The organism is Micromonospora sp. C31, from assembly GCF_018070575.1.
Classification (GTDB): domain Bacteria; phylum Actinomycetota; class Actinomycetes; order Mycobacteriales; family Micromonosporaceae; genus Micromonospora.
In genome coordinates, this window is record NZ_JAGPXN010000006.1 from 1 (window position 1) to 112,352 (window position 112,352).

Here is a 112,352-nt window from a genome sequence, read left to right on the forward strand (position 1 = left end):
CGGGGCACGTCGATGACCTCAAAGTCGGTGTCTGACCTGCTCGAAGACCTGACTGTGACCCGGTCGCACTCCCGACCGAAGGTGTCGAATGACAACCCGTACAGCGAGGCGTGGTTCAAGACGTTGAAGTACGCGCCGGTCTTCCCGGACAGGTTCGTGTCCCTGGCCGCCGCACGAGCGTTCATGACCAACTTCGTGACCTGGTACAACAACTGCCACCGGCATTCGGGGATCGGCCTGCACACCCCCGCCGAGGTCCACCACGGCCGTCACCACGCGGTGCGTGCCGGCCGCGTCGACACCCTCGCCGCAGCCCGCAGGACGCACCCGGAACGCTTCGGCACCAGCCGGCTCCTGCCGAAGATCCTCGATCTACCCGACCACGTGTGGATCAACAAGCCAGAGCCGGAACCTCAGGCCGCATAACTCCCGCTGGCCTCAAATCCTTGACACGTTCCGAAGCGGCCGCCCGCCTCGACGCCGCCGCCCGGGAGGCGACCTGGATCCGCAACCAGATCCGCTACTGGCTGCACACGAAACCCGACTCGGCGGAGCTGGACCGGGTGCTCGTCCAGGCGCACGACCTGGTCCTGGCCCTGCAGCAGGACGTCCAGAAGTACCACGCCGAGCTCGGCGTGCACTACGACCACGACGGCTACCAGACGCTCATCAAGGACATCAACTTCGTCCTGTCCGAGGTCAACGACATCCGGCCCGCAGGCAACTACGAAAAGCTGTTGCGGCACCTGCCCGTTGACTGGCGGACGCCGGCGAACAACGGTGGCTGCACCTGGTTCCGCGGAGTCAAGATCGACAAGGCGTTCGTCGTTCTGGACCCCGGCCACTTCGACTGCAAGACGACGAACAGCGGCAACTACTACGGCGTCGGCACGTACTTCTCGCCGCGCCTGGCCACGGCGGTCAAGTACGGCGCCTGCGTCTTCGGCAAGGACCTCAGCCACCTCAACGTGCTGCGGGTCAAGGACCTCTCGAAGCCTCCGAAGCCCGAGGACGACGTCCCCGTGGCGCCGGCGAACAACGGCTTCGTGGGCCTGTGCCAGGTCGGCACCCCCGGCTGGCTGCTGATCGAGGCGGCCTGGGACACAAACACCTGCCTGCGGATCGAGACGGCCCAGCAGCCGTTCCACGAGCTGGCGATCGTCGCGTGGGAGCGGGGCTTCCAGGCACTCGAGTATCTGGAGAGCGGCGAGGGGCACCTCATGGTGGTGCTGATCGACCTGGACGTCAGCTGGCAGGACATCATCCTGCTGTGAGGACCGCGCGGGGGAGGGTGACCGTGACGCTCAGGCCACCCTCCGCCCGCGTGACCGCCGCCACCGCGCCGCCTGCCGCCGTACCGCCTCACGCCTCGCCCGCCCCCGCGCGGACAACTCACCTCCATCGGGATACCTCATTCCATCGATCTACCCCAGCCCGATGGCCAGCAAGCGCGTTGCGATCTGCACCATCGAGTACGAATCACTCGTCACCGACGTCCCTGGCACCTGCGCCGCCGTACTCCGCTTCCTCGGCAAGCCAGCCGGCAACCCACCCCAGCCACGACTGGTCAAACAGGCGGGCGATATCAACCAGCGATTCTCCGAACGATTCCGGCAGGAGTTCGGCCGGTCCCCGGCAGCTCGCGTCTTCCCCGCATCGATGCTCGAACGATTCGGCTTCGCCGGGCACGCCTGATCCTTGATCTCGGAAGCGGGGATCGAGTTCCGGCGCCGGTGGCACGAGCCCGTCCGCGCACGGTGCTCGATCACCAGAGCAGCTACGTGTCGTCCTGCTACTGGCTCGGGAGTGTGTCGCGTGGCCCGTCGACGCGGGATGTCCGCAGCAGCCGGGTTCGCGTCCGCCGCGAGGGTGCAAGAGACGGCCCTCGCGGGCCGGATGCAGTTGCGGAGGCCAGGGCAGTCGGACGCCAGAGTCCGGAGGCTGTGCTCCCAGTCTGCTCCCACTCTCAGAGGCGACAGCGCGAAAGCCCGTCACCGGTTATTCCGGTGACGGGCTGACCACCTGCAAATATCTATGGTGGGCGATACTAGGACCGAACCAGTGACCTCTTCGGTGTGAAGGTGATCTCGTACCCGGTACGTCCCGACCGATATCTACTGATGCCGTCAGGATCGAGGCCGCCACCGTCCGAGGTCGTTCAAGCGGGGTGGATCCCAATCACCTTGCTGACTTCCTGCTGACTTCGCCGCCCAACCGCACTGTCGACGGCTTGAGGCGATTCAGGTCGGAGAGAAGGCGGGGGCGGTGAGTCCGGCCAGCATGCTCTGGTAGGCGGCGGGATGAACGACCGGGATGCCGTACTGGCGAGCTTTCTTAGCCTTCCCTGACATTGTGTCTGGGTCTGCGGCAATAAGCAGGCGGGTCTTCTTTGTGACATTGTTGCCCACGTCGAGGCCTGCAGCTCTTGCCTCTTCCTCCCACGCCCACCGAGGCGGCTCCATCGCGCCGGTAAAGACAACCACGTCACCTGGTTGGAGCTGCCATGCGCCGGGGCGACGCTGCTGTGGGATGACCGAGGCAGCGGTGGTCAGGGCGTGGTCGACGTCGGATCGTTGAAGGCCGAGCAACCGGGCCACCTGGTCCAGGTCGCTGCGCTCGTTCGGGGTCAAGACGTCGTCTTCGAGCGCGATCCCAGCGAGGCTCGCCAGGTAGGTCCGGTGCAGGTGCTCGATATCGACGCGGGCCAGCCCGAACTCCTCCGCTGTGGCGACAAGCGCGTCGGCCTCCGTGGCAGAGATGTGCCGGTCAAGGAGCGCTTGGTCGAGCAGGTCCATGTAGGCGTCTCCCCGGGGCTCGTGCAGTCGGGGCAGCCGATCGACCAGCCGTGCGAGGAAGTGCTGTTCCCGCTGGCCTGCGGTGCGCCGCTGAACGGCCACCACTGGCTGCGTGGTAATCGGTGGCCACGAGAGCCTTGCGGCGGCCGTTGCTGCATCTGCCCACGGGGGTGGGCTGCCGGCTGCTGTGAGGTAGTAGCTGAGGAGTTGAGCGGCGGCTCGGGCGTCATGCAGGGCCGAGTGCGCCTGGTATGGCGGGAGTCCAGCGGCTCGACAGCAGTCGTGCAGGCTGCGACCGGCCGAGGGCAGGAAGTCTGGGGCCAGCCGCATCGTGCAGAGGCCAGCGGCCTGGTCGATGGGTGCATAGATCCCGGCGCGTTGGTACTCGGCGTGCAGGAACAGGCCGTCGAACGTCAGGTTGTGGGCGACCAAGACCCTGCCGCGCAGCATGCCGGCGAGGTGGCCAGCAACCTGATCGAAGCGGGGTGCCTGCCGCGCCTCGGCAGCCGAGATGCCGTGGATGGCCTGCGGCCCGAGGTCGCGGTCTGGGTTGACCAGGCTGCACCACTCGTCGGTAACGCGGCCGTTCTCGTCGACGTGGACAACCGCCACCTCGACGATTCGGTCGTGCCAGCTGGTGCGAAGACCCGTGGTTTCGAGGTCGATGACTGCGTACACGTGGCTCCCCTACGCCGAGACCAAAGAGTCGCTGGGCACTGCCTGGCGCAGTCGCGCCAGCCATCGCGGCGGCAGCGGCTGCGGGTCGCCCAGCGAGCGCAGGCAGACCCGGCGGTACCGCGCCTGTTCTGTGTCCTGCCACAGTTGTGCGGTACTGGCGACGGCGGCGGTCAGCGCCAGAGCCGTCGCCGCAACCGGTGACGCAGCCGTGGAGTGGGCCCGAGCAGCCCATCCGGCGAGGTCCTGCTGGTCTGGCAGCTCGGTAGGCCAAACCAACGGAGCGATCTTCGACTTGGTGTCCGCCTTGTATCGTTCGACCGCAGCCGCATAGGTGGACCGATGTTCGCTGATCTCTGTCAGCAGCTCAGGGATCGTGACGATGTTGCCCTGGAGGGCGGTGAGCAGTTCGGCCGGCAAGACCTCGGCGACCCTGGCCAGGGCTGCTGTGGGTGCCTCTCGGTTCCAGTCGACCAGGCATCGATCCTGCAACATCGACATGATCCGACGCAGTTGCTCAGGATCCCGTTCGACATCGTCGAAATGAACAACCCACGCGCCACCTGCGCGGCCGGTCGGGCTGAGCCGCCACACGGCCAACGCGTCGTCGCCGTCGCTGTCAGGGCCGACGGCCAGAACGCCGTGGCCCCGCGCGCCGGGCACGTAGTCGACCGGTGTGAACAGCTCGTTTTCAGATGCCTCCACGCAGAAGCTCCTTGCAGTTCCTCAATTATTGACAGCGAGATGATCACCGTAACCAGCGTCGGTGACCTACAGGGTCGGTCATCTGGGCTGTCTAGCTGTCTGGAACGCGACTCACGCTCGCAGTGCTGTGCAATCTAGACATCCCTTGCCGTCTGAAGATTCCGCGCAGGCTACGCCATTGATCGACATGCCTGCACGGATAGCTGTACAGCCAGCGGCCTCCTCGTTCCGACGTACGGCACCGCTGATCCGTCCGCAGTGACGTAGGCGACGCTGACGTGTGGGCGAGACCGTCCGTGTTCTCGGCGACCTGGTCCTCACCAAGCACCCGGCCGATGGCCGGGCGGGTCAGGCGGCGTAGCTCGCGAATCGGTTCCGCTGGCTCGGCCGGCATGACAATCGCTTCGTCCGCCACGACGACCGGTCCGAACTCCACGCCGAAGGCCGGAACGCCCGCGAGCAGGGACCTGGCCTCCGCAGCGATCCTGCCGCGGTCGCGCACGTGGCGAAGATGGCGCCGGGCGGGCTGCGCTTTCACGACCCGCGGCACTCGTACGCCACCGAGCTGGTGATAAGCGGCGTGCCGGTCAACGACGTCCAGGCCGTGATGGGCCACGAGAAATCGTCGACCACCTGAACCTATACACCCACCGCTCCGACGGGCTGGATCAACGCATCCGCGACGCGTTCGCTGACGACCCCGCTGACGCCCAACGACAACTGACGATGGAATCAGCAAGAGCCACCCTCTTCCGAGGGTGGCTCTTCTGCGTTACTTCGATGGTGGGCGATACTGGGATCGAACCAGTGACCTCTTCGGTGTGAAACAGGACGCCGCACCGACTCTGACCTGCGGCAACGTGGAGCCGCAGGCTAGGGTGGGTGCAGCTGAGCGCCGTTAAATGCTGTTGGACGCAGTTCAAGGCTGTTGAGGGCACCCTGCTGCTCCCAACCTGCTCCCCCCAAACCGGGCTCGCACCGGGCCGCCGGCCACCGGCCGCCGGTCCATCGTGAACTGCCGGCCAGTGCTTTGGTTGGCACCAGTGCTGGCTCCCGTAGCCGCTTCGGTCGATCGGGGAGCTCGCCCACGATCGCCGCGCCTCGTCAGCGGCATGTGAGTGCCCTTTCGCCTCGATCGTGTCTCGCAACCCAAGGTGTCGTACAGCTGGTCGATCACCCCGTGCCGCCGGATGAGCTGCAAGGTGCTGGTCGCCTTGGCGTACGCGGTCTGTTTCGCCTCCAGCAGCCGCTTGCGACGCTCGTTCCGAACGGTGACCGAGGCGGCGAGCAGCGCGGCGGCCAGTGTGGCGGTCGCGGTGACCAGTGGTACCTGGAGTGCGATCAAAGGTCGAGTGCCCCGCCACGGGGCAGGAGAGCCGGCGGCCGAGTAACCGAGAGCGCCACTGTGGCCCTCGACCGGTTTCAGGGAGCGGCGAGGCTGCGTCCCGATGGCCGATCGGCGGTCGTGGAAGGGCGCCCGCAGCCACCCGGAACGCGAGGAAGTGCTGTCACTCGTCTTTCCCGCGGTCGACCCGCGTGTACCTGGATGGTGTGCGAACCCTCCTCTTCCCCAGCCAGGTGACGGTCACATGACGCAGGAGCGCGGCCGACGAGCCGCGCCCCTGCCCTGTCACCGGCGCTCGGCTCTGGCCGCGTACCGGCGAACCCAGTCGACGAACGACGACTGGGGGTCGTCCAAGCGGCTCAGCACGTCGTCCAGCTCGGCACTGGGACCCTCATCGGCAAGCACGACGGCAAGCGCTGCGTCGCGGGGGCAGCTACCCGGCAGCGGGGCACCTGACCGGAGCCGTTCTCTGAGGACGTCGCGATCCAATAGCGGTGTGAATTCCGCGATCTTCTCCGCCAACAGGTTACGCAGCGTCGACCCCTTCTCGGCCACCGCCTGAGGAGAATCGATCCACCACCGATCGTGATCACCGGAGTCGATCCCCGCGGGAACCCTGCCACTCATCAGGATGTGGAGCATCTCCTCACGCGGCAACGTCCAGAGCGAATTCGGCTTGGCCAACCGGGTGCTGATCAAGCCCTCCGCGACATCCGGTGGCTCGGCGTCGGCTGACGTGGAATCGCTACGCATCCACAGCAACCACGGCTGCGGCACGACGGCCACGTTGACGAAGAAGGCGTACGCGTTCCTGGTTGACGACGTGGATCGCTGGAACTCAACAATGAGAGCATCGCCGTCGTCTTCGATGCGCCGATAGACGCGTCCCGTCCCCGCCAGGCGGCGCTCCGCCAGGACCGGATCGAGGTACTCCTTGAAAAGCGTCCGGCCTAGATCCCTCGCCAGGTACTCGGTCATCACCCTCCCTCACTCTCGATGCACGGCGGGAACCGCCGCGCCGGCTCTTCTCGAGCGGCGCGGCGGACCTTCCCGAGGACCCTACGATGCGGCGAAGGCCACACCGCCACTCAGAGGATGACGTGATCGGCTGGTGCGAGGCCGTGGCGAACCTGCACGCCAACACCGCCCACGATCCGGGCGACGAGCGGCTGGCATACGACGCGACGGCCAACGTGCGATCGGAATACGGCTACCAGGACGGGGAGTGTGTCGATTTCCGTGGCGGTGGACGCGACGGACAGCTCGTTGAGCGAGTCGGGCGGCCCGGCGAGGACGTCGAGGACGCGTTTCCGGTGACGGGCGGTGTCGTTCTGGCGGGCGCAGGCCAGTGCCGCGGCCGTGGTCATGCAGACGTCCGGACGGTGGGCATGCCGAGCACGACGGCGGGACGGGTGCGGCTGCAGCATGGTGGCGGCCTCCAGAATCTGGGGGATCGTCGTCGATGGGATCGCTAGGTCGATCATCCCAGCCCGGTGTCCCACTCCCGAAGCCGGTAACCGTTTCAGGAGTTGGCCCGCTCATCGCTGCGATGCCCATACCCTGCGCCGCAGATCGCGTCCGCCTCGGCGGACATAAAAGCCTGCGCGAACGTCTTCGCCAGCGCCTGCCACACGTTTTCGATCTGCTCGCGCAGCAGGTCAACGGGGTTCACATTCTCACATGCGACCCATCGCGTCCTCTTCTCCTTCGCTGGCTTGGTCGTCTTCAGGGATCGACGCGATGGCCGTCTCTCATCTACGCAACACGCCCATCACGGGCAAGTCGTATGCCACTCCTATGGACGCAACTCCCGGCTGGACGGCCCGGCTCGCCGATTGAGTTCCCCGCTTTGGTGGAGTGGTGGTTACCTGCTACCGCGTGGCGCAAGGGCGGCAACGGGTAGTTGTCCACATCGGTGTTCCAACGAAGCTGCCGCCCCAGTACGACCGCGCGCCGGAGTGATCCCGGGAGTCCCGGCATGTCCGTCGTGAGCCCTAAGTTGTAAAGGTGACATGAGCCGGACGGTTGCCATGCCAACTTGGCGTCCGTGCGCCATGGAGCTACCTGCTCCCGGTTTGCTCCCAATTTAAGGGGCAAGACGACCGAAGCCCGTTACCGGTGGTTCCAGTAACGGGCTTTCGACCTGCATACATCCATGGTGGGCGATACTGGGATCGAACCAGTGACCTCTTCGGTGTGAACGAAGCGCTCTCCCGCTGAGCTAATCGCCCTCAGCGCCGATGACTCTACCCGATCGAGGGACCGGACCGGAAATCCGGGGTCCACGTGCCGCGCGGCGGCCGGTCGGCCCGGCGAGCGCCGGGTCGGCCGGAGTCAGTGCGTCGCCAGGTAGTGCAGCGCCTCGGCGACCACGTCGATGCCGAAGCTGTACTTCAGCGAGAGCCAGACCACCGAGCCGACGAAGACCAGGCCGACGGAGCCGAGCAGGAAGCGGACGGCCAGCGACCGGTCCTTCACCCACTGCGTCCAGTTGTGCACGTGCCGGCGGGTGAAGCCGAGCAGCCGGCGGGCCCAGTGGAACTCGACGGCCCAGACGCCCAGGCCGGCGATGACCAGCAGCCAGCCCGGTCCGGGCAGCGGGATGAGGGCGATGCCGATGGTGACGACGAGGGCGCCGGCGATGGCGATGAAGATCTTGAGGGTGACCCGTCCGGTGGGGTTGGCCCGGATCAGTTCGAGGGTGGTGCTGAGCCGCTGCCGCCAGCGCGGCCGCTGCCGCCGTTCGGCCAGCATCGTCCGGCCGGCGTCACCCCGCTCGACCTCCGGCCGGCCGGGTCGCTCGTGCTGTTCCATCGGCACCCCGTACCCCCGCTTTTCGGCTGGTCGGGCCGCGACTTTCGGCGGGCCCGGCACTGCCATCGGATCCACTGAGGATCGTTTCATGACCATTTCCTCCCCCAGTGTGGCTCGCGCCCGTCACTGCAACGGCCGACTGGACGTTACCGGAGTAAGTCGACGACTGAACCACCCGATGCCGGGCGGGATCACGCACTGGGCAGAACCGGAAATCCTACATGAATCTTCACATTCACGCGGCCTTTCCGACCCCCTTCCCACCACTGGGTGAAGTCAGCGTATGGCGGAGCGTAGCCAGGAGTAGCACCTGAGTATGGGAAAAGCGGGACACGCGCGTTCCGCAGCGGTGCCGGGGGGAGATCGTCCATGAGTGTCATCCGACCGACGACCGTAGAGGTCGAGACGTCGCTAAGGCTCGTCGCACCTGATGCCACCGCCTTGCCGGTGCGTGCCAGTCTGCGTTACGACCCTGCTGATCCGTATGCGGTCCATGTCCTGTTCCACGCCGAATCCGCCGGCGGCGAGGCGGTCAGCTGGTCGTTCGCCCGGGAACTGCTGGTCACGGGCCTCGACGAGCCGGCCGGCATCGGCGACGTGCGGGTCTGGCCGTGGGCCACCCCGCGCGGGGACTTCGTCGCACTGGCGCTGTCGTCGCCCGACGGCAACGCCCTGTTCGAGGTGCCGCGCAGCGTCCTGGTGCGTTTCCTGCGCCGGACCTACGTCGTCGTTCCGCGCGGCCGCGAGGCCGAGCACCTGGACGTCGACACCGCGGTTACCCGGCTGCTCGCCGGTCGCTGAACCACCGGCCACTCCGGCCGTCCGGAGCCGCGCGGATCTGCCGAGTCCGCGCGGTTCCGGCCTACCAGGGGGTACGCGCACCACCTGCCGCCTCCCGCCGGCTCAGCCGTGGGTGGTGATGCCGCCGTCGACCGGGATCACCGCACCGGTGAGGTACGCCCCGGCGCGCGACGACAGGTAGATCGCCGTGCCGGCCATGTCCTCCGGCCGGCCGATCCGACCCAGCGGCACCTGCCCCTCGATGGCGGCCCGGGACGCGGGGTCCTCCAGCGCGAACGCCATCATCTTGCTCTCGAACGGCCCCGGTGCGATCGCGTTGACGGTGATCCGCTCGCCGGCGAGCTGATGGGCCAGGCTGCGGGTGAGCATGTGCACGGCGGCCTTGGTCGCCGAGTACGCGTACACCTCCATCGTCGGCACGCGGATGCCGTCGATCGAGCCGATGTTGATCACGCGGGCCGGGTCGTCGGCGCTGGCCGACGCGCGCAGCGCGGGCAGCAGCGCCGTGGTGAGCCGGAAGACGGCCTTGACGTTGACGGCCCAGAGCTTGTCGAACGCGCTCTCCGGGTACGACTCCAGCGGCGCACCCCAGGTGGCCCCCGCGTTGTTGACCAGCACGTCGAGCCGGTCGAACCGCTCCCGGACGGCGGCGGCCAGGCCCTCGGCGCCGGTGTCGTGGCCGAGGTCGGCGGGGATGGCCTCGCATCGGCCCTCGGCGGAGAGTTCCCTGGCGACGGCCTCGCAGACGTCCGCCTTGCGGGACGAGATGATCACGTGTGCGCCGGCCCGGACGAAGCCCTGGGCGATCATCAGGCCGATCCCCCGCGAGCCGCCGGTGACCAGGACCGTCTTGCCTTCGACCGAGAACAGATCCGTCATGCCCATCCCATCGCGAGTCGGCCGGGGCCGCCGGGGCGGGGCGGGCCCGACCGGCGCGGACCGGCTCCGGCCGTGCCTCGACCGGACGGCGCTACCGCTCGGTAACGTAGCCCGCCCCCGACGACCTCGACAACCCCCGCCGCCGGTCGTCCCGGCCCGCCCGGGCAACCGTCCGCCGTCCGCCACCCGTCCGCCGCCCGCCGCCCGGCCCGGGCCGGCCGGAACACCCGCCCACCCCGGCGCACCGCTCGCCGGCGGACCGGAGCCGCGGGGCGACCGGCTGCCCGGCCTGGGCAGCGCTTCCGGGATGCGTTGACCGTCGCCGCGGGCTACGGTCGCAGGCGATGGTCTCTTCCGGTCAGCTCTCCCCCGCTCCGCCCGGCAACCCGGCGACCGCCCCCGCCGAGATCGACACGGTGGCCCTCGGTGACCTCGCCCCCGAGCCACGTTGGCGGCGCCCGGTGCTGTTGGACAAGGACCTGCTCGTGCTGACCACGGGCGGACACGGCACGGCCGAGCTGGATTTCCGAGCCCTGCCCTGCCGTCCCGGCACGGTGCTGCGGGTGCGCGCCGGGCAGGTGCTGCGCTGCGCCGGTCCGCAGCTCGACGCGACGGTGGTGCGCTGGGACCCGGCGGCGCTGCGCGGGCTCGACGTCGACCCGGACGCCGTCGGGTCCTGGTTCCAGCTCGCCGGCGAGGACGAGGACGCGGTGATCAACGAGGTGAGCCAGCTGGCGGTGGACTGCCAGCGGCACCGGGGGGTGGCCGCGGCGCGCGGACTGCTCCGCCACCAGCTCGCCGTACTGCTGCTGCGGCTGTCGCTGTTGCCCGAACGCGCCCGCCGGGCGACCCGGGCGGAGGCCGCCACGTTCCACCGGCTCTGCCGTGAGGTCGAACGCGGCTACCAGCACACCCGCCGCGTCGAGGACTACGCCGCCCGGCTGGGCTGCTCGGTGCGTACGCTCACCCGGGCCTGTCTGGCGGTGACCGGGCGCAGCGCCAAGCAGGTGGTCGACGAGCGGGTGGCGCTGCAGGCGAGCCGGCTGCTGGCGGCCACCGACGAGCCGATAGCCCGGATCGGCCGGCGACTGGGCTTCTCCGAGCCGACGAACTTCGGCCGCTTCTTCACCCGCGAGGTCGGGGTGAGCCCGGGCGCCTTCCGCGCGGCCCGCGATCAGCCGGTGCCCGGGCCGCTCGTCCGGCCCCTTTCACCCGCCGAGGCGACCGGCCGCCAGCGCGGGGCATGGTGAGCCCCGCGGAGATGGTCGGTGGCCGGCTGCCCGCCCACGTCCGTAGGTTGACGGCGTCACCCGACGCCTGGGAGCCGCGCTGATGCCCACCCCCGTCCTGCACACCGACCGCCTGCTGCTGGAGCCCTACCGGCCCGACGACGCCGAGGACTTCATCGCCCTGCTCACCGACCCGGAGGTGGGCCGGTTCATGGGCGACGGCCCGCTGAGCGCCGCGGAGGCCGGCGCCCTGTTCGGGCGCGTGTTCACGACGGTCTACGCCGAGGGCCTCTTCGACGTCTGGGCGGTGCGCCGCGACGGCCGCCACGTCGGGCACGCCGAGATCAAGCGGACCGACCAGGTCGACGGACACGAGATCATCTACGCGCTGGCGAAGCCGGCCTGGGGCGCTGGCCTCGGCACCGAGCTGGCCCGGGCGCTGGTCCGCTACGGCTTCGACACCCTCGGTCTGCCCCGCGTGTACGCCACGGTCGCCGACGCCAACCACGCCTCGCTGGCGCTGCTGGGCAAGCTCGGCTTCGTCCACGGGCGCGACATCGCCGAGGACGACGGCAGCGTCACCCGCGTGCTCGTCGTCGACCGCGCCCCCGCCTGACACCGTCGCGCCCGGGGGGGGCCTGCGTGCCGCGTCACTCCGGCGGCTTGCCCGTCGTGGTGTAGCCGCCCCGATGGTGGACCAGGGGGTCGCCGTCCTCGCCGTCGCCGAGCGCGAGCGGCTCGGCCACGAAGAGCGTGTGGTCGCCGGCCGGCACCCGGTGCGCGACGCGGCAGAACAGCCGGGCCAGCACCCCGGACAGCAGCGGCACGTCGTACGGCCCCGGCGTCCAGTGCGGATAGGCGGCGAACCGGTCGATCCCGCCGGTGGCGAAGACCCGGGCGGCCTCCCGCTGGTGGGCGCCGAGCAGGTGCACGGCGACGTACTCGGCCCGGGCGAACACCGGCCAGCTCGACGAGGCGGTCCCGAGGCAGAACGAGACGAGCGGCGGCTCCAGCGACACCGAGGTGAACGACGTGGCGGTGAAGCCGGCCCGGACGGGCTCGCCGGAGCCGCGGCGGGTCGGCCCGTCGGTGCCCGCGGCGGCGGTGGTGACCACGGTGACGGTGGCGGCCTGCCGGCGTAGCAGCGTTCGGAACAGGTCCCGGTCCACCGGCAGCAGATCGGTGGCCTCCGACCGGGACCACTCCACCGTGGTCACGCCGGCACCCGCGCCGGACGGGCGCCGGTGGCGCGGGGCAGCCCTGCGTCGACGGGCGGGCCAGCCGCGTGGAGAGGAGCATCCCGCTGCGTCATCGCCCCATGCTGCCGCCGGCCGCAGCCCCGGTCAATGCCCCTATCGGGGCGGGATCTACGTCGACCGGCACCGTCGCGGACCCCTATGCCGGTGGCCGGGCTCGCCTGGCCTCCGTCGGAACGGACAGGGGCCGCCAGTTCCCTCGGATGATCCACGTGCGACGGGCGCGGGTTTCCCGATTCGGCCATCCGGGAATGTTCGGGTCCGACAGGGCAGGGAAGGGAATCGAAGGGAGCTTGACGATGGGTCTGATGTTCCGCAAGCGCAAGAAGTACGGCCCGATCATCCTGAACTTCACCGAGAACGGGTTCTCGTCCTGGAGCATCAAGATCGGTCGTTGGTCCTGGAACTCGCGGGCCAAGGCGCACCGCGTGGATCTGCCGGGCCCGCTGTCCTGGAAGCAGGACAAGTCCCGGGCGTGAGGTCCCGAGGTCGAGCGGGGTGCCGGTGATTCACCGGCACCCCGCTCGGCGTCCGGTCAGGAGGCCGTCGCTCCGCCACGGGCGGAGATGACCACGTCGCCGCCGAGCCGGCCGTGCTCCGGGTCGCGGGTGGCCTCCCCCGCGTCGAGCAGCCCGGTCAGCGCGCGGACGGCGTCACCGGAGCGGTAGGCGGTCGCGGTGAGGGCGTGCCGGCGCAGCTCGGTGACCGTACGCGGGCCACGGCGCTCCAGCTCGGCCAACAGCTCGTCGCGCAGCGGGCCGCCTTCGGGGGCCGGAACGACGTCGAGCAGCCCGCCGGCCGGGTCGCGGTAGCGCACACCTTCGGCACCGTCGAGCGCCCAGAGCGCCTCCTTGAACGCCTCCAGGCTCTTGTCCGACCCGGTCGCGAAGGCGAACAGGCGTGCCGGGGCACCGGTGCCGGGCACCAGCTCCACCTCTGTCGTCAGCGGGAACCCGGCGTCGGCGAGGGCGGCGCGTGCGGGGGTGCCGGCGGCGGTGGCGAGCAGCACGTCCGCCGGTTTGCCGGCTGCCGCGGCGGTCAGCACGGCGGGGTCGGCGGCGTCGTCGTCCACGACGGACAGCAGGGGCGCGCCGGCCGCGCCGGCCGCCTTCACCGCGACCGGCAGCCGGGCCGGGCCGCCGGGCATGAGGTGCACGGCGACGCCCGCCGGCAGTTCCGCCTCCACGGCGCCGAGCCGGGCCGGCAGTTCCTCGGTGCCGTCGGCGAGCACCAGCACGGTGAGCTGTCGACCACGCAGCCGGTCGGCGTGCCGGGCGACCACCCGCAGCGCGGCCTCGGCGGAGTCGGCGTCGCCGTCGGCGTACGCCAGGGCGAGGGTGGCCCGGCGGGCGCGGTGCAGCGCTCCCGGCAGCCAGGTCTCCAGGTGTCGGACGAGCAGCTCGCGCAGGACGGCGTCGGTCGGCATGCTGCCGTTCTACCGCACGTCTCCCGGGGCCGGGCACAGCTCCCCCCGACCGGGCGGGGCGTGACCGCCCGGTCGGGCGGGGCCGGGCGTCGTCGGTTCGCCGAACGGGCCGTGACCGGAGCGTCGTCGGTACCCGGCCGGATCGCGACCGGAGCGTCGTCGCCGTCCCCGCCGGGTCAGGCCGGGACGGAGACGCCCACCCCGCCACGGGTCTGGCCGCCGTAGCGTCGGCGCTCGGCGTCCAGGTCGAGCCGGCCGATCCGCTTGCGCGCGGCCAGCACGGCGTCGTCGAGCCGGTCCGCCGGCACCAGCCAGACGATCTCGAACTCCAGCCCGTCCGGGTCCTGGCCGTAGAGGCTCTTGGTGGTGCCGTGGTCGGACGTGCCGACGAGGGCCCCGGCGGCGGCGAGCCGTTGCGCGGTGGCGTCCAGCTCGTCGAGTGTGTCGACCTCCCAGGCCAGGTGGTACAGGCCCACGGTGCCGCGCCCGGCGGTGGAGCGGCCGGCGGCGACGCCGACCTCGAAGAGGCCCAGGTCGTGGTCGTTGGTGGAGCCGGGTGCCTGGAGGAAGGCGGCGCCCCGGAATCCGTCCGGCGTCATCGGGATCGGCCGGAAGCCCAGCAGGTCACGGTAGAAGTCGACGCTGCGGGCGAGGTCGCTGACGTAGAGCACGGCGTGGTTGAGGCGGTGGATTCCCATGCCACCGACGGTAGCGCGGCTTTGTTGAACGTTCAATTATGTGACCCTACGATGGTGGTCATGACCCGCTGGCTGAACCCCGACGAGCAACGCACCTGGCGCGCGTACCTGACCGCCTCCCGGGCGCTGATGGAGACGCTGGACCGGGAACTGCAACGCGACGCCGGGATGCCGCACGCGTACTACGAGATCCTGGTCCGGCTCTCCGAGGCGCCACAGCGGCAGTTGCGGATGAGCGACCTGGCCCAGGCCAGCGGCTCCTCGCGCAGCCGGCTCTCGCACGCCGTGGCCCGGCTCGAGGCGGCCGGCTGGGTCCGCCGCGAGGAGTGCCCCACCGACCGGCGCGGGCAGATCGCGACCCTCACCGATGAGGGATTCGTCACCCTCGCCGCCGCCGCGCCCGGCCACGTCGAGGGGGTACGCCGACACCTGTTCGACGCGTTGACCCCGGCCCAGGTGGACCAGCTGCGCCGGATCAGCGAGACGCTCACCGCACACCTGACCGGTTCTTGACCAATACACTCCCACCCGGGTCTTGTACTTACCGTCGTCGGATGAGCACGATGGGGCGTGCCTTCCGGCTTCGGTGATCTGACTGACCAGGCGCACCACCTGGTGTCCGCCGGCGACCTCGCCGGTGCCCAACGGCTGCTCGCCGACGCGCTGACCGACGCCGATCCGCGTCCGGCCAACGCCACGCCCGAGCTGGCCGAGGCCGCCAGCCTCCAGGCCCGCGTGCTGGTCGCCCTCGGCGAGCCGCACTCGGCCCGGGGCTGGGCCGCGTTCGCGTACGCGGCCACGACCCGGTTGCACGGGCGCTCCGACCAGCGCACGGTCGCCGCCGCGGCCACCCTCGCGGCGGTGCTGCACCGGGTCGGCAGCTGGTCCCGCGCCGCCCGGCTCTACCAGGAAGTGATCATCGAGCTGACCGCGCTCGACGGCCCCGAGTCGCTGCGGGTGCTCGCCGCCCACGCCGACCTGGCCACCGTGGAGTACGCGCGCGGCCAGTGCCAGGTGGCCCGCGACCGGTTGCAGGACGCCTGGGAGCTGCACCGCGAGGTCTACGGCGACGGGCACCCCAGCGGCATCAAGATGCTGGCCCGGCTCGGAGCGATGCGACGCGACTGCGGGCAGTTCGCCGAGGCGCACGACAACCTGGCGCTGGCCCGGGAGCTGTGCCGGCAGCACCTGCCGGCGGACGATCCGCTGGCGGCGCAGGTCGCGGGGCTGGCCCGGGCGGCGGCCAACCCGGACCACGTCTGCGCCGACACCGCACCCGTCGGGCGGGACGGCCCGATCGTGCCGTCCGCGCGCACCCCGCCCCCGGGCGACGCGCCGTCGACGGCGCAGCACCCCTCGCAGCCGGGCTACCGTCCGGCGGAGCCGGAGCCGTACGCCGCGCCGTCGCACCCGGTGCCGGCGCCCCGGCAGCCGACGGAGGACCCGCCGCCCGGCTGGTGGCCGCCCGAGGCCGACGCCGGAGACGGGCCGGCCGACAGCGCCGTGCCGCCGGCCGTCGTACCCCTGGCGGGCGGCACCACCGCCGAGGCGGCCGACGGGGTGCACCGGGTCCGTCAGCCCGACGCGCCCGAGCAGCCCTACCAGCCGTCGCGGCTGCTGCCGGTGCCGGTGCACCGCGCGCCGTCCCGGCGCGCCAACCGGCTGCTGCCGCTCGTCGTCGGTGGCGTCGCGGTCGTGCTGCTGGGCACGGCCGCGGTGATCGCCGGGGTGGCCGCGATGGACGGGGACCCCGACCCGGCGCCCCCGGCCGCCACCGGCGCGTCGGCCTCCGCGCCGGCCGGCACGGGCACGCCGCCCGCCGCCGGTCCGACGGCCGGGGCCCCGGCCTCCCCCGGCAGCCCGCCCGGTGCGGTGACGCTGCGGGACAACCGCGACAACGTGGCCCTGCGTTGGACGTACCCGGCCGGTGGGGAGGGCCCGGTGGTCATCTCGGGCGGCCGGGCCGGCCAGGCACAGACGGCCTTCGCCAACCTGCCCGCCGGCACCACCGCCTTCGTCGTCTACGGCCTGAACCGCAGCACCGACTACTGCTTCACCGTCGCGGTCGTGTGGTCGACCGACACGATCGCCCGCGCGCAGCAGGTCTGCACCCGCCGCGGCTGACGCTCCGACGTCAGGGGCGCTCCGGGTCGGGCAGGGCCGGCAGCAGCAGCCGCACCCGCAGCCCTGGCCCGGCGGCCCGGCCGGGGTCAGCGTCGGTCAGCTCGATGCCACCGCCGGCCCGACGGACCAGTTCGCGCACGATGGCCAGGCCGAGGCCGGCGCCGCCGTCGTCGCGGGCGCGGGCGTCGTCGAGCCGGGTGAACCGGCCGAAGACCCGCTCCCGGTCCGCCGCCGGGATCCCCGGCCCGTCGTCGGTCACCGTCACCAGGTGGTACGCCGCCGCGTCAGCACCGCCGCCCCCCGCTCCCCGGCCGGCGGTCCTCCCGTCGCCCGCCGCCCGGCCGACCGTCCCGCCGTCGCCCTGGCCCCCGCTGGCGGTCCCCGCGTCGCCGCCCTCCCGGTCGACGGACGGCCCGGCGGCCAGCACCACCTCCCGGTGGGCGTGCCGGACGGCGTTGTCGACCAGGTTGGTCAGGATCCGGCGCAGCTCGTCGGGGTCGCCCTCGGTCCACAGCGGCGTCGCCGGCGCGTCGAGGCGCACCGGCGGCGACGGGTGGCGGGCGGCCACCGCCGCCAGCAGGGCCCCCAGCTCGACCGGCCCGGTGGCCCGCGCCGGCGGCCGCTCGTCGAGCCGGGCCAGCAGCAGCAGGTCGTCGACGAGCCGGCCGAGCCGCTCGGTGTCGGCGAGCAGGTTCGCCGACACCACCGTCCAGTCCGTCCGGTCGGCCAGCCGCCGGGCGACCTCCAACTCGGTACGGATGTTCGTCAGCGGGCTGCGCAGCTCGTGCGCGGCGTCGGCGACGAACGCCCGTTGCCGGTCCCGGGCGGACTCCAGCCGGCCCAGCATGCCGTTGAGCGTGACCGCCAGCCGGTGGATCTCGTCCCGCGACGCCGGTACGGGCAGCCGCCCGCCCCCGTCCCGCCCGGTGATCTCCTCGGCGCCCCGGCGCAACGCCTCCACGGGGCGCAGGGTCGCGCCGACCACCCGCCAGGCCACGGCGGCGAGCACCGCCACCAGCAGCGGGAAGCTCACCAGCAGGATGGTCCGGACGACGCTCGCGCTGTGTCGCACGTCCGCCAGGGACCGGGCCACCAGGACGGTGCGCGGGTCGGCGGCGGTGCCCGCCGGTACGGCCACCACCCGCACCGGCCCGGCCAGGCCGACGCGCTCCCCCGACACCGTCAGCCGCTGCCGCACACCCGCGTCGACACGCTCCGGCGCCACCATGGGCACCAGCCGGTCGGCGTCGATCGAGGCGGCGCGCACCCGGCCGGCGGCGTCGATCACCTGCACCCGCACCTGCCCGCCGGCCACCGGCAGCGGGTCGGGCAGGACCTCCTCGGCGGCGAGCAGCGCGACCGCGTCGGCGGTGCGGAACGCCTCGGTGTCCACGGCGCGTTGCAGGGCCCAGCCCAGCACGGCGAGCAGGACGAGCCCCCCGACGGCCAGCCCGCCCGACACGCCGAGCACGCCGACCGCCATCAGCCGCCCGCGCAGCCCGAGCGCGAGGCGCAGGCGCCCGCTCACCCCCCGCGTCACTGGGCCAGCCGGTAGCCGGCGCCCCGGACCGTCTCCAGGCGCTCCCGGCCGATCTTGCGTCGCAGGTACCCGACGTAGACCTCGACCGCGTTGGGCGCCGTCTCGACGCCGGCGTCCCAGACGTGGTCCAGCAGCTCGGTCTTGGAGACCACCTCGCCCGCGCGGCGCATGAGGTAGTCGAGCAACGCGAACTCCCGGCTGGTCAGTGCGACCTCGGCGTCGGCGCGGGTCACCCGCCGCCGGGCCGGGTCGAGCCGGAGGTCGCCGACCGCGAGCACCGCCGGGCGTTCGGGGGCGCCCCGGCGCAGCAGGGCCCGCAGCCGGGCCAGCAGCACCACGTACGAGAAGGGCTTGGTGAGGTAGTCGTCGGCCCCGCAGTCGAGCCCGTCGGCCTGGTCGTACTCGCCGTCCTTGGCCGAGAGCATGAGCACCGGGAGCCAGTGCTCCTCGGCGCGCAGCCGGCGCACCAGCTCGTAGCCGGAGAGGCCGGGCAGCATCACGTCGAGGATCATCGCGTCGTACCCGCCGTGCCGTGCCGCGTCGAGCCCCTCCGGGCCGGTCGCCGCCACGTCCACCGCGAACCCCTCGGCCTGCAACCCCCGTTGCAGGGCGGACGCCAGCCGCGTCTCGTCCTCCACCACCAGCAACCGCACGCCTCAAGGGTGCCACCCGGGCGCATGGGGTCGTACGGCCCTCCTCAGCGCCCTCACAGCGTCGAGGGGGCAGGATGTCGGCAGGAGGTGTCACATGTCCGTCCTGAAGAGCCGTCCCGTCCTGCGTTGGCTGGTCCCGGTGACCGCCGTCGCGACCGTCATCGGCGGCGGCGCCGCGCTCGGCACGTTCGCCGCCCAGGCCGAGCCGAGCCTGCCGCCGCGTACCGCCGCCCAACTCCTGGTCGACCTGCAGACCGCCCGGCTGGAAGGGCTCTCCGGCACGGTCGTGCAGCGCGCCGACCTGGGCCTGCCGCCGCTGGCCGGCCTGGTCGCCGGCGACGGCCTGACCGGCCTGTTGACCGGCACGCACACGCTGCGGGTCTGGCACTCCGGGCCCGACCGGCAGCGCGTCGCCCTGGTGGACACGCTCGGCGAGCACGACGTCATCCGCAACGGCCGTGACGTGTGGACCTGGAGCAGCCGGTCCAACACCGCCACCCACCGCACGCTGCCCGAGGGCACCGGGGCCGAGGCCCCGCAGCTGCCGGTCACCCCCGGTGAGGCGGCCGACCGGGCCCTGGCGGCGATCGGCCCGAGCACCGAGGTGAGCGTCGGCCGGTCCGCCACGGTCGCCGGCCGGTCCGCGTACGAGCTGGTGCTCGCCCCGCGCGACGCCGCCTCGCTGGTGCACCAGGTGCGCATCGCCATCGACGCCCGGCAGCACGTGCCGCTGCGCTTCGAGGTCTTCGCCGACGGCAGCGACAAGCCTGCCTTCGAGATGGCCTTCACCCAGGTGTCGTACGCCCGACCCGACGCCGGTCAGTTCGCCTTCAACCCGCCGCCCGGGGTGAAGGTGACCGAGGAGACCGCCGGCGGTCGGCCCGCCGACGCGCCCGGGAAGCGGCACGCGGACGGTGCGCGACCGGAGGTGCGTACCGTCGGCGAGAGCTGGGCCACGGTGGTGGTCGCGCGGCTCGACGGCGCCGGCACGCCCGCCGACCGACCCGCCTCCCCCGGCCGCGCCGCAAACGGACCGACCGGTGACCCGGCGGCGCTGCTCGGCGCGCTGCCCAAGGTCAGCGGCGACTGGGGCAGCGGCCGGCTGCTGACCGGGAAGCTGTTCAGCGCGTTGCTCACCGACGACGGCCGGCTCATCGCCGGCGCGGTGACGCCGGAGCGGCTCTACGAGGTCGCCCGGGGCTGAGCGTCGGCAGTCCGGGGGCCCGCCACCTGGCGGGCCCCCGCTGTCGTGTGCGGGCTGGCCCGTGGCGTGGCCCGGCGCGCTTGGTCGCGACGGCCGGCGCACGGTATCTTTCTCAGTTCAGGCAACAAAAAAGAACGGCTCCCGAAAGGCCGTTCCGAGAGAGATGCTAACCAAATGGGAGACGGCTTGTCAAGGCATTCCGCCGATTCCGCCGAATTGCGGCCCGAGGACGAGATCGGCCGCGAACAGGAATACGTCTCGATGCTCTACCGCCGGTTGGACGAGCTGCGTGAGCAGGCCTCCGATCGGTTGACCGACGAGCTGCGGGCGACCGGCGGCACCCTCCAGGCCCGTTCCCAGCGCGACAGCGCGGTACGGATGTACGCCGACCAGGTCGAGCAGTTCTCCGCGGTGGAGAGCGGCCTCTGCTTCGGCCGGCTCGACACCGACGACGGCGGCCCCCACTACATCGGCCGGATCGGCATCTTCGACACCGGTGGCGACTACGATCCGCTGCTGATGGACTGGCGCGCTCCGGCGGCCCGCGCCTTCTATCTCGCCACCGCGGCCAACCCGCAGGGGGTACGCCGTCGCCGGCACCTGCGCACCCGGGAACGCAAGGTGATCGCGCTCAACGACGAGGTGCTGGACCTGGCCACCGCCTCCCCCACCGCCCACGAGGAGCTGACCGGCGAGGCGTCGCTGCTCGCCGCGCTCAACGCCGGGCGCACCGGGCGGATGCGCGACATCGTCGAGACCATCCAGGCCGAGCAGGACCGGATCATCCGCGCCGACCTGCCGGGCGTACTGGTCGTGCAGGGTGGCCCCGGCACCGGCAAGACGGCGGTCGCGCTGCACCGCGCGGCGTACCTGCTCTACACCCACCGGGAGCAGCTCTCCACCCGGGGCGTGCTCCTGGTCGGCCCGAACGCCACGTTCCTGCGCTACATCTCCCAGGTGCTCCCGGCGCTGGCCGAGACCGGCGTGCTGCTGCGGACGCAGGGCGACCTCTTCCCCGGGGTCAGCGCCCGCCGGGCCGAGCCGGCGGCGACCGCCGCGCTCAAGGGCCGCGCGGTGATGGTCGAGGTGCTGGCCGCCGCCGTCCGCGACCGGCAGTGGGTGCCCGACGAGCCGCTGGAGATCGAACTGCCGCAGCAGGAGGTGCTGCGGCTCGACCCGGAGACCGTCCACGCCGCCCGGGACCGGGCCCGCCGCTCCGGCCGGCCGCACAACCTGGCCCGGGCGCTCTTCGACGTCGAGATCGTCCACGCCCTCGCCGCCCAGGTCGCCGAGCGCATCGGGGCGGACCCGCTGGGCGGGGAGAACCTGCTCGACGAGGCCGACGTGGCGGAGATCCGCCGCGAACTACGCGAGGAGCCCGAGGTGCGGGCCGTGCTGGACCAGCTCTGGCCGGTGCTCACCCCGCAGCGCCTGCTCGCCGACCTGTACGCCGCCGCCGACCGGATCGCCGTCGCCGCGCCCATGCTCAGCGACGCTGAGCGGGCCGTGCTGCGCCGCGAGCCGGGCGGCTGGACGCCGGCCGACGTGCCGCTGCTGGACGAGGCGGCCGAGCTGCTCGGCGAGGACGAGCGGGCCGCCGCCGCCCGCCAGGAGCGGATCCGGGCCCTGCAACGGGAGTACGCCGAGGGCGTGCTGGAGATCGCCCGGGGCTCCCGCTCCATCGACGTGGAGGACGAGGCCGAGGGCGGTGAGATCCTCGGCGTCACCGACCTGCTCGACGCCGACCGGCTGCTGGAGCGGCAGGAGGAGGCGGACCGGCTGACCACCGCCCAGCGGGCCGCGGCCGACCGGCGCTGGGCGTTCGGGCACGTCATCGTGGACGAGGCGCAGGAGCTGTCGCCGATGGCCTGGCGGCTGCTGATGCGCCGTTGCCCGAGCCGCTCGATGACCATCGTCGGCGACGTGGCCCAGACCGGCGCGCTGGCCGGCACGCCGTCCTGGGCCGACGCGCTGGAGCCGTACGTGGCGCAGCGCTGGCGGTTGGAGGAGCTGACCGTCAGCTACCGCACGCCGGCCGAGATCATGGCGGTCGCCGCCGAGGTGCTCGCCGAGATCGACCCGGCGCTGCGCCCGCCCCGCTCCGTACGCTCCGGCGGGGTTCCGCCGTCAGACCGCGCGGTGCCGCCGGAGCGGTTGGCGGCGGAGCTCGTGGCCGCCGCGACCCGGGAGGCGGCCGGCCTGGACGACGGCCGGCTCGGAGTGATCGTGCCGGCCGGGCGGGTCGACGAGCTGGGCGCCGCGCTCACCGCCGCCCTGCCCGAGGCCGCCGTCGGCGAGGACCCCGAGTTGGAGAGCCGCCTGGTGGTGCTCACCGTCGGGCAGGCCAAGGGCCTCGAATTCGACTCGGTCCTCCTGGTCGACCCCGACCGCATCGTGGCGGAGTCACCCCGGGGCCGCAGCGACCTCTACGTCGCCCTCACCCGCGCCACCCAACGCCTGGGAATCCTCCGCCCCACCTGACCACCGGCCCCGCGCGCCCCCGATCCCCGCCGCTCCGGAGGGGATCGGGGTGGGCGGTCAGTCCGGGGCGAAGTCGCCCACCTGGCTGGCGGGGCCGGACTGGTCGCTGGTGGAGCCGCCCGCCGGGGTGCTCAGACCGCCGGTGGTGGCGTCGCCCGTGGTGGTCGGGGCCACCTTGCCCGGGTGCCGCTCCGGCTGCCGTGCCAACCGGCGCACGCTGGCGGGGCCGGCGGTGCCGCCGGTCGTGGTGACGGCGCCCTGTCCCCGGGTGGGTCCGCCGTCCCGCAACACCTCCGGGTCGATCGGGACGTGGGCCGGATCGTCCGGGTCCTCGTCCTGGACGACCCGCTGCACGTCGGTACGGGGCACGGTCACCTCGTCGAGAGTGCCCTCGCCGTACACGCCACCGGCGATCCGCTGCTCGGCCTGCCGGGCGGCGTCCTGCCGCATGTCGTCCTCGCGCATGTCCATCACCTCGCAGAAGTGTCGGTCCGGATGCGTGCCCGACGCCCGGGCCGGCAAACCCACCCCGCGAGCCTTCGCGGCGGTGGGCCGCGCGGCGGGGACGGTTTTCCGGCCGACCGTGGGTGTTACTGGCCCCGCCGGCTCGGGTAGACGGCGGGTGCCCCCGCCATGAACGCGAACCGTGCCGTGGCCGACACGCGGTAGCGGGGCGAGGGAACGCAGGTACGACTCATCGCATCCTGAGGAGGACAAGATGAGCACGCAGGCTGCTTCCACCCGGCCGATGAACCGGACGACGCAGGACGCGCCCACCCGCACGATGCAGGACCGGGCCATCCAGGAGACGCCCACCCGTCCGATGCCGATGATGCACGACGGGCACCAGCCGCCCATGCAGGCGCCCGGCACGGAGACCAAGCCGTCGCTGCGGACCACCGAGTTCTGGGTCTACATCGCGGCCGTGATCGGCGTGCTGGCCGCCTCGCAGCTGGTCGGGCAGAACTCGGTCGGGGTGGACATCTTCCGGGCCGACAACGCCTGGTTCATGATCACGCTGCTGACCATCGGATACCTGGGTAGCCGTGGTCTGGCCAAGGCCGGTAGCAACTGGCGCAGCGGCGAGGAGCGCAAGGCCCGGCACTGATCGGGCACCGCTGCACGGCACGCGGTGGCCCCCGGGACTGTCGTCCCGGGGGCCACCGTCGTGTGTGGTCCTACTCCTCGAAGCCCCAGTCCTCGGCGAAGTCGCCCTCGACCGCGTCCTCGATCATCTCTCCGGCGACCATGCCGCCGACGACGCCGAGCGCGGCCCCGGCGACCACGCCGCCCATGCCGGGACCCCGGCCGTGCCCGTGCCCGCCGAAGCCGTGGGCGCGCAGGCTGCCGTAGCGGGACGTCGTCTCCCGCAGCCAGCCGTCGACCACCTGGACCCAGTCCGTCCGGTCGGCCTCGGTGTGCGAGACCCGGTAGTGGCCGAAGGCGTCGTGCCCGGCGGTGAGGAACCCGCCGCGCTTGTCGCACTCGAGGATCACCTCGACGCCGTGCGGGCTGGTGACGAAGGTCAGCTCGACCTCGTTGACGGTGCTCGCGTACTGGGGCGAGGCGAAGAACTCGATCTCCTGGTAGAACGGCAGCGTCTGCTGCGTGCCCCGGATGTGGCCGCGCTCCAGGTCGGCGTGCTTGAACCGGAAGCCGAGCTGCTGGAACGCCTCCAGGATCCGCTCGTGCACCGGCAACGGGTGCACGCTGACCTGGTCCAGGTCGCCCTTGTCCACCGCACGCGCGATGGCCAGCTCGGTGCGCAGCCCCATCGTCATGCCGCGCAGCCGCTGACCGTAGACGTCGGTGATCGGGGTCTCCCACGGCATCGGGAGCTGGAACCCGATGGCGAGCTGCTGCTTCGGGGCGAGCTGGAGCGGGCCGCTGACCGGCAGCCGGTGGAACTCCATGACGCCGGCGTACTCCGTGTCGTGACCCTCGATCTCGACCCGGGTGACGAGACTGACGACGACCTGCTCGATGTTGGCCGACGCGTCGCCGCCGAGCAGGTTCACCTGGCCCTCCAGGGGCAGGCCGGGCCGGGTGTTCGGGTTGGTCAGGACGGTGTCGACGCTCGGCCCGCCCACGCCGAACGCGCTCAACATCTTCTTGAAGACCATCGGAACTCCCGTGCGAAGACACCACGCTCCACCGTGGAGCGGGTCGCTGACTTCCCGCGACCCTAACCGGGGGTGCTGTGAAGTGCCTGTGAGGGCGCGCCGTCCGACGGAAGCACCGCAGGCGGCCGGCGCGGGCGAAGGTCTCAGCCGGCCGCGACGACGACCAGCTCGCCGACCTCGTCGGCGAGCCGGGTACGCGCCTCCGGGGGCAGGCCCGCGTCGGTGACGAGCACGTCGGCCTCCGACAGCGGGGCGATCGTGGCCATCCCGATCGTCTCCCACTTGGTGTGGTCGGCCAGCACCACCAGCCGCCGCGACGCCTCGACCAGGCACCGGTTCGTGCCGGCCTCCAGGAGGTTCGGCGTGGTGAACCCGGTGCGCGGGCACATGCCGTGCACGCCGAGGAAGAGCACGTCCACGTTGAGGGAGCTGATCGCCGCCTCGGCCACCGGCCCGGTAAGGGCGTCCGACGGGGTGCGGATGCCGCCGGTCAACACGACCGTCCGGTCGGCGCGGGGGTCCTGGTGCAGGGCGTCGGCGACCGGGATCGAGTTGGTCACCACGGTCAGACCGCGTACGTCGGCCAGCAGGGTGGCCAGCGCGGCGGTCGTGGTGCCTGCGGAGAGCGCGACGGCCATGCCGGGCTCGACGAGGGCGGCTGCCCGCCGGGCGATGGCGCGCTTCTCGGCCTGCTGCCGGACCGACTTCGCGGCGAAGCCGGGCTCCTCGGTGGGTCCGGGGCCGGGCAGGGTCGCTCCGCCGTGGACCTTGTCGACCAGCCCTCGCTCGGCCAGCACCTCGAGGTCGCGCCGGATCGTCATGTCGGAGACGCCGAACCGGCTCACGAGGTGGCTGACCCGCACGCCACCGTGCTGCCGGATCAGGTCGAGGATCGCGGCCTGCCGCTGTCGGGCCAGCATCCGGATGTCCTCCCTCGGGCCGTCACCGTCCGGACGCCGCGTCGGCGGCCGGGCCCTCACGGACCACGGCCACCTCACCGGCCGGCACGAGCAGGTCGCCGGCGCAGGACGCGCCGGTCAGCAGCTCCACGCCGGTCGCGTCGAGCCGGGCGTCGGCGTCGGTGTGGTTGACGACGAAGAGCCAGCTGCGCTCGCCGGCACGCCGCCGGACCACCTCCACCTCGGCGGGCACCTCCGCCGCCGGGCGTACCCCCGACTCGGCCACCAGCCGGGCGACCAGCCGGTCCGTGGCCGCCGCGTCCAGCCGGGTGCCGACGTACCAGGCCATGCCCGCGCCGACCGGGTGTCGGGTCAGCGCCGGAACGCCCGGCAGGGGCCCGTCGGCGTACGCGGCCAGCACCTGCGCGCCCTCGGGGTGCAGCCACTCCGTCCACACGTCGGCGCCGCAACCGTCGTCCAGGGTGACCCGCTCCCCCGCCCGCAGCGGGAAGAACTCCTCGACGCGCACGCCCAGCAGTTCCCGGAACGCCCCCGGGTAGCCGCCGAGGCGGATGTGGTCGTGCTCGTCGACGATGCCGCTGAAGTAGGTGACCAGGGCGGTGCCGCCGGCCTCGACGTACGCGCGCAGCGCCGCGGCGTGCGCGTCGCGTACCAGGTAGAGGGTCGGGACCAGCACCAGCCGGTAGCGGGCGAGGTCTGCCGACGGGTGCACGACGTCGGCGGTGATCCCGGCCCGCCACAGGGCGTCGTGCAGCGCACCGAGGCGGTCGGCGTACGCGACGTCGACGGTGGGGTGCGAGTCCAGCTCGGCGCCCCACCACGCCTCGTAGTCGAACAGGATCGCCACCTCCGCCTCGACCCGGCTGCCGCGCACCTCGGCGAGGGCCCGCAGGTCCGCGCCGAGGCGGCACACCTCGCGGAACACCTTGGTCTCCGGACCGGCGTGCGGGACCAGGGCGGAGTGGAACTTCTCCGCCCCGGCGCGGGAGGCCCGCCACTGGAAGAAGAGCACGCCGTCGGCACCCCGCGCCACGTGCGCCAGGCTGTTGCGGCGCAGCTGCCCGGGGGCCTTGGCGACGTTGCGCGGCTGCCAGTTGACGGCGCTGGTGGAATGCTCCATCAGCAGCCACGGGGCGCCGCCGGCGACGCCCCGGGTGTGGTCCGCCGCGAGGGCGAGCCCGACGTGGGCGCGCGGGTCGGCGGCGGTGAGGTAGTGGTCGTTGGCGACCACGTCCACGTCGGACGCCCAGGAGTGGTAGTCCAGGTGCTTGATGCCGGTGCCGATCATGAAGTTCGTGGTGACCGGCTGGCGCACCAGCCGGCCCAGCACCTCGCGTTCGGCGCGCAGTTGGCCGCGCTGCTCGTCGGAGGAGAAGCGCAGGAAGTCCAGCTGCTGGGTGGGGTTGGCGAAGGTCGGCGCCGTGCGCGGCGGGTTGATCTCGGCCCAGTCGCCGTACCGCTGGCTCCAGAAGGCGGTGCCCCAGGCGTCGTTGAGCCCGTCCAGGTCGCCGTAGCGCTCGCCCAGCCAGCGGCGGAACGCGTCGGCGCTGACGTCGCAGTAGCAGTGCACGTTGTGGCAGCCCAACTCGTTGGAGACGTGCCACATGACCACGGCGGGGTGCTCGGCGTACCGGGTGGCGAGGGCCTCGACCAGGGCCAGCGACCGCTGCCGGAACACCGGCGAGCTGGGGCAGTACGCCTGCCGTCCGCCGGGCCAGAGGATCGCGCCGTCGGCGCGCCGGGGCAGCGTCTCCGGGTGCCGGTGGGCCAGCCACGGGGGCGGGCTCGCGGTGGCGGTGGCCAGGTCGACGCAGATCCCCCCGCCGTGCAGCAGGTCGAGCACGCGGTCGAGCCAGCCGAACTCGTACGTGCCGGGGGCGGGCTCCAGCAGCGCCCAGGAGAAGATGCCGACCGACACCAGGTTGACCCCGGCCCGGCGCATCAGCTCGACGTCGTCGGCCCAGGTCGACTCGGGCCACTGCTCGGGGTTGTAGTCGGCGCCGAACCACATGTGCTCACCCTGCCATCGCCGCATGGCTGCAGAGCGTGCCCGCCCGCAGCGGCCAAGTCAACACGTTCCAACATCGATCATCTTTACAACGTTTACCCCCCAACGGCCTTGTCGTGGACGGGTTGCCGGGCCGTCGCCGGCCCCTTGACAGCGCCCGGAGGACGAGTAGCTTGAGGCGCCACTGGCAATTCGTGTTCGCCAATGTGGGTTCGCGGTGGATCCGGTTGTGTGATCACGGTTGCCGGAACACCGCCACCGACGGCCCTCGGGCACACCTCTTCATCCGCAGGAGGCACCATGTCCCGTCCCCGCACCCGAGCCGAATACCTCGCCCGGCTCGTACCCCCCTCCGTGGCCGGCCTCAACCGTCGCTCGCTGCTGGCCGGCGCCGCCGGCACCACGGCGCTGCTCGGCACGGGCCTGCTCGCCGGCTGCGGTTCCGACTCCGGCGGCTCGGACGCCAAGACGGTGTCGCTGGGCTCCAACCAGTCCGACCCGAAGCCCAAGGAGGTGGTCGCGAAGGTCGTGGACGGGTTCCAGACCTCGTCCGGCCTCCAGGTCGCCGTCAACACCGTCGACCACAACACGTTCCAGGAGAACATCAACAACTATCTCCAGGGCAGGCCGGACGACGTGTTCATGTGGTTCGCCGGCTACCGGATGCGGTTCTTCGCCGCCCGGGGCCTCGCCGGCGACCTCAGCGACGTCTGGGGCAGGCTCTCCGGGATGTCCGACGCGTTCCGCAAGGCGTCGACCGGGGACGACGGCAAGCAGTACTTCGTGCCGTCGTCGTACTACCCGTGGGCCGTCTTCTACCGCAAGTCCGTCTGGCAGCAGAACGGCTACCAGGAGCCGAAGACCCTCGACGACCTGACCGCGCTCGCCGGGGAGATGAAGAAGGACGGCCTCACCCCGATCGCCTTCGCCGACAAGGACGGCTGGCCGGCGATGGGCACCTTCGACATCCTCAACCTACGGATCAACGGCTACCAGTTCCACATCGACCTGATGGCCGGCAAGGAGTCCTGGACCTCCGACAAGGTGAAGAAGGTCTTCGACACCTGGCGCGGCCTGCTGCCCCTGCACCAGCCGGACAGCCTCGGCCGGACCTGGCAGGAGGCCGCCCAGTCGTTGCAGCAGAAGAAGAGCGGCATGTACCTGCTCGGCCTCTTCGTCGGCCAGCAGTTCGACGGCGACGACCTGGCCGACCTCGACTTCTTCACCTTCCCCGAGATCGACCCGGCGATCGGCGCCAAGGCCCTGGACGCGCCCATCGACGGCTACATGATGGCCCGCAAGCCGAAGCAGGAAGCCAACGCCAGGAAGCTGCTGGAGTACGTCGGCTCGAAGGCCGCCGCGGACATCACCGTCAAGAACGACCCGAGCACGCTGGTCGCCAACGGCGAGGCCGACACCAGCGGCTACAGCGCCCTGCAACGCAAGGCCGCCGAGGTGGTCGGCTCGGCCACCGAGATAGCCCAGTTCCTGGACCGCGACACCCGCCCCGACTTCGCCTCGACGGTGATCATTCCGGCGCTCCAGCAGTTCATCAAGGACCCGAAGGACATCGACGGGCTGACGTCCAGCATCGAGAACCAGAAGAAGTCCATCTTCACCGACTGACGGCGAGAGGTGAGGGCACCGTGTCCGACCTGCCCCTGATCCGAGCGGACCGCGCCGCGCCGCCACCGGCGGCGGCCACCCCCACGGGTGGTCGCCGCCGGCGCGTACGGCTGCTGTCCGGCACCGACCGCGTGGTCGTCACGCTCATGGTGCTCGTACCGCTGCTGCTCGTCGTCGCCCTGGTCTGGCTGCCGGCGGGCGCCACCGTGCTGCTCTCCGGCACCGACTGGGACGGCATCGGCCCGATCTCCGACATCGAGTGGGTCGGCGGCCGCAACTACGCCGACGTGGTGCAGAACTACCCGCCGTTCGTGCCCGCCGTGCAGAACAACCTGCTCTGGCTGGCGGCGCTGTTCGTGGTGGCCACCCCGTTCGGCATGTTCCTGGCCGTCCTGCTGGACAAGGAGCTGCGCGGCACCCGGTTCTACCAGACCGCGCTCTACCTGCCGGTGGTGCTCTCCCTGGCGCTGATCGGCTTCGTCTGGCAGCTGCTCTACTCCCGCGACCAGGGCCTGCTCAACGCCGTCCTCGGCACGAACGTCGACTGGTACGGCGACCCGGGCGTCAACATCTGGGCCGTGCTGGTGGCCGCCGGCTGGCGGCACGTCGGCTACGTCATGCTGCTCTACCTGGCCGGGCTGAAGGGCGTCGACCCCTCGCTGCGGGAGGCCGCCGCCGTGGACGGCGCGTCGGAGGGCCGGACGTTCTTCAAGGTGATCTTCCCGGTCCTGCGGCCCATCAACATCATCGTGCTGGTGGTGACGGTGATCGAGTCGCTGCGCGCGTTCGACCTGGTCTGGGTCATCAACAAGGGCCGCAACGGGTTGGAACTGCTCTCGGCGCTGGTCACCCAGAACGTCGTGGGCGAGGCGAGCCGGATCGGCTTCGGCTCCGCACTGGCGACGATCATGCTGGTCGTCTCGCTGCTCTTCATCACCGTCTACCTGGCGACCGTGCTGCGGGAGGGACGCCGATGAGAACCGCGACCGTGCCCCGGGAAGCCGGCACCGCCCCCGCGTCCCGGCGCCGCCCGCCGCTGCGCCCGGCCCGGGTGGTGCTGCACGTGTTCCTCGCCGCGGTGGCGATCGGCTGGCTCTTCCCCATCCTCTGGGCCGTGCTGACCTCCTTGCGCTCCTACGAGTACACGGCCACCAACGGCTACGTCTCGCTCGGCGGGTGGACCCTCGACAACTACGTCACCGCCTGGCGCACCGCAGAGTTCGGCAAGCACTTCCTCAACTCCGTCTACATCACGGTGCCGGCGGTGCTGCTGACCCTCTTCCTCGCCTCCTGCGTGGCGTTCGTCATCGCCCGGTTCAGCTGGAAGACCAACATCGTCCTGCTCGGCCTCTTCACCGCCGCGAACCTGCTGCCCCAGCAGGCCCTGCTCATCCCGCTGTTCCGGCTCTTCACCCGGGTGCCGCTGCCGGCGTTCATGAGCGACTCGGAGGTGCTCTACGACAGCTACTGGGGGCTGATCCTGGTCAACGTCGCCTTCCAGTGCGGCTTCTGCGTCTTCGTGCTCAGCAACTACATGAAGGCGCTGCCGCGCGACCTCTACGAGGCGGCGATGGTCGACGGGGCGAGCGTCTGGCGCCAGTACTGGCAGGTGACCCTGCCGCTGTGCCGGCCGGCCCTCGCCGCGCTGGCCACCCTCGAGGTGACCTGGATCTACAACGAGTTCTTCTGGGCCACCGTGCTCATGCGCACCGGCGACAAGTTCCCGGTGACCAGTTCGCTGAACAACCTGCGCGGCGAGTTCTTCACCGACAACAACCTCGTCTCGGCCGGCTCGGTGCTGGTCGCCGTCCCGACCCTGGTGATCTTCTTCCTCCTGCAGAGGCAGTTCGTCCGGGGCCTGACGCTGGGAGCCTCCAAGGGATGACGATCGTCCACCTGCGCCGCTCCCGGACCAGCCTGGTGCTCGACGCGCGCGGCCCGGGGCTGCCCCGCCTCGCGCACTGGGGCGCCGACCTCGGCCCGGTCCCGACCGGCGACCTGCCCGCCCTGGTCGACGCCACCGTCGCGCCGGTCGTACCGAGCAGCTTCGACGCGCCGACGGTGCTGTCCCTGCTGCCGGAGGCGTCCGCCGGCTGGGGTGGCCGGCCGGCGCTGGCCGGGCACCGCGACCGCCGGGACTGGTCCACCGCCTTCCGGCTCGAGGGCGTGGACGTGACCGACGACGGCACCGGTCCCGCCCGGGCCACCGTCCGGGCGTCCGACGCCGGTGCCGGGCTGTCGCTGACCGTCGAACTCACGCTCGACGCGACCGGGCTGGTGCTGCTGCGGCACCGGCTGCGCAACACCGGCGACCGCCCGTACGAGCTGCGGGAGCTGACGCCGGTCCTGCCGGTGCCGGCGGTCGCCACCGAGCTGCTCGACCTGACCGGCCGGTGGTGCCGGGAACGGTCCCCGCAGCGGCACCCGTGGCCGATGGGCGCCTGGGTACGCGAGGGCCGGCACGGCCGCACCGGGCACGACGCGACCCTGCTGCTGGTCGCCGGCACGGCGGGCTTCGACTTCGGCCACGGCGAGGTGTGGGCGGTGCACACCGCGTGGAGCGGCGACCACGTGACCTTCGCCGAGCGGCGGCCCACGGGCGAGTCGGTCCTCGGCGGCGGCGAACTGCTCACCCCCGGCGAGGTGGTGCTCGACCCCGGCGGGGAGTACGCCACCCCCCTGTTGTACGCGGTCTTCTCCGCCGCCGGGCTGGACGGGCTCAGCGACGTCCTGCACACCCACCTGCGCGCCCGCCCGCAGCATCCGGCCACGCCCCGCCCGGTCACCCTCAACGTGTGGGAGGCCGTCTACTTCGACCACGACCTGGAGCGGCTGCACGCGCTGGCCGACCACGCCGCCGAGGTCGGGGTGGAACGCTTCGTGCTCGACGACGGGTGGTTCCGGGGGCGTCGCCACGACCGCGCCGGCCTGGGCGACTGGTACGTCGACGAGACCGTGTGGCCCGACGGCCTGCACCCGCTCGTCGAGCACGTGCGCGGGCACGGGATGCAGTTCGGGCTCTGGGTCGAACCGGAGATGGTCAACCCGGACTCCGAGGTGTTCCGCGCCCACCCGGAGTGGGTGCTGTCGACGCCGGGCCGGCTGCCGCCGGAGTGGCGGCACCAGCAGGTGCTCGACCTGGCCCAGCCGCCGGCGTACGCCCACCTGCTGGAGCGGCTCGACGCGCTGCTCACCGCGTACCCCGGCATCGGCTACCTCAAGTGGGACCACAACCGGGACCTGACCGAGGCGGGCCACCACGGTCACCCCGGCGTGCACGGGCAGACCCGCGCGGCCTACCGGCTCCTCGACGAGCTGCGCCGCCGCCACCCGGGGGTGGAGATCGAGAGCTGCGCGTCCGGCGGTGCCCGGGTGGACCTGGAGATCCTGCGGCGTACGGACCGGGTCTGGGCCAGCGACTGCAACGACGCCCTGGAACGGCTGGCCATCCAGCGTTGGACGGGTCTGCTGCTGCCGCCCGAGCTGGTCGGCAGCCACATCGGGCCGGAGCGCTCGCACACCACCCACCGCGTGCACGACCTGGGATTCCGGGCGGCGACCGCGCTCTTCGGCCACCACGGCATCGAGTGGGACATCGGCGCGATCGGCGTCGCCCAGCGCCGCGAGCTGGCCGCCTGGGTCGCGCTGCACAAGCGGCTGCGCCCGCTGCTGCACGCCGGGCGGGTGGTCCGGGTCGACCACCCCGACCCGGCCGTCTGGGCGCACGGCGTGGTCGCGCACGACGGTTCCCACGCGGTGTACGCCGTGGCCCGGCTGGCCACCTCGGTGGCGCAGACACCCGGGCCGGTCCGGCTCCCCGGCCTCGATCCCCGCCGTCGGTACGCGGTGCGGCCGGTCGCGGGCGTGCCGGAGCCCGCGACCCTCCAGCTGACCGAGCCGGGCTGGCTGGTCGTCGGCGGCGTGACGCTCGGGGGCGCGGTGCTGGCGACCGTCGGGCTCCAGATGCCGGCCCTGCATCCCGAGCAGACCGTGCTGCTGGAGGTCACCGCCGCCGACTGAACGCGGGCGGTGGCACCTGACGATGCGCGCCGACGATGCGCGCGGCGGGGACCGGAGAGCGGGTCGTCGCTGTCGAGCTGCCCGCACGGATGGGGCAGGAGAATCCGGGTCCCGTGGCGACCGGGCGGTCCCACGGACGGGGCAGCTCGACAGCGCGTAGGCAGCACCCACCGGTGGCCGGGCCCGTGCGGGCCCGGCCACCGCTGGTACACCGGATCTCAGCTCGCGGTGCAGGTCACCGCAGGCGTGGCGTTGGTGCCGTTCCAGCTCGCGATGAAGCCGAAGCTGGTGCTGGTACCGGCGCCCAGCCGGCCGTTCCAGTCGACGTTGCGGGCCGTGACGGTCGACCCGCTGCTGCTCAGGGCGGTGTTCCAGGACTGGCTGACGGTCTGACCTCCGGTGAACGTCCACTTCGTCGTCCAGCCGGTGATCGCCGCCGAGCCGGCGGTCACCTTCACCTCGCCCTGGAAGCCGCCCTGCCACTGGCTGACCACGCTGTACGTCGCGGTGCAGCCGCCCGGCGGCGGCGTGCTCGGCGGCGGCGTGGTGGGCGGCGGCGTGGTGGGCGGCGGCGTGCTCGGCGGCGGAGTCGTCGGCGGCGGGGTGCTGCCGAAGACCGTCGCCTCCCTGGCCGTGGCCTTGATCCCGTTCGCACCGTTGAAGATGCGCTGACCCCAGGTGGTCAAGGCGGCCGGGTTGAAGCTGGTGACCATGTCGAGGTACTCGACGCCACCGCCGTTGCCACTCCACGACCAGCCCAGGTAGCCGATGCCGTTGGCCTGGGCGTAGGAGAGGATGGCGTCCTCGTCGGGGTTGCCGTCGGAGTGGTCGAAGCCGAACTCGCCGACCACGATCGGCAGCTTGGCGGCCCGGAACCGGCCAAGGTAGTCGCTGATCTCGGCGGCGGTGTCGAAGACGCCGTACATGTGGATGGAGAAGACGGTGTTCTTCTGCGGGTCCGCCGCGAAGACCGACGCGGCGTTGTCCCGCATGGTGAACGACCAGTCCTGGCCCCAGTTGGGCGCGTCGACCATGATGGTGTGCGTCAGGCCGCCCGCCCGCAGCCGCTTGACCGCGTCGGCGGTGTCGGTCGCCCAGGTGCCGTAGCCCTGGTTGCCGTACGGCTCGTTGCCGATGTTGACGATGACGTACTTCTCCTGCCCGGCGAGGGCGCCGGAGATGCTCAGCCAGTAGTCGACCGCCTGGTCCAGGGTGGCTGCCCCGCTCTGCTCGCCGTAGCCGGTGGTGTCGTGCACCTCCAGCACGCAGATCAGCCGGTTGGCCTTGCACAGCGAGATGACGTTGGCGACGTCGGCGGTGTCGTTCTTCGCCCACCGCTGGCCGCTGGCCAGCACCACGCGCACCGTGTTCGCCCCGAGCGCCTTGATGTTGGCGAAGGAACTGGTCTGCTGCTGGTACCAGGTGTGCGCGTGGTTCACACCGCGCATGACGAACTCGCTGCCGTTGGCGTCGTAGAGCTTGCCGTCGGCGACGGAGAAGCCGGTGGCGGCCCGCGCGGGCTGGCCGAACGCCAGCACGGCGACCAGCAACGCGAGCAGGGCCGCACCGGCGGCGGAGAGTCTCTTCTTCATGGCCTTCCTCAGAGGGAGGACCCCCGCTGCCCAGGTGGGGGTGGGACGTCACAGGGGATGGCGGCTGCAGCCCGGCAACCGCCGCCCGGCTCCCGGCGGCGCAGGGATCAGCGTAGGCGGGGCGGGCCGGTCACGCAATGAACCGGTTAAGCGGCGGTCGGCCGGCACCGGACGCGGGGGTTGACCGGGGCTGGTCGGGGTATCCGGGGATGATCCCGCCCGGGTCGGAAGGAGACGTCCATGGTCAACGTCGGCTACACCCTGATGTGCGAGCAGGCCGGTCCCAAGCAGCTGGTCGACTACGCGGTGCGGGCGGAGGCGGCCGGCTTCGACCAGCTCGTCATCTCCGACCACTACTACCCCTGGCTGGACTCCCAGGGCCACTCCCCGTACGCCTGGTCGGTGCTCGGCGCGGTCGCGCACGCCACCAGCCGCGCGGAGCTGATGTCCTTCGTCACCTGCCCGATCCGCCGCTACCACCCGGCGGTCGTGGCGCAGAAGGCCAGCACGGTCGGGGTGCTCTCGGACGGCCGGTTCACCCTCGGCCTGGGCGCGGGCGAGAACCTCAACGAGCACGTGGTCGGCGGCTGGCCGCACGTACAGCAGCGGCACGAGATGTTCGAGGAGGCGCTCCAGATCATCCGGCCGCTGCTCAACGGGGAGACGTTGACCTTCTCGGGCAACCACTACGACGTGCCCGACGCCTACGTGTGGGACCGGCCGGCCCGGCCGGTGCCGATGGCCGTCGCCGCCTCCGGCCGCCAGTCGGTCACCCTCGCCGCCGAGTACGCCGACGGCCTCGTCGCGACCGAGCCGGACCCGCACATCATCGAGATGTACGACGGGGCCGGCGGCGCCGGGCAGCCCCGTTACGGGCAGGTCGCCATCTGCTACGGGCCGGACGAGGACGAGTGCCGCAAGATCGTGCACGACCAGTTCCGCTGGTTCGGGATGGGCTGGAAGGTCAACGCCGACCTGCCCGGGCCCGATTCGTTCGCCGCCGCCACCCAGTTCGTCCGCGAGGAGGACGTCGCCGAGGGGGTCTCCTGCGGGCCGGACGTGGACCGGCACGTCGAGGCGTTCCGGAAGTTCGTCGACGCCGGCTTCACCCACGTGGCGATCGTGCAGGTGGGCGGCGAGACGCAGCCGATGTTCCTGGACTGGGCGCAGGAGCAGCTCCTGCCGAGGCTGCGCGGGCTGTGAGGACGACACCGACCCGGCAGCCCCGGGCCACCCCGCCCGGCCGGTTCGGCACGGCGGAGCTGCGCGTCGCGCTGGCCGCGCCGAAGCCCATCGCCGGGCTGACCAGCGAGTGGCGGCTGGTCGACGGGATCCGTACGCACACCCGCCGCGCGGGCGACCCCGGCACCGCCGCCACCCCGGTCGTGCTGGTGCACGGGCTGGCCGTGTCCCACCGCTACCTGACCCCGCTCGCGCTGGCGCTGGCCGACGCCCATCCCGTGTACGCGCCCGACCTGCCCGGCTTCGGGCTGACCGCGCGCCCCGGCAGCGCGTACGACGTGCGCGAGCACGCCGCGCACCTGGCCGCCTGGCTGGCCGCGTACCGGATGCCACCCGTCTGCCTGCTCGGGCACTCCTTCGGCGCGGAGGTCGTGGCGGCGCTGGCCGCCCGGCACCCCGACGCGGTGCGGGCCGTGGTGCTCGCCGGCCCGACCAGCGACCCGGCCGCCCGGTCCCGGCGGGCGCAGTTCGGACGCTGGCTGGTCGACACCCTGCGGGAGGCGCCGTTGCAGGCGCCGATCCTGCTCCGCGACGTCCTCGACGCCCGCCCCTGGCGGGTCCACGCGACGCTGTCGCACTCGGTGCGCAACGGGATCGAGGCCGACCTGGTCCGCATCGCCGCGCCCACGCTGGTGGTCACCGGCGCCCGGGACCCGGTCGTGCCGCCGTCCTGGCGTACGCAGGTCGGCCGGCTGGTGCCGCACGCCCGTACGGTCACCGTGCCGGGCACCGCGCACAACGTCGCCACCACCGCCCCGGCGCAGATCGCCGACGCGATCCGCGCCCTCCTCGCCCCCTCGCTGACGAACAGGTGATCACATGCGTATCGGCAACACGGAGATCCGGCCGGCCGGCGGCGGCCTCGGCTGCCTGCTGATGATCCTCTTCTCCATCGTCGCGTCGATCGTCCTGACCGTCCTGCTCAACCTGCTCCTCTAGACGCCACTCCCGGCTGCGGTCCCGGTGCTGCGGATCGGGCCCGCGCATCCGGGGTCGGCCGGCTGGTCAGGCCGGGTCCAGGTCGAGGTCCGCGACGACCGGGTAGTGGTCGGAGGCGTACTCGGTCTCGCCGCCGCGCAGCACCCGGCAGTCCCGCACCCGGTCGGCGAGCGCGGCCGTGCCGAACAGGTAGTCCAGCCGCATCCCCGAGAACTCGGCCCCGCCGCCGTGCCGGGTGGGCGCGGTCAACCCGGCGTCGGGCGGCCCGGTCGCCGCGCCGTCCCGTTGCCGGCCGGCCGCCGCCGCGTACAGGTCGACCAGGCCGGCGGCGAGCAGCCGGGCCACCGCGCGGGTCTCCACCGTCCGCCCGTCCCGGCGCAGGTGACGTCGGCGGTACGCGGCCGGGAGCCGGGCGACGCGGTCGGTGTGCTCGGCCACCGGGTCGAGGGTGTTGAGGTCACCGGCCAGCAACGCCAGCTCCCCCGGGGCGCGGCGCAGCGCGGCGGCGGCCCAGCCCGCCTCGACGCGCCGCCGCAACCCCGAGTACGGGTCGAGGTGCACGCTCAGCACCGTCAGCGCGCCGGCGGTCGTCGCCACGGTGACCCGCTGCGCGGCGTGGTGGAACGGCCGGCGCACCCGGGTCGCGGCGATCGCCCGCAGCGGCGGGCGCAGCAGCACCGCCACCGGCTGACCGAAGCAGGACCGGGCCAGGTGAGGCCGCATCCCCACCCGGTCCGCGAAGTCGTCGAGCACGCCGCCCGCGTCGAAGTCCCGCAGCTCCTGCAGGGCGAGCACGTCCGGCCGTTCGGCGGCGACGACCCGGACCAGCCGGTCCCGCCGGTCTGCGCCGCCCCGGTCGCGTCCACCCGTGCGGATGTTCCAGGTCATCGCCCGCAGCATGGGCCGGGTCAGTCCGCCCGGCCGGCCTTGGCCAGCTCGTCGTCGAGGGTGTGCACGTCCTCGGACTCGATGCTCGGCCGGTTGCCCTCGCGCAGGTCCTCGTTGGGGCGGACCACCCAGTAGAGCAGCCCGATCCAGAGGGTGGTGAGGATGATCGCGCCCATGAAGTCGGTGGGGTGGTGCATCCCCCGGTACATCCGGCTGATCGCCACGCCGAGGGGCATCACGACCGCCAGCGCCACGAAGACCCACCGCCACCACCGGTCGGTACGCGGAAAGACGATCACCGCGATCGCCACCCAGACGCAGAGCGTGGCGGCGATGTGGCCGGACGGGAAGGAGGAGGTCGGCATCGGCCCGTCGAGGTTGCCGACCGGCGGTCGCGGCCGGTCGACCGCGGCGGCGGAGGCGAGGAAGAGGCTCAGCTCGCCGAACATGGTCAGGGCCACGAACAGCACCGGTCGCCAGCGCCGCCACACCGCGAGCACGAGCGGGCAGAAGACCAGCGAGATGAGCAGGATGGCGTGGGTGTCGCCGACCTTGCTCCACCAGTAGCTGAAGTCGTCCCGGCCGGGGGTGCGGTGATCGGCGAACCACTGCGGCACGTCGGTGTCCAGGGTGGCGAAGAAGGTGCCGTCGGCGTAGTAGCTGACGAACATGCCGAAGCCGTAGAGCGCGCCCATCACCAGCACCCAGCCGACGACCAGCTCGAACACGGCGGCCCGGGGGTGCGGCAGCAGGTGCGCCTCGTCGGGAGCGGGGGCCACGTCGTGCGCGGCCTCCGGCTCCAGCCCGTCGCTCAACGCCGGGACCGGCCGGCCGCGCTCCAGCCGCCACAGCCGGAAGGCGTACGCGGTGACGCCGAGCCAGGCGGCGCCGAGCAGCCAGGCCCCGAGCACGTCCGAGACGAAGTGCACGCCCAGCGCGATCCGGGTCAGGCCGATGAGGAACACCACGAGGGCGACCAGCGCGATGGCGGGCTTGCGCCAGCGGCGCGACATCGCCGGCAGGAAGACCAGCAGCAGCGCCCCGTACGCGACCATCGAGCCGAGCGCGTGCCCGCTGGGGAAGCTGTCCCCGGCGTACGCGCCGATGGGCACCTCCACCTCGGGGCGCAGCCGACCCACCAGCGTCTTGAGCGCCGGGTCGAGGACGAGGGCGCCGACGCCGGTGACGATCAGGAACACCGCGAGCCGGCCCTGCCTGCGGATCAGCAGGCCCACCACGGCGACCGACACCAGCCAGATGATGACCGCCCGTCCGCCGAGGTCGGTGAGCGCGTTGAGCACGGTCACCAGCGGCCCGTGCGGGGCGACCAGGTCGTTGAGCCAGGCAGCCACGCCGTGGTCGACGTCGTAGAGCGGGGACCACCGGGTCCGGACCAGCACGAGGAGCACCCCGAAGGCGACCCCGGCGCCGAGCACGATCGCCAGGCCGGCGATGGTCCGCTCGGTGAAGTGACCCAAGGGTCGTCGCAACGCCTCTTTCACCGCGTCCACGGCAGCCTCCCTCTCGCCTCTGGCGTGCCGCATTACCCGATCGGCGCTCCGCGTACACCGAGGGACGTCCGAAGCGGACCTACAGCGAACTCATCTCGCCCGTGTCGTGGGTCTCCTCGCGTTGGGCCTCGGGCTCCCAGAGGTCGGGCTGGGCGGGCTCCCGCACCCCGATGCGCAGCGCCTCCAGCTGGGCGGCGAAGGACAGCCCGCCGAAGAGCGCCATGCCGGTCAGGTTGGCCCAGAGCAGCAGCGCCATCATCCCGGTCAGCGCCCCGTACGTCTGGCCGAAGCCGCCGCTGAACCGCACGTACGCGGCGAGCAGCAGGCTGGCCGACCACCACAGCGCGGTGGCGATCGCGGCGCCGAAGAAGAGCCAGGACAGGCCGGGCTGGTTGCGGCGGGGGGCGTGCCGGAAGATCACGGCGACGGCGAGGACGGTCAGGCCCAGGCTGAGCGGCCAACGCACCACGTCCCAGAGGCCGTTGGCCAGCTCGCCCCAGGCGTAGTGCCGCTGCACGGAGTCGCCCATCGGGCCGCCGCCGACGAGGATCAGGAACCCGGTCAGCGCCGGCACGCCGGCGGCGAGGGCGAGGATGGTGGCGCGGACGTACTTCCAGAGCGCGGGCCGGTCCCGTTCCACGCCGTAGATGCGGTTGGCGCCGCGCTCGATCTGGGCCATGGTGCTGGTCAGCGCGACCAGGCCGGTGAACAGGCCCAGGCCGAGCGCCAACTCCCCGGCGCGTTCGGTGCGGTCCCCCTCGCCGAGCAGCTCGGCCACCATCGGCTCGCTCGCCCCGGGGGTGAGGGCGAGCACCGTGTCGGCGACCACCTGGCCGCCCTCCTCCACACCGAGTTCGCTGATCAGGCCGGTCAGCGCGATCAGGAACGGCACCACGGCGAGGCAGAGTTGCAGCGCGAAGGCGCGCGAGTGGCTGAACCCGTCGCCGTAGCGGAACCGGATGAACGCGTCCCGCAGCAGGTGCCAGCCGCCCTGCCGGCGCAGGGTGTGCCAGGCGTCGTCGGCGTTGAGTTCCTCGTCGGACATCAGCCGCGTCTCCGGCACGATCCGGGTGCTACTCACGGCGGGTTTCCTCGATGAGCTGCTCACCACGCTCGGCGGCCGCCTGCGCGTCCTCGGCCAGGTCGGGATCCTGCTCCGGCTGCGGCACGCAGAGCCACAGCGCCCGCCGCCGGATCTCGGCCCTGAGCGTGCGGCCAGGCTCGATGAGATCGCCGTCGAGCTGCCGGGGCTGGGCCCGGTTGCTGGTGATCTCCACCCGTCGGGCGCGGAAGACCTCCATCCGGGGCACACTGTCCTGCCGGCGCACGACCGCCCAGCCGAGCGCGAGCCAGTGCCGCAGCGTACGCGGGGTGAGCACCGCGACGTCGAGGTAGCCGTCGTCCGGTTCGGCGTCGGTGAGCAGACGTACGCCGCCCTGCAGGCGACCCACGTTGGCGACGAGGACCGAGCGGGCCCGGCGGCGCAGCGGCTGCTGGTCGTCGATGCGGATGGAGACCCGCATCGGCCGGTCGCGCAGGTGCCGCGCGGCCCCCACGACGTACGCCGGCCAGCCGATCCGCTTCTTGGTGGTCTCCGAGGTGTCGGCGAGCATCTGGGCGTCGAAGCCCATGCCGGCCATCACCGCGAAGTAGTGGTCCTCGACCGCGCCGACGTCGAGCAGCCGGCGGCCCCGTTCGACGGCGACCTCCAGCCCGGCGGCCAGCTCACCCGACAGCCCCAGGTTGGCCGCGAGCAGGTTGCCGGTGCCCTGGGGCAGCACGGCGAGCGCCACGTCGGTGCCGACCAGGCCGCTGACGCAGGCCATCACGGTGCCGTCGCCGCCGCAGGCGAAGACCACGTCGACGCCGGCCTCGACCGCCTCCTGCGTCTGGCCCCGGCCCGGGTCCTCGACCGTGGTCTCGAACCACAGCGGCTCGGGCCAGCCGGCCGCGGCGAGGGCGTCGTGGACCGTACGACGCAGCTCGTCGAGGTCGGCCACCTTCACCGGGTTGACCACCACGGCCGAGCGCAGACCGCCGTCGCGCGCCGCGCGTCCCTTGTCCTGTCGAGCATCCACGGCGCCAGTGTGCAGCAGATCCGGCACGGCAGCGACCCGGCGGCGCGGTGACGTTACGCGCAGCGCAGACACGTCTGCCCGCCCCGTCCCTGCCGCCTCGTCCGCCACCCGCGCCCCCACCCGCCCACGCGTCCCGCCGGCTACCCGTCGACCATGAGGTCGGGGCTTCTCCGGGCAGCCGATCTGACTGATTTCGAGCGACATCGGGACGGGCCGTGGCGGCGACCAAAGATCCACCTCTATGGTGGGCCGATGGCGTCCGTCAGACAGGTCCAGGTCACCTTCGACTGCACGGAACCCGAGCGCGTGGCTCGTTTCTGGTGCGAGGTGTTGGGATATGTCGTACCGCCGCCGCCGGACGGATTCGCCACCTGGGACGACTTCGATCGCTCGCTGCCGCCTGAGCGACGGGGTTCGGCGTTCGCCTGCATCGATCCCACAGGTGGGGGTCCGCGACTGTTCTTCCAGCGCGTACCCGAAGGCAAGGTCGTCAAGAATCGGCTGCACCTCGACGTACGGGTCGGCACCGGGCTGGTGGGTGAAGAGCGCCTGGCCGCGCTTGAGGCCGAAGGCGCACGACTGGTCGCGCTCGGCGCGGTACGCGTGCGACTGCTGATTGCCGACGACCACAACGAGTCGTGCATGGTGATGCGGGACGTCGAGGGCAACGAGTTCTGTCTCGACTGAGTGGCCGCGAACGTGGATGCCTTCGGCAGGTCGACCCGGATCACCTTCCGCCGAGGACGCAGTACGATCCGCCGGTGCCCCTGCTCCGCCGGCCGCCGCGCCGAGGTCACCGTGCCCGGTGACGTGCGTCGTCTCCCGCTCGGCGAGGTCACGCTGGAGTTCGCCGGCGGCAGCGTGGTCGGCAACCGCTACCCGGCCAACTTCGACGTGCTGCACGTCGACCCCGCCCTGCCGTTCGCCGCGGTGGCCGACGGCATGGGCGCCGGCGAGGGCAGCCGCCGGGCCGGCACGACGGCCATGGGCACCCTCGTCGCGCGGGTCAGGGCCGCCTGGCCCGCGGTCGACGCACGCCAGTTGCGCGCCGCCGTGGGCGACGTCCAGTCAGCCGTACGCGCCGCCGGTGCGCACCTGGCGGAGCTGACCGGCTGCACCCTGACCGCCCTGCTCGTGGAACCCGACGGCGGGCAGGGCTGGCTCGTCCAGCTCGGCGACTCCCGCGCCTACCGTCTGCGCGACGGCCTGCTGGAGCTCGTCACCGTCGACCACACCGCGGCCTGGCTGGGTGTGCTGCACGGCTGGTACCCGGTCGACTCCCCCGCCGCCGGTCGCGCCCGCTACCAGCTCACCCGGTACGCCGGCCATCCGGACGAGCCGGAGGCGGACCTGCTCGCGGTGTCACTGCGCCCCGGCGACGTCTGGCTGCTCTGCACCGACGGCGTCAGCGACCAGGTCGACTATCACCTGATGCGGGAACTCCTGGCGGCACCGCGCCCCGAGGAGGCGGTGCGGGACCTGCTCGACGGCACCCTGGCGGCCGGCGGCGACGACAATGCCACCGCCGTGGTCGTCCGGGTCCACGCCACGGCTGCCCGCTGAGGGGCCGACAAAGACGCCGCTGGCCGGCACCCCGGGTTCGGGTGCCGGCCAGCGAACCCCCTTGCGTGGAAGGTCTGTGGTCAGTTGTTCCAGTGCTCGGCGACGAGGTCGGCGGCCTGCTGCTCCCACTGGGCGTAGTGGTCGGGGTACGCCGACACCTGCACGGTCTGCGCGGCCTCGGTCAGGGGCATGTCCTGCCAGCCGTCGACCTGCTTGAGGCCCTTGAGGAACGCGAGGGTGGAGTACTCGGGGTCGGTGATCTGCTCGACCGTGCCCCAACCACTGGACGGGCGCTGCTGGAACAGGCCCTGCGAGTCGTGGTCGTTGCGGTCACCCAGGTGACCCAGGTTCTCCAGCTTCGACTCCTGCAACGCCGTGGCGATGGAGACCACCGCGGCGCGCTCGTCCATGCCGGCCTTCTTCGTCGCCGCGATGATCGCCTTGACGTTGGCCACCTGCTCGTCGGACAACTCGACGTGCGACTGCGTGCCCTGCACACCATGCGGAACCAGCTTGCCCATGTCCGGCTTGTCGGCCTGCACGGCGACGGCGGTGATCGGGGTCGCCGCCTGCACCGGGGCGGTGGTGTCGGTCATCGGGCCGGCGGCCACACCACCGGCGAACGCGAGACCGGCGATACCGAGAACGCTGTTACGGATGATCGTGTTCATCGCAGATGCTCCATTCGGGGGTCGGCACCCACACGCCGAAGGGGGATCGGCTCACGCGGGTGCAAGCACCGTCCGGCGCCCAAGAACTCGGGGGATCTCCGGTCGAACCGGAGAAGATCTCTCCGGCCGTCGCAGCTGGAGGAAGGACAGACCGGCCGGATCGGCCGGATGTCCGACCGGTGCGGGCCAACAAGGACCCGGGCTGCCGCGCGGGGCCGGGGGCCGCCCCGCACGTCGGTCGGACCATGTGTAACGACCGCCGGCCCACCATCATTCCCGGGGGCCCGGCACACCATCGCGTCGGCGCGGCGTGCCCTGCTCGGTCGTACGCAGGGTGTAACGACCCCGCCCCGGCCACGATTCCGCCCCCACGATGCCCCCGACCACACCCCCAAACCAGACAACCCGCCGCATACGCCCCGACGACGACCCGGGTGCCCAGGCCGCACCGGACAGCCGCCACGCGACCGGACATCGGTCGCAGCGGTTCACGTGCGACCGATGGAGATCTTGGTAGCTGACGGCCCCTGGAGGGGCAGTTCCTCACCAAGATCTCTCAGAAGACCCCAACCGGAGCCAGAAGCGGAACGGGCACGGCAGGACAGGGGACACCCCCCCCACCACGACGCCGCAGCGCCGGGCACAGCGCAGCGTGCACCAGAAGACGCGAAGCCGGCGATCCCGCCCCACCGTGGCACCGACCGGACTAACCTCGGCAGGAGGGCCGGGCGCGATGCCTGCGGAGGTGATTCGGATGGCCGCACCCACCGACGCGGCGGTACTGGTCGGGCTCGGCACGGAGCGCAACCTGTCACTGGTCAGGCTGGCCGCGCAGGAGGCCGCCACGCACGGCCGTCCGCTGTGCCTGTTGCACGCGTTCGACTGGGCGGGCGCGCTTGAGGCGCCGTCTGTCGCGGGGTCGCGCGAGCACGCCGAGGAGCTGATCGCCCGGGCCACGGAGATCGCCAACGAGGTCGAGCCGTCCCTTCCGGTGAGCGGCGAGATCGTCGAGGGCGCCCTCGTGGCCACCCTGGTCCGCCGGTCGGAGTCGGCGTTCCTGCTCGCTGTCGGGGACGGCGGCATGGCCAGGAGCGACGAGTGCGTGTCGGTCGACGCCCCGGCGGTGCAGCTCGCCGCCCGGGCCGGCTGCCCGGTGCTGGTGGCCCGTCGGGAGCCGCCGCCGCAGGGGCCGGTGCTGGTCGGGGTGGACGGCTCGGACAGCTCTCAGGCCGCTCTGGAGTGGGCGTTCGGGTGCGCGGCCGGGCGGGCGGCGCGGCTGCTGGTGGTGCGTGTCGTCGAGCCGGAGGCGGAGGCGGACGCGGAGGATCCCGAGCGGCTCGCCGGGATGGTGGCGCGCTCGGCGCACCGGTTCCCGTCGGTGGCCGCGGAGTGCCACACGATCCGGGGCGACCCCGGCGCCGTCCTGGTGGAGCAGTCCCGCTCGGCGCAGGTGGTGCTGGTCGCCGCCCGGGGCGACGAGCCGTGGCGGGGCATGCTCGGAGCGGTCAGCCAGACGCTGCTCTACCACTCCCCCGCGCCGCTGATCGTGGTGCGCGGGCTGACGGGGATCGCGGCGGAGGGGCGCAATGCCCGCCGCCAACGGGACCAAGGGCCCTGATCCACAGTGGCATCGACCGGCGATGCTGAGGCCGGCCCGGACGAATCCGCGCTCTGCGGATGCAGGATCTCCCAACCCGCGAGAGGCTCATGCAGTATGGATACCGCTCTCGACCTGCACAGCCCACTGACCGATGACGAGCTGCGCCGGCTGGACGCCTACTGGCGGGCGGCGAACTACCTGACCGTCGGGCAGATCTACCTGCTGGACAACCCGCTGCTGCGCGAGCCGCTGGCGCCCGAGCACGTCAAACCGCGCCTGCTCGGCCACTGGGGCACCAGTCCGGGCCTGAACCTGCTCTACGCCCACCTCAACCGGGTCATCGTCGCCCGTGACCTGTCCGCCCTGTTCGTCACCGGCCCCGGTCACGGCGGCCCGGCGATCGTCGCGAACACCTGGCTGGAGGGCACCTGGAGCGAGGTCTACCACCACGTCGGCCGTGACGAGGCCGGCATGGCCAGGCTGTTCCGCCAGTTCTCGTTCCCCGGCGGCATCCCCAGCCACGTGGCGGCGGAGGTGCCGGGCTCGATCCACGAGGGCGGCGAGCTGGGGTACGCGCTCAGCCACGCCTACGGCGCGGCCTTCGACAACCCCGACCTGCTGGTGGCCTGCGTCATCGGTGACGGGGAGGCGGAGACCGGCCCGCTGGCCGGGAGCTGGCTCTCCAACGTCTTCCTGAACCCGGCCCGCGACGGAGCGGTGCTGCCGATCCTGCACCTCAACGGCTACAAGATCGCCAATCCGACGGTCCTGGACCGGATTCCCGAGGACGACCTGATCGCCATGATGCGCGGCTTCGGCTACGAGCCGTACGTGGTCGCCGGCGACGACCCGGCGACGGTGCACCAGGTGCTCGCCGGGACGCTGGACCGGGCGCTGGACGAGATCGCCGCGATCCAGCGACGGGCCCGCTCGGGCGGCGCCGTCGAGCGCCCCCGCTGGCCGATGATCGTGCTGCGTACGCCGAAGGGCTGGACCGGCCCGCGCGACGTCGACGGCAAGCAGGTCGAGGGCACCTACCGCGCGCACCAGGTGCCGCTGTCCGAGGTACGCAAGAACCCCGATCACCTGGCCGAGCTGGAGCGCTGGCTGCGCAGCTACCGCCCGGAGGAGCTCTTCGACGCCACCGGCGCACCGGTCGCCGAACTGGCGGAGCTGCCACCCTCGGGCGAGCGGCGGATGAGCGCCAACCCGGTCACCAACGGCGGGCTGGTGCTGCGTGACCTGGCGCTGCCGGACTTCCGCGACTACGCCGTCGACGTGCAGAAGCCCGGCGAGACGGTGGCCGGCGCGACCGGTGCCCTCGGCCCGTGGGTACGCGACGTGATCAGCGCCAACCCGGAGACGTTCCGCCTCTTCGGCCCGGACGAGGTCGCCTCGAACCGGCTCGGCGCGGCGTTCGAGGTCACCGGCCGGGCCTGGATGGCCGGCACCGTGCCCGGCGACGACCACCTCTCCGCCGACGGGCGGGTGATGGAGGTCCTCTCCGAGCACCTCTGCCAGGGCTGGCTGGAGGGCTATCTGCTGACCGGCCGGCACGGCATCTTCACCAGCTACGAGGCGTTCATCCACATCGTCGACTCCATGCTCAACCAGCACGCCAAGTGGCTGAAGGTGACCCGGGGCATCCCGTGGCGCAAGCCGGTGGCCTCGCTGAACTACCTGCTCTCCAGTCACGTGTGGCGGCAGGACCACAATGGCTTCTCCCACCAGGACCCGGGCTTCATCGACCACGTGATGAACAAGAAGGCCGAGGTGGTGCGCGTCTACCTGCCGCCGGACGCCAACACCCTGCTCTCCACCATGGACCACTGCCTGCGCAGCCGGCACTACATCAACGTGGTGGTGGCCGGCAAGCAGCCCGCCCCGAACTGGCTGTCGATGGACGAGGCCGTCCAGCACTGCCGGCGCGGCATCGGGATCTGGGACTGGGCCAGCACGGACGCCGGCAGCGAGCCGGACGTGGTGCTGGCCTGTGCCGGGGACGTGCCGACGCTGGAGACGCTGGCCGCCGCGGACCTGCTGCACCGGCACCTGCCGGAGCTGAAGGTGCGGGTCGTCAACGTGGTCGACCTGATGCGCCTGCAACCGCCGACGGAGCACCCGCACGGGCTGTCGGACAAGGAGTTCGACACCATCTTCACGCGCGACAAGCAGGTCATCTTCGCCTACCACGGCTATCCGTGGCTGATCCACCGGCTCACCTACCGCCGCACCAACCACAACAACCTGCACGTACGCGGCTACAAGGAGGAGGGCACCACCACCACGCCCTTCGACATGGTGATGCTCAACGACCTGGACCGCTTCCACCTGGTCATCGACGTCATCGACCGGGTGCCGGGGCTGGCCGACCGGGCCGCCCACCTGCGGCAGGAGATGGTCGACGCGCGGCAGGCCTGCCGGGACCACACCCGCGAACACGGCGAGGACGACCCCCGGGTCGTGGAGTGGCGCTGGGTGCGCGAGACGGACCCCGGACTGCGCGGTGACCAGTGAGCGCGAGGAGTGAGCTTGCGAGCCCCGCAGTCGCGCACGAAAGGCGAGACCAGTGAGCGCGAGGAGTGAGCTTGCGAGCCCCGCAGTCGCGCACGAAAGGCGAGACCAGTGAGCGCGGGGAACCCGATGAGCGGCAACGAGATCCTGGTCGGCTACGACGGCTCCGCCGACGCCTCCGCCGCACTGGAGTGGGCGCTGGAGGAGGCCGGCCGCAGCGGGCGGCCGGTGCGGCTGGCGTACGTCTTCGAATGGCTCACCGTGGCCGGCTGGATCGGTCCCGGCATCGCTCCCGGCATCTGGCCGGACGAGACGGCCCGCCGGCAGGTCGAGGAGCTGGTGCGCAAGGCGGCGGCGGACGCGTCCGCCGCGCACCCGGAGCTGACCGTCACGGGTGAGGTGTTCGACGGGCCGCCCGCGCTGGTGCTCCAGGAACGTTCGGCGCAGGCCGACCTGCTGGTGCTGGGCACCCGGGGGCACGGCGGCTTCGGCGGGCTGCTGGTCGGCTCGACCGCGGTCGCCGTCGCCGCCCACGCGCACTGCCCGGTCGTGGTCGTGCGCGGCGAGGCCGCCGCCGGGGGGCGCACCGGACACGTGGCGGTCGGCGTGGACGGTTCCGAGTGTTCACTGCTGGCGCTGGGCTTCGCCTTCGAGCAGGCCGCGGCCCGGCGGGTTCCCCTGCACGTGGTGCGGGCCTGGCATCCGCCGACCGGGCAGCGCCCGCCGTCGGGTCCCGAGGCGCGGGAGGCCGCGGCGGCCGACCGGGCCGAGTTGGACGAGCCGCTGGCCCGGTGGGGCGCGACGTTCCCCGACGTGCCGGTGACCGTGGAGGTGGCGGAGGGGCGCCCGGCGTCCCTGCTGGTCGACGGCAGCCGCAACGCCTGCCTGGTGGTGGTGGGCACCCGGGGCCGGGGCGGCCTGACGGGGATGCTGCTCGGTTCGGTCAGCCAGCAGCTCGTCCAGCACGCCCACTGCCCGGTGGCGGTGGTCCGGGAACGCTGAGCGGGAGGCCCTCCGCCGACGTACGGGGGGCGGTCACCGGGTCTCGGCCGGTTCCGCGGGGCTCAGCGAGAAGTAGTCCTCCTCCTCCTGGGCGAGGTGCAGCCGCAGGATCGCCTCCAGTCCGTAGAGGGCGGCGAGCAGGTCGGTGAGCTGGTCCCGGCGCAGCGGGCCGGCGCCGGCCTGCGCGAGGTGGGCGCCGATCCGGTCCACCAGCCGGCGGATCTCCACGTGGGCGCGGCTCATCGTCGAGGTCGCCTCGGCGCTGCCCAGCGGATCGGCCAGCGCCGGGTAGAGCTGACGCTCCTCGGCCGCCTCGTGCGGCAGCACCTCCCCGGCCAGCCTGCGGTGCGTCCCGCGCAGCGCCGGTAGGCACTCCGGCGCGTCCGGTGCGGTGGCGACCAGGTCGGCGGTGTCCCGCAGGGCGGCGAGCACGTCGTGGATCCCGCCGTGTTCGGCCGCGAACCGGTCGAGCAGCTCACGGGTGCCCGGCGGCACGTCGCGACGGCGTAGCCCACCCCCGAGGGCACGCAACGCGTTGAGGATCACCAACACGTCGATGCCCTCCTGGAGGAAGGCCCCGGCGACCGGGGGCAGCCGGCCGAGGGCGGCGGCCAGCATCGCCAGCACCGCGAGGCCCATTCCGACCGTGGCGCTCTGCACCGCGATCCGGCGGGCGTACCGGGCGACCTCCACCGCGTCGGCGAGCCGGTCGAGCCGGTCGACGGTGAGCACCGCGTCGGCGACGTCGGCCGAGGCGGTCGCCCCGGTGGCGCCCATGGCCACCCCGACGTGCGCCTCGGCGAGGGCGGGCGCGTCGTTCACCCCGTCGCCGACCATCACGGTCACCGCCCGACGCGCCTCGGCGCGTACGCGGGCCGCCTTCTCCCCGGGCGCACACCGGGCCACCACGTCGTCCACGCCCACCACCCGCGCGACCTGGGTGGCGACGTCGGGCCGGTCCCCGGTGACCATCACGATGCGCCGCAGCCCCGCCTCGCGCAGCCGGCGCACGGTGCGGCGGGCGTCGGGGCGTACCGGGTCCTCCAACAGGATCGCGCCGAGCGGACCGCGCTCGCCGCTGACCCAGACCACCGAGCGGCCGGCCAGCTCGGCCCGGGACCGGGCCCGCCCCGCCCAGTCGGGCAGGTCGCCGTCGAGCTGACCGACCCGGACCTGCCGCCCGTCGACCGACCCGCGTACGCCCCGGCCCGGCTCCTCGGTCACCCCCGCCGGTTCGGTCAGCGGCAGGCCCCGCTCGCGCGCCTGCGCCACCAGCGCGCGGGCCAGCACGTGCGGGGAGAGCTGCTCGACCGAGGCGGCGAGACGCAGCACGTCGTCACGGTCGCCGCCGGGGGCGGCCACGACCTCGGCGGCGCGGGGACGGCCGGCGGTCAGCGTGCCGGTCTTGTCGACCAGCAGGGTGCGGGCCCGGCCGAGCAGTTCCAGCGAGCCGCCGTCGCGGACCAGCACCCCGCGCCGGGCGGTACGGGACAACCCGGACACGATCGCGATCGGGGTGGCCAGCAGCAGCGGGCACGGGGTGGCGACCACCAGCACGGCCACCGCCCGGACGAACTCGCCGGAGAGCAGCCAGCCCAACCCCGCCAGGACCAGGGTGAACGGCACGAACGCGGCGGCGTACCGGTCGGCGAGGCGAACCATCGGCGCCTTGTGGGCGGTCGCCTCCTCGGCCAGCCGGACGATGCCCGCGTAGGTGCTCCCCGCAGCGTCGCTCGTCGCGCGCATCGGAAAGCCGGCGCCGGCGTTGACCACCCCACTGGCGACCTGCTCGCCGGCCGCCCGCCGCACCAACTGCGACTCGCCCGTCACCACCGACTCGTCGAGGGTCACCGGCTCGTCGACCTGCCCGTCGACCGGCACCACGTCACCCGGGCCGACCAGCAGCCGGTCCCCCGCCGCCACCCGCTCCAGCGGCACCACCTCGACGCCCCCGTCCGGGCCGCGCCGCCGGGCGGTGCGGGGGGCGCGGGCGAGCAGCGCACGCAGGTCCCGGGTCGCCCGCCCCCGGGCGTACGCCTCCAACGCCCGCCCGGTGGCCAGCATCACCGCGATCACCGCACCGGCCAGGTACTCCCGCACGATCAGCGCGCCGACCAGGGCCAGCACGGCGATCACGTCCACCCCGAACTGCCGGCGCCACAGCTGCCGCAGCACCGACCAGGCCGCGGGCACCAGGGCGGCCACGGTGGCGGACGCCCACACCGCCTCGGCCGCGTCCCGCCGCCCGGCGAGCCGCAGCGCCGCCCCGGCCAGCACCAGCGCCGTCACCCCGGCCAGCGGCGCCCACAGCAGCAGGCGCGACCGGTCCCGCCGTACCGGCTGCTCCGGCACGCACTCCCGCGGCTCCGATCCCACCTGCGGATCGTCTCAACGCCCACCACGTCCCGGAGGAGATCCGGGTGAACCGGCGGGGGCGAGACGCCCGGCCGCGCCGGGACCTGCGTACCGTGCGTCGGCACGGAGGATGACGCAGGATGGAGCGGCGTCCCCGCCCGGGGCACCGTCGGGCTGGGGCACGATGGGGAGAAACGGAAAGGTCGTAACCATGAGCCACGAGACACCGGCGACGGACCGTCCGCTGACCACCGCACTCGCGGAGGCCGCCGCGACGGCCGGGCACGCCCCGTCGGTGCACAACAGCCAACCGTGGCGGTGGCGGGTCATGCCGGACGCGCTCGAGCTGCGGGTGGCCCGCGATCCCCGGCTGACGGCCACCGACCCGGAGGGCCGGCTGGTGGCGTACAGCTGCGGGGCGGCGCTGCACCACGCGCGGGTCGCGCTGACCGCGGAGGGCTGGACCGCCGTGGTGGAGCGGACGCCCGACCCGACCGACGGGGACCTGCTGGCCCGGCTGACCGGGCTGGCCCGCGCGCAGGCCGACCCGGGAGCCATGCGCCTGGTGCAGTGCATGCAGGTGCGGCACACCGACCGGCGCCCGGTCAGCGACGAGCCGGTGCCGACCGCCGCGCTCGGGGAGATCGCCTCGGCGGTCGCCGCCGAGGGCTGCCAGCTCCAGTTCCTCGACCGCGACAACGTCCTGGAGCTGGCCGCCGCGGCCGGGCACGCCGCGTCGGTCGAGGCGAAGGACGCGCAGCTGCGCGAGGAGTTGGAGTACTGGACGAGCCGCAGCGGCACCGGCACCGGTCTCCCGCCGGAGGTGCTGCCCGCGGCGGCGCCCCGGACCACCGTGCCGGCCCGCGACTTCGGCCGCCCCGGCACGCTGCCGATCGGGCCCGGGCACGACCGGGCCGCCGTGTACGGGGTGCTCTACGGCGACGAGGACGAGCCGGACAGCTGGCTGCGCGCCGGCGAGGCGCTCTCGGCCGCCTGGCTGACCGCGACCCGGCTCGGCGTCTCCGTGGTGCCGCTGAGCGGGGTGGTGGAGGTCGCGGGCACCCGGCAGACGCTGCGCGGGCTGCTCGCCGGCCTCGGCCACCCGTACCTCGTGATCCGGCTGGGGCTCGCGGACCCGGCACACGCCGGCCCGCCGCACACCCCGCGCCTGGACGTCGCGCAGGTGGTCGACACCTCGGCGGTGCGCTCCACGGACGCGTAGCGGGGCCCGGGGGCCCCGGCCACCGGGCGTTACCATCGCCCGGTGGCCAGCACCCCGAACCCCCGCCCCGAACCGCACGTGACCCCCTCGCTGGGGCTCAGCCCGCTGTCCCGGGTGCGGCTCGACGAGCTGCTCCAGGAGATGCTGGACCGGGTCGGGGAGGTGGTGACCAGCCGGGAACGGCTGCGCGCCCTGCTCGACGCGGTGGTCGGCATCGGCACCGACCTGGACCTGCGCAGCACCCTGCAACGGATCGTGCAGGCGGCCTGCGAGCTGGTCGGCGCCCGCTACGGCGCGCTCGGAGTGATCGGCCACGACCGGATGCTGCACGACTTCATCACCCACGGCATCGGCCCGGAGCTGCACGCCAGGATCGGTGACCTGCCGCACGGGCGGGGCGTGCTCGGCCTGCTCATCGACGACCCGCACCCGCTGCGGATGCCCGACATCACCCAGCACCCGAAGTCCTACGGGTTCCCGCCGCACCACCCGCCGATGCACAGCTTCCTCGGCGTGCCCGTCCGCATCCGCGAGCAGGTGTTCGGCAATCTCTACCTGGCCGAGAAGCAGGGGAGCGCGGAGTTCACCGAGGACGACGAGGAGATCGTCGTCGCGCTCGCCGCGGCGGCCGGCGTGGCGATCGAGAACGCCCGTCTCTACGCGCTGGCCCACCGCCGGGAACGCTGGCTGGCGGCGACCGCCGAGATCACCGCCGTGCTGCTGGGCGAGGTGCGCCGTACCGACGCCCTGACGCTGGTGGCCCGGCGCGCCCGCGAGGTCGCCGAGGCGGAGATCGCGCTGGTGCTGCTCTACGACCCCGACGCCGAGGAGTTCACCGTCGAGGTGGTCGACGGCGCCGACGAGCAGGCCGGCGCCCTCGTCGGCACCGTGCTGCCGGCGGCCGAGACGAGCTTCGCCGCCGCCGTCGTCGAGGGCCGGCACGACCGGGTGGACGACCTGGCCCACGCCGCGCCCTGGCCGGCGCTGCTGCGCACCGGCCCGGCGATGGTCGCACCGCTGGCCACCGCCGACCTCCTGCACGGCGTGCTGGTGATCGCGCACCGCCCCGACCGGGCGCCCGTCGCCAACGACGACGACATGGCCCTGCTGGGCAGCTTCGCCGGGCAGGCCGCACTGGCCATGGAACGGGCCCGCGGGCAGGAGGAACGGGAGCTGCTGGTGGTCCTGGAGGACCGCGAGCGCATCGCCCGGGACCTGCACGACGTGGTCATCCAGCGGCTCTTCGCCACCGGCCTGCAGTTGCAGAGCGCCGCCCCGATGACGACGAAACCGGAGGTCGCCAGGCGGGTCAACGCGGCGGTCGACGACCTGGACGCCACGATCAAGGACATCCGCCGCACCATCTTCGAGCTGCGCACCCCGATGAGCGCGGCGCTGCGCACCGAGATCCGGGAGGCCGTCGACCTGGCCGCCGAGTCGCTCGGCCACCGGCCCCGCCTGGAGCTGAGCGGGCCGGTCGACAGCGCCGTCCCCGACGCGGTCCGCCCCGACCTCACCGCCGTGCTGCGGGAGGCGCTGTCCAACGCGGTACGGCACGCGCGGGCCGACCGCGTGGCGGTGGCGGTGCGGGTCGGTGCCGGCCGGGTGACCGTCACCGTCACCGACGACGGGGTGGGCTGCGATCCGGCCGCCGCGCGGGGCGGCCTGGTCAACCTGCGCGAGCGCGCCGAGCGCCACGGCGGCGAGTTCGACGTACGCCGGGTCGAGCCACGCGGTACCGAACTCCTCTGGTCGGTCCCGCTGCGGGACTGACCCCCCGGGTGTCCAGGGAGTCGTACCGAGCGTCAGGCGGGCGTCAGGGGGTCTTGCCGAGGAGGCGGGTGGCGAGGACGGCCGCCTGGGTGCGGCGTTCCAGGCCCAGCTTGGCCAGGACGCTGGAGACGTAGTTCTTCACCGTCTTCTCGGCGAGGAACATCTTGCCGGCGATCTCCCGGTTGGTCAGGCCCTCGGCCACGTACTCCAGGATCCGCCGCTCCTGCTCGGTGAGCGACTTCAGCTCGCGCGGCTGCTCGACGCCACTGCGGATGCGCTCCAGCACCCGGGTGGTGATCGCCGGGTCCAGCAGCGACTGCCCGGCCGCCACCCGGCGCACCGCGTCGACCAGGTCCGTGCCGCGGATCTGCTTCAGCACGTAACCGGACGCGCCGGCCATGATCGCCGCGAAGAGCGCCTCGTCGTCCTCGTACGAGGTGAGGATCAGTCCCTTGATCGAGGAGTCCACGGCCCGGACGTCCCGGCACACGTCGATGCCGTTGCCGTCGGGCAGCCGCGCGTCGAGGATCGCCACGTCCGGCCGCAGGGCCGGGATACGTCGGGCCGCCTCCTGTGCGAGGCCGGACTCGCCGACCACCTCGATGTCCCCGCTGCTCTCCAGCAGGTCGGCCAGGCCACGACGGACGACCTCGTGGTCGTCGAGCAGGAACACGCGGATCATCCCTCGTTTCTACCCGCCGGCCACCGCTTTCCACACGGGTCGAAGGTCCCGAACCCGCAACACCGGCGCCACCGGAGGGTCGTGACCGACCCGACGGCGACGGGCCCGTCGTGACCGACCCGACGGCGACGGGGCCGGTCGGGCCCGGTGGGACGGGACGTCCGGCCCTGCCCGGGTGCAGCCGCCGTGACGCACCGTGGATACGTACCACCCCCGGCGCACGACCTGCCACGGAAGGAGCACGACCATGGACACCGGCTTCACCGTCGAGCAGCTACGGGCCGCCGCCACCGACGCCGTCCGCGCGCCGTCGCTGCACAACACCCAGCCGTGGCGGTTCCGGCTGCGCGACGGCGGCATCGAGGTACTGGCCGACCCGCAGCGGCGGCTGCCCGCCACCGACCCCAACGGGTGGGGAGTCCGGATCGCCTGCGGGGCGGCACTGTTCAACCTGCGGCTCGCCCTGGCCGTGGCCGGCACCCCGGCGACGGTCCGGCTGCGCCCCTGTCCAGCCGAGCCGGACGTGGTCGCCCGGCTGGTCCCGGACGTGCCGCGCCGCCCCACGCCCGCCGAGCAGGCCCTGCACGGAGCCATCCCCCGCCGGTTCAGCAACCGCGCGCCGTTCTGGCCCGACCCGGTGCCCGCCGACGCCCGCTGGCGGCTCGCCGAGGCGGCCCGCGCCGAGCAGTGCTGGCTGGAACTGCTGGTCGGCGTGAGCGCCGTGAACGCGTTCGCCGAGATCGCCCGCAGCGCCCACCGGGTGCTGGAGCGCAGCCCGGAGTACCGGGCCGAGCACCAGGAGTGGGTACGCGCCACGCCCGCCCCGGACGGCATCCCGGCCGCGTCCGGCGGCCCGCTGGGCGAGCCGCAGGACCTGCTGCCCTCCCGGGGCTTCGGCGGCCTCAACCGGGCCCCCGGGCGGGACTTCGAACCGGAGCCGCTGGTCGCGGTGCTCGGCTCGCCGGGCAACACGGCGGTCGACCAGGTCGTCGCCGGGCAGGCGTTGCAGCGGGTGCTGCTGGCCGCGACGGACTCGGGGCTGGCGGTGTCGATGCTGTCCCAGCCGATCGAGGTGCCCTCGGCGCGGGAGCAGCTGCGGCTGTCGCTGGGGCGGTTCGGCACGCCGCAGATGGTGATGCGTGTCGGCTACGGCCAGCCGGGCTGGCCGACCCCGCGCCGCGAGGTGGACGAGGTGCTCGAACTGCCGGTCGCCCGGTCCTGACCGGCAGCGGGTCGGGCGTGCGCCACGTCCGACCGGCTCAGGCGTGCGCCGCGTCCGTCGCGGAGAGCAGCGCCGACTCCCGGTCGGGGTCCAGCCCGACCGGGGCGCGCTGCGGGCGTCCCGCCCGGGGCGGGACCGCGCCGACCTCCCGCAGCCACGACCAGGTGTCGGCGACCGTCTCGGCCACCGGGCGGCAGGTCAGTCCGGCCGCGTACGCCCGCTCGACACCGCGCTCCTGCAACCAGCGGTACTCGTGCCCGGCCGGGATCCAGATCGGCAGGTCGTTCCACGGCTCCACCCCGGCGGCCAGGATCGGCTCCGGGTCGGTCCAGCACAGCCGGGCTCCGGCGCCCGTGGCCACGACGCAGGCGTCCAGCAGTTCCCCCATCGTCGCGTGCCCGGGGCGGCTCACCACGTTGAACGTCCCGCCCGGGCGCACCGCGCCCCGGTCCAGCAGCCAGCCCGCCAGGTCCCGCACGTCGACGTACTGCACCGGCAGGTCGACCGGTCCCGGCGCCAGCACGTCCCCGCCCCGCGCGATGCGCGTCAGCCACCAGGGCAGCCGGCCGATGTCCTCCCCCGGCCCGAGGATCAGCCCGGCCCGGGCGATCAGCGCCCGCTCGCCGAACGTCTCCCGCACGGCCCGCTCGGCGCCCGCCTTGTTGGCCGCGTAGTCGCCGTCGTCCGCGTCCGGTTCCGCGTCCACCACGGGTGCCTCCTCGCCCACGCCGGGGGCGGCGGGCGTCGCGTAGACCGAGCCGCTGGAGACGTAGACGTACCGGTCGACCCGGTCGGCCAGCGCGCGGGCGGCGTCGAGTGCCGCGCGGGGCGCGCCGTCCCAGGTGTCGACCACCAGGTCCCACTCGCCGTCCGCGAGCGCCGTCAGACCGTCGGGCGCGGTCCGGTCACCCCGCAACCGGTGTACGCCCCACGGCGCCGCGCCGTGCAGCCACCGGTTGAACACGGTCACCGCCCAGCCCCGACGTACCGCCTCGGCGACCGTCGCGCCGCCCACGAATCCCGTTCCGCCCAGCACCAGCAGCCTCATGCGCTCCACTGTGCCGGCCGCGGGCGGCGGGGCGGTGCCGTGTTCACCGTCGGCGGATCTGCCCACGGCAGAACCCACGGCCGGCAGGACGGATCCTGGCGTGTTCGTGGTGGGGTTGGGCGGTTCGCGAATGCTCGCCCGCCTGGTCAGGCCGTTGCCGGGTCGCTCCCGCTCGCTGGAATAGCGCCCGCGGGGCGGAAGTCGTGGTGGGCGATACTGGGTTTGAACCAGTGACCTCTTCCGTGTCAAGGAAGCGCGCTCCCACTGCGCCAATCGCCCGGGGTGACCGCCCGGTCCGGCAGGCCGGACCACGAGGGGCGGATCGCGAGCGGACGACGGGATTCGAACCCGCGACCCTCACCTTGGCAAGGTGATGCGCTACCAGCTGCGCTACGTCCGCGTGCCGCCGGTGTTCGTCGGCGACGGGGGAAACTCTACCCGACGGCAAGATCGCCTGACACGCCACCCCGCCGGGGCCCGGCCAGTCGATGATTGCGCTGCTCACACGCGGGGTACTGACGTCCATCGACAGCACACCACATCCCCTACCAAGGAGGCTGTCGTGGGTATCGGCACCAGCATCTTCCTGATCGCGCTCGGCGCGATCCTCACCTTCGCGCTCGACGCGAGCGTCGGCGGCATCAACCTCGACGTCGTGGGGTGGATCCTGATGGCCGCCGGCGTGCTCGGCCTCATCATGACCACGCTCGTCCGGGGGCGCCGTCGCCGGGTGGTCAGTACGACCGAGCCGGTCGAGTACCGGCGGGTCGAGGAGCGTCGAGACGTCGCCCCGCCGCTCTGACACCGGTCTGCGCGGCCGCCGGAGCTGAACGGTCGCGCAGCACACGGCCGACGTGCCGGTCACCCGGGGGGGGTGGCCGGCACGTCGCGTCCGCGCAGCCCGTACGACCGCCCCGGCAACGGTCGGCGGCGGGTGACCGCAGGTCCTGCCCCCGGGCGCGACACGGGCCCGGGTTGCGTGTGGAACGGCGAAGGCCCGTCACCGGGTGGTGACGGGCCTTCGTGCTGGTGGGCGATACTGGGTTTGAACCAGTGACCTCTTCCGTGTCAAGGAAGCGCGCTCCCACTGCGCCAATCGCCCTCGCTTGTTACCGAGGTGGGGACGGGATTTGAACCCGCGTACACGGCTTTGCAGGCCGTTGCCTCGCCTCTCGGCCACCCCACCGAGGTTGCCCCCGTCATGCGTGGCGGCAGCTCCGAGCGGACGACGGGATTCGAACCCGCGACCCTCACCTTGGCAAGGTGATGCGCTACCAGCTGCGCTACGTCCGCTTGTCTCCGGCGTTAACCGGTGACGGGTGAGAACTTTAGCCGAGCCGGCGAGCGGTTGCCAAATCGGGGTGACTTCCGGCGCGTCCGACCGGAGTTGGCCGCCACCACCGGCGAGGGAGGGGTGACGGTCCACCCACGCCCTCGCCTTCCTAGGAGGATGGGCTGGGCTCGCTCCGACCGGTCGGCAGCCGCCCGGATGGGCCGGTCACGGCGGATCGACGGTCGCCTGGATCGGCCGGTCACGGCGGCGCGGGCCTCGAAGCGTTCGCGGCCCGCAGCACGGGAGGGTCGTCGCGACCCGCCGGGCGCGACCAGAACTGTCCGGCTTCCGACGGTAACGGGGCGGACGGGCCGCACTCCGTAACTGCTCGTGTTCGATCTAATGGGCTACGGTAACGGCGTGACGAGACGTGCGGCCGAGATCCGCCTGGATGCCCTGCTGCGCACGGCCTGTGACGTGATCGTGGAGCGCGGTCTGGCCAACACCCGCACGGCCGACGTGGCGCAGGCCGCCGGGGTGAGCCAGGCGCTGGTCTTCTACCACTTCGCCACCAAGGACCGGCTGCTCGCGCAGGCGTTCGCGTACGCCGTGGAGCAGGACCTGGCCCGGCTGGACGCGGTGATGCGATCCAACGCCCCGCCGCTGACCAAGCTCCGCCGGATCGTGCGGCTCTACACCCCGGCGGGCCGGGCGACGTCCTGGGCGATGTGGATCGACGGCTGGGCGGAGTCGCTGCGCACCCCGGAACTGGAGAAGGTCTCCCGGCGGCTCGACCTGCGCTGGCGGGAGGACCTGGCGACGGTCATCTCGGACGGAGTCCGCGAGGGCACCTTCGAGTGCGCCGACCCGGCCGGGGCGGCGTGGCGGATCAGCGCGGTGGTCGACGGGCTGGCGGTGCAGCTCGCGGTGCACGAGCGGGTCATCTCCCGTCGGCAGTTCGCCGAGTGGGTACGCCTGCTCACCGCCCGCGAGCTGGGGCTGGACCCGGCGCAGCTCGACTGAACGGGCGAGCCCCGCGCCCGCTCCGCCGCAAAGCCGGGCAAAACGGCTCGGCTGTCCAGGGCAGCCGGAACAATCGTCGGCATGGACCCGCTGGAGACGTACCGCCGCAGCCTGGCCGAGTTCACCGACCGGGTGGAGCAGGTCGGCCCCGGCCAGTGGTCGGAACCGACCCCGTGCCCCGGCTGGGACGTCCGGACGCTGGTCAACCACGTCGTGAGCGAGGACCGGTGGAGCGTCCCGCTGCTCGCCGGGCGCACGATCGAGGAGGTCGGCGACCGCTACGACGGCGACGTGCTCGGCCCGGACCCGGCCGGCGCGGCCCGGGAGGCGGCGGGGCAGGCCGAGCTGGCCTTCACCCACCCCGGGGCGCTGGAGCGCACCGTCGCGCTCTCGTCGGGTCGGACCCCCGCCGACGAGTACCTGCACCAGTTGACCGCGGAGCACCTGATCCACGGCTGGGACCTTGCCGTGGCGGTCGGCGCCGACCCCCGGCTGGACACCGACGCGGTCGCCGCGTGCGCGCGGTGGTTCGGCCGGCGGATCGGCGACTACCAGCGGGGCCGGCTGGTCCGCCCGGAGGTCGACGTGCCGGCGCGGGCGGACGAGCAGGACCGCCTCGTCGCCGCCTTCGGCCGCGACCCCCACTGGACGCCCTGAAGGCCCTGGGCGCGACGCCGCCCCGGCGAGACGCCTGACCCCGGCCGCCGCGCGTCACCCGGGCGCGGCCGTCAGCCGGCGGCCGGGCCCTGGTGCTCCCGCAGCCGGCGCAGGGCCGGCGGGTGGACGTTGGCGAGCGTCAGGTCCCCGCCGTAGTGGGCGAGCACCCGGTGGTCCATCAGCCGGCGCCACAGCGGCGGTACCAACGCGGCCACCACCATCGTGGCGTAGCCGGCGGGCAGCTGCGGGGCGGACGCGAAGGTGCGCAACGTCTGGTAGCGGCGCAGCGGGTTGGCGTGGTGGTCGCTGTGCCGCTGGAGCTGGAAGAGGAAGACGTTGGTCACGCTGCGGTCGCTGTTCCAGCTGTGCCGGGGGTCGACCTTCTCGTAGCGTCCGGCGGGGGTGCGCCGCCGGGCCAACCCGTAGTGCTCCAGGTAGTTGACCGCCTCGAGCAGGGAGAACCCGACCACCGCCTGGAGCGCCAGGAACGGCAGCACGCCCGGGCCGAAGGCGACGGCCAGCGCCGTGTAGAGCGCGAGGGTCATCGCGATCGCGTTGAGCACGTCGTTGCGCCACGTCCACGGGCTACGGCCCCGCAGGCGGAACCGGGCCGCCTCCAGCCGCCACGCCGAGCGCAGGCCGCCCCCGACGGTACGCGGCCAGAACGCCCAGAAGCTCTCCCCCAGCCGGGCGCTGGCCGGGTCCTCGGGCGTGGCTACGCGGGTGTGGTGGCCCCGGTTGTGCTCGACGTGGAAGTGCCCGTACGCGGCCGGCGCGAGGGCCACCTTGGACAGCCAGCGCTCCACCGCCTCCCGCTTGTGGCCCAGCTCGTGGGCGGTGTTGATGGCGATGCCGTCGACCACCCCGATCGTGACGACCAGGCCGGCCGCGCCCACCACCGTCAGCCCGCCCCGCGTCCAGACCACGCAGCAGAGCACCAGGGCCGTGTACTGGGCGGGCAGGTAGAGGTAGGTCAGCCAGCGGTAGTAGCCGTCGGCGGCCAGCCGGGGCACCGCCTCGTCAGGCGGGTTGCGCCGGTCCTCGCCGACCATCAGGTCGAGCACCGGGATCAGGACGAACACGACGGCGGGGGTGAGCCACCAGGCCCACGCGTCGCCGGTGGCCCGCCAGGTCGCCCAGCCGACGAACGGCAGTGCGGGGACGAGCAGCGCCAGCGGCCACCACGGCCGGCGGGCGTCCCGCCACCCGGCGGCGGTTGCTGTCGCTGCGGGGTCGAGGGACATGGTCGACCTCCGATCTGTCGCGGTCCTCCCCTGACTGTGGCACCCGTCTCCGACCTTTACAAGACAATGTTTTTGTCAACTGGTGCGGGGAGTGGCCCGTCGTGAAGCGGGTGAACGTCAGCGCCATGCTGCGCCCGGCGGGCGGGATGGCGGCGGTCGGGGTGGCGGCGGTCGGCGGGTTCGGGCGGCGGGGGACAATCGCCGACGTGTCCGAGCTCTCCAGCGCCTTCGTCCGGCTGCACGCCAGCCTCGCCCCGGTCGCCTTCGTGCCCGAGGTGCGGCTGCACCAGGCGGACGACGCCATCGGGCTGTGGGAGCTGACGGAGGGCGAGTTCCGCAGCTCGCAGCCACCGCCGTTCTGGGCCTTCGCCTGGGCCGGCGGGCAGGCGCTGGCCCGGTACGTCACCGATCACCCGGAGCTGGTCGCCGGCCGCCGGGTGCTTGACCTCGCCGCGGGCTCCGGCCTGGTCGCCATCGCCGCCGCGCGGGCCGGCGCCGCCGCCGTACGCGCCGTGGAGGTCGACGAGCTGGCCGTCGCGGCCGTCGCGGTCAACGCCGAGGCCAACGGGGTACGCGTCGACGCCGAACTCGGCGACATCCTCGACGCCGACGCCGGCGGGGCCGAGGTGGTGCTCGCCGGGGACGTCTTCTACAGCCAGGCGATGGCCAACCGGGTGCTGCGCTTCCTGCTCCGGGCCGCCCGCGCCGGGGCCCGGGTGCTGGTCGGCGATCCCGGCCGGGCCTTCCTCCCGCACGACCGCTTCGACGAGCTGGCCGGCTACGACGTGCCGGTGCCCGAGACGCTGGAGAGCGTACGGGTGAAGCGCACCACGGTGTGGCAGTTGCGGGCGGGGTTGCCGGGGGCTGGCCGCTAGCGTGTCGGCGTGCTGTTCCGGAGCTGGGCGCAGACCGCCGACGCGCACTGGCCGGACGTGGCCCGGGTGCCCGACCACGTGGGGGTCGCCCACCTGGTCGTGACCCGGCACGCCCTGGTCCGCCAGGTGCTCACCGATCCGGTGACGTACCGGCCGGACAACGCGCTGGACGCGGTGACCCCGGTCCCGGTATCCGCGCTGCGGGTGCTGGCCGGGCACCGGTTCCGGCTGCCGCCGACCCTGGCGAACAACGGTGGCGCCAGCCACCCGGCGATCCGGGCGATCGTCGCCGAAGCCCTGCACCCGACGCGGGTCGCTGCGCAGCTGCCCTGGCTGACCGGGCTGGTGCGCGAGCGCGTCGGCAGGATCGACGCCGCCCTGGACGGCGGAGCGCCGGTGGACCTGCACGCCGAACTCGCCGCCGACCTGCCGCTGCTGGTGCTGGCCCGGCTCGTCGAGCTGCCGGACGCGCCGGTCGGCGCGGTGAAGGAGTTCGCCCGTGCCGCGCTGGAACTGTTCTGGGCACCGCTGGACGGCGGGCGGCAGCAGGCCCTCGCCGCCGAGGTCGGTCGCTTCCACCGGGTGCTTCGGGAGTTCGCCGCGACCGGGGGTGGGCTGGCCGGGACGCTGCGAGCCGCCGGGCACCCGCCGGACGTGCTGGTCGGCGCGCTGTTCTTCCTGCTGGTGGCCGGCCAGGAGACCACCTCGCAGTTCCTCACCCTGCTGCTGCACCGGCTCGCCGGCGAACCGACCGTACTGGCCGGCCTGCGTGACGGAACCGTCGCGGTCGCCGACGTGGTCGAGGAGGGGCTGCGGCTGGAGCCGCCGATCGTGACGTGGCGGCGGGTGGCGGCGGTCGACACCACGCTGGGCGGAACGGCGGTGCCCGCAGGCACCAGCATCGTGCTCTGGCTGGCCCGCGCCGGCCGGGACCCGGTCACCGTCGACGCGCCGGACGAGTTCCGGCCCGGGCAGCGCGGCTCGCGCCGGCACCTGGCCTTCGGGGCGGGCGCGCACCGCTGCGTCGGCGACCAGTTGGCCCGGACGGAGGCCGCGGTGGTGGTCGCCGAGGCCGCCCCGCTGCTGGACGGGGTCACCGTGATCCGCAGGCCGTGGTGCCCGGACAACCTGACCTTCCGGATGCCCGACGCCTTCGTCGTCCGCCGGCGCTGAACCGGCACGAAGGCGTCGCTCGCACCTCACCGGGCGCACGCAAGCGCCGACCACCCAGGCATCCTGACCCGGGCAAGCCGCGTTACACCACCGAGCAGCAGGCTGAGGCCGATGTCGAGCTGACCCACCCGGCAGGGCCGACCAAGCACCGCTTCCCGCTGTCGAGCTGCCCCGCCCGGCAGGGCCGACCATGCACCTGTCCCCCGCTGTCGAGCTGCCCCACCTGTGAGACCAGCCGCGCACGGATCCGTCTTCCGCCCGCGAGCCCGCGGAAGCGGACGAATCTCGATGGCGAAAGGCGGTCGTACGGTCGCACCCACCGCACTGCTCCGCTGCAGCTGGACCACGCCTGCCCCGTCCGTGCGGGCAGCTCGACAGCGTCGGACGGGACGCCAGCCACCGGGCCACCGGGCGCGGCATCGCACCGCAGAGCACCGCGGCCCCGCAGGGGACCAGCCCGCACCACCCGGCAGGACACCGCACCGCAGAGCACCCACGTGGGTTGACGAAGCGGTCCGGGGACACGACCGCCAGGTGCTCAGCTGATCTCCTCGGCCCACGCGCGCCAGTCGTCGAGGACCCCGTAGAGGGCCGGGGTGAGCCAGCCGGGCGCGGACCGGCGGAAGACCCCCGGATCCATCGCCCCGGTCCCGGCGGGCAGGGCGCCCATCAGCTTCGGCACCAGATCGGTCAGGTTGGCCCAGTGCACCAGCTCCGGCGCGGCCGGCCAGGCGCCGACCACCACGCCGGCCGGCACCGCCCGGCGTTCCAGCGCCTCCAGCGTCAGCGCGGTGTGGTTCAGGGTGCCCAGGCCGGCCCGGGTCACCACCACGGCCGCGCAGCCCAGCTCCACCGCCAGGTCCGCCACCGTCCAGGGCTTCCCCTCCGGCCGCAGCCCCATCGGTACGAGCAGGCCGCCCGCGCCCTCGATGAGCACCAGGTCGTGCTTGTCGGCCTCCTCGCGGACCGCCTCGACAGCGGTGTGCAGCGCCAGCGGCGCCAGCTCGGCGACGCGGGCCGCGGCCAGCGGGGCGAGCGGGTCGGGGAAACTGGCCAGGGTCCGGCCGGTCAGCGGGGCGGCCAGCCGGTCGACCGCGTCGACGTCGCCGGGCTCACCGCCGGCCGTACCCGTCTGGGCGGGTTTGACCACCGCGACCCGCAGGCCGGCCGCCTGCGCGGCGGCCGCGATCGCGGCGGTGACCACCGTCTTGCCCACGTCGGTGTCGGTGCCGGTCACCAGCACCGGCCCGCGCCACGGCCCGGTCATCCCGCCACCGCGGCTCACGGGGCGACCCTTGTCCGCGACTGCGGGGCACATTCCACGATGGTCTCCAGGGCACGCTCGAAATCCGCCCGGGGGACGCCGGCGCCGATGGTCAGCCGCAGCCGGGACCGGCTGTCCGGCGTGGACGGCGGCCGGAAGCAGCCCACGGCGACCCCCCGGTCGCGGCAGTCGGCCGCCCAGGCGGTCGCCGCCTCGGGGCCGGGGGCGGTGACCGAGACGACCGCGCCGTCGGGGGCGGAGACCGCCAGCCCGGCGGCGCCCAGCCGGCGCACGGCCAGGGCGGCCCGGTCGGCCAGTTCGGCGCGCAGGTCGTCGCCGGCGCGGGCCAGGCTGACGGCGGCGTGCACACCCGCGGCCACGGCCGGGGGCAGCGCGGTGTCGAAGATGAAGGTCCGGCCGGTCTCGATCACGTGCCGGACGAACTCCGCCGGCCCGGCGACCACCCCGCCCGCGCCGCCGAGGGCCTTGGAGAGGGTGGCGGTGACGACCACGTCGGGCTGGCCGGCGAGGCCGGCGGCGGCGACACCCCCGGCGCCGGCCGGACCGGTCACGCCGAGGGCGTGCGCGTCGTCGACCAGCAGCAGCGCGCCGTGTTCCCGGGCGACGGCGTGCAGGCGGGCCAGCGGGGCGAGGTCGCCGTCGACGGAGAAGACCGACTCGGTGACGACCACCGCCGGCCGCCCCGGCGCGGCGGCGAGCGCGGCGGCGACCGCCGCCACGTCGGCGTGCGGGGTCACCACGGTCTCCGCGCCGGAGATGCGGCAGCCGTCGATCAGGGACGCGTGGTTGTGGGCGTCGGAGACCAGCAGCGTACGGGGCCGCACCAGCGCCCGCACCGCCCCGAGGTTGGCCAGGTAGCCGGAGGAGAAGACGAGTGCCCGGTCGACGCCGAGCCAGTCGGCGAGGGCGTCCTCGAGAGCGTGGTGGACGTCGGTGGAGCCGCGCACCAGCCGCGACCCGGTGGCCCCCAGCCCGTACGCCGACAGCGCCCGCGCCGCGGCGGCGGTGACCTCGGGGTGGGTGGCCAGGCCCAGGTAGTCGTTGCCGGCCAGGTCGACCACGGCGTCGCCGGCGGCCCGCGGTCGCAGCCGGCGGGTCAGTCCCGCCTTCGCGCGCAGTTCGGCGCGGCGGTCGAGCGCCGCCAGCCAGTCCGCCACCGTCACCCCCACACGCCCGCGCCGGCCGCCGTCGGCCGCTTCCGCCGGGCGAAATTACCATCCGCCGGTCACCGCCCGGCGTGTCCACCCCTGCGCCCCCGGCCCCGACACGCGGGCCGTTCATCCCGGCCAGCTGGCCTTGTAGGGTACGAGCCATGCCAGAGATCCTCGACCAGGCCCGAACCCAGGTGCTGGAGAACGGCGTCGGCCTCGACGAGGCCGGCGTCCTCGCCGTGCTGAACCTGCCCGACGAGCAACTGCCCGCCGCCCTCCAGCTCGCCCACGAGGTGCGGATGCGCTGGTGCGGGCCGGAGGTGGAGGTCGAGGGCATCGTCTCGCTGAAGACCGGCGGATGCCCCGAGGACTGCCACTTCTGCTCGCAGTCCGGCCTGTTCACCTCACCGGTCCGCTCGGTCTGGCTGGACATCCCGTCGCTGGTCGAGGCGGCGAAGCAGACGGCCGCGACCGGGGCCACGGAGTTCTGCATCGTGGCCGCCGTGCGCGGCCCCGACGCCCGGCTGATGAAGCAGATGCGCGAGGGCGTCGCGGCGATCAAGGCCGAGGTCGACATCCAGGTGGCCGCGTCGCTGGGCATGCTCAGCAAGGAGCAGGTCGACGAGCTGGTCGACATGGGCGTGCACCGCTACAACCACAACCTGGAGACCTGCCGCTCCTACTTCCCCAACGTGGTCACCACGCACTCCTGGGAGGAGCGCTGGGAGACGCTGCGGATGGTCCGCGAGTCCGGCATGGAGGTGTGCTGCGGCGGCATCCTCGGCCTCGGCGAGACGGTGGAGCAGCGGGCCGAGTTCGCCGCGCAGCTCGCCGAGCTGGACCCGCACGAGGTCCCGCTGAACTTCCTCAACCCCCGCCCCGGCACCCCGCTGGGCGACCGTCCGGTGGTGGAGGGCAAGGACGCGCTGCGTGCCATCGCGGCCTTCCGGCTGGCCATGCCGCGCACGATCCTGCGGTACGCGGGCGGCCGGGAGATCACCCTCGGTGACCTGGGCACCCGGGACGGTCTGCTCGGTGGCATCAACGCGGTCATCGTCGGCAACTACCTGACGACCCTGGGCCGGCCGGCGACCGCCGACCTGGAGCTGCTCGACGACCTGAAGATGCCGGTCAAGGCGCTCTCCGCCACGCTGTGAGCGCCCCGGTGACGACGAGTGACGCGGCGACGGCCGCCTGGTGCGACCGGTGCGGCGAGGCCGTGGCGGTCGGGTCGCACGACGGGTGTGCGGCGGCGCGGGTGCTGGAGCCGCCGCGCTTCTGCGCACACTGCCGCCGGCGGATGAAGGTGCAGGTGCTGCCGGTCGGCTGGGCGGCGGTCTGCGTCGAGCACGGCGAGATCCGGGGCTGAGGCGGATGCTGCGTGGCCGGGCGGTGACCCTGCGGCCGGCGACGGCCGACGACGTGGTGGCGCTCGCCGCGATCCGGGCCACCCCGGAGGTCCGCCGCTGGTGGCGCGGTGGCGACGACCTCGCCGCGGCCGTGCGGGCCGACCTCGCCGACGAGGCCCTGTCGGTGTACGCGATCGAACACGACGGCCGGATGGTCGGGGCGATCCAGTGGTACGCCGAGGACGACCCCGACTACCGGCACGCCAGCATGGACGTGTTCCTCGACCCGGCGGTACGCGGCGCCGGGCTGGGCGGGGACGCGATCCGCACCCTGGTCCGGCACCTGGTCGACGAGCACGGCCACCACCGGTTCACCATCGACCCGGCGGCGGCGAACACGGCGGCCGTCCGGGCGTACGCGAAGGTGGGTTTCCGCCCCGTCGGGGTACTGCGCCGCTACGAGCGCGGCGAGGACGGGCGCTGGCACGACGGGCTGCTGATGGACCTGCTCGCCGACGAACTGGCCGACTGAGCCGACCGGGTCGAGCCTCGTCAGCGGCCCGGCGGGGCGGGGCGGATCGTCCGCAGCCATCGTCGGCGCCGCCGCCAGAGCAGCACCGCCCCCAGCACAGCGGCGACGAGCAGGGCCGGCGGCACGGCCACGAACAAACCCGGCGGCTGCCGTCGGTGAGGTCGGTGACGCCCACCCAGCCGTCGTTGGAATCGTCGGCGACGTACCGGCCGTCCGGGGAGAGCAGCACCTCCTCCCCCGCGACACTGTCCCGGCCGCCGTAGAGCAACACCCGGTACCGGCCATCGCGGCCGAGGACCGCGACCTTGCCCTCGTGGTCGAGGCCGTCGACACCGCGCAGGCCGAGGCCGCCGCCGCTGAACAGCAGCGAGGCCGGCCCGGGCGGGTCCTGCTGCACGGTGGCCTGCCACATGTACGGCAGCTTGACGGTCGAGACCGAGCAGCCGAGTGCGTCAGCGGTCTCCGCCTCGGTGAGGTCCTCGAAGAAGCACAGCACCAGCACGGCCCGTTGGCGTGGGGCGAGCCGGGCCAGTGCTTCACGGACCACCATCGCGCGGGCGACGCCGGCGGTCCCGTCGGGCATCGCCTGCTCCGGCGGGTCCGCGCGCAGGTCCACGTCCCGCCAGCGACGCCGCCAGAGCGAGACGTGCTGGGTGTACATGGTCCGCCGGACGTACGGCTCGGGGTCGCCGGCCGCGCTCACCCGCTCCCAGTGCCGAGCTACCCGGACCAACGTGAGCTGCACGAGATCCTCGGCCTGGTGCTGGTCACCGGTCAGCAGCCACGCCGCCCGGGACAGCGCCGCGATCCGCCCGGACACGTACGCCCGGAACGACTCCTCAGGGTCCACGCCCACCTCCTGACACGGAGCACGCCCGGCGGCGGCCGCGCGGGTGGGTCCGGCGGGGAGCTTTTCAGGCGTCCCAGATCAGGTCGCTGTCCGGCAGCCGGCGGGCGCCCTCGGCGGGGCGGTGCGGGGTGAGCCGGCCGTCGGGCATCAGGTGGGACACCGGCACGCCGCGCCCCAGGACGACGACGTCGGCGACCAGCCGCCGGTGGCAGCGCCACCAGACGCTCTCGCTGCACATCACCGCCGTGGTCCGGGCCGCCGCGTCCGCCAGCACCGTCTCCAGCGCCGCCCGGAAGTCGGCGGTACGGGTGTACGCCGCGTACGCCCGGAAGGCGGCCACGGTCCACCAGGTGTCCGGCTCCTCGGTGCCGGCCGGGGTGTGCCGACGGCCGCCGAGGCGCTGCTCCCAGCGGTATTCCACGCCGGCCGCCGGCAGCCAGCGGGCCAGTTCCTCCCGGCGTACGTCGGGGTTGGTCCGGCTCGCCGGGAACCGCCGCACGTCCACGACGAGCGCGACCCCGGCACCCGTCAGCAGCTCGCCCAGCCGTTCCCGGTCCGCCGCCCCGTGCCCCACCGTCAGCAACTCCACGAGGAGGGAATGCCCCGAATCCGGGGCGGCTACCGCCCGGAGGGCCGGCACCGATCGCACCCGCCATGCCGTCGACCCGCTTCTGCGACCCGGTCGCGCCGGTCGAGCACGCGAGTCGCAGACCGTCCGGGATCCGCGCGCGGGGCGGCGGGCGGCGCGGGCGGCGGCGAGGCTGCGACGGGTGTGCCCCGACCTCCCGGCCGACGAGGCCGACGCCCTCGACTGGCTGGCGTTCGAGCAGGCCGGCGTCGTCACCACCGCACAGGCGACCCGGTCGCTGACCGAGGGCACCGTACGCGGACGCGTGCGCTCCGGGCGGTGGCGCGCGATCTGCCGGGGCGTCGTGCTGATGGGCAACGGCCGGCTGACCCGGGACCAGCAGTTGTGGGTCGCCGTCCTCGCCACGGGTTCCGGTGCTGTCCTGGCCGGCCCGACGGCTGCCGCCGAGGCGGGCGTACGCGGACTGCGGCGCGAGCCGCTGCACGTGCTCGTGCCGGCGCACCGGCGGCCGGGGCGCACCGTGCTGGGCCGGCTGCCGATCGACATGCCGGCGGTCGTCGTGCACCGCGCGTCGAAGCTGCCGCCGGCGCACCTTCAGCTCGCCCGCCCGCCGCGCACCACCACCGCCCGGGCACTGGTGGACGCGGCCGGCTCAGCCCGCACGGTCGACCAGGCGCAGGCGGCGCTGGCGGCCGGCTGTCAGCAGCGACGGGTCACGCCGGAGGAGTTGTCGGCGGTGGTGGAGGCGCTGCCGCGGGCTCCTCGGCGGGCGCTGATCCGGCAGACCGTGGCCGACATCGCCGGCGGTGCCGAAGCGCTCTCGGAGATCGACTTCGTCCGGCTCTGCCGCCGCCACGGCCTGCCCGCGCCCCGCCTCCAGCAGCGGCGCGCCGACGCCTCCGGGCGGACGCGGTGGCTCGACGCGTACTGGCGGGAGTGGGGGTTGCACGTCGAGATCGACGGCGCGCACCACATGGACGTCCGGCACTGGGCGGCCGACATGCGTCGCCAGAACGACGTCTGGACCTCGGGGGACCGCATCCTCCGCTTCCCGGCGTGGCTGATCCGCGCCCGCCCCACCGAGGTGGCCGACTCCCTCCGCCGCGCCCTGACGGCCGCCGGCTGGCGCCCCGAGGGGTGAATCTTGGACAGTTGCCGTTCCGCGAGAACAACTGTCCAAGATTCCGGCTGGCGCGGACGGTGACGTCCGCCGGTGGCGCGGACGGTGACGTCCGCGCCACCGGCTTCGAGTGCGTCAGGCGACGGTGCAGGGGGTGCCGTTGAGGGTGAACGCGGCGGGCTTCGGGTTCGATCCGGTGTGGGTGCCGTTGAAGCCGAAGCTGGTCGACGCGCCCGGCGCGAGCCGGCCGTTGTAGGAGAGGCTGGTGGCGGTGACCGCGGCGCCGGTCTGGGTCCACGTCGCCGACCAGCCCTGGCCGACCTTCTGGCCGGCGTGGGGGAAGGTGAAGGCGAGCGTCCAGCCGTCGATCGCGGTGGTGCCCGTGTTGGTGAGGGTGACGTTCGCGGTGAAGCCGCTGTCCCAGCCGCTGGTCGTCCAGGTCACGGCGCAGCCGCCGGACGCGGGCGGGTCGGCGGTGGTGACGGCGACCGGCGCGGACGCCGCCGAGGCGTTGCCGGCCGCGTCCACGGCCACCACGTGGAACTGGTACGCGGTGGCGGCGGTCAGCCCGGTCACCGCCAGCGTGGTGCCGGTGGGCGAGCCGACCAGCGTGTCCCCGCCGGCGGCCGACCGGTAGACGCGATAACCGGTGACCCCGACGTTGTCGGTCGACGCCGCCCAGCTCAACGTGAGCCCGGTGGCGGTGACCGCCGAGGCGGTCGGGGTGCCGGGGCGGGTCGGCGCGACGGTGTCGGGGGCCGGCGCGACGGGCGTGGTCACCTCGGCCACGGGCGAGGCGGCCGACCGGTTGCCGGCGCCGTCGCGGGCCCGCACCGTGAACCGGTACGTCCGCTCGGGCAGCAGCCCGGTCACGGCCAGCGAGTTGGTGGCGGCGTCGAGCCGGACGAGCGCGTCGCTGCCCACCTGCGCCCGGGTGACCTCGTAGCCGGCCAGCCCGCTGCCGCCGGCGTCGGTGGACGCGGGCCAGGTCAGGGTCAGCCCGGTCGCGGTGACCGCCGAGGCGACGGGGGTGCCGGGCACGGTCGGCGCGGTGGTGTCCGGGGTGGCCGGGCCGGGCTCCTCGCCCCAGACCCGGGTCGCGCCGGAGTAGAGGGTGACCTTCCGGTTCGGCCCGGCCGCTGGCTGGTACGACGGGTCGTTCGTCGGGTCCCAGGTGCCGCCCTCGGGCACACCGATCTTGAACTGCACCTCCATCCGGTGCTGCGACTGCCCGGCGGGCGCGATGGTGTGCCCGGTGCAGTCCACCTCGACGTACCAGACGTCGCCGGAGAACTGCCTGGCCGTGGACGGCGACGGGCAGCCCTGGGTGTAGCCGGGGGTCACGGTGACCGGGCCGGTGCCGTCGGGGCGGAAGTAGTAGCGGAACTTCCCGTCGGTCAGGGCGCGGGCCGGGAACGCGGACTTGTTGTAGACGATCGCCTTGAGGCCGGTGGCGCGTGGCTCGGCCTGCATGACGGTGGTCTCCACGGTCAGCTCGTCGATGTCGGGCGTCTCGGCGCGGGGGAAGCCGGCGAGCGGGGTGCCGCCGTACTCCTGGGCGAGGCGGGCCAGCGCGGAGCTGAAGCCGGCGTTGTAGTCGGTGGCGACCTCGTTCATCACGTAGTCCGACCGGTTGTCGGTGTACGCGTCGTTCGGCGCCGACGGGCCGCCGACCAGCGCGCCGTAGAGGGTGTGCCGGGTCTCGGCGGGCACGGTCTGGCTGTCCCACCAGGAGCCGTGCGCGGTGCGGTGGTGCGGGTTCTTCGGCGGGTTGGCCCCGAAGCCGATGACGTAGCTGGAGGCGCGCGGGTTGTCGCCGAGCGCGTAGTCGATCTGCCGCACGGCGAAGTCGTGGTAGCGGGCCTTGCGGGTGGCGTCGGTGGTCTTGTCGCTGTAGACGAGGGCGGCGAAGGCGGTGTTCGCGGCGTAGCGCAGCGCCCCCCACGAGTCGAGCACGGCCATCCCGCCGGGCGAGTACGGCACCCGCTGCCCGTTGACGCCGACGGTCCAGTAGTCGAGCCAGCGGTTGGCGTCGTCGACGTACTTCTGCCTGCCGGTCAGGTTGGCCAGCAGCACGTACGCGCCGAACTGCTTGTTGTCCCAGGCGATGGTCCACTTGTAGGACCGGGTGGTGCTCTGGTTCTCGGTGCCGAGCTTGTCGTACTCGCTCTCGGCCTTGGCGAGGTAGGCGGCCTCGCCGGTGGCCCGGTGCAGCCAGATCGCGGACCAGACCAGCTCGTCCTGCCAGCCGCTCCAGGAGCGGTAGAAGCTGGTGGCGTCGGTGATGCACTCGTGGTAATTCCTGCGCACGGTGTCGGCGAACGTGTGGAGCTGCTTCGCGTGCCCGAGCAGCCGGTCGGCGTAGGCGGCGTCGGTGGGCCGGAAGACCATCGACGACGCGGCCATCGCCGCCGCCGTCTCGCCGGCCAGGTCCGCGCCGCCACAGCTCGCGTCGATCTTGTACGCGGGCCGCGCCATCGGCAGCACCTCGGCCGGGCCCCACCACTTGTGGTCGTCGTCGCCGTTGCCGACCTGGCCGTAGAGGACGTTGGGGGCCGGGTGCGCCCGGATGAAGTAGTCGTTGACGAAGCGCAGGTTGTTGAGCAGGTGCGGCAGTTGGCCGGAGGCCACGTAGCCGGCGCGGTACTCGACGGCGCCCCAGGCCAGCATGGTGGCGCTGAACGCCATCGGGAACCCGAACTTCACGTGGTCGCCGGCGTCGTACCAGCCGCCGGTGAGGTCCAGCCCGACGTCGGCGCCGTCGGTGAGCGCGGAGTCGCCGCGCCAGGAGACCCGGTTCCAGGCGGGCAGCGGGCCGGACTGCTGCGCCTCGTAGAAGTAGAGCGACTTCTGCAACGCCTCGGCGTAGTTGAAGGCGCCGGCTGCGGCGGGCGCGGTCCGCGTCGTGAGCGCGCCGGCGGGTGTACCGCCGGTGACCGAGGCGGTCCGCGTCCCGGTCTCGGCGGCGGGTGCTGCGGCCGACGCGGGCGCCGGGCCGGTGACGGCGAGGGCGAGGCCGGCGGCGAGGGCGGTGCCGGCGGCCAGCAGGCGGCGCGCCCGGGGCTGGCTGCCCGGCGGGCGTGGGCATCTCGGATGGCGCATGACGGTGCTCCTGTCGGTGGTGTCCGCCGTCGGGCACGGGAGGGGCGCGGCACTGCGGGCGGTGCCGGTCCGCGTGGCGACGAGGGTGGTGGCGTGGCTGGGTGGAGCTACGACCACGAGCGCGCGGGAGCGCTCCCATGGATAGACGACAATGTAAGGCGAGCACCCGCGATTTGTGAAGCGTCCCGCCGCGCACCACATCGGACGGCCCGGGGCCGCCGGAGCGCCCGCAGGCTCGAAAGCGTTACACCGACACGCCCACCGAGAGTGATGAATCTGCCGTCGAGTCGATAAGGGGTGACGCGTACCGGCAGCTCAAGCCGATCACCTGATGCCCAGGACCGTCACTCACCGTGCAATCATGGGCCGCCCCCTCGACCAATCCCGGAGGAATCCTCATGGCACACCGTCGGCGCGTGGTACGCGCGGCCGTTTCCACCGCCGCCGCCACGGCCTGCCTCGCCCTCGCCACCCCGGCCTGGGCGTCGGGCACCATCCCGATCAACCCGGACCACCGGGACGAGACCGCTGGCGGCTTCTCCACGCAGGACTGTGCCGACCCACGGTTCGGCGACCGCCCGGCGGGCCACGACGGCTGGCACTTCGTCCTGCCCGGCGGCAAGGCCTCGGGCGGCTTCGAGACCCTCACCCTGACCTTCGCGACCGACACCGGCGAGGTCACCGTCACCGTCCCGGACGCGGACGACGCCCACCCCGACGCCCTGTACCCGGCCGGGAAGAACGGAAGCCGGCTGATCCACGCCTACCTCTTCACCCCGGCCGGCTGGACCCTGCTGGACGGCAGCGCCACCATCAGTGGCACCGCCGCCAAGTTCAACCTGAGCCACACCTGCGCGGGCACGGCGCCTTCGCAGTCACCGAGCCCGACCCCGTCGCCGACCACCTCGCAGTCGCCGCAGCCGTCGGAGTCCCCGTCGGAGTCGACCTCGCCCTCGGACCCGGCCTCGCCGTCGACGCCGACCACCGCCTCGCCGTCCACGGGCCCCGGTGGCAGCGGGGGCGGCGAGGGCGACCTGCCGCTGACCGGCGTGGCCACGACCAGCATCGCGCTGGGCGGCCTCGCCCTGATCGGCGCCGGCACGCTGCTGATGCTGCGCCGCCGACGCGACAACGTCACCTTCACCAGCTGACCGCACGAAGCGCCCACCGGCCGCCGGACACCTCGTCCGGCGGCCGGCCGCCTTTCCCCGGCCCGGGTCGGGGTCCCAGCGGGTTCCCCGGCTCGACCGGACGTTCGTCACATAATTCAGAATCATCGATCTAGCCGACGCGTATGCCCAGTTCAACAGGCTGGAGGGCGATCAGGAAGGCGCGGGGCGGCCGACGGGACGCGGAGCGGGCGTTCCGGCATACGAACGTACTGTTGCCGCACCGCTTTCCCACGCGCGACAGTACGCCTCACCAGCGGTGCCATCGACGCCGCCGCTCCCCGGTCAACCCTGAGGAGATCGCGATGGCCCTACGACTCGCCGAAGGCACCGCCTGGTCCGACACCCTCGCCCGCGCGGTGGCCGCCGTGCCGGAGGCGTTCGGCGCCCCGGTCGACGGCGTCACCACACTGCGCAACCTCGTACGCGGCGACTGGCACGTCGTGGGCTCGCCCAGCCCGGTACGCACGCCGGTGGACAACACCGTGCTGGTCAACCTGGCCCGCCTCGACGCGGAGTCCGCCCGTGCCGCCGTCGCGCACGCCGCCGCCGCGCACCGGGCCTGGGCCGACACCCCGCTCGCCGAACGCAAGGCCCGGGTCACCGACGCCCTGGACGCGCTCACCGCCCACCGGGATCTGCTCGCCCTGCTGCTGGTCTGGGAGATCGGCAAGCCGTGGCGGCTGGCCCGCGCCGACGTGGACCGGGCGCTGGACGGCGTCCGCTGGTACGCGGGCGAGATCGACCGCATGCTCGCCGACGGCCGGGAGCCGCTGCCCGGACCGGTCAGCAACATCGCGTCGTGGAACTACCCGATGAGCGTGCTCGTGCACGCCGAGCTGGTGCAACTGCTCGCCGGCAACGCCGTCATCGCGAAGACCCCGTCGCAGGGCGGGGCGGTCTGCCTCACCGTCGCGCACGCGCTGATGCGCCGGGCCGGGCTGCCCGCCACCCTGGTCTCCGGCGGCGGCGAGGAACTGTCCGAGGTGCTCGTACGGGCGCCGGAGATCGGCGCCGTCGCGTTTGTCGGCGGGCGCTCCAACGGCGGCAAGGTCGCCGCCGCGCTGCTCGACAGCGACAAGCGGCACTTCATCGAGCAGGAGGGTCTCAACGCCTGGGGCGTCTGGGACTTCTCGCAGTGGGACCTGCTCGCCGGGCACCTGAAGAAGGGCTTCGAGTACGGCAAGCAGCGGTGCACCGCGTACCCGCGGTTCGTGGTCCAGCGGGACCTCGTCGACGAGTTCCTCGACATGTACCTGCCGGTGGTCCGCTCCGTCCGGTTCGGACACCCACTCGCCGTCGGCGACGACTGGACCGCCGGTGACCCGCTGCCCGAGCTGGACTTCGGCCCGCTGATCAGCGCCGCCAAGGCCGACGAGCTGCGCCGCAAGGTCGACGAGGCGGTACGCGGCGGCGCGGTGCCGCTGCACCGGGGCAAGCTGCGCGGCGCGCCGTTCCTCGACGGGCAGGACACCTCCGCGTACGTGGCCCCGTCGGTGCTGCTGGCCCCGCCCGGCCGCTCCCGGCTGATGCACGCCGAGCCGTTCGGCCCGGTCGACACCATCGTCGTGGTGGACACCACCGATGAGCTGCTGGCCGCGATGAACGCCTCGAACGGCGCGCTGGTCGCCTCGCTGGCCTGCGACGACGAGGAGCTGGCCGGCAAGCTCGCGGTCGACCTCCAGGCGTTCAAGGTGGGCATCAACAAGCCGCGCTCCCGGGGTGACCGGGACGAGCCGTTCGGCGGCCGGGGCGCGTCCTGGAAGGGCGCCTTCGTCGGCGGCGACCTGCTGGTGCAGGCCGTCACCCAGGGCGGCGACGGCCGGCTCTACGGCAACTTCCCCGACTACAGCAGCTACCCGACGACCTGATGTGCAAGGAAGGGCACCCTGTTAACGCATAGCGATTGCAGGGTGCCCTTCCTGACACCCACGGCGCGACGGGCCGACATCCGCCCGCCCGCTGCGCCGCCGGACAGCTCCCGTGCTCACGGACGACGCCTCAGCCGTGCCGCGCGGACGCGCCCTCGACGAGCGGCACGGTGAGGGTGACCAGGGCGCCGTCCCGCTCGGCCTGAGCCGGCCGGCCCAGCCGCCGCACCGTACGCAGCATGGGTGCGTTCTCCGCGTGGACGTGCAGCACCAGGGCCGCGTGGCCGGCCTGCTCGGCGTGCCGGACGAGCCGGCGCAGCAGGGCCGAGCCGAGGCCCAGGCGCTGCCAGTCGTCGCGCACCAGCAGCGCCACCTCGGCCTCGTCGCCCTCGACGAGCAGGTTCGCCATCGCCACCACCGACTCCGTCGCCCCGGCGTCGCCGGCCGTGGCCAGCAGGGTCACGCCCCGGGCCGGCTCCAGCAGCCGGCGCAGCCGGGCCTGCGAGGGGACCGCCGCACCGCCCAGGTAGCGACGGTGCCGGCTGCGGGCCGAACACCTCTCGTGCAGTTCGACCACGCCGGGCAGGTCGTCGGCGGCCGCGGGTCGTACGACCGCCTCGGCGCCGTCGGGCAGCACCAGCGTGACCTGCTCGGCGGCGCGGCGCGCGACGGCGGCCGACAGCTCGACCAGGGCCTGGGCCCGGGCGTACTCGGCCGGCGTGAAGCCCGGCACGGCGCGGCACAGCGTGAACGACCCGCCGGTCGGGTCGTCCAGCACCATCCTGGTGTCGGCGAGCCCGCCGCCCGGGCCGGCCGGCACGGGTCGCCAGGCGACCGCGTCCGCGCCGAGCAGGGTGCGCAGCGCCTCACCGGTCGCGTCCGGGTCCCGCACCAACCGGGTGGCCAGGCCGAGTGTCCGGGTCGGCTGGTCGGCGAGCCCGCGCGCCTCGCTGCGCGTCACCCAGCAGTCCCGCCCCCGCCCCCGTTCGACGGCCGCGACGAGGTTGGCCTCGTCGAGCGTGTCCGGCGCGTCGACCAGGAAGTCGTCGACGGCGCCCCGCTCGGTGGTGTGCACCTGCACGGCGAGGATGTTGACCCCGCGCAGCGCGAGGCTCGCCGTCAACACCGACAGGTAGCCCGGCCGGTCGTCCACGGTCGCCCGGATCCGCCACAGCGTCATGGTGCCCCGACCAGGTCGAGCCGGTCGCCGAGGATCACCGCGGCGGCCCGCACGAGCTGCGCCAGCCGGTCGACCTCGGTGGCGTGGAACGCCGCCGCGGCCGGCGTTCCGGCGCACTCCCGGGCCGCCACCAGCACCAGGCCCGCCCGGCCGAACGGCGCGACCGCGAAGTGCGCGCCGGCCGCGACGCTGATCGCCCGGGCGCGCAGCGGCGTCACCTCCGGCAGCGGCGGCGGTACGGGGGCGCGCCAGCTCGCGTAGCCGACGGTCGCCTCCCCGGCGGCGCCGGTCCGGGAGGCCCAGTCCACGGGCACCACCGCCGCGGCAGCCCAGTCGGCAGCGAGCAGCCCGGGGACGGCGTCGACCAGGGTTGCGACGCCGTCGACCGGGTTGGCCGCGACCTGGGCCAGCAGCTCGGCGTCCTGCCCCGAGGTGGTGGGCGCGCCGATCGCCCGCCACACCCCGTCCACCCGGACGCCGGGGATCGCCGCCAGCCCGGCGAGCAGCCGCTCGACCCGCCCCGCCCCCGGCCACACCACCGTGAAGTCGTCGACCGCCCGCCCGCCGAGCCGCTCCAGGACGACCACCTGGACGATGTCCGCACCGGACACGCCCATGGTGCGCGCCACCTGACCGAGCGTGCCCGGACGGTCCGGCAGGGTGACCCGAACTCGCAGCAACATGTCTGAACCCTCCGCTCGGCGGGCCGGCACCGCTGGCCGGCAGGCTGGGCCCCAGCCTGGCGGGTGGCCGTTTCGCCCCTGTTGCCGCGGCATGTCCCGTGGGTCAACTCCCGCCTTGACAACACGGCGGAGCTGCCATCAACTAGTCGGATGACCGAGCCGGCCGTCGACGCGCACGGGCCGGGCAGTACGCCTGCCCCGGCCGCCGCCCCCCGCGGGCTGGATCTCGACCGGCTCGCCGGTCACCTGGCCCGGCACCGGCCGGAGCTCGCCGACGGTCCGCTGCGGGCCCGGCTGATCGCGGGCGGCAAGTCCAACCTGACCTACCTGTTGGGTGTCGGCGGGCGCGAGGTGGTGCTGCGCCGCCCGCCGCTGGGGCACGTGCTGGCCACCGCGCACGACATGGCCCGGGAATACCGGGTGATCACCGCGCTGGCCCCGACCGACGTGCCGGTGCCCGCCACGCTGCTGCTCTGCGAGGACGCCGAGGTGATCGGCGCGCCGTTCTACCTGATGGAACGGGTGCACGGCGAGGTGTTCCGCACCCGCGCCCAGACCGATCCGCTGACCACCGACCAGCGGCGGGAGCTGGCGCTGGCGATGATGGACACCCTCGCCGCGCTGCACGCGGTCGAGCCCGCCTCGGTCGGGCTGGCCGACTTCGGCCGCCCGGAGGGCTACCTCGCGCGGCAGGTCCGCCGCTGGGCCGGCCAGCTCGACCGGTCCCGCAGCCGGCCGCTGCCCGGCATCGAGGAGCTGCGGGACCTGCTCGCCGGCACCGCGCCGGAGGGCGCCAACGCCGGCCGGATCGTGCACGGCGACTACCGGCTGGACAACCTGCTCGCCACCGTCGAGCCGGTGGCCGTACGGGCCGTGCTCGACTGGGAGATGGCCACCCTCGGCGACCCGCTGGCCGACCTCGGGCTGCTGCTGACCTACTGGGACGTGCTCGGCGGCAGCGACTCGGCCGCCGGCAACCCGGTCGCCGACGGGCTCGGTCCGCGTGCCGGCTTCCCCACCGGCACGGAGCTGATCGCGCGCTACGCCGGGCGCGGCGACGTCGACGTCGGGCCGCTGCACTGGCACGTCGCGCTCGGCTGCTTCAAGCTCGCGGTGATCTGCGAGGGCATCCACTACCGGCACACGCTCGGGCAGACGCTCGGCGAGGGCTTCGACCGGATCGGCGACATGGTGGCACCGCTGGTCGAACACGGGCTGACCGCCGCCAGGGAGCGTTGATGGACTTCGCCTACGACACCCGCACCGAGCAGTTGCGGGCCGAGCTGACCGCTTTCCTGACCGAGCACGTCCACCCGGCCGAGGCGGTGCACGCCGCGCAGGTGGCCGCCGCCGGCGACCCGTGGGCCCGGCCCCCGGTGATGGCCGAGCTGAAGGCCGAGGCGCGCAAGCGCGGCCTGTGGAACCTCTTCCTGCCCGATCCGCGCCACGGCGCCGGGCTGACCAACCTCCAGTACGCCCCGCTGGCCGAGCTGACCGGGCGCAGCCCGCACCTGGCCCCGGAGGCGCTCAACTGCGCCGCACCGGACACGGGCAACATGGAACTGCTCGCCGAGTTCGGCTCGCCGGAGCAGCAGGAGCGCTGGCTGCGGCCACTGCTGGAGGGCGAGATCCGCTCCGCCTTCTGCATGACCGAGCCGGAGGTGGCGTCCTCGGACGCGACCAACATCGCGACCCGGATCACCCGCGACGGCGACCACTACGTGGTCAACGGGCGCAAGTGGTGGTCGTCGGGGGCGATGGACCCGGCCTGCGAGATCTTCATCGTGATGGGCAAGACCGACCCGGAGGCCGACCGGCACCGCCAGCAGAGCATGATCCTGGTGCCCCGGGACACCCCCGGCGTGACCGTGCGGCGGGGCATGACGGTGTTCGGCTACAGCGACGCCTCGCACGGCGGCCACGCCGAGATCGACTTCACCGACGTCCGCGTACCGGTGGAGAACCTGGTCGGGGCGCAGGGCGCCGGCTTCGCGATCGCCCAGGCCCGGCTCGGTCCGGGCCGGATCCACCACTGCATGCGGCTGATCGGCATGGCGGAGCGGGCCCTGGAACTGCTCTGCCGGCGGGCGCTCGAGCGGGTCGCGTTCGGTCGGCCACTCGCCGAGCAGGGCGTGGTGCGGGAGTGGATCGCCGAGTCGCGGGTGCGCATCGAGCAGGCCCGGTTGCTGGTGCTGAAGACCGCCTGGCTGATGGACACGGTCGGCAACAAGGGCGCGCACACCGAGATCCAGGCCATCAAGATCGCCACTCCCGCCATGGCCGAGTGGGTGATCGACAAGGCCATCCAGGCGTACGGCGGCGCCGGCGTCAGCCAGGACACCCCGCTCGCCGCCCTCTGGTCCCAGTCCCGCACGTTGCGCCTGGCGGACGGCCCCGACGAGGTCCACCGTTCCTCGCTGGCCAAGCGCGAACTGCGCCGCTGGTCGAGCTGACCCACGACCCACCGCCCCGTCCTACCCCGCCCCGCCCCGCGCTCGCCGGCCCGCCCCGCCGCCCGCTCCCCCGCCCAGCCGACCCGTTGATCATGAGGTTTTCGTCGCGACACGCCGATGTCGAGGGCGACAACGTCTTGATCGACCCGGAGGTCCGGCGTCGAGACTGCGTCAGGCGGGCGGCGGGCCAGCCGCCGCCGGACGGTGTCCTCGCCGAGGTGGGTGGGGTGGTCAGGCGGAGGCGCGTTCGATCAGCTGGGTGTCGAGCAGGATGTGCGGCGACGGGAGCTCGTCGCCGCGGATGCGGCTGACCAGCAGGCGGGCCATCTGCCGGCCCATCTCCTCCACCGGCTGGAAGACCGTGGTCAGCGGCGGCTCGGACTGCCGGGAGATCGGGGCGTCGTCGAAGCCGACCACCGCGACGTCCTCCGGCACCCGCCGGCCCGCCTCGCGCAGCGTGCGCAGCGCCCCGAACGCCATCAGGTCCGAGGCGACGAAGACGGCGTCGAGGTCGGGGCAGACCTCCAGCAGCCGACGCATCCCGGCCGCCCCGCTGCCCTCGCTGAAGTCGCCGTACGCGATCAGGGCGGGGTCGACCCCGCCCCCGGCGGCCCGGACCGCCTCCTTGTAGCCGGTCAGCCGGCCCAGGCCGGCACCCATGTCCTGTGGGCCGGCGATGGTGGCGATGCGCCGCCGCCCCCGGCCGGCCAGGTGTTCCACCGCCCGCCGGGCGCCGCCGACGTTGTCCACGTCGACGTAGTACGCCGGCTGCGCGCCGGGTTGCAGCATCCGGGCCGGGCGCCCGCCGAGCACGGTGGGCAGGCCGCGCTCCTCCAGCAGGGTGGGCAGCGGGTCGGAGTCGTGCAGCGACAGCAGCAGGACCCCGTCGACGTGCTGGTTGGTCAGGTGGTGCTCGACCCGCTCCCGCTCGATCGGCGACTGCACCATGGCCAGCCAGAGCTGCAACGGGGTCTCCAGCAGCCCCGAGCTGACGCCCCGGACGATGCCGGCGAAGAACGGCTCGGTGAAGACCCGGTCGCCGGATTCGGAGACCACCAGGGCGATCGAGTCGGTGCGCTGGGTGACCAGGGCGCGAGCGGCCCGGTTCGGCACGTATCCCAGCTCGGCGATGGCCTGCTGCACCGCGGCGCGCGCCTCGGGGCTCACCTGGGGCGAGCCGTTGACCACCCGGGAGACCGTCCCGCGACCGACGCCGGCGCGGGCGGCGACGGCGTCGAGGGTCGGGCGCCCGAGCGACCGGGTGCGCTGCGTTGTCATGTCTGCTCCTCCGACGGCGGACCGGCCCCGGCGCCACCCCGGACGGGGGTGGCGCCGGGGCCGCCCGTTGATGGCTGGCCCTGGCCTATTGTGCGGCCAGACCGTTGCGTCGGATCACCTCGGCGTACCAGCTGGCGCTGGACTTGGGGATGCGCACCTGGGTGTCGTAGTCGACGTGGACCATCCCGAACCGCTTGGTGTAGCCCCAGGCCCACTCGAAATTATCCAACAGCGACCAGGCGAAGTATCCGCGCAGGGGCACCCCGGCCTCGATCGCCTCGTGCGCGGCGCGCAGGTGGGCGTCGAAGTACGCCAGCCGGTCGGCGTCGTCGACCCGCCCGTCGACCACCTCGTCCACGAACGCGGAGCCGTTCTCGGTGACGTAGAGCGGCAGGTCGGTGTACTCCTCGTGCACCCGGCGCAGCGTCTCCACCAGGCCGGGGGCGTCGATCTCCCAGTTCATGTCGGTGACCGGGACCCCCCGGGTGACGAACCGGACGTCCTCACTGCCCGGCCAGCACGACGGCGCCCGCCAGTACGGCTCCGGCTCGGCGCCCGGGACCGGCGCGGCGACGACGTGGCGGCTGTAGTAGTTGACGCCGACCACGTCCAGCGGGGTGGAGATGGTCGCCAGGTCACCCTCGCGCACGTGCCCGAAGTCGGTGGTCCCGGCGAGGTCGGCCATCAGGTCCGCCGGGTAGGACCCGCGCAGCAGCGGGTCCAGGAAGAAGCGGTTGGCCAGCCCGTCGATGCGCCGCGCGGCGTCGACGTCACCCGGCGCGTCGCTGGCCGGGTCGACCGGGTAGAGGTTGACCGTGACACCCAGCTCGGCGGTCGGCCGGACGGCCCGCAGGGCCTGCACGGCCAGGCCGTGGCCGAGCATCAGGTGGTGTCCGGCGCGGACGGCGTCCGCGCCGTCCGACCGGCCCGGCGCGTGTACGCCGGAGCCGTAGCCGAGGAAGGCCGAGCACCACGGCTCGTTGAGCGTGGTCCAGTACCGGACCCGGTCACCGAGCGCGTCGGCGACCAGCGTCGCGTAGTCGGCGAACCGGGCGGCGGTGTCCCGGGCCGGCCAGCCGCCGGCGTCCTCCAGCGGCTGCGGCAGGTCCCAGTGGTAGAGGGTGAGCCACGGCTCGATGCCGTTGGCGAGCAGGTTGTCCACCAGCCGCCGGTAGAAGTCCAGACCGGCCTCGTTGGCCGGGCCGGACCCGCCCGGCTGCACCCGGGGCCAGGAGACGGAGAACCGATAGGACTTCAGTCCCAGCTCGGCCATCAGCGCCAGGTCGGAGTCCAGCCGGTGATAGTGGTCGCAGGCCACGTCGCCGGTGTGCCCGTTGACCGTCCGGCCGGGGGTGTGGCTGAAGGTGTCCCAGATCGACGGGCCCCGGCCGTCCTCGGTCGCGGCTCCCTCGATCTGGTACGCCGCGGTGGCGGCGCCCCAGAGGAAGCCGGGCGGGAAAGTCAGCGGCGGACGCTCGGCGAGGGCACCGGAGGCCGGCGGGCGGGCGGGGTTGCTCACGATTTGACGGCACCTTCCATGATCCCGCCGATGATCTGGCGGCCGAACAGGAGAAAGACGAGCACCAGGGGAATGGTGCCGACCGCGGTGGCGGCGAAGACCTGGGAGTAGTCGGTGTAGTAGGCGTACGAGAGGAAGGAGAGCGAGACCTGGAGGGTCGGATTCTCCGGGGACAGGATCGCGTACGGCCAGAGGAACGAGTTCCAGGTCTCCATGAAGGTCAGCAGGCCGAGCACGCCGGCGGCCGGACGCAGCGCGGGCAGCACGATGCTCCAGTAGATCCGGAACGTGCTCGCGCCGTCGACGCGGCCGGCCTCGATCAGCTCGTCGGAGATCGCCTGGCTGGCGTACTGGCGCATCATGAACACGCCGAAGGCGCTGACCAGGAACGGCACGGTGACGGCGTAGAGGGTGTCGTACCAGTTGAGGTCCTGCATCATGCCCCAGAGCGGGATGAGGCCCATCTGGGTCGGGATCATCATGGTGACGATGATCGCCAGCAGCAGGACGTTCTGCCCCCGGAACTTCAGCTTCGCGAAGGCGAACCCGGCCAGCGACCCGGTGAGCACCACCGACAGGGTGACCACCGAGGAGACGATGATCGAGTTCATCATGCCCTTGAGGAAGTTGGCGGCGTCGTTGTCGAGCACCCGGCCGAAGTTGTCCCCGAACGCTCCGGCGGGGGTCAGCGGCGGTGGCACGTCGTTGATCGACTCCAGGCTGCGGGTGCCGATCACGATCATGTAGTAGAAGGGGTAGATCGACAGCAGCGCCGCCAGGACGAGCGCCACGTAGGTCAACGGACTGGTGCGCCACAGGCGCTGGGAACCCGAGATCACCGAGCTCTCCTCACTTCGCCGAGCGGCGGACGAGTAGGAAGTTGAACAACGACACCAGGACGATGATCATGAAGATCGCCCAGGCGACCGCGGCTCCGTAGCCGGCGGTGTTCAGGTTCACGATGCCCATCTCGTACATGTACATGGCCAGCGTCTGGAACTCCCGCTGGTTGCCGCCGATGATGTTGCCGTTGCCGAAGAGCAGGGGCTCGGTGAAGAGCTGCATCCCGCCGATCGTGGAGAGGATGACCACGAAGATGAAGGTCGGCTTGAGCATGGGCAGGGTGATCTGCCAGAACTGCCGCCACTGGCTGGCGCCGTCGATCGCCGCGGCCTCGTAGAGGTCCTTCGGGATGGCCTGCATGCCGGCCAGCAGGATCAGCGTGTTGTAGCCGGTCCACCGCCAGTTGACCATGGAGGCGATGGCGGTCCAGGAACTCCAGGTGTTCCCGTCCCAGTCGACCGCCTCGACACCGACGAAGCCGAGCAGCCAGTTGAACAGGCCGAACTCGCGCTGGAACAGCATGCCGAAGACGATCGCGACCGCGGCCACCGAGACCACGTTCGGGACGAAGATGGCCATCCGGAAGAAGGTCTTGGCGCGCAGGAAGGTCCGGTTGAGCAGGTTCGCCAGGAAGAGCGCGAACAGCAGCTGCGGGATGGTCGACAGGGCGAAGATGCCGAACGTGTTGACCAGCGCGTTCCAGAAGTACTCGTCGGACAACAGCCGGGTGTAGTTGTCGAATCCGATGAACGAGTGGTCGCCGATCATGTCCCAGTCGTGCAGCGACATCCAGGCGGTCCGCACCATCGGGTACAGCCCGAACGCGCCGAAGATCAGGAAGAACGGGGCGATGTAGAGGTACGGCGAGTACTTGAGATCGAGGCGGTTGAGGAGGTATCTCCGGCGATGCCGGGACGTGACGTCGGGAGGTGGCGGTGCTGCTGGCGACGGCGGCGCCGTCGTGGCCGACAGGCTCATGCGAACTTCCTTTTCCGGCGAGGCCCGGGGGCCCTCGCGCAGGGTGCTACGCGGAGGGGACCGACCGGTGGCGTCCGGGGAGTCCCGAACGCCACCGGAGGGGAATCACTCAGAAAGCACCCTGAGTCTTCGCGTCCTTCGTGAACTGCTCCCAGGCCTTGCCCTTGTCGGCCTGACCGTTCTCGAACGCCCGCAGAGCCGGCTCGAGCGCGTTCTCCTTCACCGCCTGGTGCTTCGGGCCCAGGTGCACCGGCTGGATCTTGCTGACGCTCTCGCCGAAGATCTTGCCGGTCGGCGCGTTGCTGAAGTACTCGTTGGTGTAGCTGAGGAACGCCTCGTTCTTCAGCGCCTCCAGGTTGGTGGGCAGGGGGCCCTTGGCCTTGAAGGCCTCCACCTGGCTGGTGGCGTTGGTCAGGAACTCGGCGAGCTTCGCCGCCTCCTTCTGGTACTTGCTCTGCTCGGGAACCGCGAGCCACGAGCCACCCCAGTTGCCGCCGCCGCCCGGCACGGCCGCCACGTCCCACTTGCCCTTGTTCGCCGCACCGGAGTTGTCCGCGACGATGCCGAGCATCCAGGACGGGCAGAAGGTCGCCGCGAAGGTGCCCTGCTTGAAGCCGCCCGACCACTCCGGCGACCAGGTGGACGCCTTGGCGGAGATGTCCACCATCGAGGTGGCGGTGTCCCAGGCGGCCTTCACCGCGGGACTGGTGTCCGCGATGATGTTGTTCTCCTTGTCGTAGAACAGGTCGCTGCCCTGCTGGAAGAGAACGCCGTTGGAGACGGCGGTGATCGAGTCGATGAACGCCTTGCCGCCGCTGCCCTGCTTGTACTTCTTGCCGGCCTCGTGGAAGCCGTTCCAGTCCGGCCAGAGCGCCGACACCTGGTCGCGCTCGGTGGGCAGGCCGGCCGCCTGGAACAGGTCCTTGCGGTAGCAGACGGCGAGGCTGCCGACGTCGGTCGGCAGGCCGATCAGCCGGCCGTCCGGCGCCTTGCCGAGCTCCCACTTCCAGGGCAGGTACTCCGTGGAGTGGTCGGCGACCAACGGGTTCAGGTCGGCCCAGTTGCGCGGGTTGGCCTTGAACTCGTTGAGGATGCCCTCCTCCAGGGCGGTGACGTCCGCCGCGCCCTTGCCGGTGGCGAGGTAGCGGACCAGCTTGGGCCGGTACTCACCGAGCTGCGCGGTCTTGCGCAGCTCGACCTTGATGCCGGTCTCCTTCTCGTACTGCTTGACGAGCTCGTCGTAGCCCATCTCGCCGAACGTGTCGACGACCAGCTTGGCCGGCTTCTCGCCGGCAGCGGGCTCGTCGTCGTCGTTGCCGCATGCCGAGAGACCGCCGACGGCGGTGATCGCGGCCAGGGCGACGGCCGCCAGGCGGGTACGCCGCGTGGTGAGGCGCATCTGTAACCCCTCTTTCGGTGGTGAGGCTTGTCAGTCGGGTGTGGTGGGGGTGCCGTGGTGCGTCCCGGTGGGTGCCACCCCGGATGGCGCCCGGTGCGCGGCGGGTGACCCGCACCACTCCGGGAGCGCTCCCATGAGATTGCCGGGGGGTGTCGGGAGTGTCAATAGGCCGTTTGGGAGCGTTCCCAGATCGTTACCACCAGGACGTTTGCCGATCATCACCGGCTGCCGACCTGCGCCGAAGCGGTTCAGCGCCGAATCATGCCCGGGGTCACGCTGACCGGTGATCGACGGTGCCCGACCAGGCCAGCGACACCGAAACGGTCAAGTCGGCGGGAGCGGTCAGCAGAGCCGACGCAGCAGGGTCGACACCGATCCGGGGTCGAAGGCGGCCGGGTCGAACCGCTCCCCCACCCAGGCCCGCATGTCCCGGTGTTCGGGATGACCGGGATCGCCCCACGCGGCCAGCAGCACCCGGTAACCGTCCGGTCCGCCGACGTCCTCCGGCGGTCCCGCCCGCTCCCCGTCGAGGCAGACCGGGTAGCGCTCCCGCGGGTCGGCGGCGCAGACGTCCTCCACCAGCAGATCGTGCTCCCACCAGTCGCCGAAGTCGTAGGTGTAGTGGAACCGGCTGCCCTTGCCGACCACGGCGTCCAGCCGGACGTCCAGCTCGTCGTGCACGGCCAGCTCCCCGTCCGGGTCCGGCTCGCCGTACTGGGTGCCGTCGACCTCGAACGAGTGCAGGTGGCAGTCCCGCCAGCCCACCGCGTACTGCACGACCCGGTGCACCCGGTCGAGGGTGAAGCCGCCGGGCACCAGGACCCGACGCCAGACCGGGGGCCGGACCCCGGTCACGGAGATCCTCAGTTGGAAGATCTGACGTGGCATGCGCTCCCACCCTCCTCCGGGGAACTAGGCTGCCAACATGATCTGCCGAGCGTGCCGGGCGAGGCGGCACGACGACTGCCCGGGCCGGAACTGGTGCGACTGTCAGCACCGTACCTCCCGACCCACCCCTCCGGTCACCGGTCCGGCCGGCGAATGACCGTCGGGATCCCGATCTCCCGGCTCTGGCCCGACCCGGCCGCCGAGCCGTTGGACGACGCCGCGCTGACCGCCCTCTACCGCCGCGCGGACCACCCCCACCTGCGGGTGAACTTCGTGGCCAGCGTCGACGGCGCGGTCACCGTCGACGGCTACTCCGCCGGCCTGTCCGGCGAGCCGGACAAACGGGTCTTCGGCCTGCTCCGGATGCTCTGCGACGCGCTGGTGGTCGCCGCCGGCACGCTGCGGCACGAGGGTTACCGGGCGGTCCGGCTCAGCCCGCGGCGCCGGGCCTGGCGCCGGGAACACGGCCTGGCCGAGTACCCCACGCTGGTGGTGGTCTCCGGCTCGCTGGACCTGGACCCCGGGCAGGCGGCCTTCGCCGACGCCCCGGTCCGGCCGGTCGTCCTCACCCACGCGCGGGCCACCGCACCGCCCGGGCTGGTCGACGTCGCCGACGTCGTACCCGTCGGCGACGACCGGGTCGACCTCGCCGCCGGCCTGGCCGAGCTGCGCCGGCGCGGTCTCGGCCAGGTGCTCTGCGAGGGCGGCCCGCAGCTGTTCGGCGCGCTCACCGGGACCGACCTGGTGGACGAGGTCTGCCTGACCGTCGCCCCGCTGCTCGCCGGGCCGGGCCCGGGCCGGATCAATGCCGGCGCGGCCGCCGCCGTCCGGCACCTGTCGCTGCGGCACGTGCTGGCCACCGCCGACGGCGTCCTCATGCTCCGGTACGCCCGGGCCTGAACCCGAGCGGCCGCCACCGGGCGACGACACAGCGCGGTGAGAAGGCGACCGTGGGTGGCGGTGCCGCACGGACCACGTGGCGTCCGCCGCGTCGCGTGGCAACCTGTCGTACTCCTCGGGCAGGATGCAGGCGTGTGCCCCGACCGCGACGACCAGCCGACCGGAGTTGCCCGATGACTGACGACGGGATCGACGGCCCGGGCGAGGTGGTCGGCCGGGTGCTGGGCACCGCCGACGCCACCCCGCTGCAGTTCTGGACCGCGGTCTCCCCCGGCAGCTACCTCCAGCTGGACGACGTCGTGGTGACCCGGCGGGAGCTGCCCGACCGGGAGCCGGTGACGATCGCCGGGGTGGTCACCCACGTGCGCGCCCGGCACGAGGGCGCCCAGTTCGACTCCGACGTCTTCGCCATCGCCGACGGCACGCTGCCGGCCCAGGTGCAGGAGGCCGCCGAGGTCACCACCACCCGCGTCGACCCGGAGCTCTACGTGCCGCCGTCGCCCGGTGCGGTGGTGCACCGCGCCGAGGGCGACGCCCGGGCCCGCGCGCTGCACTTCGACCGGATGGAGCGGCGCATTCCCATGGGCATGGGCCGCGACGGGGTGCCGGTCTACCTCAACGCCGACTTCCTCGACGGCAGCCGGGGCGCGCACGTGTCGATCTCCGGCATCTCCGGCGTGGCCACGAAGACGAGCTTCGCCACCTTCCTGCTCTACTCGGTCTTCCGCTCGGGCGTGCTCGGCGGCGACGCGGTCAACGCCAAGGCGCTCATCTTCAACGTCAAGGGCGAGGACCTGCTCTTCCTCGACCATCCCAACACCCGGCTGGACGACGCCACCCGCGCCTCCTACGCAAAGCTCGGCCTGGTCGCCGGTGCCTTCCCCGACGTGCGGGTCTACGCCCCGCCGAGGGTGGGCGACTCCTCCGGCACGCCCGACGTGAGCAGCCGGCTCACCGGGGTGGACAGCTTCTACTGGACGCTGAGCGAGTTCTGCGCCGACCGTCTGCTGCCCTACGTGTTCGCCGACGCCGACGACGAACGCCAGCAGTACACGATGGTGGTGCACTCGGTCGCCGCCCACCTGGCCCGGCACGCCCAGCCCGCCGACGGCGGGGTGAGCATCGACGGGGTGCGGCTCGGCTCCTACGCCGACCTTGTCGACCACGTCGTAGAGCAGCTCAACGACGACGAGACCCGTTCCGACTGGGCCGGCAGCGCCGTCGGGCTGGGCACGGTCAACGCGTTCGCCCGCCGGCTGATCGGCAGCAAGAAGGACCTGTCGCGGCTGATCCGGGGCGACCTGGCCACCCGCCGCCCGCACTCGATCAACACCGCCGAGAGCGCCCAGGTCACCGTGGTCGACCTGCACAATCTCCCCGACCGCGCGCAGCGGTTCGTGGTCGGCGTGACGCTCAAGAGCGAGTTCGAGCGCAAGGAGAAGTCCGGCACCGCCAAGCCGCTGCTCTTCGTGGTGCTCGACGAGCTCAACAAGTACGCGCCGCGCGAGGGCTCCTCCCCCATCAAGGAGGTGCTGCTCGACATCGCCGAGCGGGGTCGCTCGCTCGGGGTGATCCTGGTCGGCGCCCAGCAGACGGCGAGCGAGGTGGAGCGTCGGATCGTCACCAACTCGGCGATCCGGGTGGTGGGCCGGCTCGACCCGGCCGAGGCGTCCCGCCCGGAATACGGCTTCCTGCCGCCCGCCCAGCGGCAGCGCGCGCTGCTCGCCAAGCCGGGCACGATGTTCGTCAACCAGCCCGACATTCCGGTGCCGCTGTGCCTGGAGTTCCCGTTCCCGGCCTGGGCCACCCGGGTCTCCGAGGCCGGCCGCGCCCCGTCCGAGACGCTCCGGTCGCTGACCCAGTCCGTCGACCCGTTCGCGGTCGTCGGCTCGGGTGGCGGCACCTCCGACGACGACATCCCTTTCTAGGGGGAAACCGGTGAGCGCGAGGAGTGAGCCTGCGAGCCCCGCAGTCGCGAACGAAAGGCGGGCACCGTGAAGATCCTGCACACCTCCGACTGGCACGTCGGCAAGGTCCTCAAGGGGCAGTCGCGGGCCGAGGAGCACAAGCGGGTCCTGGCCGGCGTGATCGACGTCGCCCGCGCCGAGGCACCCGATCTGGTCATCGTCGCCGGTGACCTCTACGACACCGCCGCCCCGACGCCCGAGGCCACCCGGTTGGTCACCCGGGCGCTGACCGCGCTGCGCCGCACCGGCGCCGACGTGGTGGCCATCGGCGGCAACCACGACAACGGCCAGGCCCTCGACGCGCTGCGGCCCTGGGCCGAGGCCGCCGGGATCACGCTGCGCGGCGGGGTCCGCGACAACCCGGACGAGCACGTCATCGACGGCACCACCGTCGGCGGGGAGCGGTGGCGGCTCGCCGCGCTGCCGTTCCTCTCCCAGCGCTACGCCATCCGCGCCGTGGAGATGTACGAGCTGACCGCCGCCGAGACCACCCAGACCTACGCCGACCACCTGGGCCGCGTGCTGGGCCGGCTCACCGAGAGCTTCACCGAGCCTGACCGGGTGCACCTGGTCACCGCCCACCTGACCGTGGTGGGCGCGACCACCGGCGGCGGGGAGCGCGACGCGCACACCGTGCTGGGCTACGCGGTGCCCGCGACCGTGTTCCCGGGCACGGCGCACTACGTGGCGCTGGGCCACCTGCACCGCTCTCAGCGGGTGCAGGGCCCCTGCCCGATCCGCTACAGCGGCAGCCCGCTGGCGGTCGACTTCGGCGAGCAGGAGAACGTGCCGTCGGTGACCGTCGTCGAGGTCACCGCGGCCACGGCGGCGCAGGTACGCGAGGTGCCGGTGACCGCCGCCACCACGCTGCGCACGGTCCGGGGCACCCTGGCCCAGCTCGCCGAGACGCAGGTGCCGGACGGCTGGCTGCGGGTGTACGTCCGCGAGCAGCCGCGCGCCGGGCTGCGCGAGGAGGTGCAGGAACTGCTCCCGCAGGCCCTGGAGATCCGGATCGATCCGGAGCTGGTGCCCGCCCCGGGCAGCGGCACCCGGGTGGCGCAGCGGGCGGGCCGCTCGCCCCGGCAGCTCTTCGCCGACTACCTGGACAGCCGGGGGCACACCGACGACGGGGTGCGGGAGCTCTTCGACGAGCTCTTCGAGGAGGTCGAGCACTGATGCGGCCGATGCGGCTGGACATGGCGGGCTTCACCGTCTTCCGCGACGAGACCACGATCGACTTCACCGACGCCGACTTCTTCGCGCTGGTCGGGCCGACCGGCTCCGGCAAGTCGACGGTGCTGGACGCGATCTGTTTCGCCCTCTACGGCACGGTACCCCGCTGGGGTGGCGCCCGGGGCCTGACCAACGCCCTGGCGCCGTCGGCCACCGAGGCGCGGGTCCGGCTGGTCTTCGAGTCCGCCGGTTCGCGCTACGTGGCGACCCGGGTGGTCCGCCGCGACGGCCGGGGCAACGTCAAGACGGCCAACGCCGGGTTGCAGCTGATGCCGGCCGGTTTCGACGTCACCAAGCTCGACACCGGGCTCAGCCCCGACGACCTCGGCGAGGTGGTGGCCGGCACCCCCGCCGAGATGGAGCGGGCGGTGCTGGAGGCGGTCGGGCTGCCGTACGAGCAGTTCACCAGCTGCGTGGTGCTGCCGCAGGGGCAGTTCGCGGACTTCCTGCACGCCAAGCCGGCCACCCGGCAGCAGATCCTGGTCAACCTGTTGGGCCTCGGGGTCTACGAGGACGTGCAGAAGCGGGCGACCGCGCGGGCCGCGCAGGCCGAGGCGAAGCTGGAGGCGGTCGACCAGGCGCTCGCCGGGCTCACCGACGTCGACGACGCCGCGCTGGAGGCCGCGACCGGGCAGGTCGACCGGATGCGGGAGCTGGCCGGGGCGGTGGCGAGCGCCGTACCGGAGCTGGCGGCGGCCCGGGCGTCGGCGCGGGAGGCGGGCGCCGCACTCGCGGCCCTCGACGCCGACCTGGCGGTGCTGACCGCCGTACGCGCGCCGGACGGGGTGGCGGAGGTGGCCCGGGCGGTGGCGGCGGCGCGGGCCGGCGCGGACGAGGCGGCGACGGCGGTGTCGCTGGCCGAGGAGCGGGAGGAGAAGCTGCGCGGCGAGCTGGCGGCCGCCGGTGACGAGAGCGCGCTGCGGCTGCTGCTGCGGGCGTACACCGACCGGGAGAAGCTGGCCGGCGAGGCGGCGGCGGTCCGCGCGGCGGTGACCGGGGCGCAGGGCGGGCACGGTGCGGCCGTGGCGGCGCTGGCCGAGGCGCGGGCGGCGGCCGAGCGGGCCGAGGCGGAGTTGGAGGCGGCCTTCCGCGCCCACGAGGAGGCGAAGTCGACCGACCAGGCGGTGGCGTTGCGCGCGCACCTGCGCGCCGGGGCGAGCTGCCCGGTCTGCGAGCAGACCGTCGCGACGGTGCCGGCGGTGCCGGCCGACTCGGCGGTGGCCGCCGCGACGGCGGCGGGACGGGCGGCGCGGGCCGCCAGCAAGGCCGCCCAGTCGGTGGTGCGGGAGCGCGACGACGCGGCCCGGGAGTTGGAGCGGGTGCTGCTGCGCGCGCGGGCCCGGCAGGACCAGGTGCAGGCCAGGCTGGCCGAGCTGGACGACCAGCTGGTCGGGGCGGCCGAGCCGGCGGTGCTGCGCCGCGAGCTGGACGAGCACGCGCGGCTGCGCCGGGCGCTGGAGGAGTCGGCGGCGGCGGTGCGGGCCGGCCGGGAGGCCGCGCGGCGGGCCCGGGCGGCGGTGGACGCCGCCGAGGAGCGGCTGCGGGCGACCTGGCGGGCGTTCGACGCGGCCCGCGACGGGCTCGCCCGGTTCGGGCCGCCGACGGCGGACCGCGACGACCTGGGCGCCGCGTGGGCGGCCCTCACCGGGTGGGCCGACGAGGAGGCGGAGCGCCGCCGCGCCGAGCGGGCCGGGCGGGTCGCGGCGGTGGCGCGGGCCGAGGCGGCGGCCGGCGGCGTCGGCGAGCGCATCGCGGGCATCCTCGCCGCCGCCGGGCTGCCGCCCACCGACGATCCGCTGCGTGCCACCGACCGCGCCCTCGAGCGGGCCGAGGCCGACCTGCGCGAGCTGGAGCGGCGCCGGGAGCAGGCCGGTGGCCTGCGCGAGCAGCGGGCCGGCTACGAGCGCGAGGCGCAGGTGGCCCGGGCCCTGGCGGGGCACCTGCGGGCCAACAACTTCGAGCGGTGGCTGCTCGCCGAGGCGTTGGACCTGCTGGTCGACGGCGCCTCGGGCATCCTGCGGGAACTCTCCGGCGGGCAGTACGACCTGGTGCACGACAAGGGCGAGTTCTTCGTGGTCGACCACCACGACGCGGGGCTGCGCCGGGGCGTGCGCACCCTGTCCGGCGGCGAGACCTTCCAGGCGTCGCTGGCGCTGGCGTTGGCGTTGTCGGAGCAGCTTGCCGGGATGTCCACCACGGCGGCGAGCCTGGAGTCGATCGTGCTGGACGAGGGCTTCGGCACGCTCGACGCGGCCACCCTCGACACGGTGGCCGCCACGCTGGAGAACCTGGCCGCCCGGGGCGACCGGATGGTCGGCGTGGTCACCCACGTGCCGGCCCTGGCCGAACGCATCCCGGTCCGGTTCGAGGTCAGCAAGGACGCCCGGTCCGCCCGCGTCGAACGGACCGGCCGGTGAGCGGGCCCCGTCGGGCGGTTCCGGCGTCCGCGACGGAAGGTTCGCTGCGGTGACCGACCCCCGGTTCTTCGTCGACTCGTGGGATCCGGCGTACGGCGCGTCGTTCGAGGCGGCCGGCGGCGGTCCCGCCGCGCCGAGCAGCGCCCAGGTCGACGCGGACGCCGAGCTTCCGGCGGTGGACTGGCGGGCGATCGGGCCGCGCGCGGGCGTCCGCGCCCCCGACGTCGTGCTGCTCGTCGACGGGGTGCGCCGGATCGACGCGAGCGTGTGGACGGCGGAGGACGACGGCACGTCCTTCCCCGGCCTGGCCGCGTCGTACGCCGCCGGGGTGGTCCGGTGCGACCTGGAGCGCGGCGCCGCGCAACTGGCCGGCGCGCGGGTGGGTCGGGGGCTGTTCACCGCCAGCCCCTCGGCGGCGGACGTGGTGGCCGGCAGCGTCCGCTACCCGGTGCACCGGGTCAGCGGCACGGGCGAGCTGAACAAGCTCCCGGCCGCCGTGCAGGGGCCGCTGACCGCGCTGGAGGTGGAGGTCTCGGGGGCGGCCCGCACCGACGGCGACCTGCTGGTGGTCGACGGCCCGCTGCGCAACCGGCGGCAGTTGCCGCGCACCCTCGGCTACATCAAGACGCAGCACAGCCAATACCTGGACGCCCGGCTGACCACCGTGGTCACCGGGTTGGCCGCCGGCGAGCGATCCCCGGTGTTCAAGCTCGGCACCGCCTGGGGCGGCTGGTCGTGGTACCTGCGGCTGCCGGTGGCCCTGGGCGCGCCGTGGGCGGGTATCGTCCGGATGGAGTGCTCCGCCGAGCTGGGCATCGACGAGGCGGTGGGGTTGGCCGACCTGTCGCTGGTCACGTTGCCCCGGTTCGCCTCCACGCCCTACAAGGACCCGCGGGCGCCGCAGAACCTGATCCCGATCGCCGGCCTGGAGCGCCGGCTGCGCTCGCTGCTCGGCGACGCGCGGCTGCTGCACCGGGTGCTCACCGCCGCCGCCCGGGCCCGGCGCTGATGGGCCGCAGGCGGGCGGCCGACACGGTGGCCGCGCGGGTCGACACCGGCCAGGCCGAGCTGGTGCCCGACCCGGACCGGCCGGGTTCGTGGACGCTGGTGCTCGACGGCGCCCCGCAGTCGCACGTGGACCTGGCCGACCCCACGCACCTGGAGTTCGAGTACGTCCGGCGGCTCGCCGCCGCGATCGACCTGGTGGCGCCGGCCGGCGCGCCGCTGCGGGTGCTGCACCTCGGTGGCGGCGCGCTCACCCTGCCCCGCTACGTGTCGGCCACCCGGCCCGGCTCGACCCAGCGGGTCGTCGAGGTGGACGGCGCGCTGGTGGAACTGGTCCGCCGGGCCCTGCCGTGGCCGCCGGACCCCCGCCTCAAGGTACGGGTCGCCGACGCCCGGGCGGTGCTCGCCGCCAGCCGGGACGCCAGCTACGACGTCGTGGTCGCCGACGTCTTCGCCGGTGCCCGCACGCCGGCCCACCTGACCTCGGTGGAGTATGCCGCCGAGGTGGCCCGGGTGCTGCGTCCCGCCGGCTTCCACCTGGCGAACGTGGCTGACGGCCCGCCGCTGCGCCACGCCCGGGGGCAGGTGGCCACGGTCCGGTCGGTGCTGCCCCGGGCCTGCCTCGTCGGCGACGCGGCGGTGCTGCGCGGGCGGCGGTACGGCAACCTGGTGCTGGTGGCCGGCCGGGTCGAGCCGCCGGTGCCGGAGCTGACCCGGCGTGCCGCCGGGGACTGGTTTCCCGGCCGGGTGCTCGCCGGCGACGACCTGGACCGCTTCGCGGGCGGCGCGACGGTGGTCCGCGACGCCGACGCCACCGACTCGACCCCGCCGCCGCCCGGGATCTTCTCCGTGCGCCGCTGACCCCTGCGCCGACCGGCGGATCTTTTCCGCGCGCCGTTGATCCGTTCGCCCCGCAGCCGCGTACCACCGGGCGGCCGTACCCGTCAGGGACGGCCGATGTCACCCGACACCCGGAGGTCTGCATGCATGCGGTGGCGGCGGCCGGTTGGCCCGGCGGCAGGGCGCGAACGGCGTCGCCGACGACAAGGTCGGCACCGTCACCCGTCAGGACGGCACCCGACGGCTCACCCTCGACGGCTGGCCGCTCTACCGCTACGTCGGGGACGGGAAGCCCGGCCAGTGGAAGGGCCAGGGCGTCGGGGGCACCTGGTTCGTGGTCGCCCCGGACGGCAGGAAGAACCTGAGCTGCCTGCCGACGGGCACCCCGAAGCCGGTCGCACCGCCGTCCGGAGAGCAGGCCGGGCAGGGCGACTCGAACTACTCGTACTGACCCGCGCGGGGCCCGGCGGGCCGGTCGTCGCCTCGGCGGGGCGCGACCGGTCCCCGTGCCGCACGGCATGGGCCGCCCACGCCCTGGACCGGCGGGGTCGCCGCTGACGAGGCGGGTCGCGCCGGCCGGGTCGCCGGTCACGGGGCCGGGACGTGACAGCATGTGCGGGTGACCGGGACCGAACCCACCGCACGGCGCGAGCTGCACCCGCCCGCCGGGTACCGGCTGGCCGCGTCGGTCCGGGCGCTGACCTTCAGCCCGTACGACCCCTGTGCGCGCGTCGCGGCCGGCACCTTCTGGTGGGCCACCCGGACCCCGGACGGGCCGGCCACCCTCGCCCTGCGGCCGTCGGGCGGCGCCCTGCTCGCCGAGGGCTACGGTCCGGGCGCCGACCGGGTGGTGCAGCGGGCGGACGCGATCGCCGGGCTGCGCGACGACGTCAGCGGCTTCGCGGCGCTCGCCGCGACCCACCCCGTGGTGGCGCGGCTCGCGGCCCAGCACCGGGGACTGCGGATGCCGGCCACCGGGCAGGTCTTCCGCCAGCTCCTGCGGGCGGTCTTCGAGCAGAAGGTGACCGGCAAGGAGGCGTACCGGGCGTACGCGGCGACGGTGCGGCACTTCGCCGAGGCGGCGCCCGGACCGATGCAGCCGCTGCTGCTCCCGCCGGACCCGGCGGCGGTGGCGGCCACCGGGTACTGGGTGTTCCACCCGTTCGGCGTGGAGCAGCGCCGGGCCGAGACGCTGCGCCGTGCGGCGGCCGCCGCGGACCGGCTGGAGCGCTGCGCGGACTCCGCCGAGGCCACCCGCCGGCTCACCGCCGTCGCCGGCATCGGCCCGTGGACCGCCGCCGAGGTGGTGCGGATCGCGTACGGGGACCCGGACGCGGTCAGCGTCGGCGACTTCCACGTGCCGAACACGGTGGCCTGGGCGCTGGCGGGCGAGCCGCGCGGCGACGACGCCCGGATGCTGGCCCTGCTGGAGCCGTTCCGGGGGCACCGGGGGCGGGTCTGCGTGCTGCTGGCCGCCGGTGGCGTCCAGGCGCCGAAGTACGGCCCGCGGATGCCGATCCGCTCCTTCGCCCGGTTCTGACGCGGGACGGCGGTGCGGGGTCAGGGGCGGGCGCAGAGCCGGCGCAGGGTGCGCCCGAGCCACCAGGCGTACGCCCGCTGGAAGGCCCGGCCGGCGGGCCCCGCGGCGCGCATGACCCAGCGGTCCGGCCGGCTGAACGCGACCACCTCGAACCAGACGAGGCCGGCGGCGTCGCGACTGACGACGAATGCCTCCTCGCCGCGTGCCGGATGCCCGGGCAGCGTGCCGTAGCCGAAGCCGGCCCGCTGCCCGTCGTCGACGGCCCAGACCACCTCGCAGGGCGCGGCCAGCCGCAGCGGGCCGACGCCCAGACCCGAGACCACCCGGACCCCGGGCGCGGCCCGGTCGGCGTCGGCGTCGATGCGGATGCCGGCCGCCCGGTGCAGGCGCCAGCCGAGCACGGCGTTCCCGGCCGTGGTGAAGCAGGAGTCGGGCAGCCGGACGCGGTGCCGCACGTGCCGCCAGCCGGGCGGCAGCTCGCCGGTCTCGGTGGCGCCCACGTGCGGATAGGTCAGTGCCGGCACGGCGCACCCCCACGACTCGACGGGACCACCACCAGCGTACGGGCGGTACGGGCGGCCCGTCCGGCGGCCTGTGGTTGGCTGTCGGGGTGATCATCGAGCCGCGCATCGCCCCCGCCGACGTCACCGACGCCGGCGAGATCCTCACCGTGCAGCGCGCCGCGTACCTCACCGAGGCACAGCGCTACGCCGACCCGTTCCTGCCCCCGCTGACCGAGACCCTGGACGAGGTGCGGGCCGCACTGGCGGGCCCCCCGGCGACGGTGCTCACCGCCCGACTCGGCGACCGGGCTGGTCGGGCACCGGCCGGACCCGAACGGCATCCGGCTCGCCGTGCTGGAGAAGGCGGTGGTCAGTCCCGCTCGCAGCGACGCCTGAGCCCGTCGGCCTCCATCCGCAGGTAGCGGCGCATCAGGTCGCCGTAGAGCCAGCCGACCGGCCCGGCCAGGGGCCCGGTCTGGGTGAGGGCCAGCTCGACGCGGCTGCGTCCGTCGGGCAGCGGCAGCACCCGGTGCTCGCCGAGGGTGTGTACCCCCGGGCTGCCCGAGACCCAGGAGAACGACCGCCCCTCGGTCAGCTCGGTGACCCGCCACACCGCCGGTCGCAGCTTCGGCTGTTCCAGCCGGGCGGTGGCGCCCATCGCGAGCGGCCCCGGCTCCCCCCGCAGCGCCCGACGCACCGAGGGCGTCCACTCCGGCCACCGCTCGACGTCGAGCCACACCGCCCAGACCCGTCCGGCCTCGGCGGCCACCTCCGTACCGGCCTCGAACCGCATCGCGTCTCCTCCCCAGGGGGCGGCGCCCGGCGGCGCCGCTGCCGTCCAGACGACGCTGCCCCACGGATCGTGACCGCCCGCGTCCGCCAGCCGGTCCGTCGCCGCCGCCCGGTTCGTCGCCCCGGACCCGGTCCGCCGCCGCCAGTCGATCGCCGCCGGTCGCCCCGGGGTGCCCCACCGGGCCGGCCGCCGCCGGGTCAGGCGGCCTCGCGCAGGTCGGCCAGCCCGAGGGGGGTACGCCGGCGCAGCAACTCCTCCAGCTCCGCGACGGAGCTGGCCTCGCCGAGCACGTCCTTGCCCCCGCCGAACTGGCGGGGATAGCGGCGCACCAGGCGGTACCGGTAGCGGCCCTGGATCAGCTCGATGCTCACCCGCCACCGCCCGCAGCACCCGCAAACCCACTCCGGCATCCCGCGAAAGTAGCTCTGACCTGCGCTTCTCTGATTCGCCCGGTGCGGCACGAGCGGCGCGCGGCGGGACACGCCACCCCTTCACCAGCCGTGATCTGCCTCACCACTGTCGGTGCGGTCTGGTTGACTGATCGCCGTGAAGCTGCCGATCAGTCCGCCGGTCGAGCCGATGCTGGCCAAGAGCGTCCCGCGGGTCCCCACCGCGCCCGGGATGACCTACGAGCCGAAGTGGGACGGCTTCCGGTGCGTCGTGTTCCGCGACGGCGACGAGGTGGAGCTGGCCAGCCGGGGCGGCAAGTCGATGACCCGCTACTTCCCCGAGGTGGTCGAGCAGGCCCGCCGGCAGTTGCCCGAGCGGTGCGTGGTCGACGGCGAGCTGATCGTGATCCGGCGCGACGGGCCGGGCGGGCAGCCCCGGCTCGACTTCGAGCTGCTGGCCCAGCGCGTCCACCCGGCGGCGTCCCGGGTGAGGCTGCTGGCCGAGACCACGCCGGCCGACTTCGTCGCCTTCGACCTGCTCGCCCTCGACGACGAGACGCTGCTCGGCGAGCCCTATCCCCGGCGTCGGGCCCGGCTGGAGTCGGCGCTGGCCGGGGTCCGCCCGCCGGTGCACGTCACCCAGGTCACCACCGACGTCGACACCGCCCACCGCTGGTTCGACGTGTTCGAGGGCGCCGGCCTGGACGGCCTGATCGCCAAGCCGGCCGACCTGCCCTACGAGCCGGGAAAGCGGCTCATGTTCAAGGTCAAGCACGCGCGCACGGCCGACGTGGTGGTGGCCGGCTTCCGGTGGCACAAGTCGGGCCCGGTGGTCGGCTCGCTCCTGCTCGGCCTCCACGACGACGACGGGGTCCTGCACCACGTCGGGGTGAGCGCCTCGTTCACCATGGCCCGCCGCGCGGAGCTGCTGGCGGAGCTGGAGCCCTACCGCGACGTGGGCGCCGACCACCCGTGGGTGCACGGCGACCACGAACGCGGCCAGCGCCTCCCCGGCGGGGTGAGCCGCTGGACGGGCACCCGCAACCTCGAGTGGGAGCCGCTGCGCCCCGAGCTGGTGGTCGAGGTCGGCTACGACGCGATGGAGGGCGAACGGTTCCGGCACACCGCCCGGTTCGTCCGCTGGCGGCCCGACCGTGATCCCCGCTCCTGCCGCTACGACCAGCTCGACCGGCCCGTACGGTTCGATGTGGACCAGGTGCTGCGCGGCGATCCCACGGTGACCGTGCCACCCGCGGCCGGCCCGGCGTAGCCTGGCCGTCGACTCGACCACGAAAGGCTCGCCCGTGACCCGCACCCCCGACCGGATCCGCCGGTTCCGGCTCACCCTCGCCGGGCTGGCCGCCGCCGCGCTGGTCGCCGCCGGCTGCACCCTGCCGGCGATCGCGCCCCGGACGGAGGTCGGCGGCGAGGCCGCCGCGCTCGGCACCGCGCCCACCTGGCGGGCCTGCCCGGAGGTCGCCGAGGAGCTGGTCGGGCGCACCGCGTCCACCATGCGCTACGAGTGCGCCCGGATCGAGGTGCCGCGCAACTGGGGCACGGGAGCGGGCGGCGGGGCGAGCGCCGGCCCCGGCGCCGGGCAGACCTTCGAGATCGCGCTGTTGCGGGCCCGGTCGACGAAGCAGCGCGACCGGATCGGCTCCCTGGTCGTCAACCCGGGCGGGCCCGGCGGTTCCGGCGTGGACACGGCCGTCTACCTCTCCTTCGGCTCCGCGTTCGGCGGCCTGCCCGCCTCGATCACCGACCGGTTCGACATCGTCGGCTTCGACCCGCGCGGGGTGTCCCGCTCCAGCCCCGTCGAGTGCATCCCCGACGCCGAGCTGGACGCGAGCTTCGGCTACGACCCCGATCCGCGCAGCCAGGAGTCGTTCGACGGGTTCGTCGCGCTCAGCCAGCGGATCGGGCGCGGCTGCGGCGACCGCTACGGCGACCAGTTGCCGCTCTACGGCACCGAGCAGGCCGCCCGCGACATGGACGCGGTCCGCGCCGCCGTCGGCGACGACAAGCTGACCTACCTCGGCTACTCCTACGGCACCCTGCTCGGCGCCACCTACGCCCAGCTCTACCCGCAGCGGGTGCGGGCGCTGGTGCTCGACGGCGCGGTCGATCCCCGGCAGGGTCTGGTCGCCGGCTCCGAGGGCCAGGCCAAGGGCTTCGAGCGGGCCTTCGGCAACTTCACCACCTGGTGCGCGGCCAACGCCGGGCGCTGCCCGATCGCCCCGGACGCGCGGGCCGCGGTCACCTCCGCGATCGACAAGGCACGGGTGTCGCCGGTGCGCGGGGACGACGGCCGGGAGGCCACCGCGGGCTGGGTCTTCTACGCCATCATCTCGTCGCTCTACACGGAGTCGGGGTGGCAGGAGCTGGCCCGCGCCATCGACAAGTTGGCGGGCGGCGACCCGTCGGACGTCTTCCGCCTCGCCGACGCGTACGCCGACCGGGACTCCGACGGGCGCTACTCGAACATGTTCGACGCCAATCTGGCGGTCAACTGCGCCGACGAGGACGAGAAGCCGAGCCACGAGCGGATCCGGCAGCTCCAGTCGCAGTGGCGGGCGAAGTACCCGCTGTTCGGGCCGGCCCTCGCCGTCGGCCTGCTCTCCTGCGCCGAGTGGCCCGGCGGTCGCGACCCGTACCCGACGGGCCGGGCCGACGGGGCGCCGCCGATCCTGGTGGTGGGCACCACCGGCGATCCCGCGACGCCGTACGAGCAGACCGGCGCGCTGGCCACGATGCTGGGCGTCGGCCGGGTGCTCACCTGGGAGGGCGAGGGGCACACCGCCTACCCGCAGACCTCCTGCATCACCGAGGCCGTCGACGCCTACCTGATCGACCTGACCGTGCCCAGAGCGGGGCTTCGCTGCCCGGCCCGCTGACCGGCCGCTCCGGCGGCAGGTCGGGCAGGTCGATGCCCTGCCGAACGGCGATCTCCTCCAGCAGCGCCCGCATCCGGCGTACGTCGGCCTTGAGCTGCTCCTGCTCCTCGTGCTCGAAGGCGTCGTCGTCGACGATGAGCCGGCTGGCGAAGTGCGCCGTGATCAACGGGATGACCAGCAGCACCATGGTGGAGATGAGCAGCGCGGCGAGGCTGCGGCCCTGCCAGCTCACCGGGGAGATGTCGCCATAGCCGACGGTGGACGCGGTCACCACCGCCCACCAGACGGCGTCCGCCGCGCTGCGGTCCTCCACGCGGCCGTAGATCATGCCGGCCATCACGATCATCAGCAGGTAGGAGGTGATCAGCGTCCGGGGTGAGTTGGCGAACCAGACCAGCCCTCGGTAGATCAGCCGGAACGGCAGCAGCAGGACGTCCATGGACAGTCATGTTGCCCGGCGCGGAGCAGCGCCGTCCGCCCTTCGCCCGGCTGCCTGTGCCACGCTGGGCGGCATGAGTGACGTGATCTTCCGGGAGGCCGTCCGCGCCGACCTGCCCGCCGTGGTCGCCCTGCTCGCCGACGACGTGCTCGGCAGGACCCGCGACGTCACGCAGGTCGACGCCGCGTACGAGAAGGCGTTCGCCGACATCGACGCCGACCCGCGTAACCAGCTCGTCGTGGCCGACGCGGACGGTGAGCTGCTCGGCTGCATGCAGCTCACCTACATCCCCGGCCTGGGGCGGCACGGCGCCGAGCGGCAGTTGATCGAGGCGGTCCGGGTCCGTTCCGACCTGCGCGGGCGAGGCGTCGGCCGGCAGATGATCACCTGGGCGATCGACCAGGCGAAGCGGCGGGGCTGCGCCCTGGTCCAGCTCACCACCGACAAGACCCGCCACGACGCCCACCGCTTCTACCTCAACCTGGGCTTCCGCCCCACCCACGAGGGCATGAAGCTCCCCCTCTGAACCGGGTGTCAGGCGGGGAGGAGGTGACCGTCGCGGAGGGTGAGGACGCGGTCGGCGAGGTCGATCAGGGCCGGATCGTGCGTGGCGACCAGCGCGGTCATGCCACGGGCATGCACGACCGCCCGGAGCAGGTCCATGATCGACCGACCGGTCTCGGAGTCGAGCTGGCCGGTGGGCTCGTCCGCGATCAGCAGGTCCGGTTCGTTGGCCAGGGCCCGCGCCACCGCCACCCGCTGCTGCTGCCCGCCGGAGAGCTCGTACGGCCGCTGGCCCGCGTGCCCGCCGAGGCCCACCAGCTCCAGCAGCACCGCCACCCGTTCCTCCCGCTCGGCCGCCGGCACCCGCGCCAACCGCAGCGGTACGCCGACGTTCTCGGCGGCGGACAGGATCGGGACCAGCCCGAAGGTCTGGAACACGAAGCCCACCGTGCCCCGGCGAAGTTCCAGCAGCTCCTTCTCAGCGGCGCCGGTGACGTCGTGCCCGGCGACCACCACCCGGCCGGAGTCGGGCCGGTCCAGCCCGCCGACCAGGTTCAGCAGGGTCGTCTTGCCCGCCCCGGATCGGCCGCGTACGGCGACCAGCTCGCCCCGCCCGGCGGAGAACGAGACGTCCCGTACGGCGTGCACGGCGTGCTCGCCGCGGCCGAAGGTGCGGTTGACCCCCTCCACCCGGACCACCTCGTCGGTGACCGTGGCGCCCGCCACCGCACCGCCGGTGCTCTCCGCGCCCGCCACCGCACCGCCGGTGCTCTCCGCGCCCGCCACCGTGCCGGCCGCCCCGTCGTACCGCGTCACGTCCCGCTCGCTCACTGCCCCGCCTCCCGCTCGTCCTGCGCCCGGTCACCCGGCCGCACCTCCACGTGGTCCGGCTCCAGGTTGAGCCGCACCCGGTCGCGCAGCGACAACGCGTCCACGAAGGGCGCCGGCAGCTGCAACCGGCCGCTGCGGTCCAGCACGGCGTACTCCTCGCTGACCAGCTCCGTGCTGCCGTCCGCGCCGATCCGCGCGGTCCGGCGTACCTCGGAGGCGGTCCGGCCGTCGCGGATGGCGACGGTCCGGCGGACCTGGGTGGCCACGGCGTGGTCGTGGGTGACCACCACGACGGTGACGCCGAGCTCGGCGTTGATGGTGCGCAGCGCCCCGAAGACGTCGGCCCCGGTCGCCTCGTCCAGCTCGCCGGTCGGTTCGTCGGCGAAGAGCACCTCGGGGTCGTTGGCCACCGCCACCGCGACCGCACAGCGCTGCTGTTCGCCGCCGCTGAGCTGACCGGGTCGCCGGTCGGCGCAGTGGCCCACCCCGACCATGTCGAGCAGTTCCCGGGCGCGCTCGCGGTGGGCCCGCCGGCCGCCGCGCCGCCCGGCGAGCCGCATCGGCAGCTCGACGTTCTCCAGCGCGGTCAGGTACGGCAGCAGGTTGCGGCCGGTCTGCTGCCAGACGAAGCCGACCGTCTTCCGCCGGTAGCTCAGTCGCCGCCGCGCGGAGAGGTTGAGCAGGTCGTACTCGCCGACGCGGGCGATGCCGGCGGTGGGCGTGTCCAGCCCGGAGAGGATGTTCAGCAGCGTCGACTTGCCCGATCCGGAGGCACCCACGATCGCCACCAGCTCGCCCCGGTCGATGACCAGGTCGAGCCCCTGCAGGGCGACCACCTCCACCCCCTCGGTCTTGAAGATCCGCACCAGCCCGTCGCAGACGATGTGCCCGCGCAACCGGTCCCGGCCGCCGGCCCGCTCCGCCGCCCGCTGGGCGGCCCGCTGTTGCAGGGTGGCCAGGTCCGGCGCGGCGGTGTTCTCCGCGGTAGCGGTCATGGTCAGTTCTCCTCTCCGAGCCGGAGCACCTCGCCGAGGCGCGTCCGGCGGTTGTTCAGGGCCTCGACGGCGACCGCGAAGGCGAGGGCGAGCGCCCCGAGGGCGACGACGGCGGCCACCAGGCCGGGCTCGAACGCCACCCGGACCTGCACGCCGTCGGTGAAGGCGGACAGCCCGAGCACCGGGTTGAGCAGCAGCGGCAGGGCCGTACCGACCAGCGCTCCGGTCAGCACCGAGACGCCCACCGGCGGGGCCAGCTCCACCAGCAGCAGCCCGCGCCACTGGCGTCGGGACAGACCGAGGGTGCGCAGCCGGGACAGCACCTGACCGCGCTCACGGGCGCCGGCGAGCACCATGAAGGCGATCGCGAGCAGGCCCAGCGCCGTCCCGCCGGCCGCGCCGGCGGTGAAGCCGAAGGCGAGTACGCCGTTCGCGCCGCCCTCGCCCACCTGGCGGCGGGTGTCCGCGTACGTGAGCACCTGCACGCCACGCGGGGGTTCCCGGCCGGCGACCGTCCCGCCCGTGGCGAAGCGGGACTGCCCCGCGTCGCCGGCCCGGCGCAGCGCCTCGGCGTCCAGGTCGTCGCCGGCCACCAGGAAGCCGGTCGGCACGGCGGCGTAGTCGCGGCGGGGCAGGGCCTGCCAGGGCAGGACGACGAACCGGGCGCTGTCGGCGCGCAACAGCGGGAAGCTCTCCGCCCGCTCGGCGACCCGGAACTCGTACCGCTGGCCCTGGGCGCTGACGAAGGCGGAGGCGGCCAGGCCGGCGTCGGCCAGTTCGGCGGCGACCGTCGGGGAGACCACGGCGGGCAGCGGGCCGGCTCCCCCGGCGGGGGCGAGCAGCGCCGCCGGCACCGTCACGTCGACGTCGGCCTGCCGGACCATCCGGGCCAGGGCGGGACCGTCGACCATGAGCACGGTCACCCCGCCGAGGCGGGTGTCGGTGCCGACCGCGTCCTTCACCAGGCGCTGGCCCGCCTCGTGCAGCACCGGGCTCGCGGCGTGGACCCCCGGCAGCCGCTCCAGCTCGGCGCCCGTGTCCGGGGCGATCCGCTCCCCCAGGATCAGGGCGTCCGCCGGGACCGCCCGGCTGGCGGCCCGGTCCCGGCTCGCGTCGATCCCGGCGGCCGTCACCGCGCAGAACGCCGCCGTCGCGATGGCGAGCACGACGACCACCAGCGGTACGGCGACGACCGACCGCCCCGCCCGCGCGGTGCCCAGGAAGGCGACGCTGCCCCGGGACCGGGCGGCGAGCCGGCTGGCCAGCCGCAGCGGCCACGGGTACACCCGCATCGCGACCACCGCCGCGGCGACGGCGAGCAGCACCGGGACCGAGACCAGCAGCGGGTCCACCTCCCCGGGGGTGAGGCCGCGACGGCGCAGCAGCACGACCGCCAGACCCGCGAGGACCAGCAGGCCCGCCTCCACCGTGAGCCGACGCGCGGTGGGGCGCGACCGGACCAGGTCGCGCCGCCCCGCGCCGCCGGTGGAGGCGACGAGGGTGGCCACCGGCAGCGCCGCCGTCACCAGGGCGGTCACGGCGACGGCGAGCCACCGCGTCTCCCCCGAAGCCCCGGGGGCGAGCCCCCCGGCCAGCCAGCCGAGCAGGCCGGCGGGCGGCACCACCAGCAGCGCCTCGGCCAGGCTGCGGCCCGCGCTCGTGGTGCTCGCCCCGCCGCGGGCGCGCAGCAGGGCGAACTCGGCCCGGCGTCGGCGCACGAGCAGTCCGGCGGCCAGCACGACGAGCCCGGCCAGCGTGGCCAGTACGCCCGCGGCGATCACCCCGAGCACCGTCCGGGCGCTGTCCACCTCGGCGGAGAACTGCCGCAGCGGGATGTCCAGTCCCTGGACGAGATTGCGGCCGGCCGCCTCCCGGGTCATCTGCTGGAGGGCGTCGATCACCTGGTCCAGTTCGCGGGCGTCGACCCCGTCGGCGCCCAGCCGGTAACGCCAGCCGAACGCCAGCGGCCACCCGGCGACGGCCTGACGGTTCAACGCGGCGGCGTCGACGACGCCGACGGCGACGAAGGGTTCGGCGTCCCCGGGCGGCTCGCCGACCCGCAGCAGCGGCGGCAGACCGTCCCAGAAGCCGTCGGTGTCGTCGCGGGGCTCGAAGAGACCGACCACGCTGACCGGGGCGCGGGGCGGGGCGTTGGGCGGGACGGGTCCCGGCGCGGTGAGGGTGAGCCGGCTGCCGACCCGCAGGTTCAGCTTCTGGGCGACGTCCGCGGCCAGCGCCACCTGCACCGGCTGGCCCTTCGGCGCGTCGACCGGCCAGCGTCCCTCGACCAGCGTGCCGGCCTCCTCGATCCCGGGCACGGCACGCAGGCCGAGATCGACCAGGAGGTTCTTCGCCGCCAGGTCCGGGCCGCCCACCCGGCTGGCCCTGGTCTCCGCGGTGAACCACCGCTGCTCGACCATGCGGCGCACGGCCGGCGGCATGGCGGCCTCCAGCGCCGCCAGCTCGCCCTGGTGCGCGGCCACCGGGGAGCCGTCGTCACCCGTCGGGCCGAGCGGACCGGTCGAGTACGTCACGTCCCGCTGCTGCGGCACCACCGCGCCCAGGTGCGCCCGCAGGCCCTGCTGGGCGTGCCCGTTGACGAGCCTCGGCACCCCGCTGATCACCAGCGCGGCGACCAGCGCCAGCGCCGCGAGCAGCAGGAACTGCCCGCCGTACGCCCCTACCCGGCGTACGACCGCCCCGACGCTCACCACGCCCCGCCTCCGCTTCTGCTCGTCCCTACGCTCCACCCGGTCACCGGTCTCCCCCGATCCGCAGCTGCGCCACGGCCACCCGCTGCCGGATGCCGAGGGCGATGAACGCGCTGAAGGCGAGTGCCGCCAGCAGCAGGCCGAACGCGGTCAGGCCGATGGGCAGCCACGGCAGCACGAAGGCGGCCTCCGGCACCGGCCGGCCGGCGGTCGGCGTGAGGACGACCAACGGCGCCATGGTCGCGCCGACCGTGGCGCCCAGCAGCAGGCCCACGCCGACGCCGATCCCGGCCAGGAAGGTCTGCTCGGCCAGCAGCGCCCGGGCCAGCAGCCGAGGGCTGGCGCCGAGCGTGTGCAGCACCGCGAACTCTCCCAGCCGGTGCCGGGCGGTCGCCCAGACGTCGACGATCAGCCCGACCAGGGCCAGCAGCACCGAGCCGAGCGCGGCGGCGAGCAGCCCCGTGCGGGCCCCCTGCCAGTACGGGTCGTCGGCGGCCCGCTCGGCCACCTCCCGCCGGTCGAGCAGCGTGGCGCCGGTCAGCCCGGCCGCCGCGCGGGCCGCCTCGGCGTGGCCGTCGCCGTCGGTGCGCAGCCACCACTCCGCGATTGGCCGGACGCCGCCCCGGTCCCGGATCAGCCACTCCGCCGCCGCCGGCAGGTCCAGCAGCACACCCGCACCGGCCGTGGACGGCACCTCGTCCAGCTCGCCGACGAGGGTGACCGGCAGCGTCGCGCCCGACAGCACGAGGTCGACCGTCTCACCGACCCCCAGGCTCAACGCGTCGCGCACGGCCGGGGTCATCAGCGCGGGTACCGGCCGGTTCGCATCGGCCGGCACCACGGCGAAACGGCTCGGCGGCTGGTACGCGAACCGACCGCCCGCCCGGTACTCGACCTCCCAGTCGGCGCTCACGCCGGTGGCCGTGACGTGCGCGCCGACCGGTCTGCCCTGGCCGTCGACGGCCACCCAGCCGCCATCCAGCGATGCCGGCCGGGCCGCGCCGTCGGCGCCGAGCAGCCGCAGGTCCGACACCTCCACGCGGTACGCCCGCCCGCGCGCGCTCCCGCCGTCGACCTCGAAACCGGACAGTCGGACGGGGCCCTCCCCGGCGGGGACGACGACGGTGAACGTGGCCGGCCGGCCGTCGCTGCCGCTGTTGCCCGCCGGGAGCCGGAAGGCCAGCCCGTCCGCCCGGGTCAGCAGCACCCACAGGCCGACCCGGTGCGGCGTGACGGCGTCGCGCACCGGCGTGCGTACCGTGCCGGTGAGCGACCGGGTGCCGGCGGGCAGCTCCAGGCCGGCCGGCGCGGCGCGCGCCCGGGTCAGCCGGTCGAGCAGCGCCGGCGTCGGCTCGTCGGTCAGCCGCTCGTTGAGGCGCAGCACGTCGGCCGCGGCCGCGGCGTCGAGGCTCACCACGGTCGTCGGCAGGTCGGCACGGCCGAGGCGGATCTCGTCCCGCCAGGCCGGCAGCGCCTCGCCGACACCGGGCAGCGTGGCGAGCCGGCCGGCCCGGTCGTCGGGTGCCGCGCCGGTACGCTCGACGACCCGCAGGTCGGCGCCGACGGTGTGGTCGGCCTGGTCGGCCTGCGACAGCTCACCCGTGGTCACCAGCGACCAGGCCAGGGTGCTGCCGCCGACGGCGAGGGCGAGCAGCAGCACCGGGCCGGCGTGCGGGCGCCGCCCCGCCTGCCACATGCCGAACATGGTCGCGGTCCACGGCCTGCGGTCGACGAACCGCTCGGCGAACCGGGTCGCGGGCGGCAGCAGCCGCAACGCCACGACCGCGCCGGCCAGCACGCCCAGCGTCGGCGCGGCGACCAGCAACGGGTCCACCCCGAGCCGGCCGCCCGCCCCGGCGACCGGCGACGAGTACTGGCGCAGCTGGGTCCAGGCCAGCACCGCGAAGCCGACCAGCACCAGGTCGAGGCTGGCCCGTTGGACAGTCGCGGCACGGGTGGGGCGGGACCGGGCCGCCATGTCGGCGACGTACGTGCCGGCCCCCCGCAACGTCGGGACGACCATCGCGACCAGACAGCCGGCGGCGGTGGCGGCCGCGGCGGCCCAGACCAGCGTGGTGTTTCCGGGGGCCAGCGTCAGCGGGGCGCTGCCGCCGGTGCCCACGTGCCGCAGCGCCTCGCCCGCGATCAGGGGCCCCAGCACGCCGGCGGGCAGGACGACCAGGGCCGCCTCCCGGGCCGCCAGGCCGGCGAGTTGCCGCCGCGCGGCCCCCCGGGCCCGCAGCAGGGCGGTCTGGCCGCGCCGGTCCTCGTGCAGCAGCGCGGCGACCAGCACCAGCGCGTACCCGCCCAGGACGACGATCAGCAGCAGCGGGGTGGCCAGCGAGGAGCGGCCCACCAGGTCGGCCCGGGTGACCCGGTCGAGGAGCCGGTCGATCGCCGTGACGGTCTGGCCGGAGGAGCCCAGCCCGGCCGCCTCGGGCAACTCGGCGAGGGCCACGGTCATCGCCTGCCGGACGTCGGGCAGCCGGCCGGCGCCGGCCGCCGCGGCGAGGTCCGGCTCGACGACCCAGGACGCCGACACCGAGCCCGGGTAGGTGGCGACGAAGTCCGCCGGGTCGAGCACGAACGGCCCGTACGAGGTGCCGGGGTCCGCGACGCTGCCGGCCCCGACCCCGGGTGCCAGCCGCCAGTACACCTCGGTCGGGTCGCGGGGCTGCCAGGTCCCGACGAGCACCACCTCGCTGGCCTCGTCGGAGCGGCGGTCCAGCATCGGCACCCGGTCGCCGACGGCCATGCCGAGCCCGGCGGCCACCTTCTCCGGCAGGGTGACCTGCAACGGCGAGGCTCCCGGGGCGGGCCAGGCGCCGCTGGTCAGCTCGGCGTGGCCGGCCAGGTCGTCGAGGGTCGCCAGGCTGGCGAAGACGGGATCGTCGCCGTCGCGGAGCACGGGGCCCAGGTCGCCGGTCAGCTCGCGACCACCGCCGTACCGGGCGACGTCGACGGTGACCGGCGTGCCGCCGAGGCCGGCGGCGAACCCGTCGCGGATCGCCCGGTCCCGGGTGGCGAACTCGGCCGCGTCCCGGCCGCTCGTACCGCCCACCAGGACGCTGCGCTCCTCGAACGACGCCCCGCCGAGCAGAGCGCGCTGGCCCGCCTCGACGGCCCGCCGGTTGTAGTCGGACAGCCCGGTGACCAACGCGACCGCCACCAGGGCCGCGACCACTGCGGCGAGCAGCAACCCGCGTGCCTCGCGGGCCCGCCTCCACACCAGCTTCATCCGACGCCCTCCCGTGGCCCGGGGATCGGGCCGACGATCAGGGAGAGCGGCGACGGGCCGGGAAAGGTTCGCGCCCGTTACTTGATCGTTATCCGGGCGCGCACGACCGGGGCGCGACGGGTCAGCGGGGGCGGTCGCGGTCCTTGGAGGGCTGCACGCGCTTCGGCTCGCCGGGCATCTTCGGGTGGTCCGGCGGGTAGGGCATGTCGCCCTGGCCGGCGGCGGCGTCCCGGTCGGCCCACTCCAGCAGCGGGGTGATGTCCCACGCGGTGTCGTCGATGCCGGCGTGCGGGTCGCCGCGCTCGGACAGCCGGGCCGGGACGGTGCGCAGGTCGAAGTCGTCGGGGTCGACGTCGGGCAGCTCGTCCCAGGTGACGGGGGTGGACACGGTGGCGCGGGCGTTGGCCCGCAGCGAGTACGCGCAGGCGATCGTGCGGTCGCGGGCCATCTGGTTGTAGTCGACGAAGACGCGGGCGCCCCGCTGTTCCTTCCACCAGGCGGTGGTCACCAGCTCCGGCCGGCGCCGCTCCAGCTCGCGGGCCAGCGCGATGGTGGCCCGGCGCACCTCGGTGAACGTCCAACGCGGCGCGATCCGCAGGTAGACGTGCACGCCACGGCCGCCGGAGGTCTTCGGCCAGCCGGTGACGCCCAACTCGTCGAGCAGCCCGCGCAGCTCGGCGGCGGCGGAGGCGGCGTCGGCGAAGTCGGTTCCGGGCTGCGGGTCGAGGTCGACGCGCAGCTCGTCGGGGCGGTCGACGTCGGCGGCGCGCACCGGCCACGGGTGGAACACGACGGTGCCCATCTGGGCGGCCCACGCCACGTGGGCGAGGTCGGCCGGGCAGAGCTCGGCCGCGCTGCGACCGCTCGGGAAGCTGATGGTCGCCGTCCCCACCCACGGCGGCACGCCCCGCGCGGGCACCCGCTTCTGGAAGAACGCCTCCCCCTCGACGCCCTCGGGGAAGCGCTGCAACGTGGTGGGACGTTCGCGCAGGGCGCGCATCATGCCGTCACCCACCGCGAGGTAGTAGTGGAAGACGTCGGCCTTGGTGAAGCCGCGCTGCGGAAAGATCACCCGGTCGGGGCTGGTCAGCCGGACGTCGCGCCCGGCCACCTCGATCTGTTCGGCCGCGGCCTTCGTGCCACCCATTGCGCGACCATATGCCACACCCCCGACGTCCGGCGTACCGTTGACGGGTGAGTCCTGACGAGAGCGAACTGCCCCGCACCGAGGAAGAGTGGCGGGTCCGGCTCAGCCCCGAGGAGTTCCGGGTGCTGCGCGAGGCCGGCACCGAACGCCCGTGGACCGGCGAGTACGTCGACACCAAGACGCCGGGCACCTACCGCTGCCGGGCCTGCGGCGCGCAGCTCTACCCCAGCGACACGAAGTTCGACTCGCACTGCGGGTGGCCCAGCTTCGACGACGCCATTCCCGGCGCGGTCAAGGA

The 112,352-nt window shown here is 73.8% G+C and carries 98 protein-coding genes, 6 tRNA genes and 3 pseudogenes (1 of these 107 running past the window's edge); 53 read left to right on the forward strand and 54 right to left on the reverse strand.

Translation table 11 applies throughout. The features are described 5' to 3' along the window. The 3 genes from KBX06_RS10100 to KBX06_RS10110 all read left to right on the forward strand — a co-directional run. A partial coding sequence (locus tag KBX06_RS10100; RefSeq protein WP_210834217.1) for an integrase core domain-containing protein occupies positions 1–426 on the forward strand: 426 nt, incomplete at its 5' end. 20 nt (positions 427–446) lie between these two features. Then, complete coding sequence (locus KBX06_RS10105) at positions 447–1,274, forward strand: hypothetical protein (RefSeq protein WP_210834218.1); 828 nt, start codon at positions 447–449, stop codon at positions 1,272–1,274. Between the two features lie 163 nt (positions 1,275–1,437). After that, a complete protein-coding gene (locus tag KBX06_RS10110) occupies positions 1,438–1,695 on the forward strand; it encodes a hypothetical protein (RefSeq protein WP_210834219.1) in 258 nt (85 codons plus the stop codon). 545 nt (positions 1,696–2,240) lie between these two features. Here KBX06_RS10110 and KBX06_RS10115 read toward each other — a convergent pair. Continuing rightward, a complete protein-coding gene (locus tag KBX06_RS10115; RefSeq protein WP_210834220.1) occupies positions 2,241–3,473 on the reverse strand; it encodes an exonuclease domain-containing protein in 1,233 nt (410 codons plus the stop codon). A 9-nt stretch (positions 3,474–3,482) separates the two neighbouring features. Then, positions 3,483–4,175, reverse strand: coding sequence for a DUF6218 family protein (locus KBX06_RS10120; protein WP_210834221.1), 693 nt, complete (start codon positions 4,173–4,175; stop codon positions 3,483–3,485). A 511-nt stretch (positions 4,176–4,686) separates the two neighbouring features. Here KBX06_RS10120 and KBX06_RS27715 point away from each other — a divergent pair. Next, positions 4,687–4,812: a tyrosine-type recombinase/integrase gene (locus tag KBX06_RS27715; protein WP_247685633.1), complete on the forward strand. Its 126-nt coding sequence runs from the start codon at positions 4,687–4,689 to the stop codon at positions 4,810–4,812. A 993-nt stretch (positions 4,813–5,805) separates the two neighbouring features. Here the strand turns inward: KBX06_RS27715 and KBX06_RS10130 are convergent. The 5 genes and pseudogenes from KBX06_RS10130 to KBX06_RS10150 form a co-directional block, all read right to left on the reverse strand. Further along, positions 5,806–6,498 carry a DUF4304 domain-containing protein gene (locus KBX06_RS10130; protein ID WP_210834222.1) on the reverse strand — a complete coding sequence of 231 codons (693 nt, stop codon included), beginning with the start codon at positions 6,496–6,498 and terminating at the stop codon, positions 5,806–5,808. Between the two features lie 110 nt (positions 6,499–6,608). Beyond that, positions 6,609–7,004: a hypothetical protein gene (locus KBX06_RS10135; RefSeq protein WP_210834441.1), complete on the reverse strand. Its 396-nt coding sequence runs from the start codon at positions 7,002–7,004 to the stop codon at positions 6,609–6,611. Further along, a pseudogene (locus KBX06_RS10140) lies at positions 6,984–7,177 on the reverse strand (transposase); the annotation flags it as partial. The gene KBX06_RS10135 and the pseudogene KBX06_RS10140, both read right to left, overlap by 21 nt. Positions 7,178–7,676: 499 nt before the next feature. Further along, a tRNA-Val gene (locus KBX06_RS10145) sits at positions 7,677–7,751 on the reverse strand. Between the two features lie 103 nt (positions 7,752–7,854). Then, on the reverse strand, positions 7,855–8,400 hold the full coding sequence (locus tag KBX06_RS10150; protein ID WP_247685634.1) for a TIGR02611 family protein: 546 nt from the start codon (positions 8,398–8,400) through the stop codon (positions 7,855–7,857). Positions 8,401–8,703: 303 nt separating this feature from the next. Between KBX06_RS10150 and KBX06_RS10155 the strand changes: the two genes are divergently transcribed. Next, the gene (locus KBX06_RS10155) at positions 8,704–9,135 is read left to right on the forward strand and encodes an SsgA family sporulation/cell division regulator (RefSeq protein ID WP_053653619.1); all 432 of its coding nucleotides are present in this window, start codon (positions 8,704–8,706) and stop codon (positions 9,133–9,135) included. A 102-nt stretch (positions 9,136–9,237) separates the two neighbouring features. On the opposite strand, the gene KBX06_RS10160 is transcribed toward KBX06_RS10155, so the two are convergent. Further along, complete coding sequence (locus tag KBX06_RS10160) at positions 9,238–10,014, reverse strand: glucose 1-dehydrogenase (protein ID WP_210834224.1); 777 nt, start codon at positions 10,012–10,014, stop codon at positions 9,238–9,240. A 344-nt stretch (positions 10,015–10,358) separates the two neighbouring features. Between KBX06_RS10160 and KBX06_RS10165 the strand changes: the two genes are divergently transcribed. Together KBX06_RS10165 and KBX06_RS10170 are read left to right on the forward strand one after the other, a co-directional pair. Next, positions 10,359–11,264: a helix-turn-helix transcriptional regulator gene (locus KBX06_RS10165; RefSeq protein ID WP_210834225.1), complete on the forward strand. Its 906-nt coding sequence runs from the start codon at positions 10,359–10,361 to the stop codon at positions 11,262–11,264. Positions 11,265–11,346: 82 nt separating this feature from the next. Next, positions 11,347–11,859, forward strand: coding sequence for a GNAT family N-acetyltransferase (locus tag KBX06_RS10170; protein ID WP_210834226.1), 513 nt, complete (start codon positions 11,347–11,349; stop codon positions 11,857–11,859). 34 nt (positions 11,860–11,893) lie between these two features. Here KBX06_RS10170 and KBX06_RS10175 read toward each other — a convergent pair whose 3' ends face one another. After that, a complete protein-coding gene (locus KBX06_RS10175) occupies positions 11,894–12,460 on the reverse strand; it encodes a flavin reductase family protein (protein WP_210834227.1) in 567 nt (188 codons plus the stop codon). A 338-nt stretch (positions 12,461–12,798) separates the two neighbouring features. Between KBX06_RS10175 and KBX06_RS10180 the strand changes: the two genes are divergently transcribed. Next, entirely contained in the window at positions 12,799–12,978 is a 180-nt protein-coding gene (locus KBX06_RS10180) for a DUF4236 domain-containing protein (protein WP_007075522.1), read from the forward strand. 56 nt (positions 12,979–13,034) lie between these two features. Here KBX06_RS10180 and KBX06_RS10185 read toward each other — a convergent pair whose 3' ends face one another. Continuing rightward, complete coding sequence (locus KBX06_RS10185; RefSeq protein WP_210834228.1) at positions 13,035–13,925, reverse strand: hypothetical protein; 891 nt, start codon at positions 13,923–13,925, stop codon at positions 13,035–13,037. Between the two features lie 176 nt (positions 13,926–14,101). Beyond that, positions 14,102–14,623: a VOC family protein gene (locus tag KBX06_RS10190; protein WP_210834229.1), complete on the reverse strand. Its 522-nt coding sequence runs from the start codon at positions 14,621–14,623 to the stop codon at positions 14,102–14,104. A 51-nt stretch (positions 14,624–14,674) separates the two neighbouring features. On the opposite strand from KBX06_RS10190, the gene KBX06_RS10195 reads away from it, so the two are divergent. Together KBX06_RS10195 and KBX06_RS10200 are read left to right on the forward strand one after the other, a co-directional pair. Beyond that, positions 14,675–15,136 carry a MarR family winged helix-turn-helix transcriptional regulator gene (locus KBX06_RS10195; protein ID WP_210834230.1) on the forward strand — a complete coding sequence of 154 codons (462 nt, stop codon included), beginning with the start codon at positions 14,675–14,677 and terminating at the stop codon, positions 15,134–15,136. Positions 15,137–15,193: 57 nt separating this feature from the next. Further along, entirely contained in the window at positions 15,194–16,747 is a 1,554-nt protein-coding gene (locus tag KBX06_RS10200; protein ID WP_210834231.1) for a tetratricopeptide repeat protein, read from the forward strand. A gap of 10 nt (positions 16,748–16,757) precedes the next feature. On the opposite strand, the gene KBX06_RS10205 is transcribed toward KBX06_RS10200, so the two are convergent. Next, entirely contained in the window at positions 16,758–18,287 is a 1,530-nt protein-coding gene (locus tag KBX06_RS10205; RefSeq protein ID WP_307854550.1) for an ATP-binding protein, read from the reverse strand. Beyond that, entirely contained in the window at positions 18,284–18,940 is a 657-nt protein-coding gene (locus KBX06_RS10210; protein ID WP_210834232.1) for a response regulator transcription factor, read from the reverse strand. Before KBX06_RS10210 ends, KBX06_RS10205 begins: the two co-directional genes overlap by 4 nt. A 94-nt stretch (positions 18,941–19,034) precedes the next feature. Between KBX06_RS10210 and KBX06_RS10215 the strand changes: the two genes are divergently transcribed. Beyond that, on the forward strand, positions 19,035–20,144 hold the full coding sequence (locus KBX06_RS10215; RefSeq protein WP_210834233.1) for a sigma-E factor regulatory protein RseB domain-containing protein: 1,110 nt from the start codon (positions 19,035–19,037) through the stop codon (positions 20,142–20,144). A gap of 261 nt (positions 20,145–20,405) precedes the next feature. Continuing rightward, positions 20,406–22,625, forward strand: a complete 2,220-nt coding sequence (locus KBX06_RS10220) for an ATP-binding domain-containing protein (RefSeq protein ID WP_247685638.1) — start codon at positions 20,406–20,408, stop codon at positions 22,623–22,625. A gap of 57 nt (positions 22,626–22,682) precedes the next feature. Here KBX06_RS10220 and KBX06_RS10225 read toward each other — a convergent pair whose 3' ends face one another. Then, positions 22,683–23,090 (reverse strand): hypothetical protein, encoded by a 408-nt coding sequence (locus KBX06_RS10225; RefSeq protein ID WP_210834235.1) that lies wholly within the window; start codon positions 23,088–23,090, stop codon positions 22,683–22,685. Between the two features lie 253 nt (positions 23,091–23,343). On the opposite strand from KBX06_RS10225, the gene KBX06_RS10230 reads away from it, so the two are divergent. Then, positions 23,344–23,733 carry a hypothetical protein gene (locus KBX06_RS10230; protein WP_210834236.1) on the forward strand — a complete coding sequence of 130 codons (390 nt, stop codon included), beginning with the start codon at positions 23,344–23,346 and terminating at the stop codon, positions 23,731–23,733. Between the two features lie 70 nt (positions 23,734–23,803). Here the strand turns inward: KBX06_RS10230 and KBX06_RS10235 are convergent, their stop codons facing one another. From KBX06_RS10235 to KBX06_RS10245, 3 genes are all read right to left on the reverse strand, one after another. Then, positions 23,804–24,748, reverse strand: a complete 945-nt coding sequence (locus KBX06_RS10235; RefSeq protein WP_210834237.1) for a sporulation protein — start codon at positions 24,746–24,748, stop codon at positions 23,804–23,806. 143 nt (positions 24,749–24,891) lie between these two features. Continuing rightward, complete coding sequence (locus KBX06_RS10240; protein WP_210834238.1) at positions 24,892–25,668, reverse strand: DeoR/GlpR family DNA-binding transcription regulator; 777 nt, start codon at positions 25,666–25,668, stop codon at positions 24,892–24,894. Positions 25,669–25,690: 22 nt separating this feature from the next. Further along, positions 25,691–27,703: a beta-galactosidase gene (locus KBX06_RS10245; protein ID WP_210834239.1), complete on the reverse strand. Its 2,013-nt coding sequence runs from the start codon at positions 27,701–27,703 to the stop codon at positions 25,691–25,693. 273 nt (positions 27,704–27,976) lie between these two features. Here KBX06_RS10245 and KBX06_RS10250 point away from each other — a divergent pair, with 273 nt between their 5' ends. From KBX06_RS10250 to KBX06_RS10265, 4 genes are read left to right on the forward strand one after another with little or no spacing between them, the layout of a single operon-like run. Then, a complete protein-coding gene (locus KBX06_RS10250) occupies positions 27,977–29,302 on the forward strand; it encodes an ABC transporter substrate-binding protein (RefSeq protein ID WP_210834240.1) in 1,326 nt (441 codons plus the stop codon). 20 nt (positions 29,303–29,322) lie between these two features. After that, positions 29,323–30,279 (forward strand): carbohydrate ABC transporter permease, encoded by a 957-nt coding sequence (locus KBX06_RS10255; RefSeq protein WP_210834241.1) that lies wholly within the window; start codon positions 29,323–29,325, stop codon positions 30,277–30,279. Further along, positions 30,276–31,187, forward strand: coding sequence for a carbohydrate ABC transporter permease (locus tag KBX06_RS10260; RefSeq protein WP_210834242.1), 912 nt, complete (start codon positions 30,276–30,278; stop codon positions 31,185–31,187). Before KBX06_RS10255 ends, KBX06_RS10260 begins: the two co-directional genes overlap by 4 nt. Then, positions 31,184–33,322 carry an alpha-galactosidase gene (locus KBX06_RS10265; RefSeq protein ID WP_210834243.1) on the forward strand — a complete coding sequence of 713 codons (2,139 nt, stop codon included), beginning with the start codon at positions 31,184–31,186 and terminating at the stop codon, positions 33,320–33,322. Before KBX06_RS10260 ends, KBX06_RS10265 begins: the two co-directional genes overlap by 4 nt. Before the next feature lie 218 nt (positions 33,323–33,540). Here KBX06_RS10265 and KBX06_RS10270 read toward each other — a convergent pair whose 3' ends face one another. After that, entirely contained in the window at positions 33,541–34,914 is a 1,374-nt protein-coding gene (locus KBX06_RS10270) for a cellulase family glycosylhydrolase (RefSeq protein ID WP_210834244.1), read from the reverse strand. 240 nt (positions 34,915–35,154) lie between these two features. Here KBX06_RS10270 and KBX06_RS10275 point away from each other — a divergent pair, with 240 nt between their 5' ends. Beyond that, complete coding sequence (locus KBX06_RS10275; RefSeq protein ID WP_210834245.1) at positions 35,155–36,117, forward strand: TIGR03557 family F420-dependent LLM class oxidoreductase; 963 nt, start codon at positions 35,155–35,157, stop codon at positions 36,115–36,117. After that, positions 36,114–36,971 carry an alpha/beta fold hydrolase gene (locus KBX06_RS10280; RefSeq protein ID WP_210834246.1) on the forward strand — a complete coding sequence of 286 codons (858 nt, stop codon included), beginning with the start codon at positions 36,114–36,116 and terminating at the stop codon, positions 36,969–36,971. The genes KBX06_RS10275 and KBX06_RS10280 overlap by 4 nt, the downstream gene beginning before the upstream one ends. 190 nt (positions 36,972–37,161) lie before the next feature. On the opposite strand, the gene KBX06_RS10285 is transcribed toward KBX06_RS10280, so the two are convergent. From KBX06_RS10285 to KBX06_RS10300, 4 genes are all read right to left on the reverse strand, one after another. Further along, a complete protein-coding gene (locus KBX06_RS10285; RefSeq protein ID WP_210834247.1) occupies positions 37,162–37,995 on the reverse strand; it encodes an endonuclease/exonuclease/phosphatase family protein in 834 nt (277 codons plus the stop codon). Positions 37,996–38,003: 8 nt separating this feature from the next. Then, on the reverse strand, positions 38,004–39,494 hold the full coding sequence (locus tag KBX06_RS10290; protein WP_210834248.1) for a phosphatase PAP2 family protein: 1,491 nt from the start codon (positions 39,492–39,494) through the stop codon (positions 38,004–38,006). A gap of 79 nt (positions 39,495–39,573) precedes the next feature. Continuing rightward, entirely contained in the window at positions 39,574–40,575 is a 1,002-nt protein-coding gene (locus KBX06_RS10295) for a YihY/virulence factor BrkB family protein (protein ID WP_210834249.1), read from the reverse strand. Next, a complete protein-coding gene (locus tag KBX06_RS10300; protein WP_210834250.1) occupies positions 40,568–41,572 on the reverse strand; it encodes a diacylglycerol kinase family protein in 1,005 nt (334 codons plus the stop codon). Before KBX06_RS10300 ends, KBX06_RS10295 begins: the two co-directional genes overlap by 8 nt. A gap of 252 nt (positions 41,573–41,824) precedes the next feature. Between KBX06_RS10300 and KBX06_RS10305 the strand changes: the two genes are divergently transcribed. Further along, positions 41,825–42,259, forward strand: coding sequence for a VOC family protein (locus KBX06_RS10305; protein WP_210834251.1), 435 nt, complete (start codon positions 41,825–41,827; stop codon positions 42,257–42,259). A gap of 123 nt (positions 42,260–42,382) precedes the next feature. Next, complete coding sequence (locus KBX06_RS10310) at positions 42,383–43,135, forward strand: serine/threonine-protein phosphatase (RefSeq protein WP_307854554.1); 753 nt, start codon at positions 42,383–42,385, stop codon at positions 43,133–43,135. Positions 43,136–43,215: 80 nt separating this feature from the next. On the opposite strand, the gene KBX06_RS10315 is transcribed toward KBX06_RS10310, so the two are convergent. Further along, the gene (locus KBX06_RS10315; RefSeq protein ID WP_210834253.1) at positions 43,216–43,806 is read right to left on the reverse strand and encodes a hypothetical protein; all 591 of its coding nucleotides are present in this window, start codon (positions 43,804–43,806) and stop codon (positions 43,216–43,218) included. Positions 43,807–44,560: 754 nt separating this feature from the next. On the opposite strand from KBX06_RS10315, the gene KBX06_RS10320 reads away from it, so the two are divergent. From KBX06_RS10320 to KBX06_RS10330, 3 genes are all read left to right on the forward strand, one after another. After that, positions 44,561–45,424, forward strand: a complete 864-nt coding sequence (locus KBX06_RS10320; RefSeq protein WP_210834254.1) for a universal stress protein — start codon at positions 44,561–44,563, stop codon at positions 45,422–45,424. Between the two features lie 96 nt (positions 45,425–45,520). Next, a complete protein-coding gene (locus KBX06_RS10325; protein WP_210834255.1) occupies positions 45,521–47,923 on the forward strand; it encodes a phosphoketolase in 2,403 nt (800 codons plus the stop codon). Between the two features lie 126 nt (positions 47,924–48,049). Then, a complete protein-coding gene (locus KBX06_RS10330; protein ID WP_210834425.1) occupies positions 48,050–48,922 on the forward strand; it encodes a universal stress protein in 873 nt (290 codons plus the stop codon). Positions 48,923–48,955: 33 nt separating this feature from the next. Here the strand turns inward: KBX06_RS10330 and KBX06_RS10335 are convergent, their stop codons facing one another. Further along, entirely contained in the window at positions 48,956–51,298 is a 2,343-nt protein-coding gene (locus KBX06_RS10335; protein WP_210834256.1) for a heavy metal translocating P-type ATPase, read from the reverse strand. Positions 51,299–51,488: 190 nt separating this feature from the next. Here KBX06_RS10335 and KBX06_RS10340 point away from each other — a divergent pair, with 190 nt between their 5' ends. Next, the gene (locus tag KBX06_RS10340) at positions 51,489–52,499 is read left to right on the forward strand and encodes a nitroreductase family protein (protein ID WP_210834257.1); all 1,011 of its coding nucleotides are present in this window, start codon (positions 51,489–51,491) and stop codon (positions 52,497–52,499) included. 141 nt (positions 52,500–52,640) lie between these two features. Continuing rightward, a complete protein-coding gene (locus KBX06_RS10345) occupies positions 52,641–54,272 on the forward strand; it encodes a GAF domain-containing protein (protein WP_247685646.1) in 1,632 nt (543 codons plus the stop codon). A gap of 43 nt (positions 54,273–54,315) precedes the next feature. On the opposite strand, the gene KBX06_RS10350 is transcribed toward KBX06_RS10345, so the two are convergent. Continuing rightward, positions 54,316–54,954, reverse strand: a complete 639-nt coding sequence (locus KBX06_RS10350; RefSeq protein WP_101414802.1) for a response regulator transcription factor — start codon at positions 54,952–54,954, stop codon at positions 54,316–54,318. 247 nt (positions 54,955–55,201) lie between these two features. On the opposite strand from KBX06_RS10350, the gene KBX06_RS10355 reads away from it, so the two are divergent. Next, on the forward strand, positions 55,202–56,176 hold the full coding sequence (locus tag KBX06_RS10355) for a nitroreductase family protein (protein WP_210834259.1): 975 nt from the start codon (positions 55,202–55,204) through the stop codon (positions 56,174–56,176). 37 nt (positions 56,177–56,213) lie between these two features. Here KBX06_RS10355 and KBX06_RS10360 read toward each other — a convergent pair whose 3' ends face one another. The 3 genes from KBX06_RS10360 to KBX06_RS10370 all read right to left on the reverse strand — a co-directional run bounded on the left by KBX06_RS10360 (position 56,214) and on the right by KBX06_RS10370 (position 57,624). Next, complete coding sequence (locus KBX06_RS10360; protein ID WP_210834260.1) at positions 56,214–57,224, reverse strand: NAD-dependent epimerase/dehydratase family protein; 1,011 nt, start codon at positions 57,222–57,224, stop codon at positions 56,214–56,216. A 204-nt stretch (positions 57,225–57,428) separates the two neighbouring features. Beyond that, a tRNA-Val gene (locus KBX06_RS10365) sits at positions 57,429–57,503 on the reverse strand. A gap of 48 nt (positions 57,504–57,551) precedes the next feature. Beyond that, positions 57,552–57,624, reverse strand: a tRNA-Gly gene (locus KBX06_RS10370). 162 nt (positions 57,625–57,786) lie between these two features. On the opposite strand from KBX06_RS10370, the gene KBX06_RS28450 reads away from it, so the two are divergent. Next, entirely contained in the window at positions 57,787–58,026 is a 240-nt protein-coding gene (locus KBX06_RS28450; RefSeq protein ID WP_210834261.1) for a DUF6458 family protein, read from the forward strand. A gap of 225 nt (positions 58,027–58,251) precedes the next feature. Here the strand turns inward: KBX06_RS28450 and KBX06_RS10380 are convergent. The 3 genes from KBX06_RS10380 to KBX06_RS10390 all read right to left on the reverse strand — a co-directional run bounded on the left by KBX06_RS10380 (position 58,252) and on the right by KBX06_RS10390 (position 58,517). Continuing rightward, a tRNA-Val gene (locus KBX06_RS10380) sits at positions 58,252–58,326 on the reverse strand. A gap of 13 nt (positions 58,327–58,339) precedes the next feature. Then, positions 58,340–58,410, reverse strand: a tRNA-Cys gene (locus KBX06_RS10385). Between the two features lie 34 nt (positions 58,411–58,444). Further along, a tRNA-Gly gene (locus tag KBX06_RS10390) sits at positions 58,445–58,517 on the reverse strand. Between the two features lie 400 nt (positions 58,518–58,917). Here KBX06_RS10390 and KBX06_RS10395 point away from each other — a divergent pair. Next, positions 58,918–59,520 (forward strand): TetR/AcrR family transcriptional regulator, encoded by a 603-nt coding sequence (locus KBX06_RS10395; protein ID WP_210834262.1) that lies wholly within the window; start codon positions 58,918–58,920, stop codon positions 59,518–59,520. Positions 59,521–59,601: 81 nt separating this feature from the next. Next, positions 59,602–60,177 (forward strand): TIGR03086 family metal-binding protein, encoded by a 576-nt coding sequence (locus KBX06_RS10400; RefSeq protein ID WP_210834263.1) that lies wholly within the window; start codon positions 59,602–59,604, stop codon positions 60,175–60,177. A 71-nt stretch (positions 60,178–60,248) separates the two neighbouring features. Here KBX06_RS10400 and KBX06_RS10405 read toward each other — a convergent pair whose 3' ends face one another. Further along, the gene (locus tag KBX06_RS10405) at positions 60,249–61,421 is read right to left on the reverse strand and encodes an alkane 1-monooxygenase (protein WP_210834264.1); all 1,173 of its coding nucleotides are present in this window, start codon (positions 61,419–61,421) and stop codon (positions 60,249–60,251) included. Positions 61,422–61,627: 206 nt separating this feature from the next. Here KBX06_RS10405 and KBX06_RS10410 point away from each other — a divergent pair, with 206 nt between their 5' ends. Together KBX06_RS10410 and KBX06_RS10415 are read left to right on the forward strand one after the other, a co-directional pair. Continuing rightward, on the forward strand, positions 61,628–62,296 hold the full coding sequence (locus tag KBX06_RS10410; protein ID WP_210834426.1) for a methyltransferase: 669 nt from the start codon (positions 61,628–61,630) through the stop codon (positions 62,294–62,296). A gap of 9 nt (positions 62,297–62,305) precedes the next feature. Continuing rightward, a complete protein-coding gene (locus tag KBX06_RS10415; protein WP_210834265.1) occupies positions 62,306–63,469 on the forward strand; it encodes a cytochrome P450 in 1,164 nt (387 codons plus the stop codon). Positions 63,470–64,007: 538 nt separating this feature from the next. Here the strand turns inward: KBX06_RS10415 and bioD are convergent. Then, entirely contained in the window at positions 64,008–64,736 is a 729-nt protein-coding gene (gene bioD, locus KBX06_RS10420) for a dethiobiotin synthase (protein WP_210834427.1), read from the reverse strand. A 14-nt stretch (positions 64,737–64,750) separates the two neighbouring features. Continuing rightward, complete coding sequence (locus tag KBX06_RS10425; protein ID WP_210834266.1) at positions 64,751–65,911, reverse strand: 8-amino-7-oxononanoate synthase; 1,161 nt, start codon at positions 65,909–65,911, stop codon at positions 64,751–64,753. A gap of 155 nt (positions 65,912–66,066) precedes the next feature. On the opposite strand from KBX06_RS10425, the gene bioB reads away from it, so the two are divergent. The 3 genes from bioB to KBX06_RS10440 are packed head-to-tail and all read left to right on the forward strand — an operon-like array spanning position 66,067 to position 67,786. Next, positions 66,067–67,062: a biotin synthase BioB gene (bioB, locus tag KBX06_RS10430; protein WP_132233178.1), complete on the forward strand. Its 996-nt coding sequence runs from the start codon at positions 66,067–66,069 to the stop codon at positions 67,060–67,062. 8 nt (positions 67,063–67,070) lie between these two features. Further along, positions 67,071–67,274: a hypothetical protein gene (locus tag KBX06_RS10435; protein ID WP_210834267.1), complete on the forward strand. Its 204-nt coding sequence runs from the start codon at positions 67,071–67,073 to the stop codon at positions 67,272–67,274. A gap of 5 nt (positions 67,275–67,279) precedes the next feature. Continuing rightward, positions 67,280–67,786, forward strand: coding sequence for a GNAT family N-acetyltransferase (locus KBX06_RS10440; protein WP_210834268.1), 507 nt, complete (start codon positions 67,280–67,282; stop codon positions 67,784–67,786). Positions 67,787–68,219: 433 nt separating this feature from the next. Here the strand turns inward: KBX06_RS10440 and KBX06_RS10445 are convergent. Both KBX06_RS10445 and KBX06_RS10450 read right to left on the reverse strand, forming a co-directional pair. Continuing rightward, positions 68,220–68,642: pseudogene (locus KBX06_RS10445) on the reverse strand (SigE family RNA polymerase sigma factor); the annotation flags it as partial. Positions 68,643–68,700: 58 nt separating this feature from the next. Continuing rightward, positions 68,701–69,225, reverse strand: coding sequence for a DUF488 domain-containing protein (locus tag KBX06_RS10450; protein WP_307854558.1), 525 nt, complete (start codon positions 69,223–69,225; stop codon positions 68,701–68,703). A 181-nt stretch (positions 69,226–69,406) separates the two neighbouring features. Between KBX06_RS10450 and KBX06_RS10455 the strand changes: the two genes are divergently transcribed. Continuing rightward, positions 69,407–70,366 (forward strand): hypothetical protein, encoded by a 960-nt coding sequence (locus KBX06_RS10455; RefSeq protein ID WP_210834270.1) that lies wholly within the window; start codon positions 69,407–69,409, stop codon positions 70,364–70,366. 114 nt (positions 70,367–70,480) lie between these two features. Here the strand turns inward: KBX06_RS10455 and KBX06_RS10460 are convergent, their stop codons facing one another. After that, positions 70,481–73,447, reverse strand: coding sequence for a glycoside hydrolase family 9 protein (locus tag KBX06_RS10460; protein ID WP_210834271.1), 2,967 nt, complete (start codon positions 73,445–73,447; stop codon positions 70,481–70,483). A 398-nt stretch (positions 73,448–73,845) separates the two neighbouring features. On the opposite strand from KBX06_RS10460, the gene KBX06_RS10465 reads away from it, so the two are divergent. Together KBX06_RS10465 and KBX06_RS10470 are read left to right on the forward strand one after the other, a co-directional pair. Continuing rightward, positions 73,846–74,598 (forward strand): LPXTG cell wall anchor domain-containing protein, encoded by a 753-nt coding sequence (locus tag KBX06_RS10465; RefSeq protein WP_210834272.1) that lies wholly within the window; start codon positions 73,846–73,848, stop codon positions 74,596–74,598. Positions 74,599–74,921: 323 nt separating this feature from the next. After that, positions 74,922–76,487, forward strand: coding sequence for an aldehyde dehydrogenase family protein (locus KBX06_RS10470; protein ID WP_210834273.1), 1,566 nt, complete (start codon positions 74,922–74,924; stop codon positions 76,485–76,487). A gap of 130 nt (positions 76,488–76,617) precedes the next feature. Here the strand turns inward: KBX06_RS10470 and KBX06_RS10475 are convergent, their stop codons facing one another. Further along, complete coding sequence (locus KBX06_RS10475) at positions 76,618–77,667, reverse strand: GNAT family N-acetyltransferase (protein ID WP_210834274.1); 1,050 nt, start codon at positions 77,665–77,667, stop codon at positions 76,618–76,620. Further along, positions 77,664–78,350: an amino acid-binding protein gene (locus tag KBX06_RS10480; RefSeq protein ID WP_210834275.1), complete on the reverse strand. Its 687-nt coding sequence runs from the start codon at positions 78,348–78,350 to the stop codon at positions 77,664–77,666. Before KBX06_RS10480 ends, KBX06_RS10475 begins: the two co-directional genes overlap by 4 nt. A 150-nt stretch (positions 78,351–78,500) precedes the next feature. Between KBX06_RS10480 and KBX06_RS10485 the strand changes: the two genes are divergently transcribed. Beyond that, complete coding sequence (locus KBX06_RS10485) at positions 78,501–79,589, forward strand: phosphotransferase family protein (protein ID WP_210834276.1); 1,089 nt, start codon at positions 78,501–78,503, stop codon at positions 79,587–79,589. Further along, positions 79,589–80,803, forward strand: a complete 1,215-nt coding sequence (locus KBX06_RS10490) for an acyl-CoA dehydrogenase family protein (RefSeq protein ID WP_210834277.1) — start codon at positions 79,589–79,591, stop codon at positions 80,801–80,803. The genes KBX06_RS10485 and KBX06_RS10490 overlap by 1 nt, the downstream gene beginning before the upstream one ends. Before the next feature lie 231 nt (positions 80,804–81,034). On the opposite strand, the gene KBX06_RS10495 is transcribed toward KBX06_RS10490, so the two are convergent. From KBX06_RS10495 to KBX06_RS10520, 6 genes are all read right to left on the reverse strand, one after another. Continuing rightward, positions 81,035–82,081 (reverse strand): LacI family DNA-binding transcriptional regulator, encoded by a 1,047-nt coding sequence (locus KBX06_RS10495; protein ID WP_210834278.1) that lies wholly within the window; start codon positions 82,079–82,081, stop codon positions 81,035–81,037. 85 nt (positions 82,082–82,166) lie between these two features. Then, complete coding sequence (locus tag KBX06_RS10500; protein ID WP_210834279.1) at positions 82,167–83,600, reverse strand: GH1 family beta-glucosidase; 1,434 nt, start codon at positions 83,598–83,600, stop codon at positions 82,167–82,169. Further along, positions 83,597–84,439, reverse strand: coding sequence for a carbohydrate ABC transporter permease (locus tag KBX06_RS10505; protein ID WP_210834280.1), 843 nt, complete (start codon positions 84,437–84,439; stop codon positions 83,597–83,599). The genes KBX06_RS10500 and KBX06_RS10505 overlap by 4 nt, the downstream gene beginning before the upstream one ends. A 10-nt stretch (positions 84,440–84,449) precedes the next feature. Then, positions 84,450–85,421, reverse strand: coding sequence for a carbohydrate ABC transporter permease (locus tag KBX06_RS10510; protein WP_210834281.1), 972 nt, complete (start codon positions 85,419–85,421; stop codon positions 84,450–84,452). 109 nt (positions 85,422–85,530) lie between these two features. Then, positions 85,531–86,820, reverse strand: coding sequence for an ABC transporter substrate-binding protein (locus tag KBX06_RS10515; protein WP_101414774.1), 1,290 nt, complete (start codon positions 86,818–86,820; stop codon positions 85,531–85,533). Between the two features lie 342 nt (positions 86,821–87,162). Next, positions 87,163–87,708 (reverse strand): plasmid pRiA4b ORF-3 family protein, encoded by a 546-nt coding sequence (locus tag KBX06_RS10520; protein ID WP_210834282.1) that lies wholly within the window; start codon positions 87,706–87,708, stop codon positions 87,163–87,165. Positions 87,709–87,861: 153 nt separating this feature from the next. Between KBX06_RS10520 and KBX06_RS10525 the strand changes: the two genes are divergently transcribed. The 8 genes from KBX06_RS10525 (at position 87,862) to KBX06_RS10560 (ending at position 97,610) form a co-directional block, all read left to right on the forward strand. After that, a complete protein-coding gene (locus tag KBX06_RS10525) occupies positions 87,862–88,608 on the forward strand; it encodes a pyrimidine reductase family protein (protein WP_210834283.1) in 747 nt (248 codons plus the stop codon). Positions 88,609–88,781: 173 nt separating this feature from the next. After that, entirely contained in the window at positions 88,782–90,536 is a 1,755-nt protein-coding gene (locus tag KBX06_RS10530) for an ATP-binding protein (protein ID WP_210834284.1), read from the forward strand. A 66-nt stretch (positions 90,537–90,602) separates the two neighbouring features. After that, positions 90,603–91,751: an exonuclease SbcCD subunit D gene (locus KBX06_RS10535; RefSeq protein ID WP_210834285.1), complete on the forward strand. Its 1,149-nt coding sequence runs from the start codon at positions 90,603–90,605 to the stop codon at positions 91,749–91,751. Then, positions 91,751–94,225, forward strand: a complete 2,475-nt coding sequence (locus tag KBX06_RS10540; protein ID WP_210834286.1) for an AAA family ATPase — start codon at positions 91,751–91,753, stop codon at positions 94,223–94,225. Before KBX06_RS10535 ends, KBX06_RS10540 begins: the two co-directional genes overlap by 1 nt. Before the next feature lie 49 nt (positions 94,226–94,274). Further along, positions 94,275–95,234, forward strand: a complete 960-nt coding sequence (locus KBX06_RS10545) for a hypothetical protein (protein WP_210834287.1) — start codon at positions 94,275–94,277, stop codon at positions 95,232–95,234. After that, positions 95,234–96,091, forward strand: coding sequence for a spermidine synthase (locus tag KBX06_RS10550; RefSeq protein WP_210834288.1), 858 nt, complete (start codon positions 95,234–95,236; stop codon positions 96,089–96,091). Before KBX06_RS10545 ends, KBX06_RS10550 begins: the two co-directional genes overlap by 1 nt. A 145-nt stretch (positions 96,092–96,236) precedes the next feature. Beyond that, entirely contained in the window at positions 96,237–96,521 is a 285-nt protein-coding gene (locus tag KBX06_RS10555; protein ID WP_247685619.1) for a hypothetical protein, read from the forward strand. A gap of 168 nt (positions 96,522–96,689) precedes the next feature. After that, positions 96,690–97,610 carry a DNA-3-methyladenine glycosylase gene (locus KBX06_RS10560; RefSeq protein ID WP_210834289.1) on the forward strand — a complete coding sequence of 307 codons (921 nt, stop codon included), beginning with the start codon at positions 96,690–96,692 and terminating at the stop codon, positions 97,608–97,610. Between the two features lie 20 nt (positions 97,611–97,630). Here the strand turns inward: KBX06_RS10560 and KBX06_RS10565 are convergent, their stop codons facing one another. After that, positions 97,631–98,134, reverse strand: a complete 504-nt coding sequence (locus KBX06_RS10565; protein ID WP_210834290.1) for a DUF1990 family protein — start codon at positions 98,132–98,134, stop codon at positions 97,631–97,633. Positions 98,135–98,220: 86 nt separating this feature from the next. Here KBX06_RS10565 and KBX06_RS10570 point away from each other — a divergent pair. After that, positions 98,221–98,421, forward strand: a pseudogene (locus KBX06_RS10570) (GNAT family N-acetyltransferase); the annotation flags it as partial. A gap of 62 nt (positions 98,422–98,483) precedes the next feature. Here the strand turns inward: KBX06_RS10570 and KBX06_RS10575 are convergent. After that, positions 98,484–98,906, reverse strand: a complete 423-nt coding sequence (locus tag KBX06_RS10575; protein ID WP_210834291.1) for an SRPBCC family protein — start codon at positions 98,904–98,906, stop codon at positions 98,484–98,486. 197 nt (positions 98,907–99,103) lie between these two features. Continuing rightward, complete coding sequence (locus tag KBX06_RS10580) at positions 99,104–99,316, reverse strand: hypothetical protein (protein WP_210834292.1); 213 nt, start codon at positions 99,314–99,316, stop codon at positions 99,104–99,106. A gap of 136 nt (positions 99,317–99,452) precedes the next feature. Between KBX06_RS10580 and KBX06_RS10585 the strand changes: the two genes are divergently transcribed. Further along, positions 99,453–100,565: an ATP-dependent DNA ligase gene (locus KBX06_RS10585; RefSeq protein ID WP_210834293.1), complete on the forward strand. Its 1,113-nt coding sequence runs from the start codon at positions 99,453–99,455 to the stop codon at positions 100,563–100,565. 34 nt (positions 100,566–100,599) lie between these two features. Beyond that, positions 100,600–102,189, forward strand: a complete 1,590-nt coding sequence (locus KBX06_RS10590; protein ID WP_210834294.1) for an alpha/beta hydrolase — start codon at positions 100,600–100,602, stop codon at positions 102,187–102,189. Here KBX06_RS10590 and KBX06_RS10595 read toward each other — a convergent pair. Beyond that, positions 102,116–102,628 carry a potassium channel family protein gene (locus tag KBX06_RS10595; RefSeq protein WP_210834295.1) on the reverse strand — a complete coding sequence of 171 codons (513 nt, stop codon included), beginning with the start codon at positions 102,626–102,628 and terminating at the stop codon, positions 102,116–102,118. The genes KBX06_RS10590 and KBX06_RS10595 overlap by 74 nt on opposite strands. Positions 102,629–102,701: 73 nt before the next feature. Between KBX06_RS10595 and KBX06_RS10600 the strand changes: the two genes are divergently transcribed. Then, on the forward strand, positions 102,702–103,154 hold the full coding sequence (locus tag KBX06_RS10600; RefSeq protein ID WP_210834296.1) for a GNAT family N-acetyltransferase: 453 nt from the start codon (positions 102,702–102,704) through the stop codon (positions 103,152–103,154). Between the two features lie 8 nt (positions 103,155–103,162). Here the strand turns inward: KBX06_RS10600 and KBX06_RS10605 are convergent, their stop codons facing one another. The 5 genes from KBX06_RS10605 to ligD form a co-directional block, all read right to left on the reverse strand. Continuing rightward, positions 103,163–103,858, reverse strand: a complete 696-nt coding sequence (locus tag KBX06_RS10605) for an ABC transporter ATP-binding protein (protein WP_210834429.1) — start codon at positions 103,856–103,858, stop codon at positions 103,163–103,165. A gap of 101 nt (positions 103,859–103,959) precedes the next feature. Further along, the gene (locus tag KBX06_RS10610) at positions 103,960–104,958 is read right to left on the reverse strand and encodes an ABC transporter ATP-binding protein (protein ID WP_210834297.1); all 999 of its coding nucleotides are present in this window, start codon (positions 104,956–104,958) and stop codon (positions 103,960–103,962) included. Positions 104,959–104,960: 2 nt separating this feature from the next. Further along, complete coding sequence (locus tag KBX06_RS10615) at positions 104,961–107,708, reverse strand: FtsX-like permease family protein (protein WP_307854564.1); 2,748 nt, start codon at positions 107,706–107,708, stop codon at positions 104,961–104,963. Between the two features lie 4 nt (positions 107,709–107,712). Beyond that, positions 107,713–110,907, reverse strand: coding sequence for an ABC transporter permease (locus KBX06_RS10620; protein ID WP_210834298.1), 3,195 nt, complete (start codon positions 110,905–110,907; stop codon positions 107,713–107,715). Positions 110,908–111,028: 121 nt separating this feature from the next. Next, a complete protein-coding gene (gene ligD, locus KBX06_RS10625) occupies positions 111,029–112,054 on the reverse strand; it encodes a non-homologous end-joining DNA ligase (RefSeq protein WP_210834299.1) in 1,026 nt (341 codons plus the stop codon). 47 nt (positions 112,055–112,101) lie between these two features. Between ligD and msrB the strand changes: the two genes are divergently transcribed. Beyond that, a protein-coding gene (gene msrB / locus KBX06_RS10630) for a peptide-methionine (R)-S-oxide reductase MsrB (protein ID WP_210834300.1) crosses the window boundary here: on the forward strand, positions 112,102–112,352 show its 5' portion. It continues 163 nt past the right edge of the window; the window shows 251 of its 414 coding nt (coding positions 1–251); the start codon lies at positions 112,102–112,104; its stop codon lies beyond the right edge, outside the window.

Excerpts from the sequence above, each read along its gene's own strand:
- KBX06_RS10110 (WP_210834219.1), top strand. The coding sequence starts at position 1,438 with ATGGCCAGCAAGCGCGTTGCGATCTGCACCATCGAGTACGAATCACTC.
- KBX06_RS27715 (WP_247685633.1), top strand. The coding sequence starts at position 4,687 with ATGGCGCCGGGCGGGCTGCGCTTTCACGACCCGCGGCACTCGTACGCC.
- KBX06_RS10130 (WP_210834222.1), bottom strand. The coding sequence starts at position 6,498 with ATGACCGAGTACCTGGCGAGGGATCTAGGCCGGACGCTTTTCAAGGAG.
- KBX06_RS10135 (WP_210834441.1), bottom strand. The coding sequence starts at position 7,004 with ATGATCGACCTAGCGATCCCATCGACGACGATCCCCCAGATTCTGGAG.
- KBX06_RS10150 (WP_247685634.1), bottom strand. The coding sequence starts at position 8,400 with ATGGCAGTGCCGGGCCCGCCGAAAGTCGCGGCCCGACCAGCCGAAAAG.
- KBX06_RS10155 (WP_053653619.1), top strand. The coding sequence starts at position 8,704 with ATGAGTGTCATCCGACCGACGACCGTAGAGGTCGAGACGTCGCTAAGG.
- KBX06_RS10160 (WP_210834224.1), bottom strand. The coding sequence starts at position 10,014 with ATGACGGATCTGTTCTCGGTCGAAGGCAAGACGGTCCTGGTCACCGGC.
- KBX06_RS10165 (WP_210834225.1), top strand. The coding sequence starts at position 10,359 with ATGGTCTCTTCCGGTCAGCTCTCCCCCGCTCCGCCCGGCAACCCGGCG.
- KBX06_RS10170 (WP_210834226.1), top strand. The coding sequence starts at position 11,347 with ATGCCCACCCCCGTCCTGCACACCGACCGCCTGCTGCTGGAGCCCTAC.
- KBX06_RS10180 (WP_007075522.1), top strand. The coding sequence starts at position 12,799 with ATGGGTCTGATGTTCCGCAAGCGCAAGAAGTACGGCCCGATCATCCTG.
- KBX06_RS10185 (WP_210834228.1), bottom strand. The coding sequence starts at position 13,925 with ATGCCGACCGACGCCGTCCTGCGCGAGCTGCTCGTCCGACACCTGGAG.
- KBX06_RS10190 (WP_210834229.1), bottom strand. The coding sequence starts at position 14,623 with ATGGGAATCCACCGCCTCAACCACGCCGTGCTCTACGTCAGCGACCTC.
- KBX06_RS10195 (WP_210834230.1), top strand. The coding sequence starts at position 14,675 with ATGGTGGTCATGACCCGCTGGCTGAACCCCGACGAGCAACGCACCTGG.
- KBX06_RS10215 (WP_210834233.1), top strand. The coding sequence starts at position 19,035 with ATGTCCGTCCTGAAGAGCCGTCCCGTCCTGCGTTGGCTGGTCCCGGTG.
- KBX06_RS10220 (WP_247685638.1), top strand. The coding sequence starts at position 20,406 with ATGCTCTACCGCCGGTTGGACGAGCTGCGTGAGCAGGCCTCCGATCGG.
- KBX06_RS10225 (WP_210834235.1), bottom strand. The coding sequence starts at position 23,090 with ATGCGCGAGGACGACATGCGGCAGGACGCCGCCCGGCAGGCCGAGCAG.
- KBX06_RS10230 (WP_210834236.1), top strand. The coding sequence starts at position 23,344 with ATGAGCACGCAGGCTGCTTCCACCCGGCCGATGAACCGGACGACGCAG.
- KBX06_RS10235 (WP_210834237.1), bottom strand. The coding sequence starts at position 24,748 with ATGGTCTTCAAGAAGATGTTGAGCGCGTTCGGCGTGGGCGGGCCGAGC.
- KBX06_RS10240 (WP_210834238.1), bottom strand. The coding sequence starts at position 25,668 with ATGCTGGCCCGACAGCGGCAGGCCGCGATCCTCGACCTGATCCGGCAG.
- KBX06_RS10245 (WP_210834239.1), bottom strand. The coding sequence starts at position 27,703 with ATGCGGCGATGGCAGGGTGAGCACATGTGGTTCGGCGCCGACTACAAC.
- KBX06_RS10250 (WP_210834240.1), top strand. The coding sequence starts at position 27,977 with ATGTCCCGTCCCCGCACCCGAGCCGAATACCTCGCCCGGCTCGTACCC.
- KBX06_RS10260 (WP_210834242.1), top strand. The coding sequence starts at position 30,276 with ATGAGAACCGCGACCGTGCCCCGGGAAGCCGGCACCGCCCCCGCGTCC.
- KBX06_RS10265 (WP_210834243.1), top strand. The coding sequence starts at position 31,184 with ATGACGATCGTCCACCTGCGCCGCTCCCGGACCAGCCTGGTGCTCGAC.
- KBX06_RS10270 (WP_210834244.1), bottom strand. The coding sequence starts at position 34,914 with ATGAAGAAGAGACTCTCCGCCGCCGGTGCGGCCCTGCTCGCGTTGCTG.
- KBX06_RS10275 (WP_210834245.1), top strand. The coding sequence starts at position 35,155 with ATGGTCAACGTCGGCTACACCCTGATGTGCGAGCAGGCCGGTCCCAAG.
- KBX06_RS10285 (WP_210834247.1), bottom strand. The coding sequence starts at position 37,995 with ATGCTGCGGGCGATGACCTGGAACATCCGCACGGGTGGACGCGACCGG.
- KBX06_RS10305 (WP_210834251.1), top strand. The coding sequence starts at position 41,825 with ATGGCGTCCGTCAGACAGGTCCAGGTCACCTTCGACTGCACGGAACCC.
- KBX06_RS10315 (WP_210834253.1), bottom strand. The coding sequence starts at position 43,806 with ATGAACACGATCATCCGTAACAGCGTTCTCGGTATCGCCGGTCTCGCG.
- KBX06_RS10320 (WP_210834254.1), top strand. The coding sequence starts at position 44,561 with ATGGCCGCACCCACCGACGCGGCGGTACTGGTCGGGCTCGGCACGGAG.
- KBX06_RS10325 (WP_210834255.1), top strand. The coding sequence starts at position 45,521 with ATGGATACCGCTCTCGACCTGCACAGCCCACTGACCGATGACGAGCTG.
- KBX06_RS10330 (WP_210834425.1), top strand. The coding sequence starts at position 48,050 with ATGAGCGGCAACGAGATCCTGGTCGGCTACGACGGCTCCGCCGACGCC.
- KBX06_RS10340 (WP_210834257.1), top strand. The coding sequence starts at position 51,489 with ATGAGCCACGAGACACCGGCGACGGACCGTCCGCTGACCACCGCACTC.
- KBX06_RS10345 (WP_247685646.1), top strand. The coding sequence starts at position 52,641 with ATGCTGGACCGGGTCGGGGAGGTGGTGACCAGCCGGGAACGGCTGCGC.
- KBX06_RS10350 (WP_101414802.1), bottom strand. The coding sequence starts at position 54,954 with ATGATCCGCGTGTTCCTGCTCGACGACCACGAGGTCGTCCGTCGTGGC.
- KBX06_RS10355 (WP_210834259.1), top strand. The coding sequence starts at position 55,202 with ATGGACACCGGCTTCACCGTCGAGCAGCTACGGGCCGCCGCCACCGAC.
- KBX06_RS10360 (WP_210834260.1), bottom strand. The coding sequence starts at position 57,224 with ATGAGGCTGCTGGTGCTGGGCGGAACGGGATTCGTGGGCGGCGCGACG.
- KBX06_RS10400 (WP_210834263.1), top strand. The coding sequence starts at position 59,602 with ATGGACCCGCTGGAGACGTACCGCCGCAGCCTGGCCGAGTTCACCGAC.
- KBX06_RS10405 (WP_210834264.1), bottom strand. The coding sequence starts at position 61,421 with ATGTCCCTCGACCCCGCAGCGACAGCAACCGCCGCCGGGTGGCGGGAC.
- bioD (WP_210834427.1), bottom strand. The coding sequence starts at position 64,736 with ATGACCGGGCCGTGGCGCGGGCCGGTGCTGGTGACCGGCACCGACACC.
- bioB (WP_132233178.1), top strand. The coding sequence starts at position 66,067 with ATGCCAGAGATCCTCGACCAGGCCCGAACCCAGGTGCTGGAGAACGGC.
- KBX06_RS10440 (WP_210834268.1), top strand. The coding sequence starts at position 67,280 with ATGCTGCGTGGCCGGGCGGTGACCCTGCGGCCGGCGACGGCCGACGAC.
- KBX06_RS10460 (WP_210834271.1), bottom strand. The coding sequence starts at position 73,447 with ATGCGCCATCCGAGATGCCCACGCCCGCCGGGCAGCCAGCCCCGGGCG.
- KBX06_RS10465 (WP_210834272.1), top strand. The coding sequence starts at position 73,846 with ATGGCACACCGTCGGCGCGTGGTACGCGCGGCCGTTTCCACCGCCGCC.
- KBX06_RS10470 (WP_210834273.1), top strand. The coding sequence starts at position 74,922 with ATGGCCCTACGACTCGCCGAAGGCACCGCCTGGTCCGACACCCTCGCC.
- KBX06_RS10475 (WP_210834274.1), bottom strand. The coding sequence starts at position 77,667 with ATGACGCTGTGGCGGATCCGGGCGACCGTGGACGACCGGCCGGGCTAC.
- KBX06_RS10480 (WP_210834275.1), bottom strand. The coding sequence starts at position 78,350 with ATGTTGCTGCGAGTTCGGGTCACCCTGCCGGACCGTCCGGGCACGCTC.
- KBX06_RS10485 (WP_210834276.1), top strand. The coding sequence starts at position 78,501 with ATGACCGAGCCGGCCGTCGACGCGCACGGGCCGGGCAGTACGCCTGCC.
- KBX06_RS10490 (WP_210834277.1), top strand. The coding sequence starts at position 79,589 with ATGGACTTCGCCTACGACACCCGCACCGAGCAGTTGCGGGCCGAGCTG.
- KBX06_RS10495 (WP_210834278.1), bottom strand. The coding sequence starts at position 82,081 with ATGACAACGCAGCGCACCCGGTCGCTCGGGCGCCCGACCCTCGACGCC.
- KBX06_RS10510 (WP_210834281.1), bottom strand. The coding sequence starts at position 85,421 with ATGAGCCTGTCGGCCACGACGGCGCCGCCGTCGCCAGCAGCACCGCCA.
- KBX06_RS10515 (WP_101414774.1), bottom strand. The coding sequence starts at position 86,820 with ATGCGCCTCACCACGCGGCGTACCCGCCTGGCGGCCGTCGCCCTGGCC.
- KBX06_RS10520 (WP_210834282.1), bottom strand. The coding sequence starts at position 87,708 with ATGCCACGTCAGATCTTCCAACTGAGGATCTCCGTGACCGGGGTCCGG.
- KBX06_RS10525 (WP_210834283.1), top strand. The coding sequence starts at position 87,862 with ATGACCGTCGGGATCCCGATCTCCCGGCTCTGGCCCGACCCGGCCGCC.
- KBX06_RS10530 (WP_210834284.1), top strand. The coding sequence starts at position 88,782 with ATGACTGACGACGGGATCGACGGCCCGGGCGAGGTGGTCGGCCGGGTG.
- KBX06_RS10540 (WP_210834286.1), top strand. The coding sequence starts at position 91,751 with ATGCGGCCGATGCGGCTGGACATGGCGGGCTTCACCGTCTTCCGCGAC.
- KBX06_RS10550 (WP_210834288.1), top strand. The coding sequence starts at position 95,234 with ATGGGCCGCAGGCGGGCGGCCGACACGGTGGCCGCGCGGGTCGACACC.
- KBX06_RS10575 (WP_210834291.1), bottom strand. The coding sequence starts at position 98,906 with ATGCGGTTCGAGGCCGGTACGGAGGTGGCCGCCGAGGCCGGACGGGTC.
- KBX06_RS10580 (WP_210834292.1), bottom strand. The coding sequence starts at position 99,316 with ATGCCGGAGTGGGTTTGCGGGTGCTGCGGGCGGTGGCGGGTGAGCATC.
- KBX06_RS10595 (WP_210834295.1), bottom strand. The coding sequence starts at position 102,628 with ATGGACGTCCTGCTGCTGCCGTTCCGGCTGATCTACCGAGGGCTGGTC.
- KBX06_RS10600 (WP_210834296.1), top strand. The coding sequence starts at position 102,702 with ATGAGTGACGTGATCTTCCGGGAGGCCGTCCGCGCCGACCTGCCCGCC.
- KBX06_RS10610 (WP_210834297.1), bottom strand. The coding sequence starts at position 104,958 with ATGACCGCTACCGCGGAGAACACCGCCGCGCCGGACCTGGCCACCCTG.
- KBX06_RS10620 (WP_210834298.1), bottom strand. The coding sequence starts at position 110,907 with ATGAAGCTGGTGTGGAGGCGGGCCCGCGAGGCACGCGGGTTGCTGCTC.
- ligD (WP_210834299.1), bottom strand. The coding sequence starts at position 112,054 with ATGGGTGGCACGAAGGCCGCGGCCGAACAGATCGAGGTGGCCGGGCGC.